This is a genomic window from Veillonella faecalis (genome assembly GCF_024677885.1).
GTDB lineage: Bacteria > Bacillota > Negativicutes > Veillonellales > Veillonellaceae > Veillonella > Veillonella nakazawae.
In genome coordinates this window covers 288,358-403,700 of record NZ_JALBWL010000001.1, presented here as the reverse complement: position 1 = coordinate 403,700, position 115,343 = coordinate 288,358, and the positions used below count along the sequence as shown (strand labels likewise).

Genomic DNA, 115,343 nt, shown 5'->3' with positions numbered 1-115,343 from the left:
AAATACAGTTGGTAATAAATACGCTAACACTGCCATCAATAGTACTATCCATGAAAGATAGCTATTGAATAAGTGGTTAAGAGAACGAATAATACTCATAAAAGCACTCACTTTCATAATAAATAAAATAAAAGACGCCGATTATTATAGCATTTCTATTGAATAATCTCAATATACATAAAAAAAGCTCTCATAACCATAGCTATGAGAGCTTTTAAATTAACTTATGTTACTATTTTGTTAAAGCACTGACATTATCTAAACGATGTAAGCATTTTTCTTTACCAAGTAATGTAACAATATTATTCAAATCTGGACCATGCATTTGACCTGTTAAAGCCACACGGATTGGCATGAATACGAATTTCCCCTTCAAAGCAGTTTCTTTCATAACAGCTTTAATCGTTGCTTTTACAACGTCAGGTGTAATTTCATCAAGTTCTGCCAATGCTTTACGGAATGCACCAAGAACTGTTGGTGCTGTTTCTTCATTCAATACAGCACGCAATTCCTCTTCGTGACCTTCTTCAAGGAATACTGTTTCGCCCATGAACATGCCTACATGATCCTTAATTTGCGCGCCATAGCTAATATGATCGCGGAATGTAGAGCATAACAATGTCAACCAATCAATATCCGCTTGATTTAAGCTATCTGGAGCCAAACCAACCTCTTTCAAATGAGGTAAGCAAAGATGGAATAACTCTTCATCGCTCAAGTTTTTCATGTAGTGGAAGTTGATATGGTTCAATTTATCAATATCGAATACAGCAGGATTTTTAGCTACGCGATCCATGGAGAAGGCTTGAATCAATTCATCTTGTGTGAAAAATTCTTCTTCCCCTTCTGGAGCCCAACCAAGAAGCGCCAAGAAGTTTACAAGTGCTTCTGGCAAATAGCCCAATTGTTTGTATTGTTCAACAGATGTAGCACCATGGCGTTTGGACATTTTTTTGTAATCTTTGCCAAGAATCAAGGAAATGTGACCAAACTTAGGTATTTCCCAGCCTAGTGCTTCATAAATAGCCATTTGACGTGGAGTATTAGATAAATGTTCTTCTGCACGAATAACGTGAGTAATACCCATCATATGGTCATCCATTACTACGGCAAAGTTATATACAGGAATACCATCAGATTTTACGATTACAAAGTCACCTACACCATTGGATTCAAAGGATACATGACCACGTACCATATCATCGAAAGCATATGTTTTATTCAAAGGGACGCGTAAACGAATGGTTGGTTTACGACCTTCTGCAATATATTTAGCCTTTGTTTCTTCATCTAAATGTTGGCAATGGCCATTATATTTAGGTGTTTCACCACGATCCATTTGTTCTTGGCGAACAGCATCTAATTCTTCAGGTGTACAATAACATTCATATGCTTTGCCTTCGTCCAACAAACGTTGTGTTACTTCTTTATATAAGTCAAGACGTTCTGTTTGACGGTAAGGACCATTATCGCCACCTACATCAATGCCTTCATCCCAGTTCATGCCAAGCCATTGCAAGGAAGCTTTGATATTTTCTTCACTTTCACGGGTAGAACGAGCCAAATCTGTATCTTCAATACGCAATACAAATGTGCCTTTTTCTTTACGTGCTAACAACCAGTTAAACAAAGCAGAACGAGCACCACCAATGTGGAATGGACCCGTAGGGCTTGGAGCAAAACGAACTTTCATGGAACTCATGATTATACCTCTCCTTCATATACAGAAACGACAGCTTGTGCAGCAATGCCTTCACGGCGCCCAATGGCACCTAGCATTTCATTTGTTGTCGCTTTAATACTAATACGTTCTAATGGTATTTCTAAAACAGATTGTAAGTTAGCCTTCATCGTGTCGATGTGTGGCTTTAACTTAGGTGTCTCTGAAATAACCATAATATCTATATTATAGGCTTGTAACCCACGTTCTTTCAATAAGGAATTAACCTTTTCTAGTAAAAGCATGCTAGAAATCCCTTTATACTGGTCATCTTCAGGCGGGAAATAATATCCAATATCTCGCAAACCTGCAGCACCTAGCATAGCATCCATCAATGCATGAATGAGAACATCCGCATCGGAATGACCATCAGGGCCGAGTTCAGATTCGATATGAACACCGCCAAGAATACATGGGCGACCTGCTTTTAATTGATGAATATCATAACCAAATCCAACGCGCATACGTGTATCCTCAATTCCTAAATATCGCTTAGCTACTGCAATATCATTTGGTGTTGTCACTTTAATATTACAATAATTCCCTTCAACTATATGTACAGGCTTACCTACATACTCAACTAGTGATACATCATCAGTACCAAGATACTTTGTTTCATATGCCGTTTGGTGAGCCTCCACAAATAATTCTTTTTGAAAGCCTTGTGGCGTTTGAATTTGGTATAGCTCACTGCGCTGTAATGTTTCTAGAACATTATGGTCCGTATCAACTCGTTTAATGGTATCTGTAGCCGGAACACCTACAGTAGCTGCACCATAGAGATTAGCCGCCTCAGCTACATCACTAAACATATTAGTAGAAGCCAAAGGTCGCGCCCCATCATGAACAAGAACTATATTGGTTTCTTCTGATACAGCCTTAAGGCCACAGGCTACAGAATCTTGCCGTTCTTTTCCACCCAGTATGATATGTACAGGAACAGCCAAATCCAACTCTTGAATATGTTTTGTCATATACTCTTGTTCACCATCGGCTACAACAAGAATAATTTCATTCAACCCTTCAAGATTTGCTACATTTTGTAGTGTACGCTGAATAATAGAGAATCGACCTAAAGGAATAAATATCTTATTTTCTTTATATCCCATGCGGCGCCCAGCACCAGCGGCGAGAACAATACAACTAATTACCTTGTCCATTTTGTCCTCCATCTACACGAGCAAAGATCATGCGACCAGCACTAGTTTGTAATATGGATGTAACCATTACCTCTACGGTTTGACCCACATAAGGTTTACCATCTTCAACAACAATCATGGTACCATCATCGAGATAAGCAACACCTTGGTGTACTTCCTTACCTTCTTTCATAATTTGCACGCGAATCCATTCGCCTGCAATGAGGGCTGGTTTCAGTACATTGGCGAGTTCATTCAGATTAAGCACCTCAATGCCTTGCACTCGAGCCACCTTATTTAAGTTGAAGTCATTAGTCATCAACTTCCACTGCTTATCCAAAGCAAGCCGCATTAATTTAGAATCTACTTCTGTAAGATCATCATAATCATCTTCTACCACTTCAATGGCTACCTTGTTAGCATCTTGCATCTCTTTCAAAATATCGAGGCCACGACGACCGCGATTTCGTTTTGTAGCATCAGCAGAGTCAGAAATAATTTGTAACTCATTCAATACAAAAAGGGGAACCATTAGAGGGCCTTCAATAAATCCTGTATTACATAGTTCCTTAATACGTCCATCAATAATAACAGATGTATCTAGTAGTTTTGGTGTGCTCGTAGTTTTATCAGATTTATGAGTAGAGAACATTTTAAAACGACTTGTTTTTTTAGTGCCAGCTCCGCCCCATTGTTGTACATAGTTATAGTATATTTCAGGGCCTTTACGAGCCATAATTTTAAGGCCACTATATCCAAAGATAGCACTCAATATAATAGGAATATAAGGTCCTATAATAGGTACTTGATGAAATGCAACACCAATTAAATTTGCAATAATAAGACCGAATAATAAACCGATGGTGCCTGCAATCAATTCTTGATTTGGAATATGAGTAAGAATGCGTTCTAAACGTTTAGCAATGACTAAGCCTTGCTTTAAAATAAATGAAGAAATTAAATACCCAATAATAACGCCTAATAAAGTACCAAAAATTAATACTGAAATACGTGCAATAGTCAATGACATATCCCCAAAAGACTCAAATTGAGAGACCAAATATGGGTCGATAATAGGTGCTAAGCTATCCATTCCAACATAGGCCGCTGTGCCCACAAGAATGGCTATTACATAGCGCAATATCCGATAAATCATTACATCACCTCCTAATTAAGAAAATACCAACTGCATTGCCTCTTGAATAGATTTAACGCCTCTAATCTTGATAGAACTATCATTATCCTTGATTTGCTTATAATTGCCTTCAGGGATAATAAACTTTTTAAAACCTAATTTCTTCGCTTCATTGATACGCTGTTCAATACGTGGAATGCTACGAACATTACCAGTGAGTCCTACTTCACCTAAAATGACCATATCGGTAGGAACAATGCGATTTTTTAAATTAGATACGATAGCAACAGCCATAGACAAGTCACAAGCTGGTTCATTTACCTTAAGACCACCAATAACGTTAACGTACACGTCCTTATTACCTAATGTAAAACCACAACGTTTTTCTAATACTGCCAAAAGCACTATTAAACGATTAAGGTCATAACCGATTGCGGTTCTTCTAGGCATACCAAAAGCAGTCGTAACAACAAGGCTTTGTACCTCTACAAGGATAGGACGAACCCCTTCAAGATAAATCATAACGGCGCTGCCGCTTTCCTCATCAGATCGTTCTGCCAATAAGGAAGCTGATGGGTTAGATAACTCTTGTAACCCTTCCTCAACCATGGCAAAAATACCTGTTTCAGATGTAGATCCAAAACGATTCTTAATTGAACGCAAAATACGGAATTGGTAAGACCGTTCGCCTTCAAAATAAAGCACTACATCCACCATATGTTCTAACATACGAGGACCCGCAATATTGCCTTCCTTAGTAACATGTCCAATGATTACCGTTGGAATATTTCGTTCTTTACAGAAGCGAAGGAGGCGCGATGTACATTCTCGCACTTGGCTAACACTACCTGGAGCAGCATCGATATCTCCGGTATACATGGTTTGAATAGAGTCGATAACTAACAAAGAAGGCGTCATTGCATCAGCTTGCTCTAAGATATGATCTAAATCTGTATCAGCAATAACTTGTAGTCGCTCACTATTAATATGAAGTCGTTCTGCCCGAAGCTTAAGCTGTAATTGAGACTCTTCTCCAGATGCATATAGTACAGTACCTACCGTATCAGCCACCTTTTGGGATACTTGAAGAAGTAGTGTAGACTTGCCTATACCAGGATCACCACCTAAGAGCATAAGGGCCCCAGGAACAATCCCACCACCTAATACGCGGTCGATTTCACCAAAGGTTGTAGAGACACGAGCGATAGATGAAATTTCAATATCTGGTAAAGCTGTTGGTTTTGTTGTTTGATTTCCCACACCTCGTGAAGGTGTGCGGCTATGTTTAGTTTCTTTAATAATCTCTTCAACTAATGTATTCCATTCACCACATTGTGGACAACGCCCCATCCACTTAGAAGACTCCGCTCCACAATTTTGACAGAAGAATACTGATTTTGCTTTTGCCATAATACCTCAAAACTGTTATAAAAGATAAAAAGGCCATGAATGATAACCATTCATGACCTTTTATGCATAATTTTACTACATGGTTACTATCATTATTCTATAGTATACCATTTAAGCCATATAATTTATATGAAAGGTAGTCATTAACTATTAATTTTGTATTTATATTAAATCGTTACAACAATATCGTTATCCTTTGCATTAGCTTTAATAGTTTTTCCTGCTATCGCCTCTCCTTTCAAAATAAGATCGGATACAGGGTCCTCAATTAAGCGTTGAATAGCGCGTTTTAAAGGCCGAGCACCCATAGTAAAATCGGAACCTTCTTTAACGAGCAATTTCATAGCCTCAGGTGTAATTTCTAAATGTAAATCACGTTCTCCAAGACGTTTTATTACATCACTCATCAAAATTGTTACAATTTTTGTTAAGTCCTCTTCAGTTAATGGATGGAATACAATCATCTCATCAATGCGATTTAAAAACTCTGGTCTGAAGTGACGTTTTACTGCATCCAGAACAGATTTCTTAGCCTCTTTAAAATCTATTCTTTTAGAATCATTAGAATAAGATTCTGCTTTTTTCGGTGCCAAGAAACCTAATTCTGTAGAGTTCTTATGTAATGCTTTAGCACCTAAGTTACTAGTCATGATGATAACTGTATTTCTGAAGTCTACGGTTCTCCCCTGACTATCTGTAAGGCGGCCATCATCAAGAACTTGTAATAGGATATTAAAGAAATCTGCATGAGCCTTTTCTACTTCGTCAAGTAAAATAACGCTATATGGTTTACGTCGAACTGCATCAGTCAATTGGCCTCCCTCTTCATAGCCTACATATCCTGGAGGTGCTCCAACTAAACGAGAAACAGTATGTTTTTCCATATATTCAGACATATCAAGTCGAATCATAGCAGATTCATCGCCGAACAAGGAGGATGCAAGTGCTCTTGCTAGCTCAGTTTTACCAACTCCTGTTGGTCCAAGGAACAAGAAGGAACCAATTGGACGTTTTGGATCCTTTAATCCAGCCCTTGCACGGCGCACAGCTTTTGCTACAGCTGTAACAGCATCATCTTGACCGATGACACGTTTATGTAATTCATCTTCTAAATGAAGCAAGGTTTCTGATTCTTCTTCTGCGATTTTAGTTACAGGAATACCAGTCCACTGAGCTACAACGGCAGCGATATCTTCCTCTGTAACTATTAATTTTTGATCACTTTCTTCTTTAGCTACAGTTTTTTTATCATCAATTTCTTTAACTAGAGCTTGCTCTTCATCACGAAGTTTAGCTGCCTTTTCAAAATCTTGTGATGTGACAGCCGCTTCTTTTTCCTTCTTAACCGTATTGAGTCTGTCTTCTAAAGCTTTAACATCTGGTGCTGCCGAAAATACCTTCATACGAACCTTAGATGCAGCCTCATCAACCACATCGATAGCTTTATCCGGCAAAAATCGATCTGTAATATATCTACTAGATAAAGTAACAGCAGCTTTTAATGCTTCATCTGTAATTTTAGCCTTATGGAAGGCCTCATAACGATCTCGTAAGCCGCTCAAGATTTCAAGAGCATCCTCTTCATTAGGTTCTCCTACTTGAACAGGTTGGAAACGACGCTCTAAAGCAGCATCTTTTTCAATATGCTTTTTATATTCATCAAGTGTCGTAGCGCCAATAACTTGGAATTCACCACGTGCCAAAGCTGGTTTCAAGATATTTGCCGCATCCATAGCGCCTTCAGTGGCACCTGCTCCAACTAATGTGTGAATTTCATCAATGAAGATAATCATATCATCATGTTGTTGAACTTCATCAATCGCTTTTTTTAAACGCTCTTCAAATTCGCCACGGTATTTTGCACCAGCTAACATAGAGCTAATGCTAAGGGAAATAATGCGTTTATTACGCAAAATTTCTGGCACATTCCCGTTGACGATACGTTGCGCCAAGCCTTCAGCAATGGCCGTCTTACCTACACCAGGTTCACCAATGAGAACGGGATTATTTTTAGTTCTACGACTAAGTATTTGAATAACTCGTTGAATTTCAGTATCGCGACCAATAACAGGATCAATTTTACCTTGTTTTGCAGACTCATTTAAGTCCGTAGCAAAATCAGTTAATTCACCTAAGTCGCCATTGTTATTCGCTCCTTCTTGACCACTATGATTACCATTAGTACTAGAGCCAAGAATATGACGGATCGCTTCAACTATATCGTCGGTACGAATATTCATAGCCCGTAAAATCCCAACTGCAACACCACCGCCGTCGCTGAGTAAACCAAGTAGAATATGCTCAGTACCAACGTAATTATGATTCATGCGATTAGCTACTTGAACAGCTAACTCAAGTACATTCTTAACACGTGGCGTCATATATATAGATGTTGCTTTTTTATTACCGCGGCCCACTTGCTCTTCTACAGCTTCAAAAATATCTTCTGTAACAATATTAAGCTCTTCTAAGGCCTTAGCAGCAACACCATTTTTAACCTTTGTCAGGCCGATGAGTACATGTTCAGTGCCTACATAGTCATGTCCCAACTCCAATGCGGCTTCTTGAGCAAAGGAAAGAACACGCTGTGCATCATCTGTAAATCGTTGCATCATACTATCACCTCATCTATCTATGTAAATTGTAATTATTTCTCTTCAAATATATGTAAACAATGGTAGGCTATACCATTGGAATAGCTATTAATGTGAAAGCTTTTGACGGATTACCTTTGCCCGATAGCTATCACGCTCGATATCTGTTAGATTATCATTTCCTGCATACTTTGAAAGGAAATTAGGTCTAGTTATAGCAATCAGCTCATTAAAGGAATCCTTACCCCATTGAGGTAAAATATTTAAGTCAACGCCTAACTGGATATCACTAAGCTTTGTTAAAGCCTCTTTACCATTTACACGGCGTGCATTCTGTAGAACTCCATAGGAGCGCCATAACACATCTTCTAAACCTTCTTTATCATTATGTAATAATAACTGACGAGATTTTCGCTCTTCTGCAATAATCCCTTCTACAATCTTTGTTAATTGTTCTATTGTATCTTTTTCACTAGTACCCATGGTACGTTGGTTAGAAATTTGATATATATTTCCTAATGCTTCTGAACCTTCACCATATAATCCACGCACAGAGTAGCCCAACTGAATGATACTACGAATGAGGCGTGTAATTTTTCCAGATATAGTCAAGGCTGGTAAATGTAACATTACAGATGCTCGTAAACCTGTACCGACATTAGTTGGACAAGCCGTTAAATAACCAAATCGTTCATCAAAGGCATATGCATATTTTGCTTCAATAGCCTTGTCGATTTTTAATACACGTTCATAAGCTACTTCTAATCTCAATCCAGAAACCATAGATTGAATTCGCAAATGATCTTCTTCATTTACCATAATCACAATTGATGCATCGTCAGAAAACACTAAGTTGCGGTACGGTAGTTTTTCCTCTAAAGCAGGGCTCATCAAATGTTTTTCCACTAATATAGCCCGATCACGTTCACTTAATTGCTCTAAGTTAATATTAGAATATTGATGTCCATCTACGTCTTTTAGGGGTTTAAGCAAACTTCTAGAAAAAGAATTTACTTTTTCTAATGACGACATATCATTTCGATTTGTAAAAAGCACACCATCAAAGTTTCTTGCTAATCGAATCCGACTAGAAATCACAATATGATCCGTTGCGTCCGTATCGAGTTGTAGCCATGAACTTAAAGGAGAGTCTAATATAGTATCTAACATAATAAGAACCTCCTATTCTTTATTGCCACCAATGATGGCTTCCAATTCTTTTATTTTATCTCTTAAGATAGCTGCATCTTCAAATTTCTCTGCTTGAATTGCCATCTCTAATTGATTGCGCAATTGTTTAACTTCATACTTAGCTTTAAACACATTATTACCATGACTAGGAACTGACCCTTCATATTCAGAACTACCTTGTAAACGTTGTAATAACGGTTTTATTTCACTAGCAAAGGTTTCATAGCATGTATCACAACCAAACTTGCCTCCCCGATTAAACTCATCATAAGTAATACCACATTGAGGACACCGTTTAGATTGATGAGATTTTAATAAATTATCAGGATAGACCATATTTTTAAAGAAATCATTGGTAAAAAAGCTATCATCCCACATATCATTCATAAAGGAACTATAGGGAGATAATTTTCCCTCTTGTTGTAGTGCTGTAGCACAAGTATTGCACAAATGTTGTTCCGTTTTCTGATTATTTACAATATTTGTCATATGGATAGTAGCTTCATTTTTATGGCAATGATCACATATCACTGATCATCACTCCTTCCGTAGTGTATCCACCATTGTTGCGTATAGCTCACGAATTGCATTATTTCGATGTTCAATATCCGTATTTTCAATCAATGTAGCAAAAGAATTATGCATCAATTGAGCCTCACGACGAGTAATTTTTTCTGCTTGTAGTAATTGAAATAATGATTGGTCTACATCTTTTATATCAATTAAACGATCCACTGTATTTTGACCTTCATAAATACGATAGGTTGTTACAGCTGGTAGAGAATCAGAACTTTCTGGATTTAATTTTGTGATTCGAATATATCCACCTAATCCACGTCTTGATTCCACATCAAACCCACGCTCATTGGAAAATCGCGTACTTAAAACATAACTAATTTGCGAAGGTGCACAATCTAACTCATCAGCTAATTCGTTACGCTTTAAAATTAATTTCTCTTGTTCTTCACGCATACGATCCAATATAAACTTTTCTATTTTATCAGCTATCATACTCATAAAAAACACCTCTTTAACATTTTATTTAATATATATTTTGACTATTTGCTTTTTACATATATCTATTATATTTGACTTTTTGACTTTAGTCAATATAAAGGTCAAATTTCTATACTATACATTTGACCTTTTAATACATCCCCCTATAATTGGACTTAATCTTAAATTATAGGTATAATAAATGAGATATATTTTTATGAAAGAAGGTGTTGTTATGGCAGAAGCATTAGGACAAGAACTGTTAATTGATTTATATTCCTGCGATGAAGATGCAATCTCATCCGCTACAGCTGTACAAGAAAGTGTAGCAACCGCATTTGATTTAGCTGACCTTGATGTTGATGAAATCAGTTGTCAAGTTATGGACGAGGAGATCGCCCTCCTATCTGTTGCACCAGGCTTTCACTTTACGTTGCACACGTATCCTGCTCTAGGCTATGTGGCTGTTGATTTGTATTCTTTTGAGCAATCCTTACCGCTCACATTAATTATGAAAGCGTTGCGTAAATCTTTCAGAGCAGAAAAGGTAAAAGCAACAAGTGTACAACGTGGCGACTTTGGTAACGAACGCGATATGAAGCCACGTCGCAAAACAAAGATTACTACACTTGGTCGTGTTTCTCGTACACGTATTCAACTCAAACAAACAGGCGGCAAATTGAAAAAACAAAGTGCTAAGGTTATCAAAACATTAGCTAAAAAAAGCGGTCTAAAAAAATAATACAAAGGACTAACCTTATTGGTTAGTCCTTTTATTAGATAGATACAAAAAGGCTAGAGGAAATTCCTCTAGCCTTTTTAAGGTTAATATTTTATTTATAAGAGCTTATCTACGAACCATCATTTCTTCAAGATCGAGAACATCAGCAATTTCATCAACATCATCACAGATGTACTCTGCATCGGCTTCTTTTAGTTCAGCTTCTGTACCATAACCATAAGTAACACCGATAGAAATACAACCAAGTTCGTTAGCCGCCTCTACATCATACTTACGATCGCCTACCATAAAGGCCAAACGACGACCATTTTCATCAGTTAAAGGATTGCCACAAAGTTTAAGAGCTTTTTCAAGAATCTCTTTCTTATGCAATAAACCACTTTCATAATTAGCACCTACAATTACATCAAAGTAAGGTGTTAATTCAAAGTGATCTAAAATATCCTTAGCATAATGCTCAGGCTTTGCTGTAGCAACGGCAATAGTATATTGTTCTGTTTTGCATTTAGCCAACAAGTCTACAATATTCGGATACACTTGATTTTCAAATTTACCGATTGTACCATATCGTTCGCGGAATTTAAAGTACGTTTCTTCCGCTTGGTCAAAGGTCATGCCACAATGCTCTTGAAAAGCATCTACCAATGGTGGTCCTAAAAATAATTGCAATGTTTCTTCATCAGGAACATCATAGCCAAAATGTTCCAATGCAAATTTAATACTTTTAAGAATACCTTCTTGAGAATCTGTTAAAGTTCCATCTAAATCAAATAATATTGTTTTCTTCATATTATTTCTTTAAAGCCTCTTTTAATGTATGCCATGCAAGAACCGCACACTTAACACGCGCTGGCATGTTAGAAATATTTTGCAATGCCATAGCATCTTCTAATTCTTCCAACTCATTTTCATCGGTAATTTCTTTTTTGATCATACCTAAGAAAATTTCTACCAAACGAAGAGCTTCTTCAACAGATTTTCCCTTAATGATATCAATCATCATAGATGCAGACGCTTGGCTAATAGCGCAGCCAGAGCCTGTATAAGCAGCATCTTTTATAATGCCATCTTCTACGTTGAGTTGTAATGTTAGATCATCACCACAACTAGGGTTATGGCCATGTTCAGAATTTGTAAAATGAGCTAACTCATGTTTATTACGCTTATCTTGGTTATGTTCCAAAATAAGTTCTGTATATAATTGATCCATTTCCATTGATGGTAAATCTCCTAATCTTTAAAACCCATTACAGAACGAACTGTCTTTAATACTTCAAGGAATGCATCTAGATCTTCCTTACGAGTATATAAGTACATGCTTAGACGAGTAGATGCAGATACATTGTAGAATGCACCTAATGGTTGTGCACAATGGTGTCCAGAACGAACACAAATGCCTTTAGAATCTAAAATTGTAGCTACATCATGAGGATGTACATCATCTACAGTGAACGCGATTACACCATGTTTTTCTTTAGGATTTTGGGAGCCAATCACATGAACATGTGGCAATGCAACAATTTTAGGAAGAATATATGCTACTAGTTCCTCTTCATAAGCTTCAATAGCATCCATGCCAAAGGATTCTAAATAATCAATTGCCGCATGTAAGGAAACGGCGCCATCAGCATTTGGTGTACCTGCTTCAAACTTATATGGAAGCTCATTGAATGTAGCAGTTTGTTCTTTTACATATTCAATCATATCCCCACCCAATAGGAAAGGTGGCATCGCTTCTAATAACTCACGTTTACCATAAAGTACACCAATACCTTGAGATGCACACATTTTATGACCAGAGAATACGAAGAAATCACAATCTAATTCTTGAACATCAATTTTTTTATGAGGTGTAGATTGAGCACCATCGAGAACTACTACAGCACCTACGGAATGCGCTTTTTCAGTTAATTCCTTTACAGGGAATTCCATACCAAGCACATTACTAACATGAGCAAAGGCAACAATTTTAGTGTTCTCATCAATTTTATTGATTTCACCATCTTTTAAATGCCCATGTTCATCAAGGTACATATATTCTAAGGTTGCCCCGGTTTGTTCTGCTACATATTGCCATGTTACAAGATTGGCATGATGTTCCGCAACAGTAATGACAATCTTGTCACCTTTCTTCACATTATGAAGACCATAGCTATGAGCAATCAAGTTCATAGATTCTGTACTATTACGTGTAAATACAACTTCTTCACGCTCACGTGCATTGATAAATTCAACTACGCGATCACGTGCATTTTCATAGTCTTCAGATGCTTCAATAGCTAAAATATGAGAGCCACGATGTGGATTACCATTACGTTGTGTCATATGTTCCACAACACGATCAATTACGGACTGTGGAATTTGTGCAGTAGCACCGCTATCTAAATAGATAACGCGGTGCCCATTATGCTCTTTATGTAGTATAGGAAAGTCTTTATATGCTTCTGCAATTGGTCTCATAAAAACGCCTCTTTAAATTTTATTACGTACAGCTACTAACGCTGCTTCTTCAATCGTTTCATCACCAATGCGATCAATAATAGGTCGAATCATAGATTCTACAATGATATGTTTTGCTTCTACTTCACTAAAGCCACGGCTCATGATATAGAACAATTTATTATGATCAATTTGGCCTGCACTCGCTGCATGATTACCAACTACATTATCTTCTTTACACAATAATAGAGGTAAAGAAACAGATTTTACAGTTGGATCTAACAATAAGCAAGTATCTTCTTCCGCACCTTCAGAAGCTGTTGCACCATGAAGGAAATCAAGAGTACCACGGAAAGATTTTTTAGAATTGCCACTAAGAGCACCTAATGTATGAATATCACTGAAGGATTTTTTACCACCATGACTCATAATCATGGATATATCAAATTTTTGTTCTTCGTTACCAAGATAAGCAATATCATGAACCATACGAGATTCTTGACCTACTAAATCATGATAGTAGTTCAAAATATTTTCGCTACCACCAAGTTCAATGTTAATGTATTCTACATCTGCTTTATCTTCCAATTTGGTATAACGATGTTCGATATGTTGTACATATTCAGGTAAAAGATTTACCTTTTTCACTACAATTTTACCGCCTTCTTTTACATCGTATTCATTTAGATAACTAACATTTGTTAAAGCTTCACCAGTGCCAGTTACATAGAATTGTACCTCTAGTTCTGCCCCTTCACCAACGATGAATTGGAAACGGTTAGCTACACGTGCATTAGCATCGATGCGGATGCCTACAACTTCCTTTCCCTTAGCAGGAACATTGATAGCATAACCTTCTGCATTATCCACCAATGCTTGAACAGCATCCTTATTAGCACCTTCATATTTAGCATTTAACAGTGCTGTTCCTGTAGGCAATGGTGAAAGTATATTTTGATTCGCTTCTACAGCGATGGATTGTACAGATATATCTTCTCCAGCTAGAGAGCTTACAGTATGGTTAACACGCAACCATCTGAATGTCGGTCTAGGGAGTTCATTAAATAATAATTCGCTCATAATTCCTCCTTAACCGATAGAACCTTCTAATTCAAGATTGATTAGATTGTTCATTTCTACAGCATACTCAAGTGGTAATTCTTTGGAGATTGGCTCAACGAAACCACGAACGAGCATTGCACGAGCTTCTTCTTCGCTAATACCACGTGTCATGAGATAGAAAATCGCTTCGTCGGAAATACGACCGATTTTAGCTTCATGACCTAAATCCACATTATCGTTTTCTACGATAATAGCTGGAATTGTATCAGATTGAGACTCTGCATCAAGCATCAAGGATTCACAAGATACAGTCGCTTTGGAATGTTCTGCTTTAGGGCCAATTTTCAAAAGTCCACGGTAAATAGCAGCACCACCGGATTTGGAAATAGATTTAGAGTTTACATTACTAGTTGTGTAAGGAGCATTATGAACTACCTTACAACCAGTATCAAGGAATTGTCCTTCGCCAGCAAATGTTACACCTGTGAATTCAGCATGTGCACCTTCACCGTTAAGAATACTCATTGGATACAAGCAAGAAACTTTGGAACCAAAGGAGCCAGATACCCATTCGATTGTACCATTTTTACCTACTACACAACGTTTTGTGTTAAGGTTGTACATGTTCTTGGACCAGTTTTCAATTGTAGAGTAACGCAATGTAGCATTGTCTTTAACGAACAATTCAACAGCGCCTGCATGAAGGTTAGATACGTCATACTTAGGAGCAGAACAACCTTCGATGAAGTGCAATTTAGCACCTTCTTCTACGATGATCATAGTATGTTCGAACTGACCAGCACCTGGTGCATTCAAGCGGAAATAAGATTGTAATGGAATTTCTACTTGTACGCCTGCTGGAACGTATACGAAGGAACCACCAGACCAAACTGCACCATGAAGAGCCGCCCATTTATGGTCTGTAGGTGGAATCAATGTCATCCAGTATTTTTTTACGATTTCTTCATGCTCATGAAGTGCAGTTTCGATATCAGTATAGATAACACCTTGTTTAACAAGATCTTCTTGAATACTGTGATAAACAACTTCAGAGTCATATTGAGCACCAACACCTGCAAGAGATGTTTTTTCCGCTTCTGGAATACCTAAGCGGTCAAAAGTACTTTTAATTTCTTCTGGAACTTCGTCCCAGTTTTCTTTCATATCTACTTTTGGCTTAACATAAGTATGGATATTTGCCATATCTAAGCCAGAAATATCAGGAATCCAATTTGGAATCCCCATGCGATTGTAGATTTCTAAAGATTTCAAACGGAAGTCAAGCATCCATTCAGGTTCATTTTTATTAGACCAAATTTCACGGATAATATCTTCTGTTAAACCAGCATCAGAAATATAAGAATATTCAAAGTCATTCTTAATATCGTAGACACCACGGTCCATATCCGCGACTTGGGTTTTCTTTCTTTCTTCCATTGTGCCTCCTATGCTAATGCTTTGTATGCGTCGTAACCTTTTTCTTCGATTTCACGTACAAGAGAAGCATCACCAGTTTTAACGATCTTACCATTGATCAATACATGAACAAAATCAGGTTTTAATTTTTGCAAGATTTGGTTATGGTGAGTGATGATCAATACAGCATTTTCTTCGTTGTGGAAACGTTGTACACCTTCAGATACGATACGAACCGCATCTACGTCAAGGCCGGAGTCTGTTTCATCAAGAATAGCCAATTTAGGATTTAAAATGGACATTTGAAGAATTTCATTTTTCTTGCGTTCACCACCGGAGAACCCTTCATTTACATAACGTTGTGCATAAGATACATCGAAGGATAATTCATCCATTTTTTCTTTCAATTCTTTTTTGAAAGATAAAGCGCGTACATTTTCACCAGTAATTGTAGATTTCGCAGTACGGATGAAGTTTTCTACTGTAATGCCAGGAATAGAAATTGGATTTTGGAAGGACATAAAGATACCTGCTTTCGCACGATCATTTACTGCATCTTCCGTAATATCTTTACCATCAAAAACAATAGATCCGCTATCTACAGTATATGTAGTGTTACCCATAATAGCATTGGCAAGTGTAGATTTACCTGCACCATTTGTACCCATTACAACATGGATTTCACCTTTATTAATTGTTAAGTTGATACCTTTTAAGATTTGTTTACCTTCAACGGATACCTTTAAATCTTTTATCTGAAGTAATTCAGCCAAAATGTTCACTCCTTCTCATAATGTATGTATTAATAAGAAACATACAAGCATTATATGTAAAACGTATATATTGACACATATAAAAAGGCGGTACGCACTAACGTGAATACCGCCGTAATTCTCGCCAACTTAGCAAGTATGTGCATAACAATCTATAATCATTATACATTCTTATCTAAATGATAGCAAGATATTCCTACTAAAATATACAGGAATTAAAAGAATATCATATATTACATATATTGATAGGTTTTTATTAATATTCATTCTCATCCTATTCGATTCTCAATATTAAATTATAGGTTAGAGAAATCGAGGGTGCCAAACAAATCATCATATGTTTCAGCACGACGAATTTGTGTAACAGAACCGTCTTTATGTAATAACAACTCAGCAGAGCGCAATTTACCATTATAGTTGAATCCCATGGAGTGACCATGCGCACCAGCATCATGAATGATAATACGATCGCCAATATCGATTTTTGGCAACTCACGTTGAATAGCAAATTTATCATTGTTTTCACATAAAGAACCAGTTACATCGTACACGTGATCCTTAGGTGCATTTTCTTTACCCATTACAGTAATATGGTGGTAAGAACCATATAATGCTGGACGCATAAGGTTTGCCATACAGGAATCTAAACCGATGTAGTGACGATAAATATCCTTTTTGTGAATTGCTGTAGAAACTAAGTAACCAAATGGACCTGTAACCATACGGCCACATTCATAAGCCAATGCTACATCACCAAGACCGTTAGCTACTAGAATTCTATTATAGGCCTCTTCTACACCTTTACTAAGTGCATTGAAATCTACTGGTGTTTGTTCTGGTTTATAAGCAACACCTACACCACCACCAAGATCGATAAACTCAACATTGATGCCTAGTTCATTTTTAATATCTACTGCTAGATTGAAGCAAAGTTCAGCAGTGCCAACTAAGCCATCAATATCAAGCTCGTTAGATACAACCATTGTATGGATACCAAAGTGTTTTACACCTTTAGCTTGCAACTGTTTATAAGCTTCAAGAATCTGTTCACGTGTCATACCATATTTAGCTTCTTCAGGAAGGCCGATAATTGTATTACCCCCTTCTTTTAAGGAGCCTGGGTTATAACGTACGCAGAATGTATCAGGCAAAGAGCCATGATTTTTTTCCAAATATTCAATATGAGTAATATCGTCAAGATTGATAATAGCACCTAATTCAAGTGCTTTTTTATATTCCACATATGGTGTGTCATTAGATGTGAACATAATATCATGACCTGTAATGCCCACTTTTTCACATAGCATTAACTCTGCTAAAGAAGAACAATCGGCACCTACACCAAGCTTTTGTAATACACGCATAATATATGGATTAGGAGTTGCTTTTACAGCAAAATATTGTTTGAACCCTTTATTCCAAGAAAATGCATTGATGAATGCTTTCATATTTTCAATGATACCTTCTTCATCATAAATATGGAATGGTGTTGGGTATTGGGCAATAATATTTTCCAATTGTTCAGCTGTAAACGGAACTGTTTTTGTATTCATAATAACCTCGCTATACAAATAAAAGACTCATCAAACGATGAGTCTATTATCCTAATTATTATTTAAATAAAGCTTTATCAAGGCTATAGCGACCTGCGCCAGCGAAGAACAACATAAGAGCACCAAAGCCCATTTGAGATGGGTAATCCCAACTAAAGAAACTACCGTTAATACTCAATGTTGTTGCCATAGCTAATGTACCGATGAGCATAAGAGATCCAATTCTAGTGAATAGACCTAAAACAATAAGGATACCACCAATCATCTCAGCACAAGATGCCATAGTACCTAATATTTCATACCCACCAGGTACGCCTAATGGAGCCAACATAGATCCAACTTTATAAAGGCCTTCAGGACCACTTAACCATTTTAGATAACCATGATAAAACATGGAAATACCAAGTGCCAAACGGTAAATTAAGAGGCCAAAATTAACATAATTAGGTTTACTTTTAAAAATAAAGCTTAACATAGTAATCCTTCTTTCAAATCAAAATAAAAATCGAAATAATTCGATATCGTTATTATAGAGGAGAAAAAGTACCATGTCAAACTAGACTCAATATTAAATTCTATAGAATTATAACATATGTAGTATACAAAATCAATTTTATCGATTTGATAAGCCACATATAATCTTCTAATTTAATACCTAAAAAGTCAAGAAATATTCTGTACCTAGTAATACAAAAAACCATTTAATTTTCAGATATATAAAAATAATCCTAATGAAAAAGTGAACATATAGTTCCTAATTCATTAGGATTATTCTAAATCTTATAGATTATGCGCTAAGCAGTTGATTACATCATACCGCCCATGCCACCCATTGGAGGCATTGCAGGTGCTGCAGCATTTTCTTCTACTTTATCAGCTACGATTGTTTCAGTAGTCAATACAAGAGATGCAATGGATGCAGCATTTTGAAGTGCAGAACGTGTTACTTTAGCAGGGTCCACGATACCAGCTTTAACCATGTCGATATATTCTTCAGTCAAAGCGTTGAAACCAACACCAGCTTCTGTATTTTTAACTTTTTCTACTACAACGGAACCTTCAAGACCAGCATTGTAAGCGATTTGACGAAGAGGTTCTTCTACTGCACGTTTAACAAGGTTAATACCAGTTTGAACGTCGCCAGTTTCTTCCAATGTGTTCAATGCAGGGATAATATCGATGAATGTAGTACCACCACCAGCTACGATACCTTCTTCAACAGCTGCACGAGTTGCGTTCAATGCGTCTTCGATACGAAGTTTTTTATCTTTCATTTCAACTTCTGTAGCAGCACCTACTTCGATAACTGCAACACCACCGGATAATTTTGCAAGACGTTCTTGTAATTTTTCACGGTCGAATTCGGAAGTTGTTTCTTCTACTTGTGCACGGATTTGGCTTACACGTTTAGCGATTACGTCTTTATCGCCTACACCATCGATGATTGTAGTTTCATCTTTAGTGATGCGAACTTGACGAGCTGTACCAAGATCAGTAAGTTCTACAGAATCAAGTTTGCGGCCCATATCTTCAGTAATTACAGTACCACCAGTCAAAATAGCGATATCTTCAAGCATAGCTTTACGACGATCACCGAAGCCAGGAGCTTTTACAGCTACTGCTTTGAAAGTGCCACGCAAACGGTTTACTACCAATGTAGCCAATGCTTCACCTTCTACATCTTCAGCGATGATAAGAAGTTCTTTACCTACTTTTACCACTTTTTCAAGTGTTGGCAACATATCAGCAATAGCACTGATTTTACGGTCAGTAATCAAGATATATGGGTTATCCATTACAGCTTCCATACGGTCAGGATCAGTTACCATGTATGGGGAAATGTAACCACGGTCAAATTGCATACCTTCTACTACGTTTAATGCAGTTTGCAAGCCTTTGGATTCTTCTACAGTGATAACGCCGTCGTTACCTACTTTTTCCATAGCTTCAGCAATTAAGCCACCGATTTCTTCGTCCGCAGCGGATACACTTGCAACTTGAGCGATTTCAGCTTTACCAGAAACTTTGATGGAACGTTTTTTAATTTCTTCAACCAAAGTTTTAACTGCTGTTTCAATACCTTTTTTCAAGATCATTGGGTTAGCACCAGCTGCTACGTTGCGCATACCTTCTTGGATCATAGCTTGTGCCAATACTGTTGCAGTAGTAGTACCATCACCTGCTACGTCATTAGTTTTAGTAGCAACTTCTTTAACTAATTGAGCGCCCATGTTTTCAAATGGATCTGGAAGTTCGATATCACGAGCAATAGTTACACCATCATTTGTGATTGTTGGGGAACCGAATTTTTTATCCAATACAACATTACGACCTTTTGGTCCTAATGTAACTTTTACAGCGTTTGCCAATTGATCAACGCCACGACCTAAAGCGCGACGAGCTTCTTCATTAAACAAGATTTCTTTTGCCATATGTATTACCTCCTAGATAATAACAGTATCTAATGTAAGGGAATGTATATGCCCGTAGGCAGTATAGAATGTATCAATAGTATGTTTAGCTCTATACAGATATATTAGCTATTATAGTACTGCTAAGATATCGCGTTCGCTAATGATCAAATGAGTAGCGCCATCGATTTCTAATTCGCTACCAGCATATTTTGCGAACATAACAGTATCGCCAACTTTAACTTCTGGAGCTACACGTTGACCATTGTCATAAACTTTACCAGCACCTACAGCTACTACTACGCCTTCTTGAGGTTTTTCTTTTGCTGTATCAGGAAGGAAAATACCACTTTTAGTTTTTTCTTCTTTTGCTTCTAAACGGATAAGAACGCGGTCAGCTAATGGTTTTAACATATGATGTCACTCCTTATTTACTAGTTATTATTTACAATTCATTAGCACTCTAAGTAGTCGAGTGCTAATCACATGTATTATTATAACCTATGTCAAAATAAATGCAAGTAGAAATTTTGATTTTTTGACTTTTTAGTTTTTATTTGATGTTAGACACAAAAGACTAGTATAAGTTTTGATTCTTATACTAGTCTTTGTATCTATTTTGAAACTTGATTAATTAATGCTTTACAGATATTAACAATACTATCTCGTTTCTTCATACTTAGGGCACGAATGCGATTATAGGCTTCCTCTTCTGATATAGAGTATAGCTCCATCAATATACCGGTCCCTTTTTGAATGATTTTACGATCCTCTAATGATTGTTCTAATTCAGCCATTTTTTCGCGTAGCTCAGCATCACTATGGTAACGCCCTAATGCCATTTCTAAGGTTGGAACCAATTGTTCTTCACGAACAGGCTTAATTAAATATCCATATACGCCAGATTCTCTAGCCTTATTTATTAAATCCTGTTGACTATAACTAGTTAATAGAACTACAGGTGCTTCATGGTGAAAGCCAATTTGACGTGCTGCTTCAATGCCATCTAATTCTGGCATTTTTACATCCATTAGAACAATATCAGGTTTATATTCTTTGCAAAGCTTGATGGCTTCAACACCATTAGTCCCTTCTGCCACAACTTCATGACCACAGGATTCAATAATATCGCGTAGATCCATACGTATAAGGGATTCATCATCCACTATTAAAACGCGCATTTACTTCTCCTTCTTCATATGTATTGTCACTAGAACACCGGCATCAGTATTTTTAACAGATAGACGCCCTTTTAACTCATGGGTAACTAAATTATTAATGATAGTTAATCCTAAACGCTTATTCGAGTTAATAGAGAAATCTTGAGGTAATCCTTTTCCCGTATCAGAAAAATCTAATACAATATATTCCTCTAATTCCGAAACAGCTAGACGAATCTCCCCTGCTTTACCATCTAAACCATGTTCAAGGCTATTAGTAATTAATTCATTAGTTATGAGGGATACATAACTTGCCATATGAGAGGAAATCAATATATCTTCTCCACTATAGGTAAAGGTAACCTCTTGGTCTTGTCTGATCATACTCATGCGCAACAAACGACATAACTCGTCATAGATTGATCGGATACCAATATAATCCTCATCATAATGGGACACAATATCGTGAACCAAAGCCATACTTTCAATACGATTGATTCCCTCTTGTAAGGCTTGTTTAACTTCTGGCAGACTAGAACGTCTTGCTTCCATACGTAGTAATCCCGCTACAGTTTGTAAATTGTTTTTTACACGGTGATGAACCTCTTTGATAATAGAATTCTTTACCAGCAATTCTTGTTGCTGCTTACTTTCACGGGTACAATCGTGAAGCACGAGGAAACAACGTGTTTCATTGCGTCCCATAGCAATAGGAATCATATGCTGACGAATTACCATATCTTGATAGATTTCTTCACTAGTGTATATCGTTCTATCATCCAACACTTGTTGTATGGCAGAAATTTTTAAGGTACTGCTATAAATTGATGACCCTACTAGTCGTCGATCAAATCCAAGCAAATCTACTAATTGTATAGCCGACTCATTACCATAGAGAATTCTATGAGAATCATCGAAGATGATTAAACCATCGAAATAAGAAATTGGCTCATACGATTGTATTTGCTCATCTGTAGCAGTTAACATGAGACGTTGCATCGTATCAGATAAGATATATTCTTGTTCGTATTGATTTTTTTTAATAGACGGAGATACTGTAAAAACTATCCCCCCAATAATACGACCACCATTGTCGACAACAGGAAAAACATGTTGTCGTTGATCATGCTCTACCCCAATAAGAGGTTGACCATTTCCCATCATAGAATGCCACGTATTATTTCCTTTTATTTGTCGAGTAATAACACCTTGCTCGCTCCGTTCAATGCATAGCATATCTGCACGTTGCTGCATATCACCTTGTGATTTTTCTAGAAGAGGCGTAAAAATCTGTATCCTTTGACGGGTCAATGACTCGCCAAAGGATATAAGTTTACTAATATGCTCAAGTAGTGAGGTTTGTAATGGTCCTAATGGTGTTGTATTTAAAATATCTTGACCGATATCCACAATTAATCCTCTTTCCAAGATACATGACCAATTTCAACACTTGGCTTTGCATTCAATGTTAAATCGCCAAATTTACCAGCTTGAGCCATATAATAGGCACGACAACCAATCATAGCAGCATTGTCAGTGGACAAAATTTTATGAGGCTTGTAATAGGTAAAGCCTTCTTCCTTACACATAACCTCTAAGGCTTGTTGTAAGCCTTTATTAGCAGATACGCCTCCCGCAATGGTAATACGCGTTTCACCTAATGTATGAGCTGCATCTTTTGTTTTTTCAACTAATACATCAACAATAGCCTTTTGGAAGGACGCGGCAACATCGGCTTGGTTAATGGGTTCATTCTTTTGTTGCTTGCTATTTAAATAGTTTAATACAGCAGACTTTAAACCACTAAAACTAAATTCAAAATTACCAGACTCACTTAAAGCCTTTGGAAATTCAATCGCATCTGGATTACCTTCAAGAGCAAGTGCATCAATATGAGGGCCACCTGGGTAAGGGAACCCCATAACACGAGCAATTTTATCAAAGGCTTCACCCGCTGCATCATCACGAGTCTGACCAAGAATATCAAACTCTTCGTACCCTTTTACATGAACTAGTATTGTATGACCACCAGATACAACGAGGCTCAAAAATGGAGGTTCTAATTCTGGATTAGCTAAGAAATTAGCAAAAATATGACCTTCCATATGGTGAACTGGTACCAAAGGAATGCCTGTAGCAAAGGATAATCCCTTTGCAGCAGCTACACCAACCAATAATGCCCCTACGAGACCAGGACCATAGGTAACACCGATGTGGTCAATATCTTGTAACGTTACATTCGCATCGCGTAGCGCTTGATCTATAACAGGTATAACTTGTTCTATATGGTGACGTGATGCGATTTCTGGCACAACGCCACCAAATTTTCTATGAATCGGCACTTGGCTAGAAATAACATTAGATAAAACAGTGCGTCCATCCTTTAAGACAGAGGCTGATGTCTCATCACAGCTACTTTCCAAGGCTAATGTGTATATACTCATTCTATTTCCTCTGAAACGAGAGACATAATATAAGCATCCTCTTTTGGCTCTGAATAATAATCTTTACGAATCCCTTTAACAGAAAACCCAAGATTTCTATACATTGCTAAGGCAGGCAAATTGGATATGCGTACCTCCAAGAAGATTTCGTGCATACCTCTCTTGAAACATTCATCTATTAATTGTTTAGTAAGTTCTGAGCCATATCCCTTACCACGAGCAGAAGGAATAATGGCAATGTTTGTTATTTGTCCTTCATCATATACGAGCCAAGCACCAGCATAACCAACAACATGATTGTCTTCGCAAATAACCATATATAATTTATTATCTGCTCCTTCAAGTTCAGCAAGTACAGATTCCAAACTCCATGGAACTGAAAAGGACTGCTGTTCTATTTCATAAATGACCTGAGCATCATCGATAGCCGCTAACCGAATCTCCATTATTCTGCTCCTGCCGCTTCAGTCACTATCACAGTAGGATTTTGGTTTAACATTTCAGGATTATCCTTATATCGCTCCTCCCATAACACCTCTGCCTCAGAGCGACGAATATAGTAAGGAACCATATCCATTGGATCGCATATCTCTTCACGTTCTATCAATTCACGACCTGCTAATAGTAACGAGCTTGCCTTCGGAATACGTTGTGAAATATCTAGGACAGTCAAATTAGTATCCCTTTCCTCTAAAAGCTTTTCAATTCGCTTGATACCATCCCCTAAGAATAGGACCTCTTCCTTTGTTTCTCTAAATTTATCTAATAAATCACTAGCAGCTATAACAAAAGGCTCCTCTTTACATACTAGTTCGTTATTTTCATATCGATACAGGCCAGCATAAACATGTTTTTTTTGAGCATCGATAACAGTACAAATTGTACGATTTGTATATGAAACATTACGAGCTAAGCTGTCCATTGTCATCACACCATACAATGGAATTTGTAAGGCGTAAGCCATTGCTTTAGCAGTCCCCATACCAATACGCAATCCAGTGAAAGAACCAGGCCCGATACTAACGATAATACCTTTTAACTCATTCTTTTTTACTTGAGAGGCACGCAATAACATATCAATGTGAGGTATTAGTTGCTCAGAATGAGTTAATCCAGCTTGGATAGTCAACTCCCCAATAAGGTTATGTTCATCCATTAAAGCCACACTCGAAACGAGTGAGCTTGTCTCAATTCCTAACCACATATGGGCCTCCTATTTCTACTAAATCACCCTCTGAAAGGTAATCACTACCTAATGTGATAGATCGGCTTGTATCATCAATGCGCGTCAAATAAATCCATAATGTTTCATCTGGTAATTCATCTGGGAATTTATCGGCCCATTCCACAATGGATACGCAATCCTCTGTATATTCGTAGAAGCCAATATTTTCTAGCTCGCTTATATCATCCAAACGATATACATCAAAATGATATAAATGTGTTCTATCCACATCATAAGTATTCATGATTGCAAAGGTAGGACTTGTAATCTCATCTGTAACTCCAAAGCCTTTCGCAATGCCTTGGGATAGGTGCGTTTTCCCTGTCCCCAAATCACCAATTAAGGCAATACATAAAGGTTCTCCGCTTTCTTTCACCCATCTGCCTAATAACTGTCCAAATTGTTGTGTATCTTCTACTGTATGAGTTTCTAATTGAACATGTGCCTTATGATTCATGAAAATGATTATATCCTTTCGCTTCTATGGTCTTAATCGTTTTATCCGGTGTTACCATCTGAACATGACATGGTCCAGATATAACTTCACCGATTATAGTAATGCCAGATAAATTCTCTAATTTAGGAATCAATGCTTTAGGCGCCGTAAATACTAGTTGAAAATCCTCACCACCGTATAATGCATAATCCACTGGATTAGTCTGTAAATACTTAGCTAATTCATAAGTTTCTTCATGAAGTGGAATTGCTTTTTCCTCTATAACAATGGATACGTTACTAGCCGATGCAATTTCGTTTAATTCACTACCAAGGCCATCACTAATATCATTCATACTATGAATTCCCAGTTTTCTCAATTGTTGACCTAATTCAATTTGTGGATCAGGTCGTTGATGACCAACCTTCGTCATAGTATAGCCATCTAAATTATAGGATAACGCACCTAAACCAGTGGAAGCATAACCTACATAATTTGTAACGCCCACAATATCGCCAACTTGCGCACCACTACGCATAATAGCAGTGCCAGTAGGAACCTCTCCTATGATGGTAACAGTCCACACCATAGGTCCTTCCGTACGCACCGTATCTCCCCCAAGTATATTGATATGATATCTAGCACATTGATCTTTAATACCTCTATAAATTTCATCTAAAATAGCAGTATCAATATATTCAGGTGCCGCCACAGATAGCACTATTTGTCGAGGATTCCCTCCCATAGCAGCAATATCACTTAAATTAGCTGTCATGAGGCGATAGCCGACATCATAAGGTTTCATATAGCGAAAGCTAAAATGAACACCTTCCACCATCGTATCTGTACTAATTAGTTGATCTGTTTCATCTGTAGCACGATACACTGCGCAATCATCACCAATCCCTGTAATTACAGTGCTCGGATCATGTATTGTATCATTTTGAATGTGGCTTATGAAATTAAATTCCCCTACCTCTTTTAATTGCATCTCATCACCTGGCTTCCGATTAGTATACATATTGTATTGTAACATATATAAAAGACAACAAAAATAGCAGATAGTTGATATATCAACTATCTGCTATCAATGAGCCTAATATAATTATTTTTTAATTAGGTTTGTCATCCGTTTAACAGGATCTTTCGTATCAAAGGAACCTACAGTAAGAACCTTTTTACCATTATTAACGAAGAGAACGCCATTAATATTATCAAAGGATGTCAATGTATTTACAATGGCAGCCATTTGCAATTTAACAGTTAAGTCCCCACCATTACCTTTTACGAAAGCGTCATTCACTTCTACAGAAGCAATGCCGTCCTTTACAGTAACAGATGTGATTTGAATATCCTTAGAGAATACTGGATATTTTTGTGCTCTATCAGCTTTTAACATCGCTAGAAGAGCGGCTTTAGGCGTTACTTTATCCGCCTCCATCTCAACGGTTGATTGTGTTACCCCTGAGCCATCTTCTGTTGGAACAAAGAAGGCCATCTTAACCTTTTCTTGAGATACTTTCGTTGTTTCTGCATCCTTATTGACTTTCGTCTCTTGCACAGGTTCACTTTTACCTGTTGTAGGAGCTTGATTAGGTGTACAACCTGCTACAAATGCAAGCAAGCCTACACAGAGGATCGACAGAACTTGTTTACGTAATTTCATCGATTAACCTCCAAAGTAACTAGCAATACCATTGGCAATGCGATTTGCAAAGTCTTCTTGTGTTTGAGGAGATTGCAATGCACGTTCCTCATTAGGATTGGAAATAAATCCAAGCTCTACAAGAATGGCAGGCATATTAGTATGTCTTAATACATACAAGTTGCCTTCTTGAATGCCACGGTCACCATTGAATCCTGGTACACTAGCAATTTGAGATTGTACCTTTTGTGCTAAACGGGCATCATTACCTGTTTTAGCATAGTAGTATGTTGCAATACCACCAACACTTGGATTGTTAAATGCGTTAATATGCACGCTTATGAGCGCATCAGAATTGCTACGGTTCGCTACATTAACACGAGCACCTAATTCATCAACACCACTTGCATTAGGACCATATACGTCTACGTCTGTAGTACGAGTCATAAGAACTTTAGCGCCACGATTTTCTAAGGCTTTTTTCAAGTACATAGAAATCGGTAGTGTAATATTTTTCTCTTGTACACCATGAGGTCCAACGGCACCAGAGTCACTACCACCATGACCTGGGTCAATAGTAATTGTCTTGCCAGATAAACCACCGCTAATAGAATACTTACCAGATCCTGTGGGCATATTTTTCGCAGGATGTGCAGAAGGAGATGGACGTTTGCCATAGTAAGCAGGTTTAGCTACCACACCTTTTTTCTGTACATCTACAACGATGCGATACGGTTTCTTATTAACCGTATCTTTTTTTAGAGAAAATACCTTTACATCACTCGTATCGATAGATGAAGGTGTCTTGATTGTTACCTTCACATCTCTGCCGTCCTCTGTAAGTCTAGCAGAACTAGCTATGCTAGAGTCCATATTAATATTCGCTTTAGCAGTTTTTAGCTTTGTGTTATTTAAGGTAACAGTCGTCGTTTTCCCATCTTTGCTAATCGATGCAGATGCCTTCACAGGTGCTGATAAATCCATTACCATACGAACATATGGTACAGGTGCATCAGTTCGTGTCACCCATCGAGCATCTTCAAGATTAGCTGCCTTTGCTTGAGTCAAGAATAGAGGTAAAGCCATCAAGACAGCAAGGCACATAAAAAATAGTTTACGCAATACATTCACTCCAATCTAACTGACATACGTAGTGTCCAAACCATAGAGATGAGTCGATGATATCTTTGTGAATCAAAGTCTCATCGTTCCAATCTATCCATAAACTAATGTTAGATTATAGATAGATTATTTCATACAAACATGAAGATTAGTATGCCGATTATACATATTACTATATAAAGTCTTTATACAGTAAACACAAAAATCAGTTACTTAAAATTATTTTTTTGTGCTATACAATCGATACTAACGTTCAGTTGTAATTTGCCATTCATTCCCATCCGTACTAATGTGAATACGTCCCATCGTATCTGTACGGTAAATGGCAATATTGTTCTCCTGCAAACGACGCAATGTTATATCGTGAGGATGACCATAACTATTATACATGCCATTTGAAATTAATGCACTTTCTGGTTTAATAGATTTCAAAAAATCTTCAGAGCTACTTGTGCGAGAACCGTGATGTCCTACCTTAAGAACCCGAGAAAACAGTCTAGAGTTCTGCTCTTTTATGAGTTTTTTCTCTTCTTGTAATTCTGCATCACCAGTAAAGAGCATAGAGAATTTACCAAAAATTAATTTACCTACGATAGAGTTATTATTAAGATCTGGCGCCCCTTTTTTATCTGTTAAAGGTTCCGTCCATGGTGCATATACTACAAATACAGCACCGTGACCAAAATCAACTATATCTCCACTACGCAATGTGGAGCGTTGGATTTTATTTTTATCAATCCATTTCTCATAGGTTTTATACATATTATTATCAACAGAAATGCCATCATCATACACATGTTCAATGGGCATAGCTTTCGCAATAGCATAGAAGCCACCCATATGATCAGCATGTGGATGTGTAATGATAATATTTTTTAACTTAGTAACACCCATAGATTTTAGCTGAGCTACAATATTTTCACGATGCTCTATGTCACCTGTATCGATCATACTATATTCATCGCCAACCTTAAGCAGTATAGCATCCCCTTGACCGATATCTAACATATATACATCTAGCTTACCTTCAGGTGTAGTTGTCTTAGTATCAATAGAGTAAGCCCCATTAGCACTAGAGGTCGCCTGATTAGCAGCATTAGCTACATCTTTATTCGTACATCCTGCAATAGCAAAGATTGGAATACATAGCACTAATAAAAAAGCTATAAAGCGTTGTATTTTATTTGTCATCTTATTCTCCCAATAATTCACTAATGACACAACCTATAGAAGTACTTACATCACTAGGTGTATATCCCCAAGCTTTCGTATCACTTAGTATATCTGCACTGCGGCTATGTACATAGACCCCTAAAATGGCACTATCCTGTAAGGAATAGCCTTGGCTGATAAAGCCTGCAATGACTCCGGTTAATACATCCCCCATACCGCCAGTTCCCATACCAGCGTTTCCGATAGTATTAACATATACTGTACCATCAGGTAGTGCCACAACAGAAGGAATTCCTTTTAGAACAAGTACTACCTGATGAGCCTTAGCAAATGCTCGTGCCAATGTAATATAGTGATGTTCAATCCATTTTATAGGCAAATCAATAAGTCTACTAAATTCACCTAAATGAGGTGTCATCACGCAATATGGTAACTGTCGTTCCATCTTATATATAGACTCAACCTTACCATCTCGCAATGCATCTTTATCTACAGATCCCACATGACCTAATGCATATAACGCATCAGCATCAATGACTAGAGCACCTTCATAGCAATCAATAACATGATTTACTAAATCCGGAATATCTATTGTACGTCCCAAACCGGGGCCAATAGCAACTACTTGACGGCCTTCATAAATGGAGTGGTTTTCATTGATAGAGGTAACCATCACTTCTGGTATGATACGTCCTTGTACTGCCCGTTTAATTATCTCTGGAACACACAATGTAACTTTACCAGCACCACTATGAACAGCAGCTTCTGCACTTAACATAGGGGCTCCCACCATATCACTAGAGCCACCAATAATTAGGGTATTTCCATTTACTCCTTTATGAGCCATTGGAACTCGATAATTAATTAGTGTTTCTGCTAAATCTGAATCAATAGTTATAGTGCTATCACGATTAACTAATACTTGCTGCCAAGGAGCTCCTAAAGGGGCAACAATAACTGTTCCTCCTATAGCCTTGCCAGGATACAACAATAACCCTTGTTTTATAGCACCAAAGGTTACCGTATAATCATAAGACAATGTGCCCTCTGAGATTTGACCAGAAGTTGCATCAACACCTGCAGGTACATCAATAGCCCACAAATCAAAATTATATTGGCTACGCATAGTATCAATAACGTGCAATATATCGATTGTCGTATCTCGAAGACGTCCAGCTAACCCTGTTCCCATAATGCCTTCTACAACTATAGCTACATTGGACCAATCATTAAAATCATCAAACATATCAATGATACAGCCCATTGCTTCACATCTCTTGAGTTGAACTGCAAAAAGGTCGCTACATTTGCTCGTATCACCTACTAGTACAATTTGTACAGGTACACCTTGCTCTAAAAGATGACGAGCTGCTACAAGGCCATCTGCCCCATTATTACCTGTACCACAGATAAATAGTACAAAACTATTGATAGAACGTGCATTATCTAAGGAAAACAAGTCATATTGTCCCCAGAAAGCATCCACAATGCCACGTCCTGCATTTTCCATTAAAATTTCTAAAGAAACACCTAATTGCTTAGGTACTTCTTGATCTATATATCGAGCATCTTCAGTTGTTAATATTTGCATCTTATGCTCCTTCAAGTATAACTGTACTCATTGCATATGCTTTGCAATGACTAATCGACACATGTGTATCCGTATAGCCTAATGTTTCATAAATATCTTTAAAAGTATCTTGTAGCCGAATTAAGGGAGCCCCTAATTCATCATGACCGATTTCTATATCTTGCCACGACCCATGACGCATTCCCGTACCTAATGCTTTAATGAAAGCCTCTTTAGCGGCATATATACCGGCATAAGACTCGTAACGCCCCTTATTTCGACTTTCACAATAATCAATCTCATGAGGTGTATATACACGGTCGCGAAATGATTGAGATTTCTCTAAAGCTTGACGGATGCGGTCAATTTCTATAATATCATTCCCTAATTTCATAATAACTCCTAAATCATCCTAACATTAATATTATACACTCTTAAAGTGGATAAAAACATAGATAAAATCTAGGCATTTACAGAGAATGGCAATGTGACTAGACTGTAAATTTCTACCTTACCTTTGCGGTTAACCGCCACGTACATCTGACCATTACGGTAATCCATATCCTCTACTTCCATTCCTGAAGTATAAGGGCTTATATTCTTTACTACGCCTTCATCATCGACGAAAACGAAGGTCGTTAAGGTTGTAAAAATAGTGTTACCATTAGCAGCATAAGCACCATTATTATTTAAGTCGGTATGCTCTGCATCAATCTTATACGTTTTTACCTTATTAAAATTTGAATCATAGTAGTTAATAGTACGATGAGAATTTGTTAAAGGCACAATCGACACATATTCATTACGCTCTTTATCAAAGGCAAAATTAAATACCTTTTCTTTCAATTTAATAGGTGTTTCAACAATCATACTATCAGCTTCAATAGGTGTAACAATATATCCATCTACAACAGCATTAGTAGTATAGTAGCGATTGTTATTCGGATTATAGGTTAACGTATTCATATGACCTAATAAACGTTTTTGACTATATTCATACTTAGCAACCACTTGCAACGTTGTGGGATTAATTTCATAAATAATTTGCTTTGTATTATCAGCATTTATACATGCGAGGACAAATACATCTTTTTTTGAGTTATAACAAAAGCCTTGGCACTGATTAACAGAACTATCTAATGGTATCTCCGCCAATCGTGTTAACGGCAAAGGCATTTGGACCGCACTTACAGGTTGTGCAAGCTTTGGTATATCAAAGACATTAGCAATATAATCAATCACACCTTGATCCATATTATCACCTCAATCAAACAAAAATGTATATAATCGTATATTAATTCATAAATATAAATATATAAAAAATAGGCGGTAAGACAAAAGTCTTACCGCCTAAAGTTGGTGCCGGAGGTGGGACTTGAACCCACACGGTGTTACCCGCTTGATTTTGAGTCAAGTGCGTCTGCCATTCCGCCACTCCGGCGTCTCGGAACATTTGTTATTATACAGATATCCCAAAACAATGTCAACACATTTTTTATATTTTATCTAAAATATTTTGAACCGTCTCCATACCGATGTCACATTGTTGCTTCCACGTAAGAGCTACACCTGTTATATAGCCTTTACGAGCATATTCCACATCAGTAGGAACACTTTCAGCACCATAATCTAGCTCGCCTGCCAACCAATAGTAATCCTGCCCTCTTGAGTTAATGCGAGCATCAATAATATTGCTATAAGTTTGTAAACCTTGGCTAACCATTTTAAAATGATCCCAATCACATACGCCACGTAACGGAAAGTTCACATTTAATAGGCCATCAAAATTCCCTTTCACATAAATTTTTTCTATCAATTCATGGATAAAGGGATGCATTTCATCCCCTCGTTCAGGAGAATATCGTTCCACAGATAATGCTAACCCTGGAATGCCATAAAAACAACTTTCCATAGCAGCAGATACAGTACCAGAATATAGCACATCTGAGCCCAGATTAAAGCCATGGTTAATACCTGAAATCACAAGATCAGGCATATCATCACTCAATAAATAACTAAGGCCAAACTTCATGCAATCAGAAGGAGTTCCCGTTAGAGCATAAAGGCGAGGATTTTCATCCTCGCCATTGTACGCGTCTAATTTTAAAGGAATCTCAGTCGTCAATGCATGGGATTTAGCACTTTGCTCATTTGCAGGTGCTACAACGGTAATTCGATAATATTGACTTAAGTACGATGCAAGACGGCGTAAACCATCTGCTAAAATACCATCATCATTACACATTAAAATATGCATAGTCACTCCTACAGATTCTATTTTTTATTCTTATTCATATTGCCCATACGTGTTAATTTCACGTCATTCAAACCAACAGCTCGCGTATGAACTGTATGAGACCATTCCTTATTATGACGACGGAACCAACCTAAAATATTTACAGGAACCCAAGAGTATACAAAAATTGGATATAACAAATAGTAGAACCAAATTTTAGGTGGAACTTTAATTTTTAACAACACAATAAGTGGGAACAAATATTGACCAATACCGATAATTTGCCATACAGACATCGGCATAATTTGATATAAAATATTTGTATAAATCGGCACATATGCATTGATATATGAAAATACTAAATATATAGTTGTCAACAACAAGAAATAAGGCTGACTAACTTGTAAAATGCCATCTAGAATAACGATATTTCCTTGTTTAATACCTGCGGCAAATAATTTAGGAATATATCGATCCGCACAGTCAAATTGACCTTGTGCCCAACGTAAACGTTGTTTACAAGAAGCCATCATAGTCGTAACTTTTTCATCATACACAATGGCATCGTGAGCCCAAGTAGTTTTAAGACCATGTGTTAATAGCTTCATAGAGAATTCCATATCCTCAGTCAAGCTATTACAATCCCAGCCATATTCACGGATGATAGATGTGCGTATACACATACCAGTACCACCTAGTGCTGTGGACAAGCCAATGCGGTATTTTGCTAAATGCCACATATGATTAACCATCCAAAACATGATGGAAAATGTACCCGCAACCCAAGAGTCTGTTGGGTTTTTAGAGTTCAAATAACCTTGAATTACAGACTCACCTTTTTCAAGATGATCATTCATTTCTAACATAAATTGAGGATGTACTAAATTATCGGCATCAAAGATAAGAAAGGCATCATATTTCCGATCCATTTTTTCCACACGATCAAACATCCACCCCATGGCATAGCCTTTGCCTACTTCTTCTTTATTGAATCGTTCATGTACATTGGCACCAGCGGCACTTGCTACCTCAGCAGTCTTATCTGTACAGTTATCGGCAACAACAAAGATATCGTACAACTCATCAGGATAGTCCAAACTACGTAAGTTTTTTACTAACTCACCAACTACGGCTTCCTCATTATGAGCACACACAACGATAGCAAAGGAATTTTTAGGGGTATAGTTTTTATGTACTCGAGACCGCCACATACCAATTACGGCGAGCACAAAATAATAAACCGTATAAATTACGATTATTACCTGCATAGGGATCAATATCAGATCCAGTAGGTAATTCATACTATTATCCTCCACACACTTATTTACGCACTATATTTAACGCCCCATTAATAAGGCCAAATACTACATAACCAGCAAAGATCATTACTGCCCATGTATGCCAATCATATACGAGACAAGCTATGACAAAAATAGCAGTTAGTACAATGGAAAGTTTATTAATATAGATTGCAGTTTTACCTTTGAAGTCTGGGTATTTTACTTCACTAACCATTAAGAAGCCTACACCAATCATGCAAACTACTAATACAAATTGAGGAACCTCTACACCACTCAATACGTAGGTAGCCGCCAAGCAACCTGCAGCCGGAATTGGCAATCCTTCAAAGTAACCATGAACTTCTTCGGTTTTAATGTTAAAGCGAGCAAGACGGAATGCGCCCAATACAGCAAATACTAATAATGGTACATAGGCAATCCATCCCAAACCATAAAGCTCTTTCATATATAACATATAAGCTGGTGCTACACCAAAGCCTACAACATCTGATAAAGAGTCTAATTCACGACCCATAGGTCCTGCCACACCTAAAGCTCTTGCTACACGACCATCTAAACCATCAGCAACTAAGGATAATAGTACGCATATAGCAGCATAGAAGGTATTCCCTGTGGCAGAGAATGTGATACCTAGAACACCAAAAGCTAAATTAGCACTGGTAAACAAATTTGGAATAATAGATTTATTCATGACGCAACCTCCCGATAACAGTGTCTCCACCTGTAATATGTTGACCTTTTTCCACGAACAACTCTACATCCTTATCCATGTAGATTTCAGTACAAGAACCGAATTTAATCATCCCGTACAATTGGCCGCGTTCAAGCACGCTATCAAGGTCTGTCCAAGATACGATACGACGCGCTAAAAGGCCTGCAATTTGTGTTACCAATACGGAAGTGCGATCATTTTCAATACAAATAGTATGACGTTCATTTTCAAAACCTACACTATCTTTAAAAGCAGGCAAGAAACTGCCCATTGTGTAGTGACGGTATGTAATTTTACCATCAATAGGCGCACGATTAGCATGTACGTCAAAAACAGATAAGAAAATAGTTACTTTTTTACACTCTTTATGTAAGTAAATATCTTCGTATACATCAGAAATATCCATAATTTTACCATCCGCTGGAGATAAAATTAAATCTGGATCTTGAGGGATTACACGTTTAGGATTTCTAAAGAAATTGACGAAAAATAATGCCAGAATAAATGAAATAATCGCAATTACATAATGTCCAAAAAATCCTAATACCACCGCGATAATGAGCATAGCCCCTATCAGTGGAAACCCTTCCTTAATTATTGGTCCTGTAGGCACGATTCAACACTCCTCTATTTATTTCTAATAACGGTCCACATAAACTTTGGAATAGCCAACATGCGGCCAATCCGTTGAGGTTCTAAATATAATCGATACAACCATTCGAGACGATTGCGTTGCATCCATTCTGGAGCCCGAGGAATATTACCTGCCAACACATCAAAGGAACCACCTATGCCGATAGCAACAACGCCATCCAGGTGACTCAATTTTTCTGAAATCCATTGTTCTTGCTTTGGTACGCCTAAGGCAACAAAGACTAATTTTGCCTTAGACTCACTAATAGCTTTAACGATTTCTTGTTCCTCTGTGCTATCGAAGAATCCATCATGAATCCCTGCTATATTTAACGGTCCAACTTGGGCAGATAAATTATCAATTGCTCGTTGAGCAACACCAGGTGCTGCCCCTAAGCAGTATACAGGAATTTGCCGTTCAGCCGCAACTTTAAATAATCGTTTAGTTACGTCTACACCAGTTACGCGTTCAGGAACATGTTCACCTTGACGCTCTGCAGCCCACAAAATGCCAGCCCCGTCAGGAACGACGAGACTAGCATTATTCAATATGGTGTGCAATGTAGGGTTTTCATTTGCCAACATAACCATTTCTGCATTAGCCGTGGCTACTAAATGTAGTCCCGGCTCTTCAGTTAATTGTAAAATACGTTGGACAGCCTCATCCATTGTTACACAATCGATAGGCACAGATAAAACAGAAATACGTTTATTCAATGTAATACTCCATTATCAACCACTATAATTTGGTGCTTCAACGGTAATGCTTACATCATGCGGATGACTTTCTTTTAAACCAGCCGCTGTAATTTGAATGAATTGAGTATTTTCAATCATTTCTTGGATGTTATGACATCCGCAATACCCCATACTTGCACGCAAACCACCAACCATTTGGAAAATTGTATCAGCCAACATACCTTTATAAGGCACGCGACCTTCAATACCTTCAGGAACTAATTTCTTAGCTTCAGTTTGGAAATAACGATCTTTACTACCAAGTTTCATAGCACCTAGACTACCCATGCCACGGTATACTTTATAGGAACGACCTTGGTAAATCACTGTTTCTCCTGGACTTTCATCAGTACCAGCTAAAATATTCCCCATCATGACTACATTAGCACCAGCAGCAATAGCCTTAGCAATATCGCCAGAATATTTAATACCCCCATCAGCGATGATAGGAATGCCATAGCGACGACCTACTTGAGCAGACTCGTAAACAGCAGTAATTTGAGGTACCCCAATACCTGCAATAACGCGAGTTGTACAAATAGAACCAGGTCCAATACCAACCTTAACAGCATCAGCACCAGCTTCAATAAGAGCCTCTGTACCAGCTGCAGTAGCAACATTGCCTGCAATAACAGGAATATGAGGATAAGCTTGTTTAATTTCTTTCAATGTACGTAGTACGCCTGCAGAATGCCCATGTGCTGTATCTACAATGATTACATCAACCTTTGCAGATACAAGTGCATCAAGACGGTCATATAAATCTTTAGACACACCAACAGCAGCACCAACTAATAGGCGGCCACTACCATCTTTAGCTGAATTTGGATATTTTGTCGCTTTTTCAATATCTTTTATAGTAATTAATCCTTTTAAGTTTCCATCATCATCTACAAGAGGTAATTTTTCAATGCGATGTTCACTTAAAATTGCTTTCGCCTCTTCAAGAGATGTACCTTCTGGTGCAGTAACAAGGGAATCCTTTGTCATGCATTCTCCGATTTGGCGAGTTAAATCAGTTTCAAAACGCATATCGCGATTTGTAATGATCCCTACTAGTTTACCATGTTCTGTGATAGGTACACCAGAAATTTTATATTTTTCCATAATTTCTGCTGCATCAGATAGTAAATTTTGAGGGCTTAAGAAAATAGGATCGACGATAACACCATGTTCAGAGCGTTTTACCTTATCAACTTCATGGGCTTGTTCTTCAATAGACATATTTTTATGGATAACACCAAGGCCACCTTCACGAGCCATAGCAATAGCCATACGGGATTCAGTAACTGTATCCATCCCAGAACTAATCATAGGGATATTCAATGTAATGTCACGAGTTAGTTGAGTTTTTAACTCTACTTGATGTGGTAGTACATCAGAAGCCGCTGGTACTAACAAAACATCATCAAAAGTTAGTCCACGCATACCGAATTTATCGTCTCTCATATTTAATTCCTTTCCGTATAATAAAACAAAACTACGACCCGCCTAGTCCATCTGGACTAGGCGGTCAGTCGTAGCTTAGCGTTCAGACCGCAAAATGCCGCCTTCCATATAATCATCTTTTTTCATATCTACGAAGATAATCTTTACTGCGTCAGCAGGTACATTAACGATATCAACCGCAGCTTTAGTGATAGCTTCACCTAATTGTTTTTTTTGTTCTTTTGTGCGCCCTTCAACGAGCTCTACATGAATAAGTGGCATATTGACCTCCATAGATGAAAATGAAATAAATTTGTTTGTTCTATTATACGGTATGAGGAACAGATACACAAGGGAAAAACCCAGATAAAATCTAATATTATCGCTACTTATGTACTTATTATTCCTACCTCTTAATTATACAATATTCTAAGAAATTTTTCACCAAATCTTTTTTCTAATTCTTCTTTCATTACAGATTCAAGTTTTTCCATTCCATATTGACTTGCAAACTCTAGTACATCCTTGCGAGCCTGTACCAATATTTCAATATCTTTAATAATATTAGCAACCCGTAAATCAGGTAATCCTGATTGAGCTAAGCCAAATAATTGACCAGAACCACGAAGCAGTAAATCTTGCTCTGCTAGTTCAAAGCCATCCTGAGTCTGTTCCATCAATTTTAATCGCTCTTGGCTCACATCATTTTTAGAATCACTCACAAGAATGCAATAAGATTGATGAGATCCACGACCTACACGGCCACGCAACTGATGCAATTGCGATAGACCAAATCGCTCTGCCCCTTCAATGCACATAATGGTCGCATTAGGCACATTAACACCAACTTCAATAACGGTTGTAGAAACAAGTAATGAAATCTCACCCCTATGAAAAGCATTCATCACTTCATCCTTTTCACTTGGTTTCATGCGCCCGTGTACAAGGCCAACCTCATAGGCCTTATAAAAGTACTCTTTTAACTCCAGATACAATTCCTCAGCAGCTTGCAAGTCTAATTTCTCAGATTCTTCAACAAGTGGGCATACTACATAGACTTGACGGCCTTCTGCCATCTCCTTGCCAAAGAATGTTCTTAATCGTTCCTTATACGAACTATCTACAGCATAGGTTTTGACAGGTTTGCGTCCCGGTGGCATTTCTTTGATTAAGGATACTGCTAAATCACCATACACAGATAATGTCATGGTTCGTGGAATTGGTGTAGCCGTCATGATGAGCACATGAGGATATGTCCCCTTTTGTTGCAACCGTGCCCGCTGCTCCACACCAAAGCGATGTTGTTCATCTATAATAACAAGTCCTAAGTTGTGAAAGTTAACACCTTCTTGAATAAGAGCATGGGTGCCAATAATCATATGAATCGATCCATCAGCTAACCCTTCATAGATACGTTCTTTTTCTTTTTTTGTAGTAGAGCCCGTTAACAGCTCTATGGTAATCCCCAAATTACCACACACTTCTGTTATACCTTCGTAATGTTGTGCTGCCAAAATCTCCGTTGGAGCCATTAACGCTCCTTGGTACCCATTCTCGATGGCTTTCAGCAAACTCAATGTAGCTACAACCGTTTTACCGGAACCTACATCACCTTGCAATAATCGTTGCATAGGCTGTTCATCTTCCATATCGATACGAATGTCCTCTAATGCACGCTGTTGATCACCTGTTAAGGAGAACGGTAAATTTTCTATACACTGAGCCATTAAATCCCCATTGGGACCCATCTTAGGACCTTTATGACATTGTTCTTTATTTCGTAACAATGCCAGTCCAGATTGCATGACAAATAACTCCTCATAAGCTAGTTGATGACGCGCCTCTTCATATCGCTCTGAAGACTCTGGGAAATGCATCATTTTAAATGCATCATAACGAGTCATATATTGATGTACTTCACGAACTTCAGCAGGCAAAATCTCTGGCAACTCATGATTAGCTGCAAACCAATTTCGTACCGATGAGCGCACCACAAATTGAGATACCCCATCTGCAAGAGCATAAATGGGAACGATACCACGATCAGGTTCTCCACCGTCTCCCAAATTTTCTATTTGGGGTGTATTCATTTGCATAGACCCATATTGGAACTCTGCTTTACCATACGCATATAGACGCTGACCCTTTTTGTAAAAGTTCTTCTTATACCCTTGGTTAAATAGCACAATCTTTAAAGGACCTGTACCATCTGCAATGACTACTTCTAAAATAGACAATCGAGGGCGAGGACGTTTTTCTTGTACAGCAATAACATTCCCAACCACGCCACCAGTCATGCCAGATTTTAAATCACCAATTCTATAAATCGTACGGCGGTCTTCATAGGTTCTTGGGAAATACGTTAACAAGGATGTTATATTGGTAATTCCCAACTTATGTAATTGTTTCTCTCGACCAGGACCTATTCCCTTTATGGTCGTCAACCGTTCATCCATAGAAACTCCTTTAAATATACGATAAACACATGAGATATATCCAATTTTTGTATATCCTTGTGTAAAACCCCACTCATATCATAGAATATGATATATAGTATACCTTATATTGTAGTATATTTCATAAAAAGAGCAATATGTACGATAAAAACACTTGCTTTACGCTACTCTTTATGATAATATACTTTTGTTATGTTATAGATTAAGCTTGGAGGTGGAAACTATGGCAAACCTTTGCGAAGTATGTGGCAAATCCACATCTAGCGGTATGAACGTGAGTCACTCTCACATTCGCACAAGAAAAACTTGGAAACCGAACATTCAAAGAGTACGGGCGGTTGTAGACGGTGCTACTAAAAAAGTAAACGTATGCACTCGCTGCCTTCGTTCTAATAAAATTACACGCGCGTAAAATAAAAAGTACATGTACTCTTTGGGGTTCTAGAGCCCCAAAAAAAGCAGTTAGTTCATTTGAACTAACTGCTTTTTTTGTTATCTATGTACCTATTACTAAAAGTTACAAGGTAATATTTGGAATATAATACTGTTTAAATAGCTTAATAGCATATTGATCTGTTAAGCCTGCTACATAATCCACCACATCACGGGTAGAATAAAACTCTCTTATACTTTCACAACCCTCCATATCGTCAGGATGTTCCATAAAGTGAGTAAATAAGTTTTTCACCACATGAGATGCCTTATTTCGATCTGGAATTAAAGCCGGCGCCAAATAAACATTTTTAAACATAAATTGACGGAATAGATTCATGGTCATCTCTATATCTGTAGACATAGAAATAACAGGTTTATCTAAAGACTCTCGCACCATATCTTCAACCATGGCTGTAATCATACTAGATGGAGTCATTCCAAAATGCTCGCGCACTTCAAAGGGCAATTCCTCAGCGGTCAACATTCCTGCCCGTTGAGCATCATCAAAATCATGACACAAATAGGCAATACGATCTACAATACGAATAATTTGTCCTTCTAAGGTAACAGGAATTGTAGCGCCCGTATGGCCTAAAATACCATCCCGCACAGCAGTCGTTAGATTGAGACCTTGTTGGTCACCATGCTTTTCAAGAACCTCTACCATGCGCAAACTTTGTTCATTATGATTAAAATGACCTACCATATCACGCAACGCATATTCTCCAACATGACCAAATGGCGTATGACCCACATCATGCCCCATGGCAATAGCTTCCACTAAATCTTCATTGAGTCGCAACGCACGAGCCACTGTACGCCCAATTTGACCAACCTCGAGAGTATGAGTCATACGCGTACGATAATGATCACCTGGCGCAATATAAACTTGTGTTTTATGTTTTAACCGTCTAAAACATTTACTATGAATAATGCGATCCCGATCTCGTTGGAATGCAGTTCTAAGAGGATCAGGAGCTTCCTCTAAATCACGGATGGCATCACGGCTTTTTGCAGCATAAGGAGAGAGGAGTAATGCCTCCCTCTCCTCTATTTGTTCCCGTATATTCATTTACCCTCCGATGCACGGTTTTTATCAATCAATTGCATAACTAGAGATGCTGTTTCTTCGATAGATTTATTAGAAACATCTAGCACTTGGCAATGTAAGCGACGCATAATAGCTTTTGCATATTCTAATTCAGATTGAATACGCTCAATAGAAGCATAATTTGCTTCATCTTCAAGACCGATAGCACGCAAACGTTCACTACGAATATTATTTAATTTGAATGGGTCAATGATAAGGCCCACGATTTTTTTTGCTGGAATTTTAAATAATTCCTCTGGTAATGGTACCTCAGGTACTAATGGCAAATTGGCAGCTTTAATCTTTTTATACGCCAAGAACATAGACAATGGTGTCTTACTTGTTCTAGATACACCAATAATAACTACATCGGCCTTTTCAAAACCTGATGGATTTTTACCATCGTCATATTTTACGGCAAATTCAATGGCTTCTACCTTTTTGAAGTATTCTTGGTCAAGCTTATGAACCATACCTGCTGTCATACGAGGCTTTGTGGATGCAACAGTACCTACAGCATCGAGAACTGGGCCCATAATATCTACAGCAGGAATATTGTATTCCGCCACTTTTTCATGAAGATATTTACGTAAAGTCTCAGATACGATGGTATGACAAATAACATGATTACCACGTTTTGCATCTGCTATAACTTCATCAATTTGGCTTTCACTATCAATATAAGGGATACGAACAATTTCAATTTGTTCCTTATCATATTGACTCGCCGTAGCTCTTGCTACAGCCTCTGCGGTCTCCCCAAGGGAGTCCGATATTGCATAAATAATTTTTTCTGCCATTCTATCAACCTCAATGTATGCTACATTCTAAAAATACTTTTGTCACCGTTGTTTTAGATACGCGGCCCACAACCTTTAGGCGCTTCTTATTCTCCACATCCTCGCGAACGACAACAGGTAAACAATCCACCTCATATTCTATCATCTTCTGTGCAGCCTCTACTAATGTATCGGTAGGCTCCACAGTTATTACCTTACTAACAGGGGTCATAATCATAGATATAGGCATGGTATGTGAATCTGTTTGCCCCATAGAGGCACGCAACAAGTCCTTACGAGATACTACACCTACTAAATAGGAATCATCACACACTAGAATAGTCCCTACATCTTCAGTAAATATAGTAACAATCGTATCATACAAACTTGTATCCCCATTGACCACGACGGCTTGAGATAATACATCACTTACCAGAAATGATTTTAATCGCTCCGCCGTTTGTGTTTCTTTTGAAAGTCCCACATAGTAGTAACCTACATTCGGACGCGCATCTAAAACACCTAGCATAGTTAACACCGATAAATCTGAACGCAATGCAGATCGTGTAACCTCTAAATGTTCAGCAATAGCACTACCTGTAACAGGTCCTTCTTCACGAACGATTTGAGCAATTTGTTCTTGTCGTTTCGACAGTTTCACACGGTAACCCCCTTTCATCTCTGTTTGTATTATATCCTAAGTTACCATTCAGAAAAAGAGGAGACCAACGGGCCTCCTCTTTCAATACCACTATATGATTACCAAGTTAAGTCATCAGTTTCTTGACGACCACGACCAGTCATAGCATCGAGCATAATTCGTTGTTCGATTTGAGCCACCATTTTCTTAGTGTTCACAACCGCATCTGGATTAACAGAAATGGAGTCGATACCACTCTTCACGAGGAATTCGCAAAGTTCAGGATACACACTTGGCGCTTGGCCACAGATGGATACAGTTTTACCATCTTTGTGAGCTACTTCGATGAGATGGCGAATTGCTCTACGAACTGCTAGATTCCGTTCATCATAGATATGTTGAACTGTTTCGTTATCACGGTCACAGCCAAGAACGAGCATAGTCAAATCGTTAGAACCAATGGAATAACCATCTACATATTTATTGAATTGATCAGCTAAGATAATATTGGATGGAATCTCAGCCATGAGCCATACTTTGAAGTCTTTACCGCGTACAAGACCTTCTTGAGCCATTAAATTAGTTACTAATTCAGCTTCCTCTACAGTACGGCAGAATGGAATCATAACTTGTAAGTTTTTGAAACCAAATTCGTTACGTACTTTTTTGATTGCTTCTAATTCTAATTTGAAAGCAGGTGTATATTTTGGATCATAGTAACGAGCTGCACCACGCCAGCCAAGTAATGCACTGGATTCATGTGGTTCATATTTATCGCCACCGTTGAGATCACGGTATTCGCTAGATTTGAAGTCGCTCAAACGAACTACTACTTGGCGAGGAGCTAATGCTTGACACACTTTACGCATACCTTCTGCCAATGTATTAACCGCAAAGTCACTGCGACCAGTTTCAATAAGGTGTAATGGGTGTTCGTGAATGAAAGTAGTCCAAATGAACTCTTCACGCATTAGACCAATACCATCACATGGTAATACACCATGTTTTTCAGCTAAATCAGGATTGCCTAAATTCATGTAAATCTTAGTGCCTGTTACAGGAACATATTCAGTGGCAACACTTGCAGTAGCTTGTGCTTCTGGCTTTTTAACGATATCTTCTAATACGCCATCATATACGATACCATTTGTAGCATCAACAGTAATCATTTGACCATCTTTAATGGATGTTGTTGCTTCATGGCTACGACTCTTAGTACCTACGATACAAGGAATACCAAGCTCACGGCTAACGATAGACGCGTGACAAGTCATACCACCAGCATCAGTAACGATTGCTTTTGCCTTTTTCATTGCTGGTACCCAGTCAGGAGCTGTCATAGCTGTGACAAGGATTTCCCCTTCTTTGAATTCATCAATGTCCTCAGGATTGATGATAACATGAGCTTTACCGGCTGCATTACCAGGGGAAGCTGGCAAACCTTTTACAATAATTTCACGATTACCTGCATCTAATGTGCTAGGTTTTTCAATTGTTTTTGGTTTTTCTTTACGGGACCAAACTGTTTCTGGGCGAGCTTGTAAAATCCAAATTTTACCGTCTCGTTCATCTACGCCCCACTCCATATCCATGTAACAACCATAATGTTTTTCGATTGCTTTTGCGTATTTAGCAAGCTCCAAAACTTGGGCATCTGTAATAACTTGTTGTTTAGCTTCATCTGCTGGAACAACTTCTTCAACGCAATCGCCGTCAGCTTTACGAACTAAGCGGATATGTTTGTCATTAATCATGCGGTCTGTAATTTCCATTTTATCTTTATCTACATGGAAATTATCTGGTGTAACTGTACCTTGTACAACGTACTCACCAAGACCCCAAGAACCTTCGATAAGGATGTTGTTATCGTTGCCTGTTACAAGGTCAACAGTGAACATTACGCCAGCGGCTTTAGAGAATACCATCATTTGAACGGCAGCACTCAATGCTACTGTCATATGATCGAAACCTTGTTTTACACGGTAGTATGTTGCACGGTCTGTGAAAGTAGATGCATAGCATTCTTTTACTTTCTCGATAATAACATCAGCACCACGTACATTTAAATATGTATCTTGTTGGCCTGCGAAGCTTGCATCTGGCAAGTCTTCTGCTGTTGCACTAGAACGAACTGCTACGAATGGATTTTCTTCGTTTACTTTTTTACCAAGTTCTTCATAAGCATGACGGATAGCATCTGCCAATTCTTTTGGCATTTCTTCTTCGCAAATCATACGGCGAATTTTAGCACATACTTCACGCAATAATGCAGAATTTTCTACATCATCTAACGCATCAAGTTCAGCGCGGATTTTATCTTCCAAACCTGTTGCTTTCATAAACTCACGATAACCATGAGCAGTTGTAGCAAAACCGTAAGGTACAGGTACATTAGTGGAGGATGTCAATTCCCCTAAAGAAGAAGACTTACCACCAACTAAATTAACATCTTCACGTTGTAATTCATCAAACCAAAGTACGTATGCTGTTTCGCGATTCATGTGAGAACCTCCTAGTCAATTAGTGCAACACATTAAACCTTTTACACATAAATAGTATACCTTAATTTAAAATCTGTCAATTTTTATAGACATTAATATGCTAATTAAACTGAATAGAAACTAAAAAGATGATTGCCTAATACTAGACAATCATCTTTTTAGTTTGAAACATGAACAATAAATCTTAAATTATTAGGCGTCATATCACTACCATTAACAAATAAAATACCATCCTCTAAAGTAATACGATATAGTAATGTAGCCTCTGAAGTCTCAATTTTTTCTACTTTACTATTAGGAAAAATATAGGTAATGGTTTCTAAGGTTTGAGGCATAACAGTTTTGTAATCTGGGCTTATCTTCATATCTAGATATTGAACCCACTCGCCACGGCTATACTGACCATAAGACATTCTAATATCTTCACTGTTAGAAACAACAACTATTCTATTTAAAACTGCTTCAGCAGTTTCATGTTTATTATCTTTATCAATCTTGTAATAAATAGAGTAAGTCAATGCAGAAAGTACTAATAATCCTAATAAAATAAATATATACTGCTTTTTCATAACATATAATACTCCACTAACCAATATAGCTTACATTAAATAATACAGGCTAAAAATATATGTGATTACTCTCTTGTTTCCCCTAGTTGCAATAAGAATATATACATACCTAAACCAAGAAACTCAGAAAGCTCTTCATTTATGAGGCTACTTAATAAAGTGATTATTATAAAAATAGGGTATACCCAATATGGAAACCCTATATCATAGGCTCGTCTCATGCCAGTCATAAAAAAGAATGTAAATCCATAAATCCCAAAAGAATAACCTAGGATTAAATATTTAATCCCTTCAACAATATCTTCAGATTTCATTACATAACTACCAAAGACAATTAGTAACACACAACACATAAACGAATAGCTATTTCCCAAAAAGTAAAATAGTCTGCCTAATGGAACCTCTGGATCTATATATTTAATATGTTTATTCTTTCCATATATCATTAATAATATTGAACTCACAATGCATACAGGAATCATTATATAACCAAGCCACTGAATTATTTCCATCTCTTATACTCCAAATACCATTTTCATTAGAATCATACTCAGAAGAAAAGATAAATTAACCCAAAATAACCCAGTATCACTAAGATTAAAATATAGTGTTAAAAGATAACCACCACAGACAGCTATTAAGCTTAATATAGCAAGTATGATTTCATAGTTTTCTAAACGACTGTTCTCTTTATATCTTTTATATAAAACATAAGCCACGTAAATAATCCACAACCATGGAACAAATTCAGGTTTCACTTTATTCTCCACTATAACAAATTCTAAGTTATTTATCTTTTCCAGGATATACTATCAATAACACGATTCCTAATAAGAAAATAGGCGAAAGATTATCATAATAGTTAGCTATACTTCCACCAATAAATAAATAGAAAGGATATATCCAGACCGAAAAAAGTTCTATATCACTTATCCTATTCATGCCAGCAAGAAATAGTTTTAAAGTTCCTATTAAAGCAAATATACTGATAACCAAATAATATATTAGAGATACATTATTCTCATCTATATTTACACGATAAGAAATAAATATAGCAAAGTATATTAACAGTACAGCAATCCCCGTATCACGAAGATATTCCTTTCCATTGATTTTCTTCTTATAGTCAATATATTTTATATTTTTCCTTGATCCCAAAAATATAAGTACTAAAGATAAAGCATTTACTGTCCACCATATTATATGGATTACTGATATAGAACTAACTAAACTAAACATCTTTATTGTCCTTTGATTGAGAGCTATCTTTTTTATTTAAGTTAACTTGTAGATACCGAAATACTAGAGTGATTACCATTGCAAACCATAGAACGGCAAAATTGTAAATATCATAACCATTATCAATCCACCATTCTGCCTTATAATAGTAATCTAAAAAAGCAGAAATCATTAATATAATTGGCACTAAATAAAATATAAATTTATTTTTTATCGAAGGTTTGCTCGTTAATACTAGAATGGCCATTGTATTACTGCCTAAAAATATTATTAAATCTCTCATTTAACCAACCTATATATGTCTAAAAAGTTTTTCAGCACTCGCCCCGTTAGTCCCCATATGGTGTATTGTTCATAGGGATAGAAATAGACGGAGTAGTTTTGTCTAATTTTCCAGTCAATGTTGTAGCCTTCTAATAAATGGAATGGAAAGTCCTTTAACGGTCTTGTAGCTATATCTAGATGACCTACAGTTGGCTCCATGTCTAATAGATATTGTAATGGAACGGTGAATACCTCTCCTACTTCATCAGGATTTGGTTTTAAATCACTTGTATGTAAACGTACGGCTACAGCATATAATTTGACACCTATCGCAGATACGAGACAGTCTAAATTACCAAGTAATTCTATTTTGTCTAAATCTATACCTAGTTCTTCAGAGCACTCACGCATGGCAGCATGGGCACTGCTTTTATCATTATGTTCACAGTGGCCACCAGGAAAGCTAATTTCACCAGGCTGACGGCGTAGCTTATTACTGCGCACAGTAAAGACTATGTGATCTTCCCCGTTAATTTCTAGTAATGGTACTGCTACTGCCGCAGCTATAACATCGATATCGGTAAGAACAGTATATTCTCGTTTTTCTAGGAAATTAGATAGTTTCTTGTCCATATATAGTCCTCTTACTTTACAGTTAAATTTATATGATATCTGTATAAATATTTTATGTATCAAATTTGTATTTTATATTTATCTTTTATATTCATTATACATTAACTTGTACCTAAATTTTGGAGTTACTATTAATAGATACAATAGAGAAAACCTTATAAAGAAAATGGACAAAAAAACTGTGATGAGGTTTCTACCCCATCACAGTTTTATATTAGTTAAATTTAATTTTTACGAATTTACGTTTACCTACTTGAACGATCATGCCCTCTTCAAGGGTAAGGTTTTCTTCTGTATATTTTTCACCATTTACTTTGAAAGCACCTGCTTTAATGGAGCGACGTGCTTCACCATTAGAGGCAGTCAAACCAGCATCTGTACAGAATTGTGGTACAAAGATTGGTTCTGTTGGCGCATCAATAGCGTATTCAGGAATATCTGTAGGTAATGCGCGTTGTTGGAATACACGTTTGAATTCTTCTTCTGCCTCAAGAGCAGCCTCTTCACCATGGTACAAACGAACAATGGTACGAGCTAATTGCATTTTAGCGTCACGTGGATGTAATTCACCACTTTCAAGACGTTTTTCCATGTCCTCTTGTTCTTCAATTGGCATATCTGTAACGAGCATGAAGTAGCGCATCATCAATTCATCAGGAATAGACATTGCTTTACCGTACATTTCTTTAGGTTCTTCGTCGATACCGATGTAATTGCCTAAAGATTTACTCATTTTTTGAACACCGTCAAGGCCTTCAAGCAATGGCATTGTGATAACAACTTGAGGTTCTTGACCTTCTAATTCTTGTAAATGACGGCCCATTAACAAGTTAAAAGTTTGGTCTGTACCACCAAATTCAACATCAGCATGTAATGCTACAGAATCTTGACCTTGCATCAATGGATACATAAACTCATGAACACCAATAGCACGACCTTCTTTAAAGCGTTTATTGAAATCATCACGTTCCATCATACGCGCTACAGTGTAAGAACTTGCCAAACGTAGAACATCAGCAAAATTCATGGATTCAAGCCATTCACTGTTGTCGCGAACGATAGTTTTTTCAGGATCCAACACTTTGAAGATTTGTGTTTTATAAGTTTCAGCATTTTTCAATACTTCTTCTTTTGTAAGTGGTGGACGAGTTGCACTTTTACCAGTAGGATCACCAATACGAGCAGTGAAACCACCGATAACGATCACTACTTGATGACCAAATTCTTGGAACAAACGTAGTTTACGAAGTGGTACTGTATGGCCTAAATGAATATCTGGCGCTGTTGGGTCCAAACCTAATTTTACAACTAAAGGTTTATTTTCCTTAATAGATTTTTCTATTTTCTTTACAAGATCTTGTTCATTAATTAAATCTGCTACGCCGTGTTTAATTTGGCGCACTTGTTCTTGAGCACTAACCATGATAATCCTCCTCGAAATACTATTGTTTTAGTATACCATTATCTAAAAACTTTCACAATTATATATATAGTATTGGTTTTAACCCTTTTATGATATAATATTTATAACTGCGTAATAGAATTTACGTTATATTTACTAACAAAAGAAAAAAGAGGTGACTCTATGAGTAATAACTCAAATGCGAGAAGCAGCCGCCGTTCTAATGCTAGCGGCTCTACACCGAAGAAAACAAGTCCGAAGCGTCTATTTTGGATTTGTGCCCTTCTCCTTATACTCATCGTAGCCGGAGGTGGCTGTGGTTTCATCAGTGCTACACTGTCTAACCTACCAGATGTATCCAATGTACGTCCTTCTGCATCGTCTCAAATTTACGATGTCCATGGTAATCTCATTACAACGGTTCATTCCACAGAGAACAGATTACCTGTACCTTTAAAAGATGTACCAAAGGATTTACAAAATGCCTTTGTTGCTACTGAGGACTCTCGCTTCTATTCCCATCATGGTATCGATCCTGTTGGCATCTTGCGTGCTGTATGGGTTAACATTGTTCATAGTGGCGTATCTGAAGGTGGTTCTACAATCACTCAACAGTTAGCGCGTAATGCATTCTTATCTCAAGACAGAACATTTAAACGTAAAATTTCTGAAGCATTGCTAGCACTTAAAATTGAACAACATTACACTAAGGATGAAATCCTTGAAATGTACATGAACCAAATTTACTTTGGCCAAGGTGCATACGGTGTACAATCTGCATCTCACGTATACTTTGGTAAGGATGCTAGCCAATTAACGCTAGCTCAAGCAGCACTCATTGCAGGCTTACCACAAAGTCCTAACTACTACTCTCCATTCAATGATTTGGAAGCTAGTAAAAAACGTCAAGCTGTTGTATTAGGCCAAATGGTTAAATACGGTTACATTACACAAGAGCAAGCTGATGAAGCACGTCAAGCAGATTTAGGCTTAGTGGCAAAACAAGAACAAACGCACGAAAAATCTAATGCATCTTACTTCATTAACTATGTTATTGCACAAGTTTCTGAAAAATATGGCGACGATGCAATCTATAAAGATGGTTTAAAAATTTATACAACTCTTGATATGGATGCGCAAAATGCAGCTGTAGCAGCAATGCAAAACTTGCCTAATTACTACACTGATAGCAATGGTTTACATCAGCCACAAGGTGCTATCGTAGCTATGAACCCTCATAATGGTTACATTATGGCTATGGTTGGTGGACGCGGTGATGATGCATTTAACCGTGCTACACAAGCAGAACGTCAACCAGGTTCCGCTATGAAGCCATTTGTATATATAGCAGCTATTCAATCTGGTAAAACTCCTGGTTCTATCGTAGATGATAGCCCTGTTACATTTGGTAACTGGAGCCCTAAAAACTATGAAAATGACTTCGAAGGTAATATGACATATCGCTATGCATTACAACATTCTCGTAACATACCTGCCGTAAAAATTGCTGATGAAGTAGGCATGTCTAAGATTATTAAACTTGCCAAAGAAATGGGTATCACTACCCTTACAGATCAAGATAATAACTTGTCTACTGCACTTGGTGGTTTAACTCACGGTGTAATACCTCTTGAAATGGTTCAAGCTTATGGCGTACTTGCTAATGGTGGCGTCAAGGTTCAACCTACAGCAATCATAAAAATCGTGGACCGCAACGGACAAGTAGTGGAAGAAAATTCCATCCAAGAAAAGCGCGTCGTTGAAGAAAAAGATGCTGCTATCATCACTGATATGTTAGAATCTGTTATTAATGGTGGTACTGGTGGCAATGCTGCTATCGGTAGACCTGCAGCTGGTAAAACAGGTACAACAGATGATGAAAAAGATGCTTGGTTCGTTGGATATACGCCTGATTTAGTTGCTGCTGTTTGGATTGGTGATGACTACGGATCTGAAACATTAGGTATTAGTGGTGCTGATACACCAGCTGTTATGTGGGGTCAATTCATGGCTAATGCACTTGCCAACACCCCTGCATCTGACTTCTCCGTTCCTGCTAGCGCTCAATCAGCTGTTTCTGAAGGTTATTATAATCCTGTAAAAGCACAGCCTAAAAAAGAAGCTGCTAAGGACGAAAAAGCAGACAAAAAAGACGATAAAGACAAATCGAAAGATGAAGCTGTAAAAGATGACAGTGGCTCAAAAGATGATGCAACTGAACAGAAATCTAATTCATCCAAAAGTAAAAAGTCTAGTAAAAAAGATCGTTAATCTCATACGCTAAAGGAGCGGAACATGTGTTCCGCTCCTTTCTTTTACGTAAAAAAAGATAGTAAGTTCAAAGAACTTACTACCTTTTCTATTTCTATATATGTATATAGCTATACCCCATAATCAATTTGATAGACGATAATAATTTACTGTATTATCTATAACTATATCACTATTGAGTAGCTTTATTTCAGAACTACATTGGTAGCCCCTGCACCACCTTCGTCATAGCCAGCCGTTTCAAAATGAGCTACATGCGGTAAGGTACGCAGATATTGATGTACACCTTCTCGTAATGCGCCAGTCCCCTTACCGTGAATAATGCGCACTTGATTAACACCACCAAGTAAAGCTTGGTCAATAAATCTACCAACAGAAACTGTCGCTTCATCTACCGTTTGTCCAAGAATATTGATTTCAGTACGAACCTCTTTTTGGCGTTGTACGGCAGAGCCCCCCATACGCTTTCTAGTCTTAGGCATAGCTGCTTTTTGTTCCCGTTCAAGCTTATTTCCTTCTTCACGTGTAGTAGATTGTAATTCGCTAACCTTTACAGTAGCTGTTAGTCCATTAATATCTACATTCACACGATTGCCATTGATAGCTAATACGGTACCTAATGAGCGTAAAGATGTAACATATACTGCTTGGCCTACCTTAATAGTATCTGCAGTCAAAGATTTACGATCATCATCTACTGGAGATTCTGGTATATGTACATTAGAGATACCCTTACGTGCAGCATTAATAGCAGATTGACGCTTATCCTTATTTGTTTCAGAGAATTGTGATTTCAATTGCTTGATAATCGCTTCCCCTTCGACGCGTAAGCTACGTTTCATAGATTCTGCATCAGCTTGTGCTTTGGTTAAGATTTGTTTACGCTTTTCGTTAAACTGTTTCTTTTCCTTCTCTAATTGACCACGCATGCGACGTGTTTCGTCCAGCTCTTTCTTTAAGGCTCTTTCCCGTTCAGATGCCTTACGAAGTTGCTCATTCAAATCTGAAAGGACTTCTTCCATTTCATGGCTACCAAATTGAGATTTATACTCTGCAGCGCGCGTTACGATATCTTTTGGCAAACCTAAACGGGCCGCAATACTCAACGCATGGCTACTACCAGCTACACCGATATGAAGTCGATATGTTGGTTTTAAGGTGCGCTCATCAAATTCTACATGGCCGTTTTCGATTCCTTCTGTATGGTATGCATAGTTTTTAAGCTCATTATAATGGGTACTTACCATCATAAGGGCACCTTTTTTACGGAAGAACTCGAGGATAGATACAGCAAGTGCACTACCTTCCTCTGGATCTGTACCGGATCCAAGCTCATCCAGCAATACCAAGTCATTTGGGCCACAATGTTTAATAATGGAAATAACTTGTGTCATATGAGCAGAGAACGTACTAAGGCTAGCCTCAATACTTTGTTCATCCCCAATATCGGCAAAGATATTTTGGAATATAGGCAACATTGAGCCGTGGTCTGCAGGGATAAATAGACCACATTGGTTCATTAAACTCAATAACCCTAATGTTTTAAGGGAGACTGTTTTACCGCCTGTATTAGAACCAGTAATCAATAAAATACGGTACGATGTACCTAATTGAATATTTGTAGGCACTACCACATTCGGTGGGATTAATGGGTGCCGAGCTCTCATGAGATTGACAGTTCTATCAGTACTCAAGATGGCCGGTACACCCTTATAAGAAATAGCAAGGCTCGCCTTACCATATACAAATTCGATATGGGATACCTTTTCACAAGCATCCATCAAATCATTACTATGTTGTTTTACAAGAGCTGATAATTCACGGTAAATGCGCAATATCTCTTGCTCTTCACCAATCAATGCCTCTTGTAATTCATTATTTAGATTCACCAAGCGCATCGGTTCAATATATAAGGTTTGACCCGTTGCAGAACGGTCGTGAATAAGACCATCAAAATATTGGCGATATTCCTGTTTTACAGGGATTACATAGCGATTATTACGCTGCGTAATGATTGTTTCTTGGAAATACTTCTGATTATCCTTATCGTGTAAGATAGCTTGAATATCATTTTTAATCTTTTCACGAGTTTTAATAATCGTATTTCTTAGGCTCGCCAACTTAGGAGATGCTGTATCAAGTAATTCCCCTTTTTCATCAAAGACGCGTTTAAATCGATTTTCAATGCGATCTGTATTTGGCATATCCTGTACCCATAAGGATAGCAAAGGATATTCCATATATTTCGTTCTAAAGAACTTTGTCATTCGCTTATAAGCACCAATGGTTAAATAAATATCCCACAATGCTTCACGAGTAAGGACAAAGTCTTTACGACTCTTCTTACAGGACTCACGAATATCTCGCGTACCGCCTAACGGTTGTTCTACCTCAGTTTGCAAAGAACGCATGGCTTCTGCCGTTTCATCAAGGTTCTCTTGAATGGCTTTAGCATCTGTCATAGGTTCGATGTGCATGGCTAATTCTTTAGCAATGGTAGAACTACAATGTTGTTGTAATTGTTCTTTTATATGGTGAAAGTCTAATACATCTTCGTTAAACAATGTACTACCTCTTTTATAAAATACCTCTAAAATAGTGGCCCCTTGTAATAGGTGTATCATCCTTGCCTACACTTTTAGGAGGAGCCTCTTTTGTTCCATTTTGAATGGATACATAATCTGCTACGATAGTACGCAATCTCTTTGGATTCATATGACGTCCATCGATGCGCAAAATATGTAGCCCTTTTCGATGTAACTCTGGCACGTAGGCACGCATGTCCATCTCATGACTGTTCATGATGTGCATACGGCAATACGGATCCGTACGAAGTGGGAACACTTCCCCTTTACGGTCCTTCAATGCATAGTCCTCGCTTACACATGGCATAGGACAGTTTTCCTTTTTACCAGTGCCCACAAAGCTTGCGATGGCACAGTATTCGGAAATCATCATTTCCGTGTAACCATGTACCATTATTTCTAATGGCAAATTAGTAGATTTTTGCAAGTTAACAAGTTGTGCCAAGGTTAACTCTAATGATGGTGCTATGCTACTCATATTAAAGTCTTGCCATACTTGTAGTGCAGAGCCATTAAATATATTAAGACCTGTATCAGCTTCAATAGCACCTGTATACCCTAAGTCACGAAGCCACAATAACGCTTGAGGGACATGAATAGAAATGCTATCTGGTTTCGCCTCAACTATAGCCTTAAGGGTATTCATATACGCCTTTACTTCATCATCTTTCACAACCCGAGGGGTAGCAAATACACAAAGTACATTATGGTCTTTGCAAAGCTTAGCTACCTGCTCGTAGATGCTAAGTTCATAAGGCTTACGTTGTAAACGGTCACCACCGAAGATAATCTTCTTAGCGCCCCCTTCAATAGCTGCTTTCACAGCCTCTAGCTCATCAACGCGAGCACTCACCATAGTCTCAGAATATTGAACCTTACCCTTAGCAGCCATAGATGACATATCTTGAGGCTCTACAGCCAGCTCAGCCCAAGCCGTTTCATGGTCTGTAATCAATAAGTTTTCTAGTGCTCCTACAGCATCTCGGCGCAATGCATTTAACACACTAGCTGGCCACATATAAGGTCCATCAGGAATAGACATAGAGCCAAGCGTAAACAATGTATTGCCTAATCTACCTACTTGGTCTTTAACCTTCTCTAATGTAGTCGGTTTATTGTTAGCATAAACCGGTTCAAACTCATTAGATACAGTCACAGTACGCCCATCATTCAATACAAAGGTAAGGTCTGTGCAAGGTTGTTCTCGGTCTGTATTAATAGATAGATAACCATGTATCTCTAATTTAGCAGTGAAATCTTGTAAGCCTCGTTGCTTTTGAGATTTTGGCGTAGATGCTAAAAATACTTGCCCCGCTGCAAACCCTTCATCAGGTTTGCCTACAAAATGCTTTTCATCCACTAGAGACCAGTTCTGATCGATTTGATAATACGTAATACTACCAGAATCTTGCATTACCTTTAAAAGTGATCCTTTTTCAATCGGTTCTGTTAGGAATAAATGAACTTGTCCCTTTTTGACCTCTGCTTTACCAATTAATTTGCCTTGATTATTTGGAGCTACAACAGTCATCATAGATTTCCCTACATGGTCTGTTAAATAATCTGTAGAGAAGCCACGATTAAACCCAGATGCCAATGCATCGGCATCAGCAGCATCCATATGAGCTGTATCTAAAATATGACGATAAGTCCCAATGACTTGGCGCACATAGGAAACCTTCTTCATACGTCCTTCTACCTTAAAGGATGTAACACCGGCAGCTACGAGCTCATTCATATGCTCACTATAGTTAAGATCCTTTGGACTTAGTAAATAGGCTTCGTGTTTAGGTAGCAAACTAGTACCAGAAGAATCCAATAGTTCATAAGGCAAACGGCAAGGTTGTGCGCAGGCACCACGGTTACCACTGCGACCACCGATGAAGGAACTCATCAAGCATTGGCCAGAATAGCATACACATAAGGCACCATGTACAAAGACTTCGATTTCAGCTGTACAGTTTTTACAAATATGTTCAATTTCAAGGAGGCTCAATTCACGAGCCAATACAACACGGGTAAAACCGAGGCTTTCATAAAAACGAACAGCATCTAATGTAGCAGCCGTCATCTGCGTACTGCCATGCAAGTGAAGTTTAGGAGCCACTCGTTGTGCCAATTTAGCAACTGCTAAATCTTGAACGATAATAGCATCCACACCGATGCGCTCTAAGTCCTTTAAATACGCCTCGAGATCCTTTAATTCGGAATCACCTATGAGGATATTTACGGTTACATATACGGACACATCTAAAATATGAGCCAAACGAATAGCCTCAGCCAGTTCTTCAATGCCAAAGTTTGCTGCATGAGCACGAGCATTAAAGCCTTTACCGCCAAGATAAATAGCATCAGCCCCAGATTCTAAAGCGGCTATAAAGTTTTCCATCGTACCGGCAGGAGCCAATAATTCCATGGATAATCCTTTCTACCTAACTAAAGGTATAACTATAGTACTAAAAGGGTTTACCATATGGTAAACCCTTTCAATATACTGCTTGAGATTAACGTAATCTGCAGTTAATTTCTGCTAATGCATCGATAATAGCTTGAATGTTACCATCAATATCTTCATCATTCAACGTGCCTTCCATAGAGCGGAATTGCAAGTTGTATGCAAGACTGCGGTAACCAGCTTCGATATGTTCACCTTCGTAAACGTCGAAGATAGATGCACTTTCTAAATATTCGCCACCATGCTCTTTAATGATAGATAAAATTTCACCACTAGATACGGACACAGGTGCCACAATAGCAAGGTCACGGCTAGTACCTGGGAATTTACTGAAAGATGTATAGCGGAATGGTGGAATCGTTAAGGATAATACTGCTTCCAAATCGATTTCAAACATGTATACTTTTCCTGGTAAATCAAAGTTTTTGCTCACTTGTGGATGTAATTCACCATATTGAGCAATCATTTTACCATCAACTACGTATTGAGCACTTACGCCTGGGTGGAAGTAAGGTTCAGTGCTACGATTAATTTCGTAGCCTGTAACGCCTAATTCAGCTAACAACGCATCTACAATGCCTTTTACATCATAGAAATCTGTAGTGCGTTCTGCTTGGTTCCAGCCAGCTTGGTTTGCCTTGCCCATCAAGATACCACAAGCCATAGGGCGTTCATGAGGTACCTCTGTCAAAGGCAATGCTTTTGGTTCATATACATTCGCTGTTTCAAACAACCAAAGATCCTTATTTTGTTGCGCAATATTGCGTTTCGCAGCTTCGATAACAGCCGGCACCAATGTAGTACGCATATAAGGGAATTCTTCGGAAATAGGATTCAAAATTGGAATGGCTGTATAACGGCTATCCCCTTCAGGAAGCATCATATTGGAAAGGCCATCTTTATGCATAAAGCTAAATGTAATGATTTGAGTCATACCCAATTTAGCTAACGTATGTGTTACCTCTTTCGTAAGAGCTTTCTTAGGCGTCATACCACCAGAGGACAATACGGCTACAGGAATTGTAGGAGCGATATTATCATAGTTATAAATACGAGCTACCTCTTCAGCGATATCAGGCATTACTGTTACGTCACCGCGCCATGTTGGAACGAGGGCAGATAATTGGTCCCCTTCTTCAGTTACAACGAATTCAAGAGCAGTCAAAATGCGAACCATTTCGTCTTTTTCAATGTTTGTACCCAAGTAATCGTTGATTTGTTTTGCTGTGAAAGTAACGGTATGTTGCTCTACAGGGTTCTTGTACACATCGATAATGCCTACGTCAACTTTACAGGATGGGCAAATTTGTTGCAACAACTGTGCTGCTCGGTCGATAGCATAGGCAGTGTATTTATGGTTTACGCCACGTTCAAAACGTCCAGATGCTTCAGAACGCATACCAAGCGCTTTTGCAGTACGGCGAATGGATGGTCCATTAAACACAGCAGCTTCAAGCATAACAGTAGTAGTTTCATTTGTTACTTCGCTATCAAAGCCACCCATGATACCAGCTACACCTACTGGGCGTTCTGCATCGGCAATAATAAGCATAGAGTCATTCAATTCACGTTCAGAACCATCAAGTGTAACAAGAACTTCACCATTTTTAGCACGTCTTGCCACTAGTTGATGACCTTTTACATGGTCATAGTCATAGGCATGCATAGGTTGACCAAGTTCTAACATAACATAGTTTGTTACGTCTACCACATTATTAATAGGACGAATGCCGCTGTTACGCAAACGATTTTGCATCCACAATGGGGATGGTTCAACCTTTACATCTGTAACGATACGAGACATGAATCGTGTGCAAAGATCATCCGCTTCGATAGATACAGATGCTTTGCCTTCAATGGACTCACCATTTTCGTTAACCATGATAACAGGGAATAAAGCTTTTTGATTTGTCATCATGCCGAATTCACGGGATAAACCAACCATGGAGAAACAGTCCGCACGGTTTGCAGTCAATTCAAATTCATATACTGTGTCGTTTAAGCCTAATACATCTTTTACATCAAGGCCGATTGGTGTGCCTTCAGGAAAGATATAAATACCTTGTGCTTCTTCTGGCAATACTAAATCGCTGGAGATACCAAATTCTGCAACAGAACAGAACATACCTTCAGATACTTCGCCGCGCAATTTACCTTTTTTAATTTCTGTTCCATCAGCTAAGCGAGATTTATGGTACGCTACAGGTACGATTTGACCTACCGCTACATTTGTTGCTGCTGTTACGATTTGTTTTGTAACAGGCTCACCGTCTTCAGTAAGGCATTCAACTTGACATACTTGTAATTTATCTGCATCTGGATGTTTCGTGATTTCTACGATTTTACCAGTATAAATTTTCTTAATGCCATTATCCATAGCAATGACATCTTCTACAGGAATACCAGCTTGTGTTAATTCATCGGCCAATTCTTGAGCAGGACGATTCATATCCACAGGCACGTATTCGTTCATCCACTGTAAACTTGCTTTCATGAGTTCCTCCTAAAATTGTTCCAAGAATCGTACATCATCTTCAAAGAATAGACGTAAATCATTAATGCCATATAAAAGCATAGCAATACGTTCTACGCCCATACCAAAGGCAAAGCCTTTAACCTTTTCAGGATCGTACCCATTAATACGCAATACATCAGGATGAACCATACCACATCCTAAGATTTCAAGCCAACCTGTATGAGAACATACACGGCAACCTTCACCACCACACATTACACAGGAAATATCTACTTCTGCAGATGGTTCTGTGAATGGGAAGAAGCTTGTACGGAAACGTACCTTTGTTTCATCCCCATACATGTGACGCAAGAAGGACTCTAATGTGCCTTTCAAATCAGCAAATGTAATATGCTCATCGATGATGAGACCTTCCACTTGATGGAATACTGGGGAATGTGTTGCATCATAATCCCAACGATAAACCTTACCAGGCGCAATCATACGGATTGGGCTGTTAGGCTCATGACGTTGCATTGTACGAGCTTGTACTGGAGATGTATGCGTACGCAATAAGAAGTTTTCTGTAATATAGAAGGAATCTTGCATATCACGTGCAGGATGATCTTTAGGCAAGTTTAAGCATTCGAAGTTAAAGTAATCCTGTTCAATTTCTGGCCCCTCTTCAACGGTATACCCCATTTTCATGAAGAAGTCCTCAATCATTTCATTAACCTTAGTTAATGGATGGATATGACCAGCTTTTTGTGCACGACCAGGCAATGTAATATCGATGCGTTCTTGTTCTAAACGAGCGTTTAACTCTGCCGTTTCCATACGAACTTTAACCGTATCAATTTCGGCTTCTAATGCTTCACGAACAGCATTAACGAGGGCGCCAGCCTTCGGGCGTTCTTCTGGAGATAATTTACCAAGACCTTTTAGTAATGCCGTTACCTCACCTTTTTTACCTAAATATTTAACGCGTATATCTTGCAGTGATTGTATATCTGTCAACCCTTTAATCGCATCAAGAGCTTCAGCCTTAATCCGTTGTAATTCTTCTTTCATTAAAGCATCCTCCTATATTTAAAAGTCTAAACTATATTATACCAAATCAGGGTTGTCTTCTTCAATAAAACGCCATGGTAATTCAGGTAATGACTTCTCTTCTAGTACAAAAAATGTACCACGTGCTAAATGAACTAGTTCACCTAATTCATTATAGATACGTGCTGTAGCAACCATAGTTGTTTTACCATTATGCTCTACATTGGCTACGCCACGCAATACAGTACCACCCTTAACAGCTTTCACATAGTTACCATTAAGATCAATAGTGCTAACAGATTTGCCCAATGTGAAACAAGCGGTCCCCATTACACTATCTGCTAAACCAATACAAACGGCACCATGTAAATCCCCTCGGAAATTACAATACTCTGTATCATTTGTTTGTAAGGTCATTTCTGCATGACCTGGTTCAACTGCTGTAATTTCAGAATCTTTTACCCAAGAAAATGGATTCTGATTTCGTAATTCGTTGAAATATTCTAACAATGTTGTAGCCATAAGTTTCTCCATTCAATATACTTACCCGTAGATTAGGTAATCTACATACCCCGTTTATTACAAATTGCTTGTATGAAAGTTTCATAAGTATATAGCACAAATTACATACAAGCATATAAAAATGGTGCGTTACATCATACATATTGTATCATGCAACGCACCATATGCGAATAACTCTATCTATTTATTAGTATGTTCTTAAAAATACACACTTACAATTTAAGACTATTCATAATGTAATGCATCAATTGGATTAAGTTTTGCCGCCTTGCGAGCTGGATAAATACCAAAGATCAAACCTATTGCCATAGAAAAGGCAAAAGACATTACAATAGTTGGTACAGATATAACCGTACTCATACCCGAAGCCATGCCAATCAGCTTAGATGAGCCTATGCCGAGTATAATCCCTATAATGCCCCCCATCAAACTGATAACAACAGCTTCGATAAGGAATTGTGTAACGATAACACTATAAGTAGCACCAAGCGCTTTACGTACCCCAATCTCTCTTGTCCGTTCTGTTACTGATACGAGCATAATATTCATAATGCCGATACCACCAACAACGAGAGAGATAGCAGCTACAGCGCCAAGGAATAATGTTAATGTTCCTGTAGTTTCCTCCATAGTTTCCATGATGGAGTTCATGTTCTGAATATTGAAATCATCTAGATTAGTATCCTTGATTCCATGACGTACGCGCAACAGGTTTTCAATATCGGATTGTAAACGATCGATACCGTTTTCATCCTTACCTACTACGTAGATCATTCGAAGATAATCAACACCTTCTACCCGTTCCATGGCTGTAGTATACGGGATAATAACCATATCATCTTGGTCATTACCCATAGCACCACTGCCCTTACTATTAAGGACACCAATGATACGGAACGGAATGTTTTTAACACGAATTTCTGCACCTACTGGATCTTCATCACCAAATAGATTCTTAACAACTGTTTTACCTACGACTGCAACGCGTTCACGATTCTGTACATTCTTTTCAGATAAGAAGCGACCGGATTTCATAGACCAATTGTTTACATCTAAATAGTTATAACTAACACCAGATACAGAAGTGGTCCAATTCTTATTTTGATAAATTACTACATACGAACCATTTGTCATCGGACTGGCAGCTTTCACACCATCCAATTTTGAAATCGCTTCGTAATCAGAAACCTTTAAAGACTTCATAGAACCTGCAGAAGGTCGAACCCCTGGTGTGCGTGGTGCCCCAGGCATAACCATCAATAGATTAGATCCTAAGCTAGAGATGGAGTTTTGAATATCTTGCTTTACACCATTACCAATAGATACTAAGGCAATTACGGCAGCTACACCGATGATGATGCCTAACATGGTTAAAATGGAACGCATTTTATTAGCAATGAGGGATGCCCATGCCATTAAGAAACTCTCTTTATACATGTGACACCTCCTGTACAGGCGTCATGTTGAGATTTTGAGAATCCTCTACAATCAAACCATCACGCAATACTACATTACGACTTGCATAGGTTGCAATTTCAGGTTCATGAGTAACGAGGATAATTGTACGCCCTTCCTCATAGAGACCTCTAAAGATATTCATAACATCAATAGTCGACTTGGAGTCAAGGTTACCTGTCGGTTCATCGGCCATGATGATAGCCGGATTATTCGCTAACGCGCGAGCTATGGCTACACGTTGACGCTGACCACCAGATAACTCAGATGGCAAGTGATCCATACGATCTCCAAGGCCAACAGAGGATAACAATGCAGCGGCACGTTCATTACGTGACTTTTTATCCATCCCTGCATAAATCATAGGGAGCGCCACATTCTCTAACGCTGTCAATTTTGTTAATAAGTTAAAACTTTGGAATACAAAGCCTATTTGTTTGTTTCGTACAAAGGCCAATTCATCGTCGGATAAGGTAGCAACCTCATCGCCATTTAGGCGGTATGAACCTGTTGTTGGTCTATCTAAACAACCAAGTATGTTCATAAAGGTAGATTTACCAGAACCAGATGGACCCATAATAGACACAAATTCGCCTTTGTTGACCTGTAAATCGATCCCATGTAGAACAGGCACCGATAATTTACCATTTACATAGGTCTTCGTAATCCCTTGTATATCGATTACTGCTTGATTCATATTCACCTACTATTAGAACGGTCCACGGCTATTATTCTTAGGTGCTGTTACATCACCACTTACGATGATTTCATCACCTTCAGATAAACCTTTTAGAATTTGTACATTAGTATCACCAGTTACACCTGTAGAAACAGCTGTACGTACTGGTTGACCATCTTTAATAACATATACATATTCCCCTTGCTTATCTGTACGCACTGCAGTAAGAGGTACTACCAATGTATTTTTAATATCTTCGCCAAAGATAGTTGCACGAGCCGTCATAGATGGTAAGAAATTGTTGGAAATATTTTCAGGAATTTGAACTTTTACGGTATAGTACACAACGCTATTGCTTGTAGCGCCCATATTGCCTTTTGTACCTTTTGCAATTTCAGATACGTAACCTGTGAAAGTTTCACCTGGCTTAGAGTCTACTGTAAATTCTACTTTCGCGCCCTGTTTGATACTACCAATATCTGTTTCATCTACAGTTAGGTAAATTTCTAAATCACTTAAATCTGCAATCGTAGCGATAATCATTTGTGTAGAAATGCCAGTACTGATAGTTTGACCAGCTTTCAACGGTGTACCTATAACAGTACCAGACATTGGCGCCGTAATAGTAGCATCATTTAAATCTGCTGCTGCACGGTCATACGTAGATTTTGCCCGTTCATAAGCTGTTACAGAATCATCATAGGTTTGTTGAGCAATAGCATTTTGATCGGCTAATGCTTTATAGCGGTTCATATCAAGTTCCGCCTTAGCTAATGCAGCACGAGCATCATCTGCAGAGGCTTGTAATTGACGTGTATCAATATAGGCAATCACTTGACCAGCTGTAACTTGATCATTCTCTTTAACTAAAACTTTTTCAAGTTTACCAGCCACATTCGTAGAAACGTCTACATAATTAACAGGGTTAATAGTACCCGTAGCACTAATACTTGTTTTTACATCACCCTTTTCTACCTTGCCAGTAGTATATAAGTTTTGTGTTTGCTTAGAACCTTCACTATGCATGTAGTAGTATGTACCACCACCAAGAACACAAAGAACAACAGCACCAGCAATAATGCGTTTACGATGCTTTTGTAAGAATTCTTTCATTATAATCTCCTTATAAAAAGATGAAGATATTGCCAATAAAGTATCTATTTATGATGATACTATTAGTATTTTTAAATTATACAGCACCAATTACTTTTATGCAATATAATTTCATTAATGAATAAATGATGATAAAAAGAAAATGACCCTTTCGGGTCATTAGATAGTATCAACTGCTTAAGATTGATAAAAGTGTATAGTCCTTATCATTGATAGGGAAATTAAGACTTTCTGCCTCTTGATAGGAAATAGGACGAATATGACCATCTATATAGCCCAATAATCGATTATCTGTACCATTCATCAATAACTCAATACAGGTTTCACTCATACGAGCCGCTAAAATAGCATCAAATGCAGATGGACCGCCACCGCGTTGTAAATACCCCAATACGGTCAAGCTCGGATCAAATTCCGTATGATCCTTTATATAGGATTTAACTTCCCCACTATTATAAGCACCTTCTGCAACGAGTATCACACTATATTCTTTACCACGAATCTGTGTCTCCTTTAAATGGCGGCATACCTCATGTAAAGGCATAGGATTTTCAGGAACGAGTACAATTTCTGCACCACACGCAAGTCCAGCTTTAAGCGCAATATGACCTGCCTTACGTCCCATTACTTCGACAATGGCTACTCGTTCATGTGAATTAGAAGTATCACGAATTCTACCAACCGCATCAACTACAGTATTGAGCGCCGTATCAAAGCCTATAGTATATTGAGTGCCACCCATATCATTATCTATGGTACAAGGAATAGTCATTGTGGACATACCCAATTTCGCTAAACTGGTAGCGCCGCGCATAGAACCATCACCACCGATAACAATAAGGTGATCGATACTATGAGACTTCAATATATCATAGGCCTTTTTTTGAACATCCTCATTTTGGAACTCTGGAAAACGAGCTGTTTTTAGCATCGTTCCACCTTGAGTAATAATGCCTCCCACAGAGCGGTTTGATAAAGGAATAAATTGCTCTTCCATAATGCCTAAATAGCCACGTTCAACGCCGAACACTTCAAAACCTTCATGTATTGCTTTTCTAGTTAGCGCTCTGATGGCGGCGTTCATGCCAGGTGCGTCTCCGCCGCTTGTTAGTATTGCGATTCTTCTCATATCCATTACCCCCTTGTGGTGTACGTTGTTTGGATATAGCTTCTGACTTACGTCCTTTACCTGCCTGATTAGACGTCTTCTGTTTACGATGTTTATCACAGCAAGATGTATTAGATCCTACCTTATTAGAACCTAATATTTGAGAAGTTCGTTTATGAGCTTCCATTTTCTTAGGTATTCTACTATCATTTGTATTTCTAGTAACAGAATTATTTAGTTTTAGTTCTTGAGATGATTCTTTATCATCTCCATTGTTCATATCATTGGGTTGACGTCTTGCTTTAAATTGCACGCCTGAAGAAACTAATTCATCTTCAATACGTTGCATAAAATCATAGGTCCGACCATTTGTTGTATCTAGTACAAAATCACACTGCTTATATACTGGTTTCCAGGATTGTATCATAGCGTGTACAAAAGCATGTACATTATTGTAATCCATAGTTGGCCGTTTCCCAATTCGGCGATTTACACGGCTTACAATACGAAATTGTGCAGCGCGAATACCAATAATATATGAGTATTTTTTTAATACTTTTAACGTACGATGTTCAATCGGAAAATTACCACCTACAGATATAACCGCTTCATGGTATAAGCATACCTTTTTAAGTACATCCATTTCAGCACGACGGAATGCTTTTTCTCCAATTTTCTTGAATATTTCAGCAATAGGCAACCCAAAACGACCTTCTAATACGCGATCAGTATCTACAAATTGCCATCCCTTGCGTTCTGCAAGATTACGACCGAAATGACTTTTGCCACTTCCCATAGAACCGATGAGCATAATATTGCGTTTTATTATCATATATTTATGTGCCCCTTATTATTTCATATCCTTCATTGTACTATAAAATGCTACAAAAACAAAGACAGACTATAGATTAACTCTCTATAATCTGTCTCTATTAGTATTACTAAAAATAATGTATATATTAAGACCTCATAGTTGGTTTCACTGCACAATGTACATATACGACATTGCCTTTCCGTTCTATGTCCTCTATTTCTATACGGCGTGAAGGTTCTTTCTCATCAACAGTATTAATCCAGTTTATAAGTCGTTCTGTACTCCCTAATACAGTTAACTCTAATACACCTTCATGCTCATCAGTACTAACAATCATTAATGGTTCTCCTTGCAAAGAATCAAAAATACTTGTATTAGAACTCGTGTTAGATACCTTATTTTGCGTAAATGACTCTAACAATTTGGCTTCCTTAGATACAATATAATCTGACTCAGCATGCATTTTAATAACATAGTTTTCTTGTCGCTCTTTCAATTGAGTAACTTTCTGATTTAAACTAATAAATCCATATAGTGAACTACTAATGATGATGCTCCACACTATTACGATCATTAGTATCTTCTCTACTGGATGTGTTGTGCTCTCCTTTAGATCCTTCCACATGGAATGTATATATACCTTTATCTGCTTTAACTGTTCCATGACACTCCATCCCTATTAGTCTGTGTTGAAGACTAGCTATAAACTTACGACACGCATCATCAGTAACACCTACACCATCCACACTAATCTGTCCATCTTTTATATGGAGATGCTGTAAACTAATACCTTGCTCCATAGCTATATCAATGACATATAGGACTATAGTATTTTGAATCATAGATGATGTATTATTTTTTGAACTATTCTTAAGAATTTGATCTTTAACGGCTATTATATCTGCATACTGTTTCCCTATAGACTGATACTGTGGATTTTCTAATAGACTCAATAGTTCTGATTTTTCAGCTTTATAATGTTCGTAACTAGTCCAGCAATAACCTAGAGATAATAATCCTACTATTCCGTATATAATACTCATTCCATATAGATAATATCGATATCTATGCCATATACTATGCCAATGTAACGAACGAGGCATTAAATTAATGTGTCTATCCTTACCAGCCCAAGCCAATCCATTTAAGCCCCCTTGCTGCCATACCAATGGCCATATCCCAATCTAGTTGGCCTTGTTTACACCGATTACGACCACGACCTAAAAATAGTAGCGGAATATACTCCGTCTCGCCATATATAGAAATAATAGCTTCCATATCCTTTCGTTCCTCTTCAGTTAATTGTTCTAAACCATACAGCTTAATGCCTTGTATTTCATCTACGCCAAACTCCTGCAATCTAGCCTCAAGCTGTTCTATCCCTTCTGATACATCGGTACTAGTAATTGGAATTCTACATTCTTGAATACATATATCGTTCCACCATAGCCATAAGTGTAAATCACCCTTTTCAACAACGCCTGTTACAGTCCCACTACGCCGCATCAAACTGTAACAAATAGGGATAGGCCAAAAATCGATTACATCTACTGGAGCATAAGTGTCTCGTATTCCTTGTTTTAACAGTTCTAATGAATGACGCTCTACAGCTACCATAAACATATGATAATTATGTCTTGGATATTCTCGACGACACGCATCCATTTGGAAGCAATCTCCATCAAAGCTAAAGTAATCCTCTACATTCCACTTGATGAACTCTTTCATATCAAAATCGTGAGGATCATAAGGTGCCACATGCATTTGTGTATCAATATTTGCAACAATACTGTAGGCACCATCATCTAAATCATACATTTCAATAAATTTTCGAATATCCTCATCAATAGGTGCACTGCGTTTCATTTCTAGTGCATCGGTAATGACCATAGTTTTATTTTCTACATGAGCTGTAACACATACAATACGTTCATCTGTAATGCATACTCCAGTATGTATTTTCTTTTTTCGTTTCATAGATTCACCTCAATATGGTTTCACCTTTATAACATGCATATTATTATCCTTATCTACCGTCACATACATATGTACTCGACTGACAATTTTGTAACGCTTCAATTTCCCATAACTCATAACATGACGAGGGTTTTCTGATACTGAGTCTGCTTCAATCGTTATTTCCACGTCCGCATCATCAGCTACTATTAGCTTTTGCTGAAAGTCCCATGTATTACCCGCTCTACAATAGCCTACAAACCAATGTGCTCCACTTTGAGCTGCATAGTGTGCCTCTTCTAAATGCAATTCATCTATTGCATTACCTTCACAAATTTGACCAATACGCAGCCCCATAAAGGCTAACAATAATAAAAAAGACATTGTAAGTATCGCTACATATGTAATAAATCCAGCATTATTGGTTCCCATGTTCATGACTCGGTTCCTCATGATATTTATACCAATCATATATACTACTTTGACCTATAGAAACTTCATATATAGCTAATCCTCCATATCCAGCAGTATATTGCTTATCACCAGTAAATCGATTAGTAATATACCAACGCATGTGGATAGTTTCACTTTCATCTATACTAAATGGATGTTCTTGTGTATACCCCACATTTCGCTTATCTTTTGTACCTATAATGCGGCTACCACTAACCGGTTGCAAGCTGCCATCCGTAAGTTTTCTATACAGCGCATGGCGTTGTACAGTTAATGTAGTCCGTTTAGTATCGTGAACATATAAAGTCTTATTTCTATCCTCTACAGTTACCTGTACAGGATTCCATATAATTTGAGCTACGACCATACGCCTTGTATACCGGCCATCCTCCATCATCGCAACACTATCTATTAATTTTGCATTCCACATAACTCCGTAAAAAACTATCCCTAATAATAAGGTTAGAACGATAGTAGAAATAGTTATACTCATAAGTGTGGAATACAAAATAAAACCACTTTGTTTATCATGAGTACTCAACGTATTTCCTCCAAAACGAGAGATAAGCTATACACAATAGTTTCATTATCTATGGCCTGTACAGTTAATCGTTGTAGGGCAATGCCATTTTCTACGGTAGGTTCTATGTGTGTTTTATAAGTAATAGATTCCCTAGGGCTCATAATAAATTGAGAGTTATGAATCCCTTCCTGAATGTGACCTGTTTTGTAATACTGGGACTTACTTTCCTCTAAATATGTTACAGTGTCTTGTACTATATAATCCCAATAATAAGCCTTATAGATTGTCAGGGTCGCCATCCAAAATACAGATAGTATAACAGGCAATATAAACATAATAATGGCTGTTGATACTAAGGCATCTCCATACATAAATCCCTTAGTGTACTTCTTCCCATCGAATACGTCCCGTCTGCACAGATATCCATATACGATTTCTCTCACCACTTTCTCGATCCCGTAAAATAAGTTCCGTTCCATCATAAGGCAATCCTAGAGAAGAAAAAGAGATAATCGTTAAAGGTTGTACGTTTTCAATCCCTGTAGGTAACGATATATCGACTGTATGATGATGCGCATCCTCCTCTAAGGTATAGCTATCTTTATTTAATATAAATAACATGCGCCCTTTCCCATTCGACTTATGACCAAGCATGGACCAAAGTTGAACCTTTTTTAACATATATACCACTTCTTGAGTACTTCCATTTAAGGTATAACGACTGGGCGTCGTAACAATAGGCAAAGACAGAGAAATCAAAATTAAAAATAAACTAATAGCAATAATCCACTCGGCTAACAAAGAGCCAAACTGATGATGTATAGGTTGTGCCTTAACCATTGATATAACACCTCCATGTAGGATCCGCCATGTAAGGCACACCAAGCACCAAAGCATAGAAAGGGACCAAATGGAATATATCGATTACGATAGCTTGTTAGTAAGAGATAGAGAGAACCAACGCAAAAGGCTACGTAAAAAAAGCATATAATCTCCCAGGGCGTAAGCCACATGGAAATAGCAGAAAACCATTTCACATCGCCTAGTCCAAAACCTTTATGACTAATAAGACGAAGTCCATATGTAATAGTACCTACAGTCATAACACTTATGATTGTTATAAGCATAGACTTATCATTTAGAAAGCTATACAAAATACCACCTATAACAAGCACTAAGGCCCCTTCATCAGGTAATATATAGTAATGCATATCGATGGTAGCACCTGCTATGATAATGAGTGAAAACACAGCATACAAAGCAACGTGAATAAAGGATATTACCTGGGTTGAAACTATAATAGGTAGTACTATGGATGCTATATACACGATCAGTGCTATAACATAATGAGTCCCTTTCATACCTTGTCCTTCCATACAATCAACTATAGATATGTATATCTAACGATTGATATAACTACATATATATGAAAACCTAAATCTACATATATATGAAAACCTAAAACTACATTCCTATCATTAATACATGCACATTAAATACTAAATACTAAATACTAGTTACTTGATACTGATATTAGATGCTAGATGCTAAATTCTAGATATAAGTTACGTTAAGGTGCGTCAGGTGCTTTAACTACAACTGCTTTTGCCGTACCGCCATTAACCACTTCATAAGTAATGGTATATTCCTTATCCTTTGCAGTCTTAACATGTTCTGTAAGATAACCTTCTTTATATAGATTTTCTACAGTTGGTGGTGTATCTACATTCTTGTCGATCATATAGAGCTGCGTTGCATTTTTTATGATTTGAATATCTGCCGTTTCCTTCGCATTTCGTGCTCTATCAGCAGCAGATAAAAATTGTGGCATCGCAATAGCTGCCAATATGGCAATAACGGCTACCACAACCATTAACTCAACAAGGGTAAAGCCCCCTTTTCTCGACTTCTTGAGATTTTCCCGAACACGAGAAATATGTAAGTGGTCTAAAACCCATTGACCACATAGTTCTAATCGAGAATTTAAACCATGAACCATATGTATAACAGAACTCATAATATCCTCCTTATAATGATTAAATAACAGCTATCCATTTATATTGACCTCTATTGTTCTAACTATAAATAGCTATTATGCAACTATAAATAGCTATTGTCCTCCCAACTTAGCAATAGACGTAAATAATGGATACATAACAGATACAACTAAAACGGCTACACCAATTCCCATTACAGTTAGCAAAATTGGTTCTAAAAGCCTCTCTAGTCGGGCGATATATTTTGAAAGTATAGATTCATAGTAATGTCCACAATGATGTAGCATCTTAACGAGCTCTCCACTTTCCTCGCCAATAGAAATCATTTGCCATATAAAGGAATTTCCAATATTCTCAGTTCTAAGGCTCTCTTCAAAAGAATGGCCAGTTAATAACTTTGCCTCTACTTTCTCACTACATTCGGCACCATACATATTGCCCCATAAAGGTCTTGTGATATTCATAGTATGAATAATAGAAATTCCAGAATCTAACAAAAGGGCCCAAACCTTTAGCATACTCGTATAGTAAATGCAGGTCATCCATTGGTATCGGTGAGCCAACAGCCAAAGCCAACGATGTACTTTGTGTTTTATACTATGTTGATGGTATGCAAAGACTAAAGCACCTATCCCTACACACTGCATAATAAAGACTAATATAGGATGACTCTTTAACCCTTGTCCTAATGCAAAGAGGGCTCGTGTCATCAATGGTAATGTAATATGCATGGTAGTAAAAACCTTCTCAAAGGATGGAATGATAAACAGGATGGTAACGAGAAAGAATACGTTCATCATGAGAAGAAGAAATATGGGATAAGAAATAGCACTCATAACCTTTTGTCGCAATTGTCGCTCCCAGTCATAGTGACGTGAAATGTATTGTAAGCTTTCACCTAAAGTGCCTGCTGCCTCTCCACTTTCTAGTAGTGCTAAGGCTATCGCAGGGCAGCCTTCACTACGCAATGCTTGCGATAAGGTTTGGCCTCTTTCAATCGATTCATAGAGGGCTGTATATAAAAGCCCTCGCTTCCCATGACAGAGTAACTGTAATGCCCTCCGTAAAGGCACACCAGACTCGATGAGTAATCCCAATTGATAGGTTACATCTACCACCATGGTATGATTCCACTTATGCTTTTTCTTATTCACTTGTAGAGTGATTTTATAAATTTTGTATCCATCACGTTTTAACCGTGTACCGACCTCCTGTTCTGAATCTGCCCACATCAAACCTTTTACTGTTTCATTATTCTCATTTTTTACGACATATTCATAAGCCTCCATATCTGCACCTACGATAATTGTTGATCTAATAGCATATGTAGTTGATGCTGCGTTCCATATTGTGCTTTTACATCTCGTACGGCCATTTCTAGTGTTTTCATAGGCAGTTGTGTTTCTTGAATAGAGATGATTTGCGGTTCCTTACGAGTGCGTATTAAATTTGCTACTGCATGAGTGTTTAACAAAATATCACGAATGGTAATAAACTTTTTATTCCACCGAAGAAGTCGTTGACATATAACAGCACGTAACACTTGAGATATTTGACTGCGAATCTCCTCTTGTTGTTCACCAGGAAATAGTGAAATCATGCGGTGAACAGCCATCACGGCCCTTTGCGTATGCATAGTGGCCATCACAAGATGCCCCGTTTCAGCCGCATGAAGAGCGGCCTCTAATGTTTCACGATCTCGAAGCTCTCCAACCATAATGACATCTGGGTCCTCCCGCAATGCATCGCGAATACCATTAGACATAGACTTAATGTCGGCACCTAATTGGCGTTGATGAATTAAAGATTTCTTAGGCTTAAACTCAAATTCTATGGGGTCTTCTAAGGTAATGATATGGCGCTCCATAGTTTGATTTATATAGTCAATACAACAGGCTAAGGTAAAACTTTTCCCACTACCTGTAGGCCCGCATACAAGCAATAGACCATCATGTGCTTCACATAGTTTTTGAAGTAAATGTCCTTCACTGTTATCCTCTAGCTTAAGTTGTTGATGGCACAATAACCTCAGTGTCCCACATATCGTTTGATTAGCCTTATATAGATGAACACGTATACGCACGCCACAACAGGAACAAGCTTCATCGAGAGATTGCCATTCATAAGAGGCTATACCACAACGTCGTAAAATATCTTCAATTAAGATAGTAGTACATATAAACGAAGTAGCCTTCAATCCATCACCATGCCGCAAATAGATAGGCTCACCACATTGTAGATGAATATCTGTGGATGATAATTGTATTGCTTGTTCAACAATGGTTTCTAAATTTCCACTATTACAGCATGAGTCCACAACGATGCACCTCCTCTATCGATGTAACATGCTGAGATACAGCTTCACGAGCGGAATCCTCTAGTGACAAAAGTAAATGTGCTTCTAATTGATCCCAGTGAACTGAATTGGTTGGTATTTCTAAATATTCAAAGAGCGCAGTCCGTCCATGATACGTGGTGCCATCAAATTTTCGAACTAAACGTTGCGCTATTGCCCCCATTAAAGTAGCCCGTATTAAATACGGTTCTACCCCCATATCCATGAGACGCGTTACAACACCAATAGCTGTGTTAGTATGAATTGTAGATAACACTCGATGCCCTGTTAAAGCCGATTTAACGGCCAGCTCTGCAGTCTCCTTATCCCTGATTTCACCAATCATAATCGTATCTGGATCTTGCCGTAGCACTGATCTAAGCCCTTTGGCAAATGTAAAACCAATCTTCTCATTAATACCAATTTGTATGGCTCCTTTAATTTCAGCCTCTACGGGATCTTCAAGACATATGAGCTTTGTTTCCTCTAGATTTAACATGCGTAACATGGCATATAAAGTAGCCGTTTTACCACTACCTGTAGGTCCACAGATTAGAAGTAAGCCATAAGGACGTTTTAGTAATTGTTTAATATGTTCAAAAATATCTGCACGCATACCTAAGGCTGTTAAGTCTTTATGACTCCCTTCATTTCCCATAAGTCGGCAGACCAAAGTCTCACCATATAAGCTGGGCAAGGTAGATACGCGCATAGTTACAGATGTATCCTTATGACTCCAAGCCCATCGACCATCTTGAGGCAATCTCTTTTCACTAATATCTAATGCACTACAAACCTTGATGCGGTTGATAATAAGTTCAGCCTCTTCAGAAGTCACAGTCATATTTGTTCGTAGTAATCCATCTTGTCGTAACCGAACTTGGACACCACTTTTTGTGGGATCAAAGTGAATATCGCTCACATGATGTTCTAAAGCATATAGAATAATGTCGTCTAATGTTACGTCTACATACATGGTCACCTCCTATACCTTGCGGTATGTTTTTACCTCACACTAGCGTATGGCGTTATAGGTTTCGACATCCTCACCAAAATCCCTTTTTTATTTTTAAAAATCCACGAAGCGAAAACTTTTCTATTTTTAGGCATACAAAAAAGGCGCCCCGAAGGGCGCCCTTATTGGACTTTTAGCTAAGACGATTTTTATTTTAAGTTATAAAAAACGTCATTACCTTTATATTGTGCTGTTTCGTATAACATTTCTTCAATGCGAAGCAATTGATTGTATTTAGCTACACGTTCAGAACGAGCTGGTGCACCAGTCTTAATTTGGCCAGCATTTACAGCTACTGCAATATCAGCGATAAATGTATCTTCTGTTTCGCCAGAGCGGTGAGATACTACACATGTATAACCAGCGCGTTTAGCTAGTTCCATAGCGTCGAATGCTTCTGTTAAAGTACCGATTTGGTTTACTTTTACAAGAATAGAGTTACCTACACCAAGCTCAATACCACGAGCCAAACGTTTTGTATTAGTTACGAATAAATCGTCACCAACGAGTTGTACACGATCGCCAAGGCGTTCTGTCAATAATTTCCAACCATCCCAATCTTCTTCAGCAAGACCATCTTCGATGGATACGATTGGGTATTTACCTACTAAGTATTCGTAGAAATCCACCATTTCAGCAGCTGTTTTAACTTTGCCTTCGCCAGCTAAATTGTATTTGCCATCTTCATAGAATTCAGAAGATGCAGAATCAAGAGCTAATTTAAAGTCTTTACCAGGTTCATAACCTGCCGCTTTAATAGCTTCACAAATTACTTCCAATGCTTCTTCATTGGATGCCAAGTTAGGAGCGAAACCACCTTCGTCACCTACGGCAGTGCTAAGACCTTTATCATGAAGTACAGATTTTAATGTATGATATACTTCTGCACAGCTACGAAGAGCTTCAGCAAAGGATTCCGCGCCTACAGGCATGATCATAAATTCTTGAATATCTACGTTATTATCCGCATGTGCGCCGCCATTCAAGATATTCATCATAGGAACTGGCAATTCTTTTGCGTTGAAACCGCCAAGGTATGCAAACAATGGCAAATCTAAGGATTCAGCTGCTGCACGAGCTACTGCCATAGATACACCAAGAATTGCATTAGCACCTAAGTTAGATTTATTGTCTGTACCATCTAATTTCAACATCAAGTTATCGATAGCTACTTGTTCAGTCGCATCATAACCAATAATGGCAGGACCGATTTTAGCATTTACATTATCGATAGCTGTTAATACACCTTTACCGGAGTAACGGGATTTATCACCATCACGTAATTCTACAGCTTCAAACTTACCTGTGGAAGCACCAGATGGAACCGCAGCTGTTGCAATAGTACCATCTTCTAAACATACTTCAACTTCAACAGTTGGGTTACCGCGGGAATCTAAAATTTCTCTTGCAATGACTTGTTCAATTACTGCCATTTCTTCACCTCATAAAAATCTAATGGGATAACTGTCATGTGACAGATATTATATATTGAGCAAAACCATATAGGTTATAACTCTTGTTAACTACTAATATAGTGAAAGTTCTATATTATGCTTTTTGTACTAAACTATGACCTGTCATAGATTCTGGTTGTTCTATGCCAGCCAAGTCTAATAATGTAGGAGCAATATCACATAATTTGCCAGCCTCTAATGTAGCTGATTTTAAGGCATCACTCATTAAAATTAAAGGAACCAAGTTTGTTGTATGCGCCGTATGAACCTTACCAGTTTCATGATTAACCATAAGCTCAGCATTACCATGATCTGCTGTAATTAACAAGTGACCATTCTTACTGCGTATAGCCTCAACGATACGACCTAAGCAAGTATCTACAGCCTGAACTGCTTTAACAGCTGCTTCAAAGCTACCTGTATGACCCACCATATCTGGATTTGCAAAGTTTAAGATGATCATGTCATACGTTTCATCTTGAATGGCTTCTACGACCTTATCAGTTACCTCATAAGCACTCATTTCAGGTTGTAAATCATAGGTTGCCACTTGAGGAGATTTCACAAGTATGCGGTCCTCACCTTCAAATGGTTCCTCTTTACCGCCGTTGAAGAAATACGTAACATGAGCGTATTTCTCTGTTTCAGCAATACGCAATTGACGATAGCCACCTACGCTTAGTACTTCGCCTAGTGTTTCAGATATAATGTCCTTTTCATACACAATATGAACTGGTAAACCATCTTCATATTTAGTCATAGTCGCCATGTATAAAGATAATGGTTCACGGTTAAAGCCATCAAAGTCTGGCAACACTAAGGCTTTTGTAAGCTCACGACCTCGGTCTGGACGGAAATTACAGAAGATAACGGCATCGCCATTCTTGATCGTTCCTTCAGCATCAATTACCGTAGGAAGAACAAACTCATCTGCCGCATCTTTGTCATAAGATTGTTGCACCGCTTCACAGGCTGATACTGCTCTTTCACCTTGACCATTTACAATCGCATTGTAAGCAAGTTCCACACGGTCCCAACGATTATCGCGGTCCATCGCATAGTATCGACCACTCACAGTAGCAATTTTTCCACAGTTTAGCTCTGCCATATACGCTTCTAAGTCTTTTAAATAGCCTTGTGCACATTGAGGGGCTACGTCACGACCATCGAGCAAGGCATGTACATAAACGTGCTCAATACCATGATCATGAGCCCCTTTGATAACTGCCTTAATATGCTCTAAGGAGCAATGTACATTGCCATCTGATACTAGACCAATAAGATGTAAGCTTTGTTTTTTAGCAACTTCGTATAGTTCCTGCATAACAGGGCGATTATAAAACTCACCAGATTCAACGTCTTTAGTAATACGAGTCAAATCTTGGTACACAATGCGACCAGAACCAAGGTTTAAATGGCCAACCTCAGAATTCCCCATCTGTCCTTCTGGAAGTCCTACTGCAAGCCCTGATGCTTCTAATTTTGTATGTGGATACGTATCCCACAATTGATTAAAACAGTGCGGCTTCGCCTGTACTACAGCATTGGTTGTATCTGATTGATCTCCCATGCCAAATCCATCTAGGATAACTAGCATTACGGGAGCCTTTAATTTAGCCATTTTTAACCTCATATTAAGCGCTTACTTCATTCGCCGCTTTAATAATATCAATAAATTCATCAACTACTAAAGATGCACCACCTACAAGGGCACCATCAATATTTGGTTCCCCAAGAATTTCACGAGCATTTTCGGATTTAACACTACCGCCATACTGGATGCGCACGGCATCAGCAGTCTCATCATCGTATAAAGAACGAATGTAATCACGAATTTCTTTACATACTTCTTCAGCTTGATCGGCAGTTGCTGTTTTTCCTGTGCCGATAGCCCAAATTGGTTCGTACGCAACAATCAATTGGCTAACTTGTTCCTTTGGAACGTCAACCAAAGCACCTTTAAGCTGAGATGTAATCCAGTCTAGAGTATGACCGGATTCACGTTGTTCTAAACTTTCACCAACACAGACTATTGGTATCAAATTATGGTGAAATGCACTTTTGATTTTTGCATTTACCGTCTTATCTGTTTCACCATAATATTCACGGCGTTCAGAGTGACCGATAATAACATAATTGACGCCTACCTCTGTAAGCATAAGTGGTGAAATTTCACCAGTGAATGCACCAGCATCATGATAATCCATAGTTTGTGCGCCTACTTCAATAGCTGTATCTCGTGTTAGTGCTACAGCACGTTCGATAGCTGTGAAAGGCGGGCAAACAACTACATCACAGGATAATTCCATATCTTGTAACACGCTGTTAAACGCTTCGATCAGAATAGATCCAGACGCAATGGTGCCATTCATTTTCCAATTTCCTGCAATAATGGGTTTTCTCATATTATGCCTCAGACAATGCAGCAATACCTGGTAGGATTTTACCTTCTAAGAATTCCAAAGATGCACCGCCACCTGTGGAGATATGGCTAATCTTGTCTGCCAAGCCACTTTTTTCAATAGCCGCTACAGAGTCGCCACCACCAACGATAGTCATCGCATCGGATTCAGCTACAGCTTTTGCTACTGCATTAGTACCAGCTGCAAAGTTTTCCATTTCAAATACGCCCATAGGACCATTCCAAATAATAGTCTTCATTGGCGCCAGTGCTTCTACATAGAGCTCCCGTGTTTTAGGACCAATATCTAGAATCATCCAACCATCTTCAATATTTTCAACGTCAACGATTTTAGTGTTCGCGTCATTGCTGAAAGCATCAGCTACTACAGCATCGATAGGTGTCAATAATTTAGCACCTGCTACGCGAGCTTCCATAACAAGATCTGTAGCAATAGCTTCTTGACCTTCTTCAAATAAAGAGCTACCAATGTTGCAGCCTTGTGCTTTAATGAAAGCATTTGCCATACCACCGCCGATGATCATTACATCAACTTTAGGCAAAAGGTTTGAAATAACAGAAATTTTATCTGTTACCTTAGCACCGCCGATAATAGCTGCCATAGGTGTTTTTGGATGTACTACAGCTGCACTTAATGCATCAATTTCTTTTTTGAGCAAGAAGCCTGCTGCCATAGGGATATAGTCAGCAATACCAACTACGGATGCTGCATTTCGGTGAGATACACCGAATGCATCGTTAATTGCTACATCAGCAAGAGATGCCAATTGTTTAGCAAATTCAGGGTCGTTTTTAGTTTCTTCATTATGGTAACGCAAGTTTTCAAGCATCAATACATCGCCTGGTTGTAATGTTTTTACAGCTTCTTCAACCTTAGGGCCAATGCAGTCATCTACAAATGCTACTGGTTTATTGATAAGCTCAGATAAATGTTTTGCACATGGTGCCAAAGACATTTCCGGTTTACGTTCCCCTTTTGGACGACCAAAGTGAGAAGCAAGAATAACCTTTGCCCCTTTTTCAATTAAATAATTGATAGTAGGTAAGGCACTACGAATACGAGTGTCATCAGTGATGACACCGTCTTTCATAGGAACATTAAAATCAACACGAACAAATACTGTTTTGTTGTCTACTTGTAAACCATCGATTGTAAGTTTCATCAAAGCCTCCCGATTATAAGCCTTTGCTTGCTACGAATGCTGCCATGTCGATAAGACGTTCGGAGTAACCCCATTCGTTATCATACCAAGAAACAACTTTTACCATATTGCCATCCATAACCATTGTTAAATCAGCGTCAACAATGGAACTACGTGGATCGGAGCTGAAGTCACAAGATACTAATGGCACATCAGATACACCTAAGATACCTTTTAATTCGCCAGCAGCTGCTTTGCGGAATGCTTCATTGATTTCTTCTTTAGTTGCAGGTTTTTCAAGTTCGCAAACAAGATCTGTAGCAGATACGTCTGGAGTTGGAACGCGCAATGCAAAACCATCTAATTTACCTTTTAATTGAGGCAATACTTTAGCAACAGCTTTTGCTGCACCAGTAGTTGTAGGAATGATAGACATAGCTGCTGCACGAGCACGGCGAGGGTCTTTATGACGTGCATCAAGAATTTTTTGGTCATTAGTATAGGAATGAATAGTTGTCATCATGCCGCGTTTAATGCCGAATTCATCGCATAATACTTTAGCAAATGGAGCCAAGCAGTTTGTTGTGCAAGATGCATTGGAGATGATGTGGTGTTTTGCAGGATCGTACATATCTTGGTTAACACCCATAACCATAGTTAAGTCTTCGTTTTTACCAGGTGCAGAAATCAATACTTTTTTTACAGTAGGTTGATTCAAATGAACTTTTGCTTCCTCTGCATCACGATATTTACCAGTACATTCCATAACAATTTCAACGCCTTCTTCAGACCAAGGCAATTTAGAAGCATCGCGGTCATGGAATACGCGAATTTTTTTACCATCAACGTAGATATTTTCTTCATCAAATGTTACTTCGTTAGGAATTGTGCCATGAACAGAGTCATATTTTAACAATAATGCAGTACCTTCATTATCGCCAGTAGCATTGATTGCTACAACCTCTACGTCAGGATTGTTAATCGCTGCACGTACTACACATTTACCAATACGACCAAAACCGTTAATACCAACTTTTACTGCCATTGTTAGATCCTCCTAATAACAAAAATATTCTAACAAAATATTTAACTACTAACTTCACTTATAACGCTGAAATTTGTAACAATTGACGCATACCTTCTGCAGCTTGCTCATCAATGATGAGTATGCCTTTTTGACAAGCTCTCATAACACCAATAATGGCACTCGATTTATCTTGTCCACCAGCCACAGCAATCACATTTGGAATTTTTGCAACATCTGGAAGAGATAAACCAATATTATTAGTGGAATAAATCAACTTACCATCTATATCGCAATATTGACCAAGAGCTTCGCCAACAGCATGATTATCTACTAACTGCTTACGCACATCATCAGCTATATGGCGCTGATCCGCCATGCGCATAGCTGTACCAATACCAAACAACAGTACGTCAGTCCTACTAATGAGATCCCCAATTTCCTTAATTTGAGGTTCGCAAGTCATGAGCATATGCAATGAGTCTTGTGAAAGCCCATCAGGTAAATGGAGCATTTTATAGGTCCCACGAAGTCGTTCAGCCAGCACTGAAGCAATTACGTTAGCTTGATATTCAACTACCTCACCAACGCCCCCACGGGCAGGTACAACAATAGGATTAAATGGTAATACAGGCATCTCTTCAGCTACTGCAGCCATTGTACTGCCACCACTGATAGCAACTACAGAGTCAGGCTCTAATAATTCCTGTAATAGCTTTGCTGCTGCAAAACCTAACTTTTTAACCATCAACGTTCCTTCTGTGGGAGTGATGATAACCCTATCGATATGAAGCGCTTCAGTCAATCGATGTTCTAGCTCGTTAATACGATCTAATTCATTTAAAAAATTTCGCAACTTTGGAACAATTGCATGTCCCTCATCAGTGAGAAAAATTCCTGGTTTATAAATGTCTACAAGACCATTAGCACGCATTAGCTCAATATGACTTCGTACGGTTCGCTCTGGAAGGTCCGTTGCAGTAGCTAATGTCCTACGGCCTATAGGCTCTTCATAAACTAGGTGGTTTAATATTTTGTATCGCTCCTTTAATACACTAACGATTTCAGGAACAATACGTTCACATATCATTAGAAACTCGTTCATCGGGTCCCTCCTTTACCCGTTAGGATTGTATGAATCGTTTTTCGTCCCATGTGAACAAAATTCGTCCCACCCAAAATAAAAAAATACTTTTACATCTGTATTGTATACCCTATGTAGATTTTATTCAAGACTTTATAGGAGAAAACGACATAATTTAGATATTTTATACAACTTTGTACCTAAATTATGTCGCTTTATATGATTATATTATTTTGTACCGAAGATACGGTCACCAGCATCGCCTAAACCAGGCAAGATGTAACCATGATCATTAAGTTTTTCATCAAGGGCCGCTACATAAATAGGAACATCAGGATGTTCTTTATTCACTGCTTCCACACCTTCAGGAGCCGCAACAAGACACATTAACTTAATATTTTTAGCGCCTTTTTCCTTTAACAATGTAATAGCAGCTGCTGCACTACCACCAGTAGCTAACATTGGATCTGTTACTATAAAGTCGCGTTCGCCTACATCAGTAGGTAATTTGCAGTAGTATTCTACAGGTTTCAATGTTTCTGGATCACGGTATAAGCCAATATGACCAACCTTTGCAGTTGGAATCAAGTTAAGCATACCATTGACCATACCTAGGCCAGCACGAAGAATTGGGATAATACCCAATTTTTTACCTGCAATACGTTTGCCAGTCATTTTAGTTAAAGGTGTTTGTACTTCTACATCCTCTAATGGAAGGTTACGAGTGATTTCATAACCCATCAACATAGTAATCTCATCAAGTAATTCTCTAAAATCCTTAGAGCCTGTTTCTGCATCACGCATCAATGTAACTTTGTGTTGAATCAATGGATGTGTCATAACATTAACTTTCATGACTGTCCTCCTATAAATAATTTACATACCCTATCGGTATCCATTTAATATTCATATTTACTCTATCACAGATTAATAAATCATGCCATAAAAATATTAAAAGGGATGTGCCTAGGCACACCCCTTTTATGCTACTTATAGGTTTATAGAACTACAAATATGTAATTGTTATAGTTAATCTAATAGATTAGTATAAAGGATACGCTTCACAAAGTGCTGCCACACGTTTGCTTGCTTCTTCATGAATTGCTTTGTCTTCAGGATTTTTAAGAACAGTTGCAATGATATCTGCAATTTCTTGCATATCTTTTACTTGTAAGCCACGAGTTGTAAGAGCTGGTGTACCAAGACGGATACCACTTGTTACAAATGGGCTAGCTGGGTCAAATGGAATTGTATTCTTATTACATGTAATACCTACTTCATCAAGTAAGTGTTCTGCTTCTTTACCTGTTAAACCAGTATTGCGAACATCTACAAGCATAACGTGAGTATCTGTACCGCCAGAAACAATTGTTAAGCCTTTTTCTTGCAATGCAGCAGCCAATGCTTTTGCATTATCGATAACTTGTTGTGCATATACTTTAAACTCAGGTTGTAATGCTTCACCAAATGCTACAGCTTTAGCAGCGATAACATGCATCAAAGGACCACCTTGAATGCCAGGGAAGATAGCTTTGTCGATTGCTTTTGCATATTTTTCTTTGCAAAGAATCATACCGCCACGAGGACCACGTAATGTTTTATGAGTTGTTGTAGTAACGATATCAGCATGTTCTACAGGATTTGGATGTAAGCCTGCTGCTACAAGGCCAGCAAAGTGAGCCATATCTACCATGAAGATAGCATCAACTTCATGAGCTACATCAGCCATTTTTTTGAAGTCAATTTGACGGCTATAAGCACTACCACCAGCGATAATCAATTTAGGTTTTGCTTCTAAAACGATTTTACGGAACTCATCATAATCGATTTGTTGAGTTTCTGCATCTACACCGTAAGGTACTACATTGAAATATGTACCAGATACGTTAACAGGAGAACCATGAGTTAAATGCCCCCCATGGGACAAATTCATACCTACAATAGTATCACCTGGTTGTAATAATGCGAAATACACACCAAAGTTTGCTTGAGATCCAGAGTGAGGTTGTACGTTGGCATGTTCTGCACCGAACAAGCGTTTTGCTCGTTCAATAGCTAATGTTTCGATAACATCAACATTTTCACAGCCGCCATAATAACGTTTACCAGGATACCCTTCTGCATATTTGTTAGTTAACACGCTACCTTGAGCTTCCATTACGGCTTGAGAAACAAAGTTTTCAGAAGCGATCATTTCTAATTTATCGCGTTGGCGTGCTAATTCTTGATTGATAACAGCTTGAATATTAGGGTCTTGTTTTTCTAAGAAACTCATGAGTATCCTCCTCGTGCAAAACGAATATATATAGGTAATGATGTATTACTTCTCTAATGTTTTAATTTTCTCTACACGGCGTGCATGACGGCCACCTTCAAACTCTGTTTTCATAAAGATGGCAACAATATCATTAGCTAGGCCTGGACCAATAACGCGTTCTCCCATTGTGAGAATATTAGCGTCATTATGTTCACGACATGCATGAGCAGAGAATGTATCATGACAAAGAGCAGCGCGAATACCTGCAATCTTATTTGCTGCAATACCGATACCAATACCAGTACCACAAATCAAAATACCTCTGTCTGCTTGACCAGATACGACTGCATTTGCTACAGGTACAGCAATATCAGGATAGTCGCAAGAATCAGCTGTATGACAACCAAAATCCTCTACTTCATGTCCCAATGCATTTAACAATTCCTTAACGGATGCTTTTAAATTTAATCCGCCATGATCACAACCAATTGCAACTTTCATAATTTCATCTCCTACGCCTTCTGAGGCACTGATGTAAGACCAGTTTCTACTAAGTGATAAATTTGTTCCGCACATTGATTATATACGATTTGATCAGCCCCATATGGGTCTGTAACATCACCATCTTGACCACCCCACTCGGAAATCGTTTTGATTTTACCTTCCTCAAACGGGAATTGGCGAAGTAGTACAGATTTGTGATCTTTCGTCATACCAATGATAAGATCTGCTGCATTCACGAGCTCCATCGTCAATGGTCTCGATTCATGATCAGAAATATCTGCAATGGAACGGACGGCTTCCACGGCTTGTTCAGTTGGTTTTGCTCCATAGGCGGCAAATAGACCAGCTGATACAGTCGTCACATCCTTATGTTGCTCCGCTGCAAGAGCCCGTGTAATACCTTCAGCCATAGGGCTACGGCAAGTATTACCGGTACATACAAATAAAATATTCATAATAACATCCTTACTTAATCACATTTTGTGATTACTTTATACATTATAGCAAATTCATCCAATATGTAAAGACATATTTCTATTATCAGTGGACATTTTTATTTCAGTAAATTTACTTATAAATGATATGATGACTCGAGGCCTTTTCCATGCGGTTCATAATGGCAACACCTAAACCGTCGTCATCAACACCTTCTGCCAAGATTAAGGCAACATGATTTTCATTAAAATATAATAGGCTTTTATAAAAGTCATGGCCTAATGATAAGGCATCACCATAGTTGCCAAAACAATGGAATATAAAGCGTGTATCCTCTTTCATAAGGTTATACGTTTCATGACTCACTAAACAACCTATAGGACCTTCTATCCCCTCTGAAAGCTCTTTAAAAGTACTTGCCACCCGCTCTGGACTACCTACAACAACTGTCATAGGTGCATCAGGAGCATAATGGGTATACTTCATACCAGGAGCTTTAGGCTTAGTTGTAGCATTAACGAGAGCAGTATCATACTCAACCGTAGATACAACAGCTTCAAGTTGTGCTTTTGTTATTCCACCTGGTCTCAATATAATGACCTTGTCATCATGTACTTCTACAACAGTAGACTCTACTCCTATCATACATGGTCCTGCATCTAAAATATAGGAAATACGGCCCTTCATATCATGGTAAACATCTTGCGCCGTTGTCGGACTTGGACGACCAGATATATTAGCACTAGGAGCCGCTACCGGTACACCGGTACGCTCTAATAAGGCTCGACAAATCGCATGATCAGGACAACGTAACGCCACACGAGGCAAGCCACCTGTAGCACGATCTGGCACTAAATCTGATTTAGGCAATGTGATTGTCAATGGACCAGGCCAAAATGTATCCATTAATAATTGTGCCGTATTTGAAACCTCTGTTACTAAAGGTTTTATACTTTCACTATTAGGAACATGTAAAATAAGTGGATTATCGGATGGACGACCTTTAGCGGCGTAGATTTTATCCATTGCCTCCGGATCAAGCCCATTAGCGCCAAGTCCATATACAGTTTCTGTAGGAATGGACACTATTTCGCCATTACGCAAGGCGCGAGCAAGCATATCTAGTTCTTGATCTGATGGATTTGTAATAATTTGAGTATCCATATTATCCCTCATATACAGCTGTTACAACGCGGTCATTTCCGCCGAGGTCAGTAATACATCGAATATTAGAGTACTGCCCTGTTTCTTCTAATAAAGCCTTTACAGCCTCAGCTTGATCAAAACCTATTTCAAAGGCTATATGGCCTTGCGATTTTAAATATGTGCCACATGTTTTAGCCAAAATACGATAGAAATCAAGTCCATCTTCACCGCCAAATAAGGCAATATGGGGCTCATTTAATACGTCCTGAGACAATAATTTAGCATCCCCAGTACGGATATAGGGTGGATTTGATACGATGATATCAAACTGTTCATTTTTACCATCTAAGGCAGAAAACATATCGGACTCTAACAATTGAACACGATCATTTAAGTTAAATCTTTCACTATTTACCTTAGCCAATGACAAAGCATCGGCAGATATTTCAATACCCATGCCACACGCATTCGGCAAATAGTGCAATAGACTTAATAATATCGTGCCAGGGCCCGTACATACATCAAGGATACGAATATTACTATCCTTTTGATACGTGCCTAGTACATGCTCAATCAACGTTTCTGTATCAGGTCGTGGAATCAATACCTTATCATTAACCTTAAAGGTCAATCCCATAAAGTCCTTTTCCCCAATAATAGCCGCTACACAATGCCCCTTAGCTCGTTCTTGAACGAGAGGTCTGAAAGCATCGAGTTCCTCTTGAATAAGCGGTTGGTCATAATGGGTATATAGATAAATACGATCCTTGCCTAAAACGTGAGAAAGCAGTACTTCCCCATCAAGTCGAGGTGTATCCATCTCCTTGCTTTGAAAGTACTGCTCTGTCCACTGGAGAATACGACCGATTGTCCAAATCTCCTTATGCATTTGTATTAGCCTCCTGCATTTTTGCCGCTTGGTCAGCAGCATTTAAGGCTTGAATGATTTCATCTAGATCGCCATTTAAAATAGCATCTAATTTATACAATGTTAAGTTAATACGATGATCTGTTACGCGACCTTGTGGATAGTTATAAGTACGAATACGTTCACTACGGTCACCTGTACCAACTTGGCTCTTACGGTCTGCTGCCATGCTAGAAATAGCCTCTTGCTCAGCTTGGTCTTGCAATTTTGCACGCAATACGCGCATGGCTTTTTCACGGTTTTGTAATTGAGAACGTTGATCTTGACATGCTACAACGATACCAGATGGTAAGTGAGTAATACGAACAGCAGACTCAGTTTTATTGATATGCTGACCGCCTGCACCACTCGCGCGATAGGTGTCGATTTTTAAGTCTTTTTCATTAACTTCAATATCAACATCTTCCATTTCTGGCAATACCGCTACTGTAACGGTAGATGTATGTACACGGCCTTGTGTTTCCGTAGCAGGTACACGTTGTACACGGTGTACACCAGATTCAAATTTCATCTTGGAGTATACATTTTCACCATCTACGGAGAAAATAACCTCTTTAAAACCACCTAATTCAGGCTCATTGGCATCGATAATCTCACAACGCCAACCTTGGCTTTCCGCATATTTTGTGTACATACGGAACAAATCGCCTGCAAATAGTGCCGCTTCATCACCACCGGCACCACCGCGAATTTCAATGATAATATTCTTATCATCATTAGGGTCCTTAGGCAGTAAAAGGATTTGTAATTTCTCTTCTAATTCCTCTTTTTGAGGCTTTAGCTCTTTTAATTCCTCTTGTGCCATTTCACGGAATTCTTCATCCATGGATTTATCTTCAATAACTTCCATAGCTTCATCAATACCAGCTAATACTTTTTTATAAGTACGGAATGTTTCAACTGTTTCAGATAATTGAGCATGTTGACGTGTTAATTTACGCCATTCATCTTGGCGCGCAATCACTTCAGGGTCACTGATGCGCTGCTCCAGGTCCATAAATTTATCTTCAATAACTTGTAATTTATCTACTAACATGTTTATTCCTCTTCATATGCATCACTCTCAGAAGGGCGAACCTCTTCAAGAGCTCGTATAGCAACTTCAATTTGATCATCTTCTGGTTCACGTGTGGTCATGTACTGTAATGCAAGACCTGGTTTGATAAGAGCTTTCACAAAGGAATGCTCACTACGACCAGCAAGACGAATAACCTCGTACGCAATACCTGCTACTACTGGCATAAGAAGTACGCGGCTTACGATACGTTCCAACAAATTAGGCCAACCTAAAAAGGCAAATACAAAGATACTTACTACCATAACGATGAGTAAAAAGTTTGTACCACATCGAGCATGTAAACGACTTTGTTGACGAACGTTTTCTACAGTAAGAGGCAAGTCTAATTCATAGGTATGAATTGTTTTATGCTCTGCCCCATGATATTGGAAAACTCGTTGAATATCCTTCGTAAGACCAATACCCCAAATGTAGAGTAGAAAAAGAACTAAACGAATGACACCTTCAATGAGATTTAATACTACATGATTATCCTGTACACCAGGAATAAATTTTACGATAAAGGTAGGCAATGCCAAAAATACAGCTATCGCAAATATGGTGGAAATAACCATAGTAATGGCAATTTCACTATTAGACATTTCTTCCTCTTCATCGCCAGCGGCTTTAGCGGAGAAGGACAATGCCTTCATGCCAATAACTAGAGATTCATAGAGGGCTACACAGCCCCGAAGAAATGGTTTTTTCAAAATTGGATATGTGTCAGCAATAGATTTTGTAGGCTCTTTTTGAACTACAATGGTTCCTGATGGTTCTCGTACAGCTGTTGCTGTAACACCAGGTCCCCTCATCATGACACCTTCGATCACAGCTTGTCCACCGACAAACTTTTTAATACGTTCTGTGTTCACAAGAGCTCCTCTCATAAACAAATAGAGGCAGAGCCCATAGCCCTGCCAATAGATGCTACATTACATGACAAATTATTTGCCGTAACGTTTGTTAAATTGTTCAATACGACCACGAGCTTGAGCTGCGCGTTGTTGACCAGTGAAGAACGGATGGCATTTGGAGCAAACGTCTACACGAAGGTCTTCTTTTACAGAGCCAGTTTTGAATGTGTTGCCACAACCGCAAGTTACTGTAGCTTCTTTATAGTCTGGATGAATACCTTGTTTCATTCTATACACCTCTTTCCGACAATCAATATTATTCTTATAGATTATAGCATGACATATGCACAAATGCAAGTTGCCAATACTATTCCTTGGATGCTTGTTTTTCTTCAATAGACTCAGCTAGGATGGTCTCTAAGTCACTTTCATTAAGGATGTCACGCAATGCGATGAGCTCCTCTAAAGAAAGGGTAATACCCTTTTTCATGCTTGTATATTCACTATCCCAAGCACGAAGGTCAAACTTAGGATTATATTTGCCCCAGCTAGTGCATGTTAATTGTTTTTTCCAACCGTCTTTATCTTCAGATAAAGTACCAATAACTTTGAAGATTTCAAAATTAATAACAGCCATGAATCCTCCTTTCTTACACATGCGTGTAGTATGTTTCATACCTACTATATTTAGTAGTTTATATTTTTTAGGATACGATATATTTTAAACTAAATATTGGACTTTTACAATTAGTTTTTATAATCGCTATAATCTTCAATATCAATAGATGTTGTAGGTGGCATAACTTGAGCGCCTAATTCATCTACTGTAGATTTCCAATCCTCTGTCGCTTCTGTCACAGCCTTGATATACGCTTCATCAGCTGCTTGAACAGATGTGATTAGTTGAGCCTCGTCGTTAACATCTAATACGCGTCGGCGTACGCTGCTAAGCATATAACCGAATGACTCATCTGTTTGAACGAGCATGGAAACTTCTTGAATCAATGTTTGACCAATAGTGCTACAGAAGTATGCATACCACATATAGGCTAATTCAGCATCTGGGAACATCCAATAAATGTCCTCTTTTGGTGCTTCTGTAGTAATATCTACATCTACATGATCGGCATGACGTTTAAATGTAAGGAAATAAGCGCCATTTTCAACAAGAGCATTACGACCTAATTCAGAAACTCGGCTGTCGATACAGTAAATACCATCTTGTCCTAAGGCTACATCAGTTTGACCGCCTGGTAGCAAAATAGAACGTAAAGACAAGCCATAATTTAATACGGTAAACACTGGCAATTGAGCGAACACACCATGAGGCAATGGAATATAGTTAATCGTTTTCCATTCTTCTCCTACGCGTTCACGTAGACCAACACGCATTTTTTTAACATCATATTTGCCATATACAATTTCGTAAGCCCCTAATGGTGTCCATTCACGAATCGCTTCTACACGCTTTTGATTCAAAAAGAATTGCAATGCCATATTATTCAAGCCCAATTGGTTTTGTGCCATTGTAGCAGGCAAGAATAATTGTGCAGTTCCTTCTGGAACAAGATTATGTAAACCATTAGCCACTTCTTCCACAATATCTTCAGATGATTGGAACATACCAACCGTCCCTGTAAAGATATGATCAAAATAGCTACGATGAGGCCATTGATTAATAATTTGAGCCATCGGATACAAACGTGTCAAAATGCTATAGCATACTGGAGATGCAGTATAAAGCACAACTTTTTTATCTTCATAAGATTGAAGGATTTCTTCAATCATGCCTGCATATTCTTCTACATAAGCATAAAGAACGAGTTCTCCCGTTTGACTATGGGCTTCTATACTTTCACGAACAGGAGTCTCCCAGATAGTACCAACATCTAGACCATCTAAAATACCTGTGTCGCTAATAAAATCAAATAATTCGACTCTAAAGGAAGGGCCATATAGAGCTTGGAATGTATTCAAATCATATGGAACAGGGCCAAAAGATTCTACTGTAGATTTTTCTGCTAACGCATACAAATCATCAGCCGTAACGCCCCACTCACGGGAGCTAGCATTACTAGAAATCAATTGATCTAACACTTTAAAACGCATTAACTCATTTACAATATCAATACCTTCAATACTATGAGTAGCACAAAGGGCAATAAATTCTTCGTTATTTACTTTCATATTAAACCTTTCCAGCTGAAGGACATAAGTGATTTAAAAAACATTCTTCACATAATGGCTTACGAGCCTTACATAGTTTACGACCATGATAAATCAACCAGTGATGAGCAGCCGACCAATCCTCTTTAGGAATTGCCTTCTGCAACTGTAATTCCATCTCTTCTGGTGTTTTAGCAATACCCAGTTTTAATCGGTTAGACACACGGAATACATGAGTATCTACAGCAATCGCTGGCGTACCAAATAATACAGATACTAGCACATTTGCAGTCTTACGACCTACACCAGGTAATTCAACGAGTTGATCAAACTCCCGTGGCACTTCCCCATTGTATTGTTCTACTAGAATCTGACAAGTGGCAATCAAGTTTTTGGCTTTAGATTTATAAAGGCCACAGTCCTTAATCAGAGTTTCTAATTTGGTAACCCCAATTGCTAACATCTTAGCCGGATGATTTAGTTCAGGAAATAACCGTTTAGTAACGATATTAACTCTCTCATCCGTACATTGTGCAGATAATACGACTGCCACTAATAATTCAAATTCATTTGTATACTCAAGGGCAGGTTTTGCATCAAAATAATGCTCTTGCAATAATTTCAATTGCTCTGCCTTTATTGCTTTTGTTACACGCATATAGCTCTCCTTTCTCACTTGTGAAAGTACAGACGCGTACAACTTATATCTTACCATACGTATTCATTTAGTTCTATGTTATAATAAATCATGTTATTCTAATATAGAATACAGGAGGTCAATATGAGCAATATTAACGATACATTAAAACGTATAAATGAACTAGCAGCAAAGAAAAAATCTGGGCAACAACTCACACCAGAGGAATTAGCAGAAAAAAAAGAACTTTATGAAATTTACTTAAGCTTCATTCGAGGCCAAATCACAGATACATTGGACCGTGTTGAATTCGTGGATCCTGAAACAGGTGAACGTACAGCTCCTAAACAAGCGCTCGAAAACTTGGCTAAACAAGCTGACAAAGACATTAAAGAACATAAAGATATTCACTAATATAGCAAAAAGCCACTTGATACAAGTATCAAGTGGCTTTTTGTATAAGTTTTAATTATCTATTATAATTTGCCGAGTCGTTTCATAGCATTATAAATTTTTTCAGCTAGTCCTGTCATTTGGAATTTAGGAATACCACAAGCAGCTATGCGAATACCGTTAGCTAAAGCGATAACATAGATATGTTCTTTTTTCAACTCTTCACAGATAGCATTAGCAGAATCTGTAGGAATCGTAATAAAGAAACCACCGCGATATGGCAACATAGGAAGACCAACTCGGGCTGCTTCTTGTTTAAATATATCAGCACGATCGCGAATCAATTGATAATAGCAATTACGTTCATCTTCATAAGCTTTAAACTTAGCTGGATCAGCTACAATATTTGCCATTGTACGCATTGCAGGCCGGCATATATTAGACCATGTAGCACGGCTTGTAGATTTGTTGATTTCTAAGAATTCATCAGCAATTTCTTCATCATCAGAAATACCAATCAAGGCACCTACACGTTGCCCATACATAGTGAAGCCTTTAGACAAGCTATAGCAAACACATGTAAGGATTTCTTTTGGCAAATGACTGAATTTACTAAAGAATGCACGAACCTCTTCTTTTTCACCAGAATAATCAAGGTATGCAACATCAATGCCAATGATTACATTATTACGGCCTATAGCAACGAGTTCTTTCAAGAAGTTAAGGATAGATTCCCAATCTTTGTCCTCAATAGAGTAACCTGTTGGGTTATTACCAGGTGTATTAAACAAAATTACAACATTTGTTTGTTTCGCAGCTAATTCATTTACACGATTTTGGAACGCTTCATGGTTAAAGTTATTATGTTCATCAAATAAAGAATAGGTAACAAGTGTACGACCTACATCGCTACAAAGTATACGATAGGCACCCCAGTACCAATCAGCAGTCAACACCTCATCACCAGGTTCTGTATAGTTATGAACTAAGTGATGAATACCGCCTGTACCACCTGTAGTAGCAATACTACGGATATGACCTTCTGGACGAGATTGTCCAAAGCATTCCGCCTCTGCAGCAGCAAGGAACTCAGGTACACCTGCAATCGGAGCATAACCAATATGTTCAGAATCTGGAAGACTTAAATATTCGTCCTTAACGGTTTTAAGGAATACTAATTTACCATCTTCATCATAAATCGCACCTAATGTACCATTAACAACGTTCTCGCGACCATTTTCTTTAGCATCAGCTTGGGCTTGGCCAGCAGTTACAAAGATTACATCTTTAAGTTTTTTCCCTTTTGCATGCTTTGCAGCAACACTTGTCATAACTTGCACCATCCTATCTAAAATGAATTATTACATATTTATCATACCTAAACTTATTTAATTATACAATGAGTATTTAAAAATATATTGTATACATAAGAAAAAATACTAATTACAATCTGAATTATAAAAAAGCTAAGGTATATAGGATATATACAATATCCTATATAAAATATTTTTATAAATCATATGCTAGTATTTATAAACAAAAAAAGACCACTCATTAGAGTGGTCTTTGATATCCTTAGAAGGAGTAGCCTACACCAGCGTGTAAACCTTTTGCAGTTTTATCGTTGCTGTTTACGCTATATTTATCATAGCCATAGTATACGTTCAAGTCTACATCAGGGCGAACTTCATATTGAGCACCTACTTGGTAAGTTTGTTTAATATCGTTACCCCAACCAGCTTTAGCAAAGCCGTTTACTTTTTCTGTCAATGGCACATGACCAATAACACCAGCTTGGAAACCTAATTCTGTATCATTTGTACGAATTGCAGTACCAGCACCATAAACGTTTACGTTTGGATGCACTTTATAAACTAATGCTAATTGATGATCTTTAATGTCGCCATTTTTTGCATTCAATTTATCATAAGAATATTGAACAGCAGTTTTATTGGAAAGATCGTGTTGCAAAGAAACACCGAAACCGTCGTTGCTATTGCCGCCACCTTTAGATACATGTTGTTTAAATGCATAATCAGCTTGTACTTTAGTGGAACCGTCGCTAATTTTTGTTACAGGTGCCGCTGCAAATGCACTACCTGCCACAACTGTAGCTGCTAGAGTTAATAATACTAATTTCTTCATTTGTACCTCCTATACACATATCTCAAGATATGTCTTACTAAGTTACTTATTTACGAATGTCTTGATTATACACTCTATAAATTAGCGTTTCATGAATACAGGGATATCTGGGATACCGCTGTTAGTTGTTGTTGTAGTGGATGCTGGACGAGATGTAGTAGTTGTTTTACCGAATTCTGGTACGCTTTTTGTATTAGAATTAAAGCCAGTAGCCACAACTGTAATTTGAACTTTATCGCCCAAGCTTTCATCGATAACAGAACCAAAGATGATATTTGCATCAGGATCTGCTGCTTCAGAAATGATTTCAGCTGCTTCGTTGATTTCGAACAAGCTCAAGTTTGCACTACCAGAAATGTTGAGCAAGATGCCTTTAGCACCATCGATGGAAGTTTCCAACAATGGGCTATTGATAGCCATTTTTGCAGCATCTGCAGCGCGGTTTTCACCTTCGCCAATACCAATACCCATCAAAGCTTCGCCTTGTTCAGTCATGATAGTTTTTACGTCTGCAAAGTCAAGGTTGATTAAACCAGGAACTTGAATCAAATCAGAAATGCCTTTGATACCTTGACGAAGTACATCATCAGCTGTGCGGAATGCATCGCTCAAAGAACATTTTTTATCTACAACTTGTAACAATTTGTCATTAGGAATAACGATAATTGTATCAACTTTTTGAGTCAAGAACTCAATGCCTTTTTCTGCTTGTGCACGACGACGTTTACCTTCAAATGCGAAAGGTTTAGTTACAACGCCTACTGTTAATGCACCAATTTCTTTAGCACATTCAGCTACGATTGGAGCAGCACCAGTACCAGTACCACCGCCCATACCAGCAGTTACGAATACCATATCAGCACCTTCAAGAGCTTTAATGATTTCTTCACGGCTTTCTTGAGCTGCTTCTTCACCGATTTGTGGGTTAGCACCAGCACCAAGGCCTTTAGTAACTTTTTCACCGATTTGAATTGTTACATCCGCTTTAGACAATTCAAGCACTTGGCTTTCTGTATTAGCAGACAAGAATTGAACACCTTTAAGATCGCTATCTACCATGCGATTAACAGCGTTATTACCGCCGCCACCAACACCGATAACTTTAATATTTGCAAAATCAGACATTGAACTTCCTCCTCTTATCGTTATCTATTGTATCAATATACGTCCCAATGTATCGATTTATATACTGACTATCTTATAACAATTACATTTATTTTACACTAAAATTTGAAAACTTTCCACTATATAGAATGGGATTTATTAGAACCGCTTAGTCATAATTATTTTGCGTATAGCGCCTACATTAATAAATACACGTAACCCAAATCCAATAAGGGCCACATAGTATAGGTTAATACCTATTAAATCACCAACATATACAAGAATAACAGCTAATACCATATTTGAAAAGAACCCAATGACAAAGTTACTGAGATCAAAGGTTCTTTCCAATGCTGCTCGACTGCCACCAAATACTGCATCTAAAGCTGCTAGAACAGCTACCGAAGTATAGTTCGAATAACTAGCGGGGATATGAAGTGGTGCTATCCATCCTAAGATAGCCCCTATAATTAGGCCAATGATGGCAAAGATATAGATATTCATTCTTTACCTCCTAACTCATTAGGCTTCATATGTTCTTCTCTAAAAGTACCTGTGAAAGCAGGAATGGCTACATCCTCTTCTTGCTTTATAGTTACCTTTATTCCCCAATGTTTAAGTGAATCTACTACACCACCGCGCATAGTGAGCGCAGAATTTAATGTCTTTGGATCTCCAATAGCTTTCACCGTAAAGGGAGCTCCAAAGACCTTCCCATTTACAGTAATAGTCGGGCCTGAACATCGTATTTCAGACGTTCCTATGAGGCGTTGATCATTAATAGCTATCGCTTCAGCCCCACCAGCCCGTAATTCATTAACAATTCTTAGAATATCTTCATCATGAATTACATACAAATTTGGGTTTTCTCCACTTTGTACAGGCTTTAAGCTATCTTCAATCAACACACTAACGCCCGGCCCTTTAACATTAGTTAAAGCCGCTTTCATCATGAGCTGTTCATCAGCTTTACCACCGCCATTGGCACCAGATTTTTTTAGTGACTCAATTTGCTTTAACAAAGCATCACGTTCACTCTGGGCCTCTCTCAATTGTACCGCCAAATCGCCAGTTCGTTGTAAGCGAATATTTTCTTCTATATTATCTTGAGTCATCTTATATTGGGTAACAACCATGAACCCTAATATACAGCTGACTATGGCAATTGCCCACCGTTCGTGTCTCACGACAATCATCTACCTTTATATTCAACATGACCTTATCTATCTTGTTTTTTATCATCCTTCTTAGTAGATGAATTTTCTGTAGTCGGTGCTCCATTCTGATGCTTTTTAACTTCCGGCATCACATCGGTTTTAATGTACGGCGATGAAACATTAACATCTATATACTGTACATTACCATGTGTCTTTTTAATATCTTGTAACATCGACTGAGTTAGCTCTGCTTTTTTAGCTAAGTCTTTGCCATCGCCCAGTCGAATCTGTACACCTGATACAGTATATGCCATTATCGCATCAGGGTCTCCAATATTAACCTCTGCAATATTCTTGAATGTCTCCTCATCGAGTGAGTTCAAATATTCAAGAGCCGCCAATATCGGTTTATCTACTACCGTATCACCTAATAGTATATTTCCAGCTTTCACACCAGAAATCATAGGAACAGATGTGTCTTGTATAGCTGGCTCAGATGCGATCACTTGTCCCTTACTATCAAGGGTTAAGTATCCAAACTGGGCCGGTACGACTGCAACTGCCTTGCGTTCTACTACATTTACCACCATTGTCAGTGGCAACTGATAGCTAATTTGAGCCTCTTCGACACGTAAATCTTTCGATAATCTAGTTTTTAATTTTTCTGTACTAATCTGCAATATATTAACAGGTTCATGAATATCACCAGCTACCATTACATCTTGTACAGTTACCTTATCCGATCCAGTAACTTTTAAGGATCCAAAAGGAATAGGTAGTGTAAACAACCCCACCAACACGAGAGTAACTGCACCACCGATTTTTAACACTCGTTTTCTAAATACAGCCCGTTCATCACGAACAGGTGTAGAAGACTGCATCTCCCCAGAGTTGGATGGATGGTTTTGCTTATCATCCATAGTTAACTCCTTATCTTCTATTAGCCCTTAAAATTTCCCTATACTAGCTGTTAATAGAATTTTTTCACATAATGTTGGGAAGTCAATTCCCATTTCTTTTGCTGCTTTTGGTACTAAAGATGTTGCGGTCATACCAGGCACAGTATTATATTCAAGAACATACATATTATCTGCATGGTCTGTCATAACATCAACACGAATTACCCCACTGCCTTGTACTTCACGATACACAAGTTCCCCAATGCGTTGCATTTCAGCAGTCATTTCTGCACTAATAGGCGCTGGCACTAAATACTCAGTAGCACCAACAGTGTACTTACTCTTGTAATCATATTCACCAGAATGTGGACGAATTTCAATAACAGACAATGCTTTACCATCTAAAACAGATACTGTAAATTCACGACCATCAAGAAATTGTTCTACCACAAGAATAGGGTCATATTTTAGAGCTTCCGTTACAGCCTCTTCTAACTGAGCTTCATCGCGAACAATAGTAACCCCAATACTAGAACCTTGAGTGGCAGATTTTACAACTACTGGAATTGTAAAATCTTTGCGGATATGTTCAATAATAGTCTCTGCAGATTCAAGATTACCATTGAAGGACTCGGATGTCGCAGTCGGAATATTGGCACCTTTAAATACATCTTTACTTACTTTTTTATTCATACCTACTGCATGAGCCATAATACCTGACCCAGTGTATGGAATTTCAGCCATTTCTAATAGGCCTTGCAACGCACCATCTTCGCCATAACGACCATGAATTGCATTAAATACAACCTCGCCACCTAAGTTTTCAATATCTTTTAATACAGTGCGCGGATTGAGTTCTAAAGTTTGGGCATTATAACCTTTACTTTCAAGTGCTTCTGCAATAGCAGCGCCAGTACGACGAGATACCTCAGCCTCTTTGGAAGGACCGCCCATTAATACGATTATTTTTTTATCTTTCATTGTAAGCCTTCCTCCAATATAGCTAATAATTTTGGCCCATATTGATTAATAGAACCTGCCCCCATGGTGATAACTAGGTCATTAGGTCTTACTACTTTCGCTAATACCTCAGGCAAATCGTCAACAGATGGTACATAATTTACATCTTGACCTGTGGCCGCTTTAATAGCATTTGGAATCGTATTGCCATCAATACCAGGGATTGGATCTTCACCAGAGCTATAGATATCTGTCATATATACTTCATCAGCGCTTGTGAAAGCAGTAGCAAATTCATCCTTTAACAAGCTTGTGCGAGTAAAGCGATGTGGCTGGAATACACAGATAACACGATGTTTTTCCAACTCTTTTGCTGCTTTCAATGTTGCTTTAATTTCTGTAGGATGATGAGCGTAGTCATCAACAACCCATACACCTGCTACGTGACCTTTTGTTTCGAAACGACGTTTTGCACCGATAAACTTACCTAAACCTTTAGTAATGGTGCGCGTTTCTACACCACAGCAATCATGAGCAACAACAAAGGCAGCCAACGAATTCAATACATTATGATCACCAGGAACTCGTAAGCGAATGCGCTCAACATTCACACCATTATGGTATACATCATAGACCAAAGTAGAGTCTACATAGTGAATATTTTTAGCTACATAGTCATTATTATCACTTAAGCCATATGTAATGAAATTACGATTTACACGGCTCATAACATAACGAATATTCTCATTATCTCCACATACGATTGCTTTGCCAGATTCTGGTAACGTTTCGACAAACTCACAAAATGCATTTAACAAATTATCCATTGTTTTGTAGTGATCCATGTGATCATCTTCAATGTTAGTAATAACAATAGTATGTGGTCGTAGTTTCAAAAAAGACCCATCACTTTCATCTGCTTCTACTACAGAGAAATGGCCTTTACCAAGGCAACTACTACCTTTTAAATAATCTACTTCACCACCGATAATAACTGTTGGATCAGCTTCTGCTTCTACTAAAATTTGACCAATCATGGATGTAGTAGAAGTTTTACCGTGAGCACCAGCTACTGCAATGCCATCTGTTACGTCTAACACAGCTTTTACAATATCGGAACGGTGTAAAATTGTAATACCTTGCTCTTTAGCAGCTACAATTTCAGGGTTATCTTCGCGAATAGCCGTAGAACGAACTACAGCATCAACGCCTTTTACATAATCTTTATTATGGCCAATATGAACTGTAGCGCCCATATTTCTGAACTTTTCAATAACTGCAGAATCAGCTACATCTGAACCAGATACGTCATAACCTTTTTGAATTAAAATATTCGCTATAGCACGCATGCCAGACCCACCTATACCAATAAGATGAATCTTATGAATACCGTCTAACATAAAACCTCTCCTTGTTACTTTGCAATAGATAATGCTAATTTTGCAATATCATGAGCTGCATTAGGTTTACCTAACTGCAGCGCTCGTTCTCCCATTTGTGACAATAAATCACGATTGGCCATAAACATTTCAATTTCCCCTATCAAATCATGGGCACTTAACATTTGATCAACAATCATATGCGCTGCCCCTTCTTGAACAAAAATACGGGCATTATAGGTTTGATGATCTTCCGCTGCATATGGATATGGTACCAATACAGACGGAATACCTCGAACTGCTAGTTCAGCAAGACCGATAGCACCAGACCTAAAGACTGCTAAATCAGCTGCCGCTAATGCTTTTGGCATATCGTGTAAATATGGCAAAATCAATGAGGAATTACCTAAACCATCACCATCGGTAATACCAAGCTGAGATAACACAGATTGATATTCCCCATCCCCTGTAATATGGATTAATTTAATTCCATCTGTTCCTTGAAAATGCTTATGTACATCTATCATAGCATTATTGATAGTTCTCGCCCCACGAGAACCACCAGCTATAAGAACGGTGAACGTGTCATCACTTAAATTAAAATAATTACGTCCATCTTCCCTAGTATCAACTAATACATCAGGACGTACTGGATTACCAGTATATACTACGCGTTTTGCCTTTGAAAAAGATGATTCTGCATCCTTGTAGCCCATAGCGACTACATCAACAAAACGGCTTAGAATTTTATTTGTAATGCCTGCAATGACATTTTGTTCCTGTATCAACGTTGGAATATTGCGCAATGCTGCGGCCATAAGAATAGGACCACAAACATAACCACCCGTACCAATAACTACATCAGGCTTAAAGTTAGAAATGATTGCATTAGCTTTCACAAGAGAAAAAGCAGTCTTGCCTAACGTCACCAACGTACCAAAAGATAATTTACGTTGCAAACCTTGTACAGGTAATGTAGTAAATTCAATGCCTTCTTTAGGCACTAAGGTAGCCTCTAAGCCCCTTTCCGTTCCTACATATAAAACCTGTGCATCAGGGTTCTGTTTCATAATTTCCTTATATATAGTTATTGCTGGGTATATATGTCCACCAGTGCCACCACCTGAAATAATGATACGTTTCATTAATGGTGTCTCCCTTCTTGCAACATATGAACACAGTTTTTAAAATCATCGCCACGTTCTTCAAAACAGCTATACCAATCAAAACTTGAACAAGCTGGCGATAATAATACAATATCACCTTGGGTAGCCAATTTATAACCCTGTTCTACAGCATCTTTCATAGATGAAGCTCTATAAATAGGCTGAACACCAGCCTCTTTTGCAGCAGCTTCAAATCGATCCGCCGCTTCCCCCATAAAGATAACAGCTTTTGTATGATCTTTAACAAGCTGCATAAAGTCTTCTAACGGAGTCATTTTATCATGACCACCAGCTAATAAAATAACGGATTGATCAAAGGATTCCAATGCTTTTACAACAGAATCTACATTAGTAGCTTTAGAATCATTATAGAATGTAATTCCATCAAGAGTTTTAACTCGTTCTAATCGGTGTTCAACACCATGGAACTCGCTTATAATACGATGAATGGTTTCTACCGGCACACCTAACGCATAAGCTAAAGCGATAACAGTTAAAATATTTTCAATATTATGGCTACCTGGAATGTGGATATCAGCACTACCAATAACAGATGTTGCTGTACCATTCTTTGTTACATAACATTGTCCTTTATCATAGTAAGCACCATTTGAAACCACTTGATGTTGACTAATTTCAAGGATATGGCTAAGTGCACGATGTTTCATGTCTGCTACAATAGGATCATCAATATTAAGCACCATAAAATCTGTACTCAATTGATTTTCAAAGATGCGTTCCTTCGCAGCAATATAATTTTCCATTGTCTTATGACGAGCTAAATGATCTGGTGTAATGTTAAGCATAATAGCACCAATCGGTCTAAAATACTTAATTGTTTCTAATTGATAGCTAGATAACTCAGCTACCAAAAAACCATCTGCTGGCATGGAATAAGCTACTTCACTAAGAGAATCGCCGATATTGCCACCAACGCGAACTGGCTTTCCAGTTCCTTCCAATACCTTAGTTAATAATGTTGTAGTAGTGGTCTTACCATTTGTACCTGTAACGGCTACAATTGGTGATTTAGATAACTCATAAGCTACTTCTACTTCACTAACCACATCAATACCACGAGCTTGAGCGGCTTTTACAATGGGAATATCTAGAGAAATACCTGGAGAAATAACGATGCGATCCACGCCATCTAGCAAGGATTCATCTTGACGACCTGTAATAATATCTACACCTGCTGATACAAGTCTTTCTTCCTCATCTGCAGGCAGTGTAACAGGCTTATAATCATTTAACACTACATGGGCCCCAACTTGAGCTAATACCCAAGATGCGCCTATACCGCTGGCACCAGCGCCAAGAACAAGTATATGTTTATCTCCGTATTCCATCTATATCACCTAAATTATCAACAAAAACAATGTATTCCTATCTTATAAGCATACCATTATTTGCGTGTTCCGTTAAGTATTATCTTACAAAGTTATAGTCGCTAAAACGACGCCAATAACAGCTAATACAGCGCCACCAAACCAGAAGCGATTAACAACAGTTTGTTCAGCCCAACCAGACAACTCAAAATGATGGTGAATTGGACTCATTTTAAATACGCGCACACCACGAGTTTTAAAGGATATAACTTGAATAATAACGGACAATGCTTCCATAACAAAAATGCCACCAATTACAACGAGTAGCAATTCTGTTTTAGTCAAAATAGCCATAGCTGCAAAAGCACCACCTAAAGCTAAGGATCCAGTATCCCCCATGAACACCTTCGCAGGGTTTACATTGTATACCAAGAAACCAAGGCAAACAGCGGCTACAATGGCGCCAAAGTAAGCAACGCTTTCAGCACCAATAGAATTTGTTGTAGATGCAGCCATAAGACCAATCACGGAGAAAGCAATGGCAGCTACAGCAGAGGTACCACTAGCTAATCCATCAAGACCATCCGTAAGATTTACTGCGTTCGTAGCACCTACGATAATTAAAAACGCCAAAACATAATAAGCCCAACCTAATTGAAGATGTATATCTGCTACAGGAATCCACAATGTGGTAGGAATAACCATAATTTCAGTAATACAGTAACAGAATATGGCCGCCAAAATAAATTGACCTAGCAATTTTTGCTTAGCTGTTAAGCCAAGATTACGTTTTTTAACGGCTTTTACAAAATCATCAAAGAAGCCCAATAAACAATGGCCCAATGTTAAAAACAATAACATGCCTGTACCTACATTCCATGGTGCGAAAATAGCGACACCAAGAACAAGGGCGATCATCATGAAAGCACCACCCATTGTTGGCGTACCCGCTTTCGCTTGATGACTTTCTGGACCTTCTTCACGAATACTTTGTTGTGCGTGTAAAGAACGCAACATAGGAATAGCAATTTTACCTAGCACTACTGTAATGATAAAGGTCACTACAAAGGCTAATAGAATATGATATATCATATGAACCCTCTACTCATTAATAAACAGATGACGGCTAGATATAACTAGCCGTAACCTTTTATTCTCGATCTTTTAACTCTTCAACAACCCGTTCCATTCGCAAGCCTCGGGAACCTTTGACAAGGATAACATCCCCTTTTTCACGAATATCGCTATAGGCATTAGCCATTTCTAAATGGCTATTACAACGGAATGTAGTTAAACCTGCTTTTTTTGCTTCCTTAGCGATGAAGGCCGCAGCATCACCAAATGTGAATACTACACTATAACCTTCTTCAGCAAGCAATTGACCTATTTCACGATGCGCTTGTTCAGTATAATCACCAAGCTCAAGCATATCACCAAGCATAGCGATTTTACGTTTACCTTCTAGTTGACCTAATGCTTTAATCGCTTCAGCCATAGAGGAAGGATTTGCATTATATGCATCATTTAAGATAACAATATCTTCAAATGGTACGATCTCTTGGCGCATAGGAGTGCCTGTAAACTCGCTTAAGCCTTTGCGAATGGTGTTGGATTTAATCCCCAAAACACGACCAGCTACAATTGCTGCCAATGCATCATATACATTGTGTTCACCAATCATAGGTAAGAAGATATCGAAAACTTCGTCATAACATTTGCAAGTAAACTTAATACCGTCTTTTTTATAACGCAAATGACTGCCAATACATGTAGCATTGCGTTCAATACCATAGGTAATAGTTTTACCTTTAGCCAGGCTATCCATAGCCTTAACATATGGATCATCTTCATTAAGAATCGCTACACTATTTTCTGGCAAGCAACGAATTAATTCACCTTTAGCTTGTGCAATGGCTTCACGAGAGCCTAACAACTCAATATGGCTAGTACCAACATTGGTAATAATGCCCATAGTTGGTTCCGCAATTAATGCAAGCTCTTCAATTTGACCAAGGCCACGCATGCCCATCTCTACGACACATGCTTGATGTTCTGCAGTTAAGCGCAACAATGTTTTTGGCAAACCAATTTCATTATTAAAGTTTTTTTCAGTTTTCAAAACATTAAATTCTGTACCAAGTACAGCGGCCACCATTTCCTTTGTTGTAGTCTTACCAGAAGAACCAGTTATAGCCACTACAGGAATATCAAAGCGACGGCGATGATAGCGAGCCAAATTCTGATACGCTACCAAGGTATTTTCAACCTCGATACATGCGATACCTTTTACGGCACGACCTTTTTCTACGATTGCACCTGTAGCGCCCTTTTCAATAGCCGTGTTGATGAAATCATGACCATCAAAGGTATCCCCTTTTAAGGCTACAAACAAAAAGTCTGATTCAATCGTTCTTGTATCAGTAGATACATCTAAGAACTTAATATTGTCGGTATGTGTACTCGTCCCTTCTGTGGCGTCTACCACTTGAGACAATGTAAATTCTGCCATATTAGATCTCCTTGAGGGCTGCTCGCGCCTCTTCACGATCATCAAAATGAATCGTTTTATCCTTCAAGATTTGGTAATCCTCATGCCCCTTACCAGCAATTAGTACAATATCCCCAGGTTTTGCATTTTGTATTGCATGTTGAATCGCTTCCCGACGATCAACGATTACTTCATAATGAGAGCCTTCACGAAGGCCTTCTTTAACGCCTACTTCTACATCTTTCACAATTTGTACAGGATCCTCTGTACGAGGATTATCAGATGTTACATATACTACATCACCATATTGTGCAGCAATACGACCCATGATAGGGCGTTTTGTCGCATCTCGGTCACCACCACAACCAAAGACTACGATAATGCGATTTTCTTGAATAGCCTTTGCAGTTTGTAAAATATTTTCTAAACCATCCGGTGTATGTGCATAGTCTACAACAACTGCAAATGGTTGACCTTCTTCGATTAACTCAAAGCGACCAGGTACAGCGCTAAATGTTTTCAATGCTTTATCGATATCTTCCATAGATATGCCTTCTAATAGACAAGCACCAATAGCAGCCAAAGTATTATATACATTAAATAAACCTGTGGTATTCATGGCTACTGTATAGTCATGGCCATCATAAGAGACAGTGTAACGGCTAGACTTAGGTGTCATTTCTACATCATGAGCATTCAACGTACCTTTACCATCAATACTGTAAGTAATGATAGGTGCCGTTGTTTTCTCAATTACTCGATGACCATATTCGTCATCGATATTAATGATAGCCCCTTTGCCAGATTTAGTTTGATTAGGCTCGCTAACTTGTTCAAATAATTTACACTTAGCTGCCAAATAATTTTCAAAGGTCTTGTGAAAGTCCAAATGATCTTGTGTTAAGTTTGTAAATACCGCTGTATCATATTCAACACCAGAAACTCGCCCCAATGCCAATGCGTGTGAAGAAACTTCCATTACGCAATGTGTAACACCTTCCTCTACCATTTGATGAAGAATATGTTGCAAATCCACTACATCAGGTGTCGTATTATGAATTGGATATGTTGTATCACCAATCATAATATGAACAGTACCAATAACGCCCACTTTATGACCTTGAGCTTTCAAAATATGACGAATCATATGCGTTGTAGTCGTTTTACCATTCGTACCAGTAACACCAATCATACGCATGGAATTTGCTGGATAATCAAAGAAATACGGCACACATGCCATCATAGCTTTACGAGTGTCCTCTACAGTGATAACACAAACATCACCACTTACCTCTACTGGTTTAGATACAAGTACTGCTACTGCGCCAGCTTCAACAGCTTTATTTACATAATTATGACCATCTACAGTGGCACCATCTAAAGCAATAAATAAACTGCCTACTTTTACAGCACGAGAATCAGCTGTAATATCTAATACTTCAACAGCTGTATTACCTTCTACATGCGTTGTTTGCAAAGTATTTACTATATCTTGTAATTGTTTCATATACAATCTCCTTTACACGCAAAGGAAAGCAGCCCAATACGAGCTGCTTTGCCTGCTAGTCTATAATTTGCTGTTTCTCTTGTACAGTGCGTTCAGTAACAGCGCTTTTTGTGCTATAAACAAAAGAATCAGGCAAAACCATCCCTAGTTGTTGTTCTGCGATTTGCTGGATACGAACGGGAGACTTTAAGGAAGCCACTTCAACATCCAAAGCATCATTATCTTTTGTTAATTGTACTACAGCTTGCTGTGTTTTAACTACTTCGTAGCCCAATTTTGTGCTGTACGCATTCATAACCATCATAATAAGCAAAAATGCAACCAATGCAGCAATACCATATACAACTTGCCACATCATAGGACTCAAATCTAGAGCCACACTTGCACTACGTTTTCTCCCTTGTGAAGCGACCAACACATCGCTTTTTACTTGGCCCACAACAGCCTTTCTCGCTAACATAAACACTAACCCCTTCCAATTCTACAACTTGACGGCTACGCGCAACTTCGCGCTTCTAGCCCTCGGATTAACCTCAATCTCCCCTGCACTTGGCTCTATAGCCTTATTCTTCGCCTTCACAACAGCTTTGTGGTTACATACACACATCGGTAGTTCTGGAGGACATATACATGCTGTACTCAACTCTTTGAAAGTTTGTTTTGTAATTCGATCTTCCAAGGAGTGAAATGTGATAACCCCAATTTTCCCCTTTGGTTTCAACATGGATACAGCATCTACAAAACTATCATGCAAGATAGCTAATTCTCTATTTACTTCAATGCGAATGGCTTGGAACGTCCGTTTTGCCGGATGCGGTCCATCTTGACGCGCCTTCGCAGGTATTGCTTGTTTAATAATTCTAACTAACTCACCAGTAGTGGTTATTCGTTTTTCTTGACGTGCATTAACGATGAATTCAACAATCCGCTTAGCCCATCGTTCTTCACCATAGTCACGGATAATTTGCAATAGTGCTTCAGCATCATATTCATTAACAACTTCCTCTGCTGTTAATGGTGCTTCCTTATCCATTCGCATATCAAGTGGACCATCATTCATATATGAAAAGCCACGTTCTGGTGTATCTAATTGATAACTTGATACGCCAAGATCAAAGATAAAACCATCTACTTCATAGATGCCCTCATTTTGAAGGGCTTCCTTTAAGTCAGAAAAGTTTGTCGGTATCGTTAACACCTGACACTTTAAATCAGATAGACGCTGTCGAGCTACGCTCAATGCATCTTCATCTTGATCTAAACCGATTATCATGCCTTCTGGGTCAAGCATTTCGCCCACTGCGTGCGCATGTCCTGCCCCACCAAGGGTACAGTCCACATAAATGCCTTTTGGATTAGTTACGACGGAGTCCACCGTTTCGCGTAAAAGTACGCTGGTATGATTAAATTCCATCATAGCCTCCTATAACATAATCCCTTCAAGCCCTTCGACTAATTCTTCCATACTTTCAGCCACTTGATCATCATAGTAATCATATTTTTCGCGGCTCCAAATTTCAACGTGATCCCCAGCACCGACAATAACGGCCTGTTTATCAAGGCTCGCATATTCACGTAGTGGTACAGGAATGAGGACACGACCTTGTTTATCATACTCAAGCTCAGCAGCACTACCAAAAACAAAACGTTTTAAGGCACGTACGCTAGCTTTAGTGGAGGATTGTGATTGTAAAGCTGTAGAAATTTTATTCCACGCTTCTTCGGTGTAAATAGCTAAGCAGTTATCTAGGCCCTTAGTAACAATGCATACTTCGCCTAGTTGTTCACGTATTTTCGCGGGTATAATCATCCGCCCTTTTGTATCAATGGTGTGATTATATTCTCCCATGAACATACGTATCACCGCCCTTTACTATTCCTTATCCACCACTATATGGTAAATTCTACCACAATTTCCCACCATTCACAATAAAAAATCCATTTTTATCCCACTTTTTTATATTTTTCTTTCATAATCTCTATTTTTCTCGTTTTTTCTTCGATACATATGTTCGAAAATAAATAATAATTGGATTATAAAAACCACTATCTACCACCAAGAGGATTTATATAGTTTTATCTGTATCTAATCCCCACTACAAGATAGCTATCCACTCCATTACACCAAAATAAAAAGATATATATGGAGATAATCACCACACATCCACACAAAAAGAAAACCGCGTAGCATTTCTGCTACGCGGTTTCTATACCTACGATAGATTATTATGTAACCCATCGGTTGGGAGGCATATTATTTAGTTGTTTTTACAGCTGCTTTTGGAGCTTGTTGTGGTTGTTGTGCAATCACTTTATCAAGAAGTTCACGAATTTCTTTGTTTTGTGCTTGCAAATCAGCCACTTTGTCTTCAAGAACTTTTACAGTTGCAGGAGATGCTTTAGGAGCTGTAGGAGCATTACCAATACCGATTGTTACACCAGCATTTGCCATTACGCTATGGTCACCACCATAAGCTGCACCAGCATGGATTAACAAATCAGGATTTGCATAATGAGCTACACCCAACGCAGTAGATGTTTTACCTTTGTAAGTACCAACAGCGGCCATAATTTGAGCTTTTTGACCTTCATGGTATTCGATAGGTTTCAATGCTGCCAAAGCTGCTGCATTAGCACCTACAACTTTAACATCACGTTCTACGCTGCTAATGCGGCGAGAGTTTTCTGCGATTTGTGCATCATGTTGTACAAGTGTTGCATGATCTTGTAATGCAATGTTAGAAGCTTTCAAGCTATAATTTGCAGCTTCTGCTAATGTACTGATATCTTGAGTATTTTTATTTACTTGTAAGCCCAATACATTAACTTTTTCATTATTTTCTAATGCAATAGCACCAATGTTTTTAGTTAATTTAACGTTTTCATCAACTTTAGTATTTACATTTGCAATTGCTGTTGCATTGTTAGAAATGTCTTCTGTATTTTTGTTTACTTGTAAACCTAATACACTAACTTTTTCATGATTTTCTAGTGCTAGAGTACCAACAGCTTTAGTTAATTGTGCATTTTCATTAACTTGGTTAGCTACTGTAGTTACACGGTTATCTACCTTAGTGATATTTGTAACATTAGTATCTACTTTAGCATTTAGAGTGTTGATGTTTGTAGTATTTGTATTAACTTGGCTAGATACTTTACTAATATTGCTTGTGTTTGCATTAACTTGGTTAGTTACATTTGTAATATTAGTTGTATTTTGGTTAACAACATTATTAATATTAGCAATATTAGTTGTATTAGTATTAACTTGTTTAGATACATCGTTAATAACTTTACTATGTTCATCAACTTTGTTGATTACTTTTTGTACAGTTACATTAGTATTTTGAATTGCTTCAGCATTTTGCTTGATCGCTGCTTTGTTAATATTGATGTTTTCAGTGTTATGTTTGATTGCTTCAGTATTAACAGAAACTTGGCTTTGAACATTTTTAATGCGTTCTTCGTTAGCATTTGCTTTTTGAGTATTAACATTAACTTGTTCTTTTACTTTGTTTACATCAGCGCTTACATTTTGTAAGTTCTTAATTGCTTCAGTATTTTTGCCAACTTGATCTTTCAAACCAGATACATCAGTTTTGATATTGTTGATTACAGTATTTTGATTATTAACTTTCACATCAATATCATTTACCTTGCTATCGATATTTGTAACTTTATTATCGATGTTTGTAACTTTTGTATCAATGTTCTTAACATCATTTTGAACATTAGAAATATTGTTGTTTACAATATTGAGTTGTTTATCAACTTTAGCACTAATGTTGTTGATATTATTATTTACAATGTTGATTTTTTGATCAACTTTAGCATTGATGTTTGTGATATCAGCTTTAACTACTGTCACATCAGCTTTAATATTGTTTACATTCTTTTCAACGTTAACAACATTAGCTTTAATGTTATTAATATTGGAAGTATTATTTTGAATGTTTACAGTATTAGCTTGGATATTGCTGTTTTGAGCGTTAATGTTTTGAGTAATATTTTCTACTTTTTGAGCTACATTAACGATTGTAGTATTGCCTTTACCAACTTGACCTTTCAAGGATTCAATAGCTTGAGAGTTAGCATCAACTTTACCAGTTAAGTTATTAATAGCTGTTGTATTAGATTCAATACGGCCAGTATTAGCATTTACTTTAGCAGTTACATCTGTGATGTTAGCAGTGTTGCCAGCAACTTGTTTGCTAATGTTTGCAATAGCTGTTGCATTGTGAGCAATGTTAGTTGTATTATTTGTAACTTGTTTGCTTACATTAGCAATAGCTGCAGTGTTATTAGCAATATTTGTAGTGTTAGATTCTACTTTATTGTTAATATTAGCAACATTTGCTTTGATATCAGTAATAGACTTGCTATTATTAGCAATTGCATTTGCATTAGCTTCAACTTTAACATTTACTTCATTAACTTTGTTGTTGATAGTTTTATTGATTTCTGTGTTGTTATTAGCAATCTTAGCATCAATATTTTGATCTACTTTGTTAATGATTGTTGTGTTGTTTTCGCTAATAGCATTTGCAATATTTTTGTTAATAACAGTGTTATTATTAGTAATTGCAGTGTTGATATCGTTTCTAATTACTGTGTTGTTAGCTTCAATCTTAGCGTTGATTGTGTTTTCAACATTAGTAACTGTTGTACCAACTTGACCTTGTAATTTCTTAATAGCATCTTCATTAGCACTGATACGTGTAGAGTGATCTACAATGTTATCTTGTAAGTAATCTAAACGTTCATCATGACGATCTACACGTGCAGTAAGACCAGCTACATCACCTTTAACACCATCAATCTTAACATTTACATCACCAATCTTAGTATTGATTGTATTGTTGATTTGTTTGTTGTTTTCATTGATTTTTACATCGATGTTTTTATCAACTTTGTTAATGATTGTTGTGTTATTAGCCGTAATCTTAGCATCGATATTTTGATCTACTTTGTTAAGGATTGTAGTATTGTTAGCTTCAATCTTGTTATTGATAGTTGATTCGATGTTAGTGATAGTAGTACCAACTTTGCCGTTCAATGCTTCGATAGCTTTTGTATTCTTGTCGATAGCAGCTTTGTTATTGCCAATGAATGTACGGTTTTCCATTGCAATTGTACCAGCTACATTGATGTCTTTTTCATTTTGGTCAACACGTTTAGTAAGACCATTCAAGTCACCTTTAATACCGTCAACTTTAACATTTACCTTGTTAATTGTATTGTTAATTTCCTTGTTGTTTTCAGTAATTGCATTTGTGATATTTTGGTTAATTACAGTGTTGTTAGCTTCAATCTTAGTATCGATATTTTTATTAATAACTACATTGTTTTCAGTAATTTTGTTATTAATAGTAGTTTCGATATTTTGAACTGTTTTACCAACTTGACCTTTTAAATCATCAATAGCTTTAGTGTTATTAGCAATATTAGTAGTATTTACTTTAACATTATCTTCTACTGCTGTAATACGTGTAGAGTTATCTACAATGTTATCTTGTAAGTAATCTAAACGTTGGTCATGACGATCGACACGACCTTTCAAGCCGTCTACATCACCTTTAACACCATCAACTTTAACGTTTACGTTGTTAATTGATGTAGTATTTTTAGCAATATTAGTTGTGTTATTAGTAATATTTGTAGTATTTTCATTAATACGTTTGCTATTATCAGCAATTGCTACTACATTAGCTTGAATGTTTGTAGCATTGTTAACAATGTTAGTAGTGTTATTTTCTACTTTACCATTAATATTAGTAATTTCTTTTTTAATATCATTGATTACTGTAGAAGATTTACCTACTTGACCTTTTAATTCATCAATAGCTTTTGCATTAACATTGATATTTGTAGTGTTATTTGCAATAGCTACTTTGTTGTCGCCAATGAATTTACGGTTTTCAAGAGCAATTGTGCCAGCTACGTTGATGTCTTTTTCATTTTGTTCTACACGTTTAGTAAGGCCAGCTACATCACCTTTAACACCATCAACTTTAACGTTTATATTGTTGATTGCAGTTGTATTGTTAGCAATGTTAGTAGTGTTAGCATCTACTTTCACATTAGTTGCATCAATACGTTTGCTATTATCTACGATAGCCTTTGCATTAGCATCCACTTTAACGTTTACATTGTTAATTGCAGTTGTATTGTTAGCGATATTAGTAGTATTAGCATCAACTTTAACGTTTACGTTGTTAATTGCTGTAGCGTTTTTAGCAATATTAGTTGTGTTGTTAGCAATATTTGTAGTATTATTTTCTACTTTACCATTGATATTAGTAATTTGTTTCTTAATATCGTTGATAACTGTAGAGGATTGACCTACTTGACCTTTTAACTCATCGATGGCTTTAGCATTGATGTTGATATTTTTAGTATTGTTTGCAATAGCAACTTTATTATCGTCAATGAATTTACGGTTTTCCATTGCAATTGTACCAACTACATTAATATCTTTTGCATTAGCTTTCACACCATCTTCAACTATAGAGATACGTGTGGAATGATCAGCAATATTATCTTGTAAGTAGTCTAAACGTTGATCATGACGATCTACACGACCTTTGAGGCCATCCAAATCACCTTTAAGGCCATTCAAGTCACCTTTAACGCCATCAATCTTAACATTTACATCACCAATCTTAGTATTGATTGTGTTGTTGATTTGTTTGTTGTTTTCATTGATTTTTACATCAATGTTTTTATCAACTTTGTTAAGAATAGTAGTGTTATTTGCATTGATTTTAGCGTCAATGTTTTGATCTACTTTATTAATGATTGTTGTGTTATTATTATTGATTTTTTGATCAATATTTTGGTTAATAACAGTGTTGTTAGCTTCAATCTTAGTATCGATATTTTTATTAATAGTTACATTGTTTTCTGTAATCTTATTATTAATTGTAGTTTCGATATTTTTAATTGTAGTGCCAACTTGACCTTTTAACGCATCAATATCTTTTGCATTTTTATCAATTGCAGCTTTATTATCGCCGATGAATTTACGGTTTTCCATAGCGATAGTACCAACTACATTAATGTCTTTAGCATTAGCTTTCACGCCATCTTCTACTACAGTGATACGTGTAGAGTTATCTACAATATTATCTTGTAAGTAGTCTAAACGTTGATCATGACGATCTACACGACCTTTAAGGCCATCCAAATCACCTTTAACTCCATCAATCTTAACATTTACTTCACCAACTTTTTTGTTGATTGTATTGTTAATTTGTGTGTTATTTTCGTTGATTTTTACATCAATGTTTTTATCAACTTTGTTAATGATTGTTGTGTTGTTAGCATTGATCTTAGCATCAATATTGTTATCTACTTTATTGATAATAGTAGTATTGTTAGCTTCAATCTTATTATCGATAGTTTTATTAATTACTGTATTGTTTTCGTTGATTTTATTAGTAATTGTATTTTCAATATTTGTGATTTGATTGCCAACATGACCTTTTAACTCATCAATAGCTTTTTTGTTAGCACCGATAAGTGTACGGTTTTCAATAGCAATTGTGCCTGCTACGTTGATGTCTTTAGTATTTTGATCAACGCGTTTAGTAAGACCATCTAAATCGCCTTTAACACCATCAATTTTTTGATCAACTTTAATGTTATTAGCATTAATCTTAACATCGATGTTATTGTCTACTTTATTAAGAATTGTAGTGTTATTAGCTTCAATCTTAGCATCAATATTTTTATTGATTACTGTGTTGTTTTCATTGATCTTATTAGTAATTGTATTTTCGATATTAGTGATTTGTGTACCAACATGACCTTTTAAGTCGTTGATTGCTTTTTCATTATTGGAAATACGAGCAGAATTAGCATCAATACGTTTACTATTATCTGTAATAGCTTTGGCATTAACTTCAGTCTTAGCATTTACATTGTTAATGTTATTGTTAATAACTGTGTTATTTTTTTCAATCTTAGCATCAATATTACCATCTACTTTGTTGAGGATTGTAGTATTATTAGCTTCAATCTTCTTATTGATTGTAGTTTCAATATTAGTAATTTGTGTGCCAACATGACCTTTTAACTCATCGATAGCTTTTTGGTTTGCACCGATAAGTGTGCGGTTTTCCATTGCAATTGTGCCAACTACATTAATGTCTTTTGTATTAGCTTTTACACCATCTTCAACAATAGAGATTCGTGTGGAGTTATCTGCAATGTTGTCTTGCAAGTAGTCCAAACGTTGGTCATGACGATCAACACGACCTTTAAGGCCATCCAAGTCACCTTTAACACCATCAACTTTTACATCAACCTTGTTAATTGCAACTGTGTTTGCTTCAACTTTATTGTTGATATTAGTGATGTTGTTTTTAATATCTTTAATATCTACTTGAACATTACCAATATTTTGACCAACTTTACCTTTCAAATCAGCAATATCTTTAGTATTGATATTAACTTGATTTTGAGTGTTAGCTACATCAGTTTTAATAGTTTTATTGTCTTTTTCAAG

General features: G+C 37.8%; 112 protein-coding genes and 1 tRNA gene (2 of these 113 only partly in view). 4 read left to right on the top strand and 109 right to left on the bottom strand.

The genetic code is table 11. The annotated features are described in order from the left end of the window. The 9 genes from MOQ65_RS01870 to MOQ65_RS01830 all read right to left on the bottom strand — a co-directional run. On the bottom strand, positions 1-99 hold the 5' portion of the coding sequence (locus MOQ65_RS01870) for a bile acid:sodium symporter family protein (RefSeq protein WP_257846481.1). The gene continues 855 nt to the left of window position 1, outside the view; 99 of the gene's 954 nt are visible here — the first part of the coding sequence; its start codon is at positions 97-99; the stop codon falls past the left edge of the window. A 133-nt stretch (positions 100-232) separates the two neighbouring features. Next, entirely contained in the window at positions 233-1,702 is a 1,470-nt protein-coding gene (gltX, locus tag MOQ65_RS01865; RefSeq protein WP_257846480.1) for a glutamate--tRNA ligase, read from the bottom strand. Between the two features lie 2 nt (positions 1,703-1,704). After that, positions 1,705-2,880 carry a 2-C-methyl-D-erythritol 4-phosphate cytidylyltransferase gene (ispD, locus tag MOQ65_RS01860; RefSeq protein ID WP_257846479.1) on the bottom strand — a complete coding sequence of 392 codons (1,176 nt, stop codon included), beginning with the start codon at positions 2,878-2,880 and terminating at the stop codon, positions 1,705-1,707. Next, positions 2,864-4,015 (bottom strand): PIN/TRAM domain-containing protein, encoded by a 1,152-nt coding sequence (locus MOQ65_RS01855; protein ID WP_257846478.1) that lies wholly within the window; start codon positions 4,013-4,015, stop codon positions 2,864-2,866. Before MOQ65_RS01855 ends, ispD begins: the two co-directional genes overlap by 17 nt. Positions 4,016-4,030: 15 nt before the next feature. Beyond that, positions 4,031-5,404: a DNA repair protein RadA gene (gene radA / locus MOQ65_RS01850; RefSeq protein ID WP_024065771.1), complete on the bottom strand. Its 1,374-nt coding sequence runs from the start codon at positions 5,402-5,404 to the stop codon at positions 4,031-4,033. A 167-nt stretch (positions 5,405-5,571) separates the two neighbouring features. Beyond that, positions 5,572-8,019: an ATP-dependent Clp protease ATP-binding subunit gene (locus MOQ65_RS01845; protein ID WP_257846476.1), complete on the bottom strand. Its 2,448-nt coding sequence runs from the start codon at positions 8,017-8,019 to the stop codon at positions 5,572-5,574. An 87-nt stretch (positions 8,020-8,106) separates the two neighbouring features. Next, positions 8,107-9,168 carry a protein arginine kinase gene (locus MOQ65_RS01840; RefSeq protein ID WP_257846475.1) on the bottom strand — a complete coding sequence of 354 codons (1,062 nt, stop codon included), beginning with the start codon at positions 9,166-9,168 and terminating at the stop codon, positions 8,107-8,109. Between the two features lie 12 nt (positions 9,169-9,180). After that, entirely contained in the window at positions 9,181-9,678 is a 498-nt protein-coding gene (locus tag MOQ65_RS01835; protein WP_257846474.1) for a UvrB/UvrC motif-containing protein, read from the bottom strand. A gap of 48 nt (positions 9,679-9,726) precedes the next feature. Beyond that, positions 9,727-10,206 (bottom strand): CtsR family transcriptional regulator, encoded by a 480-nt coding sequence (locus MOQ65_RS01830; protein WP_024065767.1) that lies wholly within the window; start codon positions 10,204-10,206, stop codon positions 9,727-9,729. A 214-nt stretch (positions 10,207-10,420) separates the two neighbouring features. Here MOQ65_RS01830 and MOQ65_RS01825 point away from each other — a divergent pair, with 214 nt between their 5' ends. Further along, positions 10,421-10,927: an S-adenosylmethionine decarboxylase family protein gene (locus MOQ65_RS01825; RefSeq protein ID WP_005386379.1), complete on the top strand. Its 507-nt coding sequence runs from the start codon at positions 10,421-10,423 to the stop codon at positions 10,925-10,927. Between the two features lie 105 nt (positions 10,928-11,032). On the opposite strand, the gene MOQ65_RS01820 is transcribed toward MOQ65_RS01825, so the two are convergent. From MOQ65_RS01820 to recG, 32 genes are all read right to left on the bottom strand, one after another. Next, positions 11,033-11,716: an HAD hydrolase-like protein gene (locus tag MOQ65_RS01820; RefSeq protein WP_119208029.1), complete on the bottom strand. Its 684-nt coding sequence runs from the start codon at positions 11,714-11,716 to the stop codon at positions 11,033-11,035. A gap of 1 nt (position 11,717) precedes the next feature. Beyond that, the gene (gene sufU / locus MOQ65_RS01815) at positions 11,718-12,143 is read right to left on the bottom strand and encodes a Fe-S cluster assembly sulfur transfer protein SufU (protein WP_024066921.1); all 426 of its coding nucleotides are present in this window, start codon (positions 12,141-12,143) and stop codon (positions 11,718-11,720) included. Positions 12,144-12,157: 14 nt separating this feature from the next. After that, the gene (locus MOQ65_RS01810; RefSeq protein ID WP_060924276.1) at positions 12,158-13,387 is read right to left on the bottom strand and encodes a SufS family cysteine desulfurase; all 1,230 of its coding nucleotides are present in this window, start codon (positions 13,385-13,387) and stop codon (positions 12,158-12,160) included. Between the two features lie 12 nt (positions 13,388-13,399). Then, entirely contained in the window at positions 13,400-14,446 is a 1,047-nt protein-coding gene (locus MOQ65_RS01805) for a SufB/SufD family protein (RefSeq protein ID WP_257846473.1), read from the bottom strand. Positions 14,447-14,455: 9 nt separating this feature from the next. Then, entirely contained in the window at positions 14,456-15,865 is a 1,410-nt protein-coding gene (gene sufB / locus MOQ65_RS01800; RefSeq protein WP_105089273.1) for a Fe-S cluster assembly protein SufB, read from the bottom strand. An 8-nt stretch (positions 15,866-15,873) separates the two neighbouring features. Continuing rightward, entirely contained in the window at positions 15,874-16,617 is a 744-nt protein-coding gene (gene sufC, locus MOQ65_RS01795; RefSeq protein WP_105093857.1) for a Fe-S cluster assembly ATPase SufC, read from the bottom strand. 296 nt (positions 16,618-16,913) lie between these two features. Continuing rightward, complete coding sequence (locus tag MOQ65_RS01790) at positions 16,914-18,170, bottom strand: diaminopimelate decarboxylase family protein (RefSeq protein WP_060924272.1); 1,257 nt, start codon at positions 18,168-18,170, stop codon at positions 16,914-16,916. Positions 18,171-18,228: 58 nt separating this feature from the next. After that, positions 18,229-18,645, bottom strand: a complete 417-nt coding sequence (locus MOQ65_RS01785) for a DoxX family protein (RefSeq protein WP_024066583.1) — start codon at positions 18,643-18,645, stop codon at positions 18,229-18,231. A 331-nt stretch (positions 18,646-18,976) separates the two neighbouring features. Further along, a complete protein-coding gene (gene groL, locus MOQ65_RS01780; RefSeq protein WP_024066582.1) occupies positions 18,977-20,602 on the bottom strand; it encodes a chaperonin GroEL in 1,626 nt (541 codons plus the stop codon). 111 nt (positions 20,603-20,713) lie between these two features. Then, entirely contained in the window at positions 20,714-20,995 is a 282-nt protein-coding gene (groES, locus tag MOQ65_RS01775; RefSeq protein ID WP_004696047.1) for a co-chaperone GroES, read from the bottom strand. Positions 20,996-21,195: 200 nt separating this feature from the next. Next, on the bottom strand, positions 21,196-21,762 hold the full coding sequence (locus MOQ65_RS01770; protein ID WP_105089276.1) for an ANTAR domain-containing response regulator: 567 nt from the start codon (positions 21,760-21,762) through the stop codon (positions 21,196-21,198). Continuing rightward, positions 21,763-23,151, bottom strand: coding sequence for a sensor histidine kinase (locus MOQ65_RS01765; RefSeq protein ID WP_257846472.1), 1,389 nt, complete (start codon positions 23,149-23,151; stop codon positions 21,763-21,765). A gap of 2 nt (positions 23,152-23,153) precedes the next feature. Continuing rightward, positions 23,154-24,185 carry a tRNA (adenosine(37)-N6)-threonylcarbamoyltransferase complex transferase subunit TsaD gene (tsaD, locus tag MOQ65_RS01760; RefSeq protein ID WP_257846471.1) on the bottom strand — a complete coding sequence of 344 codons (1,032 nt, stop codon included), beginning with the start codon at positions 24,183-24,185 and terminating at the stop codon, positions 23,154-23,156. Continuing rightward, positions 24,182-24,631: a ribosomal protein S18-alanine N-acetyltransferase gene (rimI, locus tag MOQ65_RS01755; RefSeq protein WP_257846469.1), complete on the bottom strand. Its 450-nt coding sequence runs from the start codon at positions 24,629-24,631 to the stop codon at positions 24,182-24,184. The genes tsaD and rimI overlap by 4 nt, the downstream gene beginning before the upstream one ends. Continuing rightward, entirely contained in the window at positions 24,631-25,389 is a 759-nt protein-coding gene (gene tsaB, locus MOQ65_RS01750; protein ID WP_257846468.1) for a tRNA (adenosine(37)-N6)-threonylcarbamoyltransferase complex dimerization subunit type 1 TsaB, read from the bottom strand. The genes rimI and tsaB overlap by 1 nt, the downstream gene beginning before the upstream one ends. Then, positions 25,373-25,867: a tRNA (adenosine(37)-N6)-threonylcarbamoyltransferase complex ATPase subunit type 1 TsaE gene (gene tsaE / locus MOQ65_RS01745; RefSeq protein ID WP_257846467.1), complete on the bottom strand. Its 495-nt coding sequence runs from the start codon at positions 25,865-25,867 to the stop codon at positions 25,373-25,375. The genes tsaB and tsaE overlap by 17 nt, the downstream gene beginning before the upstream one ends. Further along, positions 25,857-26,837, bottom strand: a complete 981-nt coding sequence (thiL, locus tag MOQ65_RS01740) for a thiamine-phosphate kinase (protein WP_257846466.1) — start codon at positions 26,835-26,837, stop codon at positions 25,857-25,859. The genes tsaE and thiL overlap by 11 nt, the downstream gene beginning before the upstream one ends. 114 nt (positions 26,838-26,951) lie before the next feature. Then, on the bottom strand, positions 26,952-27,512 hold the full coding sequence (locus MOQ65_RS01735) for a GerMN domain-containing protein (protein WP_060924263.1): 561 nt from the start codon (positions 27,510-27,512) through the stop codon (positions 26,952-26,954). 3 nt (positions 27,513-27,515) lie between these two features. Then, positions 27,516-28,613: an N-acetylmuramoyl-L-alanine amidase family protein gene (locus tag MOQ65_RS01730; protein ID WP_119206219.1), complete on the bottom strand. Its 1,098-nt coding sequence runs from the start codon at positions 28,611-28,613 to the stop codon at positions 27,516-27,518. Positions 28,614-28,859: 246 nt separating this feature from the next. Then, entirely contained in the window at positions 28,860-29,804 is a 945-nt protein-coding gene (locus MOQ65_RS01725; RefSeq protein WP_257846465.1) for a ComEC/Rec2 family competence protein, read from the bottom strand. Position 29,805: 1 nt separating this feature from the next. Then, complete coding sequence (locus MOQ65_RS01720) at positions 29,806-31,377, bottom strand: NAD(P)H-hydrate dehydratase (protein ID WP_257846464.1); 1,572 nt, start codon at positions 31,375-31,377, stop codon at positions 29,806-29,808. 1 nt (position 31,378) lies between these two features. Further along, positions 31,379-31,750, bottom strand: a complete 372-nt coding sequence (gene acpS, locus MOQ65_RS01715; RefSeq protein WP_024066570.1) for a holo-ACP synthase — start codon at positions 31,748-31,750, stop codon at positions 31,379-31,381. Positions 31,751-31,818: 68 nt separating this feature from the next. Next, entirely contained in the window at positions 31,819-32,610 is a 792-nt protein-coding gene (locus MOQ65_RS01710) for a hypothetical protein (protein WP_257846463.1), read from the bottom strand. A 103-nt stretch (positions 32,611-32,713) separates the two neighbouring features. Then, positions 32,714-32,797: transfer RNA gene (locus MOQ65_RS01705), tRNA-Leu, on the bottom strand. A gap of 54 nt (positions 32,798-32,851) precedes the next feature. Continuing rightward, complete coding sequence (gene surE / locus MOQ65_RS01700; protein ID WP_060924258.1) at positions 32,852-33,613, bottom strand: 5'/3'-nucleotidase SurE; 762 nt, start codon at positions 33,611-33,613, stop codon at positions 32,852-32,854. A 17-nt stretch (positions 33,614-33,630) separates the two neighbouring features. Further along, positions 33,631-34,893: a glycosyltransferase family 2 protein gene (locus MOQ65_RS01695; RefSeq protein WP_105085711.1), complete on the bottom strand. Its 1,263-nt coding sequence runs from the start codon at positions 34,891-34,893 to the stop codon at positions 33,631-33,633. Between the two features lie 19 nt (positions 34,894-34,912). Continuing rightward, positions 34,913-35,584 carry a CDP-diacylglycerol--serine O-phosphatidyltransferase gene (pssA, locus tag MOQ65_RS01690; protein WP_129823091.1) on the bottom strand — a complete coding sequence of 224 codons (672 nt, stop codon included), beginning with the start codon at positions 35,582-35,584 and terminating at the stop codon, positions 34,913-34,915. After that, positions 35,577-36,218: a phosphatidylserine decarboxylase family protein gene (locus MOQ65_RS01685; protein WP_257846462.1), complete on the bottom strand. Its 642-nt coding sequence runs from the start codon at positions 36,216-36,218 to the stop codon at positions 35,577-35,579. Before MOQ65_RS01685 ends, pssA begins: the two co-directional genes overlap by 8 nt. A gap of 14 nt (positions 36,219-36,232) precedes the next feature. After that, positions 36,233-36,955, bottom strand: a complete 723-nt coding sequence (locus tag MOQ65_RS01680) for a WecB/TagA/CpsF family glycosyltransferase (protein WP_060924256.1) — start codon at positions 36,953-36,955, stop codon at positions 36,233-36,235. Positions 36,956-36,970: 15 nt separating this feature from the next. Then, positions 36,971-38,425, bottom strand: a complete 1,455-nt coding sequence (gene guaB / locus MOQ65_RS01675; RefSeq protein WP_257846461.1) for an IMP dehydrogenase — start codon at positions 38,423-38,425, stop codon at positions 36,971-36,973. A gap of 75 nt (positions 38,426-38,500) precedes the next feature. Further along, on the bottom strand, positions 38,501-38,686 hold the full coding sequence (locus MOQ65_RS01670) for a 4-oxalocrotonate tautomerase (protein WP_060924254.1): 186 nt from the start codon (positions 38,684-38,686) through the stop codon (positions 38,501-38,503). A gap of 131 nt (positions 38,687-38,817) precedes the next feature. Further along, positions 38,818-40,860: an ATP-dependent DNA helicase RecG gene (gene recG / locus MOQ65_RS01665; protein ID WP_257846460.1), complete on the bottom strand. Its 2,043-nt coding sequence runs from the start codon at positions 40,858-40,860 to the stop codon at positions 38,818-38,820. A gap of 223 nt (positions 40,861-41,083) precedes the next feature. Here recG and rpmB point away from each other — a divergent pair, with 223 nt between their 5' ends. Continuing rightward, positions 41,084-41,272, top strand: a complete 189-nt coding sequence (gene rpmB, locus MOQ65_RS01660; RefSeq protein ID WP_005386334.1) for a 50S ribosomal protein L28 — start codon at positions 41,084-41,086, stop codon at positions 41,270-41,272. A gap of 105 nt (positions 41,273-41,377) precedes the next feature. Here rpmB and MOQ65_RS01655 read toward each other — a convergent pair whose 3' ends face one another. From MOQ65_RS01655 to tyrS, 11 genes are all read right to left on the bottom strand, one after another. Continuing rightward, positions 41,378-42,367, bottom strand: a complete 990-nt coding sequence (locus MOQ65_RS01655) for a deoxyguanosinetriphosphate triphosphohydrolase (RefSeq protein WP_257846459.1) — start codon at positions 42,365-42,367, stop codon at positions 41,378-41,380. Further along, positions 42,364-43,185: a pyruvate, water dikinase regulatory protein gene (locus MOQ65_RS01650; RefSeq protein ID WP_005386331.1), complete on the bottom strand. Its 822-nt coding sequence runs from the start codon at positions 43,183-43,185 to the stop codon at positions 42,364-42,366. Before MOQ65_RS01650 ends, MOQ65_RS01655 begins: the two co-directional genes overlap by 4 nt. Positions 43,186-43,195: 10 nt before the next feature. Then, positions 43,196-43,825 carry a transcriptional regulator CcpN gene (ccpN, locus tag MOQ65_RS01645; RefSeq protein WP_257846458.1) on the bottom strand — a complete coding sequence of 210 codons (630 nt, stop codon included), beginning with the start codon at positions 43,823-43,825 and terminating at the stop codon, positions 43,196-43,198. 98 nt (positions 43,826-43,923) lie between these two features. After that, positions 43,924-46,305 (bottom strand): phosphoenolpyruvate synthase, encoded by a 2,382-nt coding sequence (gene ppsA / locus MOQ65_RS01640; RefSeq protein WP_257846457.1) that lies wholly within the window; start codon positions 46,303-46,305, stop codon positions 43,924-43,926. A 158-nt stretch (positions 46,306-46,463) separates the two neighbouring features. After that, positions 46,464-46,874, bottom strand: a complete 411-nt coding sequence (locus tag MOQ65_RS01635; RefSeq protein ID WP_257846456.1) for a hypothetical protein — start codon at positions 46,872-46,874, stop codon at positions 46,464-46,466. Positions 46,875-46,939: 65 nt separating this feature from the next. Beyond that, on the bottom strand, positions 46,940-47,386 hold the full coding sequence (locus MOQ65_RS01630; protein ID WP_257846455.1) for a hypothetical protein: 447 nt from the start codon (positions 47,384-47,386) through the stop codon (positions 46,940-46,942). Positions 47,387-47,389: 3 nt separating this feature from the next. After that, positions 47,390-47,632 (bottom strand): Zn-dependent protease with chaperone function, encoded by a 243-nt coding sequence (locus tag MOQ65_RS01625; protein WP_257846454.1) that lies wholly within the window; start codon positions 47,630-47,632, stop codon positions 47,390-47,392. A 28-nt stretch (positions 47,633-47,660) separates the two neighbouring features. Beyond that, positions 47,661-48,113, bottom strand: a complete 453-nt coding sequence (locus MOQ65_RS01620) for a hypothetical protein (protein WP_257846453.1) — start codon at positions 48,111-48,113, stop codon at positions 47,661-47,663. Further along, positions 48,106-48,396: a hypothetical protein gene (locus tag MOQ65_RS01615; RefSeq protein ID WP_257846452.1), complete on the bottom strand. Its 291-nt coding sequence runs from the start codon at positions 48,394-48,396 to the stop codon at positions 48,106-48,108. Before MOQ65_RS01615 ends, MOQ65_RS01620 begins: the two co-directional genes overlap by 8 nt. Next, positions 48,393-49,010, bottom strand: a complete 618-nt coding sequence (locus MOQ65_RS01610; protein ID WP_257846451.1) for an NUDIX hydrolase — start codon at positions 49,008-49,010, stop codon at positions 48,393-48,395. Before MOQ65_RS01610 ends, MOQ65_RS01615 begins: the two co-directional genes overlap by 4 nt. A gap of 214 nt (positions 49,011-49,224) precedes the next feature. After that, on the bottom strand, positions 49,225-50,433 hold the full coding sequence (tyrS, locus tag MOQ65_RS01605; protein ID WP_156718974.1) for a tyrosine--tRNA ligase: 1,209 nt from the start codon (positions 50,431-50,433) through the stop codon (positions 49,225-49,227). A 162-nt stretch (positions 50,434-50,595) separates the two neighbouring features. Here tyrS and MOQ65_RS01600 point away from each other — a divergent pair, with 162 nt between their 5' ends. Next, entirely contained in the window at positions 50,596-52,683 is a 2,088-nt protein-coding gene (locus tag MOQ65_RS01600; protein WP_156718975.1) for a transglycosylase domain-containing protein, read from the top strand. A 185-nt stretch (positions 52,684-52,868) separates the two neighbouring features. On the opposite strand, the gene MOQ65_RS01595 is transcribed toward MOQ65_RS01600, so the two are convergent. From MOQ65_RS01595 to nth, 40 genes are all read right to left on the bottom strand, one after another. Then, complete coding sequence (locus tag MOQ65_RS01595) at positions 52,869-55,247, bottom strand: endonuclease MutS2 (protein ID WP_257846450.1); 2,379 nt, start codon at positions 55,245-55,247, stop codon at positions 52,869-52,871. A gap of 13 nt (positions 55,248-55,260) precedes the next feature. Further along, entirely contained in the window at positions 55,261-57,684 is a 2,424-nt protein-coding gene (locus MOQ65_RS01590) for a U32 family peptidase (RefSeq protein WP_257846449.1), read from the bottom strand. Between the two features lie 88 nt (positions 57,685-57,772). After that, positions 57,773-60,217 carry a phenylalanine--tRNA ligase subunit beta gene (gene pheT / locus MOQ65_RS01585; RefSeq protein ID WP_257846448.1) on the bottom strand — a complete coding sequence of 815 codons (2,445 nt, stop codon included), beginning with the start codon at positions 60,215-60,217 and terminating at the stop codon, positions 57,773-57,775. A 9-nt stretch (positions 60,218-60,226) separates the two neighbouring features. Then, positions 60,227-61,249: a phenylalanine--tRNA ligase subunit alpha gene (gene pheS / locus MOQ65_RS01580; RefSeq protein WP_005386321.1), complete on the bottom strand. Its 1,023-nt coding sequence runs from the start codon at positions 61,247-61,249 to the stop codon at positions 60,227-60,229. A 36-nt stretch (positions 61,250-61,285) separates the two neighbouring features. Beyond that, complete coding sequence (locus MOQ65_RS01575) at positions 61,286-61,750, bottom strand: PaaI family thioesterase (RefSeq protein ID WP_024061874.1); 465 nt, start codon at positions 61,748-61,750, stop codon at positions 61,286-61,288. Between the two features lie 225 nt (positions 61,751-61,975). Beyond that, a complete protein-coding gene (locus MOQ65_RS01570; protein ID WP_257846447.1) occupies positions 61,976-63,187 on the bottom strand; it encodes an ABC transporter permease in 1,212 nt (403 codons plus the stop codon). Next, positions 63,180-63,902, bottom strand: coding sequence for an ABC transporter ATP-binding protein (locus tag MOQ65_RS01565; RefSeq protein WP_257846446.1), 723 nt, complete (start codon positions 63,900-63,902; stop codon positions 63,180-63,182). The genes MOQ65_RS01570 and MOQ65_RS01565 overlap by 8 nt, the downstream gene beginning before the upstream one ends. Before the next feature lie 12 nt (positions 63,903-63,914). Beyond that, positions 63,915-64,997: an efflux RND transporter periplasmic adaptor subunit gene (locus tag MOQ65_RS01560; RefSeq protein ID WP_105085731.1), complete on the bottom strand. Its 1,083-nt coding sequence runs from the start codon at positions 64,995-64,997 to the stop codon at positions 63,915-63,917. 169 nt (positions 64,998-65,166) lie between these two features. Beyond that, positions 65,167-66,081, bottom strand: coding sequence for an ATP-dependent 6-phosphofructokinase (locus tag MOQ65_RS01555; protein WP_257846704.1), 915 nt, complete (start codon positions 66,079-66,081; stop codon positions 65,167-65,169). Beyond that, positions 66,053-66,937 (bottom strand): shikimate kinase, encoded by an 885-nt coding sequence (locus tag MOQ65_RS01550; RefSeq protein ID WP_257846445.1) that lies wholly within the window; start codon positions 66,935-66,937, stop codon positions 66,053-66,055. Before MOQ65_RS01550 ends, MOQ65_RS01555 begins: the two co-directional genes overlap by 29 nt. A gap of 127 nt (positions 66,938-67,064) precedes the next feature. Continuing rightward, positions 67,065-67,256 carry a hypothetical protein gene (locus MOQ65_RS01545; protein WP_082717862.1) on the bottom strand — a complete coding sequence of 64 codons (192 nt, stop codon included), beginning with the start codon at positions 67,254-67,256 and terminating at the stop codon, positions 67,065-67,067. 205 nt (positions 67,257-67,461) lie between these two features. Then, positions 67,462-68,058: a fimbrial assembly protein gene (locus MOQ65_RS01540; RefSeq protein ID WP_257846444.1), complete on the bottom strand. Its 597-nt coding sequence runs from the start codon at positions 68,056-68,058 to the stop codon at positions 67,462-67,464. Then, positions 68,042-68,896, bottom strand: a complete 855-nt coding sequence (locus tag MOQ65_RS01535) for a hypothetical protein (RefSeq protein ID WP_257846443.1) — start codon at positions 68,894-68,896, stop codon at positions 68,042-68,044. Before MOQ65_RS01535 ends, MOQ65_RS01540 begins: the two co-directional genes overlap by 17 nt. A gap of 9 nt (positions 68,897-68,905) precedes the next feature. Then, the gene (locus MOQ65_RS01530) at positions 68,906-69,313 is read right to left on the bottom strand and encodes a hypothetical protein (RefSeq protein ID WP_257846442.1); all 408 of its coding nucleotides are present in this window, start codon (positions 69,311-69,313) and stop codon (positions 68,906-68,908) included. Next, positions 69,294-69,758: a hypothetical protein gene (locus MOQ65_RS01525; protein WP_244856316.1), complete on the bottom strand. Its 465-nt coding sequence runs from the start codon at positions 69,756-69,758 to the stop codon at positions 69,294-69,296. Before MOQ65_RS01525 ends, MOQ65_RS01530 begins: the two co-directional genes overlap by 20 nt. 107 nt (positions 69,759-69,865) lie before the next feature. Beyond that, positions 69,866-70,222 carry a hypothetical protein gene (locus MOQ65_RS01520; protein ID WP_105093880.1) on the bottom strand — a complete coding sequence of 119 codons (357 nt, stop codon included), beginning with the start codon at positions 70,220-70,222 and terminating at the stop codon, positions 69,866-69,868. A 7-nt stretch (positions 70,223-70,229) separates the two neighbouring features. Then, positions 70,230-70,691, bottom strand: a complete 462-nt coding sequence (locus MOQ65_RS01515) for a hypothetical protein (RefSeq protein WP_257846441.1) — start codon at positions 70,689-70,691, stop codon at positions 70,230-70,232. Beyond that, complete coding sequence (locus MOQ65_RS01510) at positions 70,646-71,212, bottom strand: prepilin peptidase (RefSeq protein ID WP_257846703.1); 567 nt, start codon at positions 71,210-71,212, stop codon at positions 70,646-70,648. The genes MOQ65_RS01515 and MOQ65_RS01510 overlap by 46 nt, the downstream gene beginning before the upstream one ends. 209 nt (positions 71,213-71,421) lie before the next feature. Beyond that, positions 71,422-71,868, bottom strand: a complete 447-nt coding sequence (locus MOQ65_RS01505) for a competence type IV pilus major pilin ComGC (protein WP_060924230.1) — start codon at positions 71,866-71,868, stop codon at positions 71,422-71,424. Between the two features lie 93 nt (positions 71,869-71,961). Next, positions 71,962-73,137 carry a type II secretion system F family protein gene (locus tag MOQ65_RS01500; RefSeq protein ID WP_213467912.1) on the bottom strand — a complete coding sequence of 392 codons (1,176 nt, stop codon included), beginning with the start codon at positions 73,135-73,137 and terminating at the stop codon, positions 71,962-71,964. An 8-nt stretch (positions 73,138-73,145) separates the two neighbouring features. After that, on the bottom strand, positions 73,146-74,165 hold the full coding sequence (locus MOQ65_RS01495) for a type IV pilus twitching motility protein PilT (protein WP_060924228.1): 1,020 nt from the start codon (positions 74,163-74,165) through the stop codon (positions 73,146-73,148). Further along, positions 74,149-75,159, bottom strand: a complete 1,011-nt coding sequence (locus MOQ65_RS01490; protein WP_155086710.1) for a GspE/PulE family protein — start codon at positions 75,157-75,159, stop codon at positions 74,149-74,151. The genes MOQ65_RS01495 and MOQ65_RS01490 overlap by 17 nt, the downstream gene beginning before the upstream one ends. 188 nt (positions 75,160-75,347) lie before the next feature. Then, positions 75,348-76,631, bottom strand: a complete 1,284-nt coding sequence (eno, locus tag MOQ65_RS01485; protein ID WP_024065658.1) for a phosphopyruvate hydratase — start codon at positions 76,629-76,631, stop codon at positions 75,348-75,350. A 115-nt stretch (positions 76,632-76,746) separates the two neighbouring features. Then, on the bottom strand, positions 76,747-78,273 hold the full coding sequence (gene gpmI / locus MOQ65_RS01480; RefSeq protein WP_257846440.1) for a 2,3-bisphosphoglycerate-independent phosphoglycerate mutase: 1,527 nt from the start codon (positions 78,271-78,273) through the stop codon (positions 76,747-76,749). Positions 78,274-78,286: 13 nt separating this feature from the next. After that, positions 78,287-79,057, bottom strand: coding sequence for a triose-phosphate isomerase (tpiA, locus tag MOQ65_RS01475; protein WP_257846439.1), 771 nt, complete (start codon positions 79,055-79,057; stop codon positions 78,287-78,289). 1 nt (position 79,058) lies between these two features. Beyond that, positions 79,059-80,237, bottom strand: a complete 1,179-nt coding sequence (locus MOQ65_RS01470) for a phosphoglycerate kinase (protein WP_257846438.1) — start codon at positions 80,235-80,237, stop codon at positions 79,059-79,061. A gap of 13 nt (positions 80,238-80,250) precedes the next feature. Beyond that, a complete protein-coding gene (gene gap / locus MOQ65_RS01465) occupies positions 80,251-81,261 on the bottom strand; it encodes a type I glyceraldehyde-3-phosphate dehydrogenase (RefSeq protein WP_155086713.1) in 1,011 nt (336 codons plus the stop codon). 58 nt (positions 81,262-81,319) lie between these two features. Next, positions 81,320-82,345, bottom strand: coding sequence for a sugar-binding transcriptional regulator (locus tag MOQ65_RS01460; RefSeq protein WP_060924221.1), 1,026 nt, complete (start codon positions 82,343-82,345; stop codon positions 81,320-81,322). Between the two features lie 207 nt (positions 82,346-82,552). Continuing rightward, positions 82,553-83,179 carry a uracil phosphoribosyltransferase gene (upp, locus tag MOQ65_RS01455; protein ID WP_119206192.1) on the bottom strand — a complete coding sequence of 209 codons (627 nt, stop codon included), beginning with the start codon at positions 83,177-83,179 and terminating at the stop codon, positions 82,553-82,555. Positions 83,180-83,366: 187 nt separating this feature from the next. Continuing rightward, a complete protein-coding gene (gene glyA / locus MOQ65_RS01450) occupies positions 83,367-84,599 on the bottom strand; it encodes a serine hydroxymethyltransferase (RefSeq protein ID WP_257846437.1) in 1,233 nt (410 codons plus the stop codon). A gap of 45 nt (positions 84,600-84,644) precedes the next feature. Further along, positions 84,645-85,082 (bottom strand): ribose 5-phosphate isomerase B, encoded by a 438-nt coding sequence (rpiB, locus tag MOQ65_RS01445; protein ID WP_105093888.1) that lies wholly within the window; start codon positions 85,080-85,082, stop codon positions 84,645-84,647. Between the two features lie 11 nt (positions 85,083-85,093). Beyond that, a complete protein-coding gene (locus tag MOQ65_RS01440; protein ID WP_257846436.1) occupies positions 85,094-85,540 on the bottom strand; it encodes a low molecular weight protein arginine phosphatase in 447 nt (148 codons plus the stop codon). Between the two features lie 112 nt (positions 85,541-85,652). After that, positions 85,653-86,684: an L-threonylcarbamoyladenylate synthase gene (locus tag MOQ65_RS01435; RefSeq protein ID WP_257846435.1), complete on the bottom strand. Its 1,032-nt coding sequence runs from the start codon at positions 86,682-86,684 to the stop codon at positions 85,653-85,655. A gap of 1 nt (position 86,685) precedes the next feature. Continuing rightward, the gene (gene prmC / locus MOQ65_RS01430) at positions 86,686-87,555 is read right to left on the bottom strand and encodes a peptide chain release factor N(5)-glutamine methyltransferase (RefSeq protein WP_155086718.1); all 870 of its coding nucleotides are present in this window, start codon (positions 87,553-87,555) and stop codon (positions 86,686-86,688) included. After that, a complete protein-coding gene (prfA, locus tag MOQ65_RS01425) occupies positions 87,548-88,630 on the bottom strand; it encodes a peptide chain release factor 1 (protein ID WP_105093892.1) in 1,083 nt (360 codons plus the stop codon). Before prfA ends, prmC begins: the two co-directional genes overlap by 8 nt. 2 nt (positions 88,631-88,632) lie before the next feature. Further along, complete coding sequence (locus MOQ65_RS01420; protein ID WP_257846702.1) at positions 88,633-89,538, bottom strand: DUF1385 domain-containing protein; 906 nt, start codon at positions 89,536-89,538, stop codon at positions 88,633-88,635. 57 nt (positions 89,539-89,595) lie between these two features. Then, on the bottom strand, positions 89,596-89,793 hold the full coding sequence (rpmE, locus tag MOQ65_RS01415) for a 50S ribosomal protein L31 (protein ID WP_004696185.1): 198 nt from the start codon (positions 89,791-89,793) through the stop codon (positions 89,596-89,598). Positions 89,794-89,872: 79 nt separating this feature from the next. Beyond that, a complete protein-coding gene (locus tag MOQ65_RS01410; protein WP_005386267.1) occupies positions 89,873-90,142 on the bottom strand; it encodes a YdbC family protein in 270 nt (89 codons plus the stop codon). 110 nt (positions 90,143-90,252) lie between these two features. Next, positions 90,253-91,692, bottom strand: coding sequence for a hypothetical protein (locus MOQ65_RS01405; RefSeq protein ID WP_257846434.1), 1,440 nt, complete (start codon positions 91,690-91,692; stop codon positions 90,253-90,255). A 1-nt stretch (position 91,693) separates the two neighbouring features. After that, complete coding sequence (nth, locus tag MOQ65_RS01400) at positions 91,694-92,329, bottom strand: endonuclease III (RefSeq protein ID WP_257846433.1); 636 nt, start codon at positions 92,327-92,329, stop codon at positions 91,694-91,696. Between the two features lie 123 nt (positions 92,330-92,452). Here nth and MOQ65_RS01395 point away from each other — a divergent pair, with 123 nt between their 5' ends. Beyond that, on the top strand, positions 92,453-92,722 hold the full coding sequence (locus MOQ65_RS01395; protein WP_257846432.1) for a DUF896 domain-containing protein: 270 nt from the start codon (positions 92,453-92,455) through the stop codon (positions 92,720-92,722). A 62-nt stretch (positions 92,723-92,784) separates the two neighbouring features. On the opposite strand, the gene MOQ65_RS01390 is transcribed toward MOQ65_RS01395, so the two are convergent. From MOQ65_RS01390 to MOQ65_RS01310, 17 genes are all read right to left on the bottom strand, one after another. Beyond that, entirely contained in the window at positions 92,785-94,032 is a 1,248-nt protein-coding gene (locus MOQ65_RS01390; protein ID WP_213467922.1) for an aminotransferase class I/II-fold pyridoxal phosphate-dependent enzyme, read from the bottom strand. Between the two features lie 244 nt (positions 94,033-94,276). Next, entirely contained in the window at positions 94,277-94,846 is a 570-nt protein-coding gene (locus tag MOQ65_RS01385) for an outer membrane beta-barrel protein (RefSeq protein WP_024064722.1), read from the bottom strand. An 81-nt stretch (positions 94,847-94,927) separates the two neighbouring features. Then, entirely contained in the window at positions 94,928-95,971 is a 1,044-nt protein-coding gene (gene ftsZ, locus MOQ65_RS01380) for a cell division protein FtsZ (protein WP_156718992.1), read from the bottom strand. A 138-nt stretch (positions 95,972-96,109) separates the two neighbouring features. After that, positions 96,110-96,454: a small basic family protein gene (locus MOQ65_RS01375; RefSeq protein WP_005386246.1), complete on the bottom strand. Its 345-nt coding sequence runs from the start codon at positions 96,452-96,454 to the stop codon at positions 96,110-96,112. Next, a complete protein-coding gene (locus tag MOQ65_RS01370; protein WP_024065456.1) occupies positions 96,451-97,146 on the bottom strand; it encodes a DUF881 domain-containing protein in 696 nt (231 codons plus the stop codon). Before MOQ65_RS01370 ends, MOQ65_RS01375 begins: the two co-directional genes overlap by 4 nt. A 23-nt stretch (positions 97,147-97,169) precedes the next feature. Beyond that, positions 97,170-98,027, bottom strand: a complete 858-nt coding sequence (locus MOQ65_RS01365) for a cell division protein FtsQ/DivIB (protein ID WP_024065457.1) — start codon at positions 98,025-98,027, stop codon at positions 97,170-97,172. Between the two features lie 27 nt (positions 98,028-98,054). Next, the gene (locus MOQ65_RS01360; RefSeq protein WP_257846431.1) at positions 98,055-98,987 is read right to left on the bottom strand and encodes a D-alanine--D-alanine ligase family protein; all 933 of its coding nucleotides are present in this window, start codon (positions 98,985-98,987) and stop codon (positions 98,055-98,057) included. After that, positions 98,984-100,366 carry a UDP-N-acetylmuramate--L-alanine ligase gene (gene murC / locus MOQ65_RS01355; RefSeq protein WP_257846430.1) on the bottom strand — a complete coding sequence of 461 codons (1,383 nt, stop codon included), beginning with the start codon at positions 100,364-100,366 and terminating at the stop codon, positions 98,984-98,986. The genes MOQ65_RS01360 and murC overlap by 4 nt, the downstream gene beginning before the upstream one ends. 14 nt (positions 100,367-100,380) lie before the next feature. Beyond that, positions 100,381-101,490, bottom strand: a complete 1,110-nt coding sequence (murG, locus tag MOQ65_RS01350; protein WP_257846429.1) for an undecaprenyldiphospho-muramoylpentapeptide beta-N-acetylglucosaminyltransferase — start codon at positions 101,488-101,490, stop codon at positions 100,381-100,383. Continuing rightward, a complete protein-coding gene (gene murD, locus MOQ65_RS01345; RefSeq protein ID WP_257846428.1) occupies positions 101,490-102,860 on the bottom strand; it encodes a UDP-N-acetylmuramoyl-L-alanine--D-glutamate ligase in 1,371 nt (456 codons plus the stop codon). The genes murG and murD overlap by 1 nt, the downstream gene beginning before the upstream one ends. A gap of 84 nt (positions 102,861-102,944) precedes the next feature. Continuing rightward, entirely contained in the window at positions 102,945-103,931 is a 987-nt protein-coding gene (mraY, locus tag MOQ65_RS01340; protein ID WP_024065462.1) for a phospho-N-acetylmuramoyl-pentapeptide-transferase, read from the bottom strand. 58 nt (positions 103,932-103,989) lie between these two features. Continuing rightward, the gene (locus MOQ65_RS01335; protein ID WP_257846427.1) at positions 103,990-105,348 is read right to left on the bottom strand and encodes a UDP-N-acetylmuramoyl-tripeptide--D-alanyl-D-alanine ligase; all 1,359 of its coding nucleotides are present in this window, start codon (positions 105,346-105,348) and stop codon (positions 103,990-103,992) included. Between the two features lies 1 nt (position 105,349). Beyond that, complete coding sequence (locus MOQ65_RS01330) at positions 105,350-106,834, bottom strand: UDP-N-acetylmuramoyl-L-alanyl-D-glutamate--2,6-diaminopimelate ligase (protein WP_257846426.1); 1,485 nt, start codon at positions 106,832-106,834, stop codon at positions 105,350-105,352. Positions 106,835-106,889: 55 nt separating this feature from the next. Continuing rightward, complete coding sequence (gene ftsL, locus MOQ65_RS01325; protein WP_060924202.1) at positions 106,890-107,294, bottom strand: cell division protein FtsL; 405 nt, start codon at positions 107,292-107,294, stop codon at positions 106,890-106,892. 21 nt (positions 107,295-107,315) lie between these two features. Continuing rightward, positions 107,316-108,248, bottom strand: a complete 933-nt coding sequence (rsmH, locus tag MOQ65_RS01320; protein WP_060924201.1) for a 16S rRNA (cytosine(1402)-N(4))-methyltransferase RsmH — start codon at positions 108,246-108,248, stop codon at positions 107,316-107,318. A gap of 9 nt (positions 108,249-108,257) precedes the next feature. Next, positions 108,258-108,689: a division/cell wall cluster transcriptional repressor MraZ gene (gene mraZ / locus MOQ65_RS01315; protein WP_156718998.1), complete on the bottom strand. Its 432-nt coding sequence runs from the start codon at positions 108,687-108,689 to the stop codon at positions 108,258-108,260. 399 nt (positions 108,690-109,088) lie between these two features. Next, positions 109,089-115,343, bottom strand: the 3' portion of a protein-coding gene (locus MOQ65_RS01310; protein WP_257846425.1) for an ESPR-type extended signal peptide-containing protein. It continues 1,785 nt past the right edge of the window; only the last 6,255 of its 8,040 coding nucleotides appear in the window; the start codon falls outside the window, past its right edge; its stop codon occupies positions 109,089-109,091.

Coding starts and splice junctions, on each gene's coding strand:
- gltX (WP_257846480.1), bottom strand. CDS start 1,702: ATGAGTTCCATGAAAGTTCGTTTTGCTCCAAGCCCTACGGGTCCATTC.
- ispD (WP_257846479.1), bottom strand. CDS start 2,880: ATGGACAAGGTAATTAGTTGTATTGTTCTCGCCGCTGGTGCTGGGCGC.
- MOQ65_RS01855 (WP_257846478.1), bottom strand. CDS start 4,015: ATGATTTATCGGATATTGCGCTATGTAATAGCCATTCTTGTGGGCACA.
- radA (WP_024065771.1), bottom strand. CDS start 5,404: ATGGCAAAAGCAAAATCAGTATTCTTCTGTCAAAATTGTGGAGCGGAG.
- MOQ65_RS01845 (WP_257846476.1), bottom strand. CDS start 8,019: ATGATGCAACGATTTACAGATGATGCACAGCGTGTTCTTTCCTTTGCT.
- MOQ65_RS01840 (WP_257846475.1), bottom strand. CDS start 9,168: ATGTTAGATACTATATTAGACTCTCCTTTAAGTTCATGGCTACAACTC.
- MOQ65_RS01835 (WP_257846474.1), bottom strand. CDS start 9,678: ATGACAAATATTGTAAATAATCAGAAAACGGAACAACATTTGTGCAAT.
- MOQ65_RS01830 (WP_024065767.1), bottom strand. CDS start 10,206: ATGAGTATGATAGCTGATAAAATAGAAAAGTTTATATTGGATCGTATG.
- MOQ65_RS01825 (WP_005386379.1), top strand. CDS start 10,421: ATGGCAGAAGCATTAGGACAAGAACTGTTAATTGATTTATATTCCTGC.
- MOQ65_RS01820 (WP_119208029.1), bottom strand. CDS start 11,716: ATGAAGAAAACAATATTATTTGATTTAGATGGAACTTTAACAGATTCT.
- sufU (WP_024066921.1), bottom strand. CDS start 12,143: ATGGAAATGGATCAATTATATACAGAACTTATTTTGGAACATAACCAA.
- MOQ65_RS01810 (WP_060924276.1), bottom strand. CDS start 13,387: ATGAGACCAATTGCAGAAGCATATAAAGACTTTCCTATACTACATAAA.
- MOQ65_RS01805 (WP_257846473.1), bottom strand. CDS start 14,446: ATGAGCGAATTATTATTTAATGAACTCCCTAGACCGACATTCAGATGG.
- sufB (WP_105089273.1), bottom strand. CDS start 15,865: ATGGAAGAAAGAAAGAAAACCCAAGTCGCGGATATGGACCGTGGTGTC.
- MOQ65_RS01790 (WP_060924272.1), bottom strand. CDS start 18,170: ATGAATACAAAAACAGTTCCGTTTACAGCTGAACAATTGGAAAATATT.
- MOQ65_RS01785 (WP_024066583.1), bottom strand. CDS start 18,645: ATGTTAAGCTTTATTTTTAAAAGTAAACCTAATTATGTTAATTTTGGC.
- groL (WP_024066582.1), bottom strand. CDS start 20,602: ATGGCAAAAGAAATCTTGTTTAATGAAGAAGCTCGTCGCGCTTTAGGT.
- groES (WP_004696047.1), bottom strand. CDS start 20,995: ATGTTAAAACCATTAGCTGACCGCGTTCTTATCCGTTTAGAAGCAAAA.
- MOQ65_RS01770 (WP_105089276.1), bottom strand. CDS start 21,762: ATGCGCGTTTTAATAGTGGATGATGAATCCCTTATACGTATGGATCTA.
- tsaD (WP_257846471.1), bottom strand. CDS start 24,185: ATGAGTATATACACATTAGCCTTGGAAAGTAGCTGTGATGAGACATCA.
- rimI (WP_257846469.1), bottom strand. CDS start 24,631: ATGGAGATTCGGTTAGCGGCTATCGATGATGCTCAGGTCATTTATGAA.
- tsaB (WP_257846468.1), bottom strand. CDS start 25,389: ATGTGGTTAGGAATTGAGACAAGCTCACTCGTTTCGAGTGTGGCTTTA.
- tsaE (WP_257846467.1), bottom strand. CDS start 25,867: ATGAATCATAAGGCACATGTTCAATTAGAAACTCATACAGTAGAAGAT.
- thiL (WP_257846466.1), bottom strand. CDS start 26,837: ATGCAATTAAAAGAGGTAGGGGAATTTAATTTCATAAGCCACATTCAA.
- MOQ65_RS01735 (WP_060924263.1), bottom strand. CDS start 27,512: ATGAAATTACGTAAACAAGTTCTGTCGATCCTCTGTGTAGGCTTGCTT.
- MOQ65_RS01725 (WP_257846465.1), bottom strand. CDS start 29,804: ATGACAAATAAAATACAACGCTTTATAGCTTTTTTATTAGTGCTATGT.
- MOQ65_RS01720 (WP_257846464.1), bottom strand. CDS start 31,377: ATGCAAATATTAACAACTGAAGATGCTCGATATATAGATCAAGAAGTA.
- acpS (WP_024066570.1), bottom strand. CDS start 31,750: ATGAAATTAGGGAATGATATTATAGAAATTGACCGCATCCGTCAAGCT.
- MOQ65_RS01710 (WP_257846463.1), bottom strand. CDS start 32,610: ATGGATCAAGGTGTGATTGATTATATTGCTAATGTCTTTGATATACCA.
- surE (WP_060924258.1), bottom strand. CDS start 33,613: ATGCATATTTTAATGTGTAATGATGATGGTATTTTAGCAGATGGTTTA.
- MOQ65_RS01695 (WP_105085711.1), bottom strand. CDS start 34,893: ATGAATTACCTACTGGATCTGATATTGATCCCTATGCAGGTAATAATC.
- pssA (WP_129823091.1), bottom strand. CDS start 35,584: ATGAATAAATCTATTATTCCAAATTTGTTTACCAGTGCTAATTTAGCT.
- guaB (WP_257846461.1), bottom strand. CDS start 38,425: ATGAGAGACGATAAATTCGGTATGCGTGGACTAACTTTTGATGATGTT.
- MOQ65_RS01670 (WP_060924254.1), bottom strand. CDS start 38,686: ATGCCACTTATTCATGTAGAGCTCGTTGAAGGGCGCACAAAAGAACAA.
- recG (WP_257846460.1), bottom strand. CDS start 40,860: ATGGATGAACGGTTGACGACCATAAAGGGAATAGGTCCTGGTCGAGAG.
- rpmB (WP_005386334.1), top strand. CDS start 41,084: ATGGCAAACCTTTGCGAAGTATGTGGCAAATCCACATCTAGCGGTATG.
- MOQ65_RS01655 (WP_257846459.1), bottom strand. CDS start 42,367: ATGAATATACGGGAACAAATAGAGGAGAGGGAGGCATTACTCCTCTCT.
- MOQ65_RS01650 (WP_005386331.1), bottom strand. CDS start 43,185: ATGGCAGAAAAAATTATTTATGCAATATCGGACTCCCTTGGGGAGACC.
- ppsA (WP_257846457.1), bottom strand. CDS start 46,305: ATGAATCGCGAAACAGCATACGTACTTTGGTTTGATGAATTACAACGT.
- MOQ65_RS01635 (WP_257846456.1), bottom strand. CDS start 46,874: ATGAAAAAGCAGTATATATTTATTTTATTAGGATTATTAGTACTTTCT.
- MOQ65_RS01630 (WP_257846455.1), bottom strand. CDS start 47,386: ATGGAAATAATTCAGTGGCTTGGTTATATAATGATTCCTGTATGCATT.
- MOQ65_RS01620 (WP_257846453.1), bottom strand. CDS start 48,113: ATGTTTAGTTTAGTTAGTTCTATATCAGTAATCCATATAATATGGTGG.
- MOQ65_RS01615 (WP_257846452.1), bottom strand. CDS start 48,396: ATGAGAGATTTAATAATATTTTTAGGCAGTAATACAATGGCCATTCTA.
- MOQ65_RS01610 (WP_257846451.1), bottom strand. CDS start 49,010: ATGGACAAGAAACTATCTAATTTCCTAGAAAAACGAGAATATACTGTT.
- tyrS (WP_156718974.1), bottom strand. CDS start 50,433: ATGGTTAGTGCTCAAGAACAAGTGCGCCAAATTAAACACGGCGTAGCA.
- MOQ65_RS01600 (WP_156718975.1), top strand. CDS start 50,596: ATGAGTAATAACTCAAATGCGAGAAGCAGCCGCCGTTCTAATGCTAGC.
- MOQ65_RS01590 (WP_257846449.1), bottom strand. CDS start 57,684: ATGGAATTATTGGCTCCTGCCGGTACGATGGAAAACTTTATAGCCGCT.
- pheT (WP_257846448.1), bottom strand. CDS start 60,217: ATGAAAGCAAGTTTACAGTGGATGAACGAATACGTGCCTGTGGATATG.
- pheS (WP_005386321.1), bottom strand. CDS start 61,249: ATGAAAGAAGAATTACAACGGATTAAGGCTGAAGCTCTTGATGCGATT.
- MOQ65_RS01575 (WP_024061874.1), bottom strand. CDS start 61,750: ATGGCTACAACATTGTTAGAATATTTCAACGAATTACGAAATCAGAAT.
- MOQ65_RS01570 (WP_257846447.1), bottom strand. CDS start 63,187: ATGTATAAAGAGAGTTTCTTAATGGCATGGGCATCCCTCATTGCTAAT.
- MOQ65_RS01565 (WP_257846446.1), bottom strand. CDS start 63,902: ATGAATCAAGCAGTAATCGATATACAAGGGATTACGAAGACCTATGTA.
- MOQ65_RS01560 (WP_105085731.1), bottom strand. CDS start 64,997: ATGAAAGAATTCTTACAAAAGCATCGTAAACGCATTATTGCTGGTGCT.
- MOQ65_RS01555 (WP_257846704.1), bottom strand. CDS start 66,081: ATGAACGCCGCCATCAGAGCGCTAACTAGAAAAGCAATACATGAAGGT.
- MOQ65_RS01550 (WP_257846445.1), bottom strand. CDS start 66,937: ATGATAATAAAACGCAATATTATGCTCATCGGTTCTATGGGAAGTGGC.
- MOQ65_RS01545 (WP_082717862.1), bottom strand. CDS start 67,256: ATGATTGTTAGTACTGATGAGCATGAAGGTGTATTAGAGTTAACTGTA.
- MOQ65_RS01535 (WP_257846443.1), bottom strand. CDS start 68,896: ATGAAACGAAAAAAGAAAATACATACTGGAGTATGCATTACAGATGAA.
- MOQ65_RS01530 (WP_257846442.1), bottom strand. CDS start 69,313: ATGAACATGGGAACCAATAATGCTGGATTTATTACATATGTAGCGATA.
- MOQ65_RS01525 (WP_244856316.1), bottom strand. CDS start 69,758: ATGTGGAATGCAAAATTAATAGATAGTGTTGCGATGATGGAGGATGGC.
- MOQ65_RS01520 (WP_105093880.1), bottom strand. CDS start 70,222: ATGTATGGAGATGCCTTAGTATCAACAGCCATTATTATGTTTATATTG.
- MOQ65_RS01515 (WP_257846441.1), bottom strand. CDS start 70,691: ATGGTTAAGGCACAACCTATACATCATCAGTTTGGCTCTTTGTTAGCC.
- MOQ65_RS01510 (WP_257846703.1), bottom strand. CDS start 71,212: ATGAAAGGGACTCATTATGTTATAGCACTGATCGTGTATATAGCATCC.
- MOQ65_RS01505 (WP_060924230.1), bottom strand. CDS start 71,868: ATGAGTTCTGTTATACATATGGTTCATGGTTTAAATTCTCGATTAGAA.
- MOQ65_RS01500 (WP_213467912.1), bottom strand. CDS start 73,137: ATGGAGGCTTATGAATATGTCGTAAAAAATGAGAATAATGAAACAGTA.
- MOQ65_RS01490 (WP_155086710.1), bottom strand. CDS start 75,159: ATGTATGTAGACGTAACATTAGACGACATTATTCTATATGCTTTAGAA.
- eno (WP_024065658.1), bottom strand. CDS start 76,631: ATGGCAGTAATTGAACAAGTCATTGCAAGAGAAATTTTAGATTCCCGC.
- gpmI (WP_257846440.1), bottom strand. CDS start 78,273: ATGGCTAAATTAAAGGCTCCCGTAATGCTAGTTATCCTAGATGGATTT.
- tpiA (WP_257846439.1), bottom strand. CDS start 79,057: ATGAGAAAACCCATTATTGCAGGAAATTGGAAAATGAATGGCACCATT.
- MOQ65_RS01470 (WP_257846438.1), bottom strand. CDS start 80,237: ATGAAACTTACAATCGATGGTTTACAAGTAGACAACAAAACAGTATTT.
- gap (WP_155086713.1), bottom strand. CDS start 81,261: ATGGCAGTAAAAGTTGGTATTAACGGTTTTGGTCGTATTGGTAAATGT.
- MOQ65_RS01460 (WP_060924221.1), bottom strand. CDS start 82,345: ATGAACGAGTTTCTAATGATATGTGAACGTATTGTTCCTGAAATCGTT.
- upp (WP_119206192.1), bottom strand. CDS start 83,179: ATGAAAGTTAATGTTATGACACATCCATTGATTCAACACAAAGTTACA.
- glyA (WP_257846437.1), bottom strand. CDS start 84,599: ATGAGTTTCTTAGAAAAACAAGACCCTAATATTCAAGCTGTTATCAAT.
- rpiB (WP_105093888.1), bottom strand. CDS start 85,082: ATGAAAGTTGCAATTGGTTGTGATCATGGCGGATTAAATTTAAAAGCA.
- MOQ65_RS01440 (WP_257846436.1), bottom strand. CDS start 85,540: ATGAATATTTTATTTGTATGTACCGGTAATACTTGCCGTAGCCCTATG.
- MOQ65_RS01435 (WP_257846435.1), bottom strand. CDS start 86,684: ATGGATACTCAAATTATTACAAATCCATCAGATCAAGAACTAGATATG.
- prmC (WP_155086718.1), bottom strand. CDS start 87,555: ATGCATAAGGAGATTTGGACAATCGGTCGTATTCTCCAGTGGACAGAG.
- prfA (WP_105093892.1), bottom strand. CDS start 88,630: ATGTTAGTAGATAAATTACAAGTTATTGAAGATAAATTTATGGACCTG.
- MOQ65_RS01420 (WP_257846702.1), bottom strand. CDS start 89,538: ATGAGAGGAGCTCTTGTGAACACAGAACGTATTAAAAAGTTTGTCGGT.
- rpmE (WP_004696185.1), bottom strand. CDS start 89,793: ATGAAACAAGGTATTCATCCAGACTATAAAGAAGCTACAGTAACTTGC.
- MOQ65_RS01410 (WP_005386267.1), bottom strand. CDS start 90,142: ATGGCTGTTATTAATTTTGAAATCTTCAAAGTTATTGGTACTTTATCT.
- MOQ65_RS01405 (WP_257846434.1), bottom strand. CDS start 91,692: ATGAAAGTAAATAACGAAGAATTTATTGCCCTTTGTGCTACTCATAGT.
- nth (WP_257846433.1), bottom strand. CDS start 92,329: ATGCGTGTAACAAAAGCAATAAAGGCAGAGCAATTGAAATTATTGCAA.
- MOQ65_RS01395 (WP_257846432.1), top strand. CDS start 92,453: ATGAGCAATATTAACGATACATTAAAACGTATAAATGAACTAGCAGCA.
- MOQ65_RS01390 (WP_213467922.1), bottom strand. CDS start 94,032: ATGACAAGTGTTGCTGCAAAGCATGCAAAAGGGAAAAAACTTAAAGAT.
- MOQ65_RS01385 (WP_024064722.1), bottom strand. CDS start 94,846: ATGAAGAAATTAGTATTATTAACTCTAGCAGCTACAGTTGTGGCAGGT.
- ftsZ (WP_156718992.1), bottom strand. CDS start 95,971: ATGTCTGATTTTGCAAATATTAAAGTTATCGGTGTTGGTGGCGGCGGT.
- MOQ65_RS01375 (WP_005386246.1), bottom strand. CDS start 96,454: ATGAATATCTATATCTTTGCCATCATTGGCCTAATTATAGGGGCTATC.
- MOQ65_RS01370 (WP_024065456.1), bottom strand. CDS start 97,146: ATGATTGTCGTGAGACACGAACGGTGGGCAATTGCCATAGTCAGCTGT.
- MOQ65_RS01365 (WP_024065457.1), bottom strand. CDS start 98,027: ATGGATGATAAGCAAAACCATCCATCCAACTCTGGGGAGATGCAGTCT.
- MOQ65_RS01360 (WP_257846431.1), bottom strand. CDS start 98,987: ATGAAAGATAAAAAAATAATCGTATTAATGGGCGGTCCTTCCAAAGAG.
- murC (WP_257846430.1), bottom strand. CDS start 100,366: ATGTTAGACGGTATTCATAAGATTCATCTTATTGGTATAGGTGGGTCT.
- murG (WP_257846429.1), bottom strand. CDS start 101,490: ATGAAACGTATCATTATTTCAGGTGGTGGCACTGGTGGACATATATAC.
- murD (WP_257846428.1), bottom strand. CDS start 102,860: ATGGAATACGGAGATAAACATATACTTGTTCTTGGCGCTGGTGCCAGC.
- mraY (WP_024065462.1), bottom strand. CDS start 103,931: ATGATATATCATATTCTATTAGCCTTTGTAGTGACCTTTATCATTACA.
- MOQ65_RS01335 (WP_257846427.1), bottom strand. CDS start 105,348: ATGGCAGAATTTACATTGTCTCAAGTGGTAGACGCCACAGAAGGGACG.
- MOQ65_RS01330 (WP_257846426.1), bottom strand. CDS start 106,834: ATGAAACAATTACAAGATATAGTAAATACTTTGCAAACAACGCATGTA.
- ftsL (WP_060924202.1), bottom strand. CDS start 107,294: ATGTTAGCGAGAAAGGCTGTTGTGGGCCAAGTAAAAAGCGATGTGTTG.
- rsmH (WP_060924201.1), bottom strand. CDS start 108,248: ATGGAATTTAATCATACCAGCGTACTTTTACGCGAAACGGTGGACTCC.
- mraZ (WP_156718998.1), bottom strand. CDS start 108,689: ATGTTCATGGGAGAATATAATCACACCATTGATACAAAAGGGCGGATG.